The following is a 115343-nucleotide window of genomic DNA, read 5'->3' on the forward strand; positions in this document are numbered from 1 at the left end:
AAGGAGACCCATGATAAATACCGTCGATATGAGGACCAGTCCGGGAGTTTCGACAGGCTTATGGAGGGCACGCGTAAACTTTTGGACAGCAGAGACGGAAGAGTTACGGCCAGAATTACCGTTACGCGCGACAATCTTAATATTGTCGATATTACTAAGTTTATTTCCGAACTGGGATTCCGGAAAGTTAATCTTGCCCTTGTATCTACAAGCGATGGCTCTCCACTGTCGATTCGTAAGGAGGATCTGCATTATATTGCCGAACAATACCAGCAGCTTGCCGAAGAATTTATCGCGTCCATCAAAGAGAAAAAACGCTATTTCATAAATGTTTTTACGTCCCGGCTTGAGCTTCTGCATAACCGGAAATTCATGTTCTATGATTGCGGGGCGGGCAGAAGATACATGGCGGTTTCTCCGGAAGGAGGAATTTATATGTGCCATCGTTTTGTCGGCATGGAAGAGCAGCGCATGGGAGATCTGGATCACGGGTTTTCAGAGGACATGCTGCGGGATGTCGTTAATTCCCATGTAGAGCAAAAGGAAGGCTGCGGCGATTGTTGGGCGCGATATATGTGCGGCGGGGGATGCTTCTATAACTCGGTTGAAAAAGGCGGCACCTTGCGCAGTTCACCGGGTGATTTTTGCGATTCCTACAAAAGCTTGTTCGAAACAACCATGTATTTGTATCATCAGCTTCAAAGTTATGACGACACCATCATCGACCGGCTGCTTGCACCAAGGGGAAGCAATTATTTCGATGAGATCGATGAAATGGAGCGGAGAGGCGAATTGGTATGAACATTGCGATCGATAATGTGACCAAAGTTTACAAGGGAGGAATCACGGGGATCGACAAGTTGTCCCTCGGTATAGGATCTGGCGTTTTTGGGCTGGTCGGCCGCAACGGAGCGGGAAAAACTACCTTAATGCGCATGCTGGCAACCTTGCTGGAGCCTACGACCGGTAACATCAGAATCGGAGACTGGTCGGTCACTAAGGATGGAAAGCAAATTCGCAAGGAGTTAGGATATCTTCCCCAGGACTCGGGGATTTATCCTAACTTGACTGCCGAGGAATTTTTGGATTACATGGCTCAACTGAAGGGGATTAAGGTGGCTAAGGAGAGAACCCTGCAAGTTAACCGGGTCGTGGAACAAGTTGGTCTTCAAGCTGTAAGCAAGCGTAAAATGAGCGGTTATTCCGGAGGGATGAAGCGCCGAGTCGGAATCGCACAAGCCCTGCTCGGTAATCCGGGACTTCTCATCGTGGATGAACCGACCGCCGGATTGGATCCCGAGGAAAGGGTGAGGTTTAAAAGCGTCCTTTCGCAAATCGGCAATGAGAGAACCGTCATCTTATCCACGCATATCGTTGGCGATATTGAACAAATTTGCCGCAAGCTGGCCATCCTTCATGAAGGAAAGCTGGTTTATCAAGGCGGAATTTCCGACCTGATCGGGCATGTTCAGGGAAGAGTAAGAACAGTTACGGTCCCGGAAAGTGAGGCCGACCATTATAGGAATCAATATTATACAATTTCCACGGCTTATACGGAGAAGGGAGTTGAAATCCGGTTTATAACGAATAGACAAAGTCCGGTCGTAGGCGAGAGCGTTCATGCTACGTTGGAGGATGCTTATTTATTTATGATAAATGAGGGGTGGGCAGATGAGTAAATGGCATGCGGTAACCATGAGCGAGTTTCATATGCAGTTAAGAAGGATAGCGCCTTGGCTATCCATGCTGATTCTGTTCGGGCTTTACCTATGGGATTCTTATCCCGGTACCTCGAATCTGGCCCGGTTAAGTGAATTGAACAATCATTACTATGTGGCTCAAAGAACTTCCGAATTGTTCGGAGAGTTCTTCGTTATCATTGCCGCGGTGCTTACTTCGGATCGAATTCTTCGGGACAGGAACTTAAGGGTAGCAGAGATCATTATGTCATCCCCTTTATCGCGTTTTTCTTACATTACTGGAAAATATGCAGGCAATGTATTGGCATTACTGCTTGTTTGTTTTGTTTTTAATACTTGTGTAGCACTGACTCAAGCATTTTTTAATCCTGAGCCGTTTATAGTTACGCCTTACGCTGAGGCGTTTTTGCTTATTTTTCTGCCGTCCGTCTTATTCGCGGTAGGGCTGTCCATGGCCGGCTCCACAATACTTGGGAGCGCCAAGGGGTTTAGTGCTCTATTTTTGGTGTATGCCGTATTTTGTTTGACCAAATTTTACAATAGCTATGAGACTCCTTTTTACCAACTGGTTGCTGATGCGCCAAAACTCATTTTCTACTCCGGCAGACCGGAAAACCTGCCTTACCAAAGCGCGTATATGAACTTGATGTTTCTGTTCCTGGCGGGACCGATAGCGGTAGCTCTTCTTATTCTGATTAAGTACAGGAAGGGGAGAGCCGTGTGAGTTTGCTTCTCCGGGAGTACAGAATTATCGGCTTGAACATGATCTGGATCCCCGTTTTGGTTACCTTGATTTACTCGGTCATGATCTTTACGGTCCCGGATCATCCGCCGTTTCTGATTACGATTTATGCCGAATTCGTCATGCCGATCATAGGCGCCGTTTTTACGGGGTATCTGATTCAGATGGAAGGCGATCGCTTAATCGAACTGCTGCTGACTCTCCGCAAACCGATCCTTGTGATCTTGCTGATCCGGTATTTGATCATTGTCATGACCTTTGTCCTGATCTCTCTTTTATATATTTTCTTTATAAGAGTCACCTATAATGCATATCCCATCCCTATTTATCTGGGGGCCATAATCCCACCGCTACTGCTTCTTTCTTCTTTATCGTTGTTGTTTTCCATTTTGTTTAAAAGCAATAGCTTGGGAAGTATGTCGGCTGCACTGGTTTGGGGGATTCAATTAATTGCCGTATCGCTTAAACGTTATGAATGGTTTGAATATATGTTCCTTTTTGAAACTTATTATCTATTGGACTCTCCCTTATGGATCTGGAATCGGGCCTTCTTAATCTTCGGTACGATCCTGATCTGGGTCTTGATAGCCGTTTATACGGCCAAAAGAGAGAGAGTGCTGAAATGAGCACGGTTGGCGCGGTTGCATTCGTGGTTTTTATAGGGTTCAATCTGTTGTGCTTAAAATATAAACGGCTTAAAAAATGGGCGGGACCGGCTGCCATCCTCGTAATGCTTCTGATTCCGTCGTTATGGAAGCATATCGCCAGAGGAAGCAGCTTGCTTATGATTCTTATCGCCATATTGTCAGGTTACTTCGCCTTTATGGGATCGCTGATGCTTATCAATCGAAGGGTCTCCAAAGACGAAGTTCTCTCCATTTTTCAACTCGCAAAAATGAAGGGCGGCTGGAAGACAGGCTCTTATTTTTTTATGACCGTTCTTTCCTGTCTTTTGGAAGAATTTTTGTGGAGAGGGACGATTCAGTCGTTTCTGGGAAATACGTGGATTGCCGTACTGCTTACTTCCGTCTTATTTACGATAAGTCATATCCGAAGGCGATTTAAATATGTCCAGATGCTGGATATTTTCTGTTTTTCCCTACTCCTTGGCGGCATCTTTGCCGTTTATCAGGATATTTGGTTTGTTGCCGTTGTTCATTGCAGCAGAAATATTGGCGTGATTTGTCATCAAGAACTTATGCGGGAAGCCCAAAAACCACAGGTCACGACCCAAAGGATGATCTCCCGTGAAAAAGCAGGGCATTAGTCACTATAAGCGGCTACTTGTTTATTTAAGGCCGCAATGGCCTTTGATATTACTTACTTTGATCTGTTCTATTCTTAGCGCGGTATTATCATTAACTTTGCCGGTCGGATTCGGAAAGATCATAGATTCCGTTTCGGAAAACAAGGAGTTTCGAAACCTCGTTATTCTAATTTCGATGATGTGCGGTCTATTGCTGATGCGGGCACTTTTGTCCTTTGCCGGAAGCCTGGCGTATGGAAAAGTAAACAATACGGTGCTGATGAATATTCGTTGCGCTATGTTTGAACATATGCAGAGACTTCCGGTTCGATATTTTTCCGCAACAAAGGAAGGAACGATTATGTCGCGCTTTCTAAATGACGTAAACGCTCTTCAGACGGTAAGCACGGGAGCGATCCTTACGATCGTTACCGATACTCTGCTTTTTATCACGATCGTATCCACCCTTTTTATTCATAATGCGGGTTTAGCTTTGGTTTCTTGCTTGTTGCTCGGAGGTTATATTATTGCTTTGAAAAATAATAAGAAGATCAAGCAGATCAGTCTGCTCAACCAGGAGAAGATGGCGGAGGTTACATCTACGCTCTCGGAATCGTTAGCCGGCATCAGAACGATTAAAATTTTCGGTGCCGAGCGGCGACAGATGGCTTTATATAAACAAGGGTTACAGGAATGGTTTGCGAATAGTATTCGCTTGCTTATGACGATGTCTATATCCAGAGAGGTAGCGGGGTTTATTACAAGCATAGGGCCTATTCTTGTCCTGGGTTATGGCGCGATTCTCGTTAACCGAGGAATGTTCTCTTTAGGGGAACTCGTTACGTTTTACACGTTATTATCCCAGCTATATGCTCCATGCCGAAGATTGGCCCAAATCAATTTGAGCATGCAAACCGGATTGGTCGCGATGAAACGCGTTTTTGATTTCCTGGATGAGGAGGAAGAACAAGACGTTACCCATTCGCTCGGGAAGTCCAGCAACCACCGAGGGAAAATTGAGTTTGAAAATGTTACATTTGCTTATGATCCTAATCAGCCCGTATTGGATCGGGTTTCTTTCACGATTGAAGCGGGGCAAAGCATAGGGCTCGTAGGGGCAAGCGGCGTAGGCAAAAGCACTTTGGTTCAGCTATTATTGCGTTTTTACGATCCGCAGGAAGGCAGAATTTTATTGGATGGCGAAGATATCAAAACCTTTAGCCCGAGAGAATTAAGAGCCGGAGTCGGCGTTGTGAATCAGGAAGTTTTTTTGTTTAATGCGTCCGTGATGGACAATATTAGATACGGTTTTCCCGAAGCGACGGAGGAACAGGCCAAAACCGCCGCCGCTGCGGCGTATGCTCATGAATTTATCCAATCTTTCTCTGAAGGTTATGATACGATCGTCGGCGACCGGGGAATCAAAATGTCCGCAGGGCAAAGGCAAAGAATATCCATCGCGAGAGCGATTCTGAAAAATCCGCAAATCCTGATTCTCGACGAGGCCACTTCATCCCTCGATTCCGAATCCCAGCTTACGGTACAGTGTGCACTGAACGAATTTATTGTAAATCGTACATGCATAGTCATTGCGCACAGGCTTTCGGCGGTTTCGCAGTGCGACAAAATTTATGTCCTGAAAGACGGGAAAATCGTGGAGTCCGGCAAGCATGCGGAGTTGATTGAAAACAAATCTTTGTATTGGAGCTATTATTCGAATGAATCCGGCCTTGTTAGTGAGGGAGGATGAGATTTCATTCTTCCCAAAACAGATCATTAAGCGTTCTGGACAACGCCTTGCAAATAGCGAGGCATAAACTGAGCGACGGATTGTACTTGCCGAGTTCGATGAGTCCGATCGTTTGTCGGGACACGCCCACAAGCTGGGCCAATTCATCCTGGGACAGATCCTTTTCTACCCGGGCCATTTTCAATTTGAGATTTTTCATGTGTATGGCCCCTTTCTTCAAGAATCCAGAAGATCATTATCGGAAGCTTTTTTGCTTGCCTTGTTGGCCAATGAATGGGAAGCTGCAAGAATCCCGATAAAGAACGGTAAGTAAATCATGAGCGAAACCATAAAGACAATAAAGAAATACCAGACCTGCGTTGAAAATAGGCCGTCTCCGTAAAGAATTGCACTGCGGATGCCAAAGAACAAGGAGATCGCCAGGCCGGTGGCGAGGCCGGACAACATGTTTTTGCGGCTGTACGTCATTTTGCTCCGGTTGTCATGCGCTTCGACCTCTTCGTAATAGATCCCGAGTGTTACGGTCCTGATAGTGTAATACAGACTGCCCGCCGTCACGATCACAAGCTCGGTTATAACGGACTCCAGATCACTCCGGAACACGAGCCATTTCAACAGTAAGGAAAGATTACATATAACCATGATCAGAATGAAGGCCTCTCTGAATATTTTGTTCTTAAGATGGAGAATGCGCTCATCATCGACTCTTTTTTTGCCAAACCACTTCATCATGCTTAAAACCCCTTTCAAGTGAATAATATTCTTTTTATGGGAAGGTTATGGTTGGATTATAATATATATAACCACCAAAATGCAATATATATATTGCAAATTAGTTAATATAAATTACAAAAATGGGACTGAATCAAATGATGTCGGACAACCTTTGGTGCAGGAATTTGCGGTCTTTTGCAGAATGTAAATAACGCAGCATCTATAAACCTGTATCATCACAGGGTTGAGAGGAGTTCATCATGTTGAATATCGATTTAACGGGAAAAATCGCGCTGGTTACCGGAGCCACAGGGCAGTTGGGCAGAGTCATGGCCCGGACATTGGCTCAGTGCGGAGCGAAAGTAGCCATCCATTATATGAATAATGCAGGCAAAGCACATGAACTGCTCCAGGAGATTGAAGAAGCCGGGGGACAAGCCATGATCGTTCAAGGCGACATTACGAAAAAAGAGCAGATCGAGAGCATGAAGGTACAGATTCAGGAGCAGCTTGGTAATCCCGATATCGTAGTCGCGAATGCCGTCGTACAATACGGCTGGACTTCAGTCCTGGAACAGGCACCGGAAGATTACGTCAGCCAGTTTGAATCCTGCGTCATGCAGAATGTCTTGTTGGCCAAAGCATTTATTCCGGCTATGATCGAAAAGGGCAGAGGCCGGATGATCGGCATCAATACCGAGTGTGCGATGCAAAACTTTCCTAACCAATCCGCCTATACGGCAGGAAAACGCGGAATGGACGGCGTGTACCGCGTGCTAGCCAAAGAGGTTGGTGCGCATCAGATTACCGTAAATCAGGTTGCACCGGGATGGACAATCAGCGAAAAAGATCGCGGCGCGGACGATCTGCATGATGCCGCTTACGTAGACCAGGTACCTCTGAAGCGCAGGGGCGAGGATCAGGATATCGCGAATGCGGTTGCTTTTCTTGCCTCGGATTTGGCCGGCTTTATTACCGGGGCCTATATTCCTGTCAATGGCGGGAATGTGATGCCGGCGATCTGATTCATCCAAATGACATAAAATCGTAAAGAACCTTGGCTCCCTTATTGGGCGGGAGTTGAAGGTTCTTTTTTATTGTGAATTTTGCATATGCCATTTTTCGACATGATTCCCCTTTTTCCACCTCTTCCTTATATAGTAAAAAATTGTTATCATGAAACAAATAAAGGGTTTGGCCAAGCCAGGTCTGTCTGAAATAGTTAAAGAGCGGGATCAACGTGAGGAGTGAGAATATGATAAACTCTGCCGGCCAAGAGGAACAACTCAGGGACTCAGTTGTCTGGATCAAGAAATTGTCGAATTCCGCTTTTGAGATCGATTCGAAGGGAACCATCCTTGCTTGGAACGGGGGGATGGAGCAGTTGACCGGGATCGGAGCCGCCAAAACCCTCGGTATGCCTTGCAGGGAACTTTCCTTGTTTTGCGATGCCCGGGGCCGCTGCGTTTGCGATCAGGATTGTCCGATCCATCAGGCGGCCAAAACGATGGGAAGTTATCTGGGAAAGCGCCATGTCTATTTGAATGCCCGCAACCGGGCCATTCCCGTATCAAAGACGGTTTTTATCAGCCGAGGATCGGAGTCGACGGACCGGGTGGTTCATGTGGTGCTGGAGCGAGTGCAAGGGGGAAGGCCATCTTTTGGCCTGACTCCCAGTGAGATGCGGGTTCTAAAGTATATGTGCCAAGGGTACTCGACGGAAGAAATTGCATCCGGGATGAGCATCACCTACAACACGGTACGCACCCATATCCGCAATGTACTAAGCAAGCTGGGCGTCCACAAAAGGACGGAGGCCGTTTCCCTGGCCATGGGGGAATATGCCAAACCGCTCTTGGAAAGCGAAGGCTGGGGTTAAGGTTGCTGGAATAAAGTTGCTGGATTAAAGTTACTGGATTAAAGTTACTGGATTAGGCCTTAGGCTGGTTATGACTTTATTGCGCTGTCGCGGTGCTTTGCATTGTTGGGTGCTTTGTGTTGCGCTGCGATGTGTGGTGTTTTGCGTTACGCTGCGTTGTTGGGGTGCTATGTGTTGCGTTATTGCAGTGGTCTCTGTGTTCTGCTGTCGCGGTGCTTTGAGGTTTTAATCTCGATGCATTTTAACTGTCGGTGTGTTGCGTTCGAACGACCTTATGGCGCAGCCCGAATTCTAACGGACACAGGAGCCGTTAAACGAGGCAAATTTGGCCTTTTGAAACTCTAACGGACACAGGAGACCTTATTCGCACACATTGGGCTGAAAAATTGCCGATTGAGTAGATTTAAGGTCTCTGTTGTCCGTTAGAATTTATTGTGAGGCATTTTGGGCGGATTAACGTCCCTGGTGTCCGTTAGAATTTTGCGATTGTCCGCCGATACAAGTGAAGTAACCGAACCCGAAGAGTAATGAAGAAGCCCGGGCCCCTCCTTGAGGGGCTATTTGGTGTCCGCTAATTTTAGTCCCTGCAGCTTACTGTCATTTACACCTCTGCAAACTTCGTTCCTGTGTTTTCACGTACGCCACAGCAGATTTGCTACTGCAAATTACCACGTACGCCACAGCAGATTTGCTACTATAAATTACCACGTTCACCCCCGCAAACTTCGCTCTGCACTATTACCGCTTCGCCCCAACACATCTTCGTCCAGTATAATTTCACGTTATCCACCCGCCATTTCACTTTCGCATATTCTTTCGTTCTCCCCAGCACTTTTTCATTTCCGATATTTTCATCCCCATCTACTTCAAATGGACGATGAGCGGAAAAAGAAGGTGTGTTACTTTGAAATCAGCTGGAGCAAGGTTGGAGAAATATGGCAGTCAACTGACGGAAGGAGGATAAGCTTGTGAGTGTGCTTGCAACGATTCAAGACGAATTTAAAGCCCCTTTCTATCTGGTATGGGAAATTACGCTGCGGTGCAATGCCAAGTGCGTGCATTGCTATTCCGGAGCCGGATTGGCTCATCCGATGGAGTTTTCGACGGAGGAGGCGTTGTCCGTAGTCGATCAGCTTGCGGATGCCGGCGTTTTGATTTTGGGATTGTCCGGAGGGGAGGCGCTGCTGCGCCCCGACTGGATGGAGATTGCTTCCCGTGCGAGCGGGCGGGGGATGATGGTGTCAGTGGGTACGAACGGAGCGGTCATTAACGACGCGATGTGCGGGAAACTGAAGCAAGCGGGAATCCAGAGCGTTTGCGTCAGCATCGACGGAGCGACGGCGGAGGTGCATGAACAGGTCCGCGGCGTGCCGGGATTGTTCAACAAAGCGGTAGAAGCCGTGGCATGTCTTGTGCGCAATGGAATCAGCGTGACCGTAGGCTATACGCCGACGAAGCTGAATTTCCGGGACGGCAGAAACGTAGTGAAGCTGGCGGCGGAGCTCGGGGCCAACGGAGCGAATCTGTCGGAGTTTATACCGACCGGCCGGGGAGACCGTGATTTGGCTCTGTCGCCGGAGGAATTAAAAGGCGTGATCGAGGAATGGATCGAGATGCAGGAGGAGTACGCCGGCAGAATGAAAATCTACTGGCATGATTGCCGGGTCGCTTTGATGCTGCCGCCGAAAGAAGGCGCTTTTTACATCGGCTGCGGAGCCGGGCGGGTAACGGCAAGAATTACGGTGGAAGGCAATGTGACCCCTTGCGTAACACTGCCCATGGCGGCAGGAAACTTGAGGGAATCTACGTTTGACGAGATTTGGAATCATTCCCCGCTGCTTGCCGGCATTCGCGACCGCAAGTCCAAAACCGAAGGGAATTGCGGAACTTGCGAGCACAAATTTGTTTGCGGCGGCTGCCGCTCGGCCTCGCTGGCCTATTATGGAGACCCGGCGCTCGGCGATCCGTATTGCTGGATCGTACCGGAAATCGCCGCGGCATTATAGGAGGAAACCGTGATGAGCAATATCAATTCGAACAGTGTAGTCAGCCGCACTCCGGGAGTTGTTACCCGGAAAGAGGAAAACCGGAAATTCATCGTATACAATCCTGCGACGGATGAGATTCATCTGCTGCAGCCCGTTGCCCATGCCATTTTGAAATTATGCGAATATTCGTGCGAGGTTGATAAGCTGGCGTCGATCGCTTCTGAAGAAATACCCGCCTTGCGCTGCGAAGAAGGGAAAATGGCTGTTTGGAAGCTTCTTGAGCGACTGGAACAGCGGAAACTGGTTTCGATTTCTAACTAACCCTCTCGGTTGGGAAAGGAGGTGAGATCATGGAACAAACCAAAGAATTGCTGTTGGAAACGGCTAGGGCTTCATTATCCGAAATGAAAGAGTGCGACCTGCTTTCGGCTGTGGACTACATGGATATTGTGGATTTGGGCGAGCTGTCGCTGATTGCCTGGCGGGTAATCTGACCGGCGGAAGGGACCTTTCTTCACTGGGGGGTCCTTTTTCTCCATTTATTCTAAGGAGCGATGGCCATGAAAAATAGCGGCTTATTTTTGCGGCGGTTGACTAACGGATTATCCGTAATCGCCATGCCGCAGACAGATGTAGAAACCGTTTCGGTCGGTTTGCTGACAGGGGCCGGTGCGAGGTTGGAAGAACCGGAAGAACTGGGCAGTTCGAGGATTCTTGAATATTGGATTTGGGACGGTTTGTCCGCCGAACTGGCCGATCTGGGGATCCATAAAAAATCCGCTCCGAACATCGAGTGGACCCGATATTGGGCTACTGCTCTCGCTCCCTTTTTTGCGCAGACGCTGCGGACGTTGCTTCAAGCGGTATCAGCACCGGGCTTGCAGGAGCGTTCCTTTGCCGCGTTTCGATCCCTGGCGGCTAATCAGGCGGCAGCTCGTGAAAATGAGCCTCAGGCGTGTACGGCCGATCTGCTCAGACAAGCCATGGGCGGTACGCAACCGATTGCCAGGTCGGCTTATGGCCGAAGCGACGGTTACGGCATTTTGGACCCCGGGACTGTCCGAAACGTTTACGAGCGGTTGTATCAACCGGCTAATTGCGTACTCGCTATTGTCGGGAACTACTCAGAAGATCATTTAGAAAAACTGCTGGATGATTGCCAAGATAATTGGAAAGGTAATACGTCTTCGGCCTGCTTCCCGTCCGAGCAAGCTCCCTTATGGACGCTGGGAATCATCGCCAAGGAACGCGAAGCAAATCAAGCGTATCTGACGCTGGGGATTCCCGGTGTTCCGTATGACGATGCCGATTTTTTTCCGCTCGCCGTTTTGGTTCAGATTATCGGCGGCGGGGATGGGTCACGGCTGTATGAAGAGATCCGGCAGCGCCGGGGGCTCGTTTATCAGATTCGCAGCAGCCTTACTTCTTTCCGCGATGCCGGATTAATGACCATTCAACTGGGTTCCCGGAAGGAGGCGGTGCTGGAGGCGCTGGAACAAATCATCCTGGAATTGTGGCGTCTTGAACGGGATGGCGTGACGGAACCGGAAGTGCAATCCGCCAAAAACCAATTGATTAAGCAGATGGTGATGCGTTCCGAAAGTACGGTTGCCAGGATGAATACCTTGCTGACCTCGGGCTGGTATCCCAAATACCCGCGTACGCTGGATGCCATGCGCCGTTCGATCGAAGAGGTGACGCCAGCGGCGATCTCGGAGGCGATCTCCCGGCATGCATTGACGAATTCCCTTGGCATTGCCAGCATCGGCCCGTTGGCGGCAAGCGATCTTAAGGCGGGAGCGATTCATTGAGGAGGAGATTCCATCATGGAGCAACGTTCGGTTACGCTGCCGAATAAACTTCGGGTACTGCTGCACCGGATGCCGTCCATGGCAACGGTGTCGGTCTGTTTTTACGTGTTGAGCGGGGCCCGCGACGAGACGCCAATTCAAGCGGGGGCCGCCCATATGCTGGAGCATATGCTGTTCCGGGGCTCCGAAGCATTTTCGGAGGAAGACATCCGGCGGGCGATGCGGGAAACCGGCTCGGACATGAACGCTTTTACGGCTTGGGAAGGGACGTGCATATACGCCCGGATGCTGCCCGAGTATTTCGGCAGCCTGTTTCCGGTGCTGGCGGATATGGTGCGTCATCCCAAGCTGAATGCTGCTGACTATGAAGTGGAGCAAAGCGTGGTCCAGGAGGAATTGGCGAGGCAACTGGATGAGCCGCGCAGCGTAATGCTCCATGAGCTTCACCGGATAAGCTTCGACGACAGGATGGGCGGCATTCTGATCGGCTCGAAGGAACAAATTGGAGCTCTGGAGCTTCAAGAGTTACGCGCTTTCCATCGGAGTCATTACGCCCCGGACAATACGCTCGTCATCATTACGGGCGCCTACGAAGAGAAGCAGATCGATGAGGCGCTGGCTTCGCTGGAAGATTGGCTGCCCGGCACAGGCGGTCTAGACGGCCTTCGATCCGAAGAGGCCCCGCAAAGGCGAAGCATGAGCCCGTTATCCGGAGCGGATAGTCGAATCTCATCGCTACAGGCCCCTCTTTTCCGCAAGGGCGCGGGAATTTGGGGATGGCGACTCCCGCCGCTCCAGGGTGCGGAGCATTATGCCGCCCATCTTTTGTGCACGCTGCTTGGCGACGACAATACGCTGGGTTCAAGATTTGAAACGGTGCTGATTCGGGCGAGAATTGCGGAGCAGGCCAATGCGGTATATACCTCTTTTACCGGGGGAGGCATGCTTAAAATTTACAGTGCTTTTCCGCCGGGACAAGAAGAGAAGGTACAGGACATCGTGATGGATGAACTGAGGCGCTTGCATGAAGGAAAAGGGGATCCTGGCGAACTCCGGAGGGCTAAAAATAAAATCAAGACCCAACTGGCGATAGATGCTTCCACTACGGATAGCAGAATGATTTCGATGGCGCAAGCCTGGCTTCCTGGGCGCGAGATGGTTCCCCTGCAGGAAGTGCTGGACAGGATCGAAGCCTTAACGGAGAGGCAACTCGCAAATCTGGCCGGCCGCCTGCTGGAAGAACCGCCATTCCGGGTGATTGCCGGACCGCCGGAACACGCGAAACTTTCATAAAGAAGAGGAGGGTTTTCATGAGTCTCATACTCCGCTATCCGCTGCATATGGTTTGGGCAGTCACGAATCTCTGCAATGCCCACTGCGTTCATTGTTCCTCCAGCGCGGGCTGCCGCTTGCCCGGGGAGTTGGACACGAAAGAGGCTCTCGGCCTGATTGATCAACTGTCCGAATTGGGCGTCGTGGATCTGGCTCTATCGGGTGGCGAGGCTCTGCTGAGGCCTGACATTGACGAATTGATTTCACATGCGGTGAAAAGAAACATGCAGGTCGGACTCGGTACCAACGGCTGGTGGATTCAAAAGGAACGGGCGCATGAGCTGAAGCGGCTCGGTTTGCACCGCGTCCAGATCAGTCTTGACGGACTGGGACCGGTCCATGATCAAGTGCGCGGTTTGCCGGGATTGTTCGAAAGGGCAACCGCAGCAATGCATGCCTGCCGGGAGGCGGGGCTGCAGACGCATGTCTGTTTTACGCCGCACCGGGACAATGTGCAGGATTTGGAGCATGTTATTCAATTCGCCTACGAGCAGGGCATTCATTTGTTCAATCTGTCCCAATTCGTCCCGGTCGGCCGGGGCAGCCAGGCCATGGACCTCTCGGCCGAGAAATGGAAGGAGATTGCCCGCCTTTGGGCGAACAAACGCCGGGAGTATGCCGGCAGAATGAAGTTCACCAGTCATTTGGCGCAGATGGCTCTGGTCGATTCGTCGTTGGCGCGCCAGGAAGCATTCCGCGGGTGCCAGGCGGGGACGGGCCAGGGGTATATTGCCCCGGACGGCACGGTTACGCCTTGCGTGATGCTGCCGGTAGGCATCGGGAACGTGAAGGATAAGCCTTTCCGTGAAATATGGGATGAGTCCTCCGTCATCTCGGATTTGCGCGACCGCAGCAACCTGGGGGGCAAATGCGGAACTTGCGTGATCCGCGAGCGCTGCGGCGGCTGCCGGGGCGTGGCTTACGGTTATTATCAGACGCATATGGGGGAGGATCCGCATTGCTGGCTTCCTCCGGAGGCGGCCCAGGCAAAGGAGCGGATCGACAGCGGTCTTTTGGCCACGTGATCTTGAATGAAGAAATACCGATCGATACCCAAGCTCCAGAAAATAAAAAAAAGGAAGCGATCTTCATGTATTTAACCAGAGAAGAGGATATTCGTTACGTCATTTTGTTGTCCGTGATTCCCGGCAAGGAAATGTCGGAAGATTTGATCCGGGCTCATGTCGGGCATTTGAAGGAACTGGACCGTCAAGGCAGGCTCGTGCTGTGCGGCCCGTTTACTGATTACCGCGGCGGGATGGTCATCATTAAGGCGGCCAGTTACGAAGAAGCGAAGGCGGTTGCCGAAAAAGACCCTTACGTGCAGGCCGGGGTGGAATCCTACGAGCTGAGAACGTGGGAATTATCCTGCGAAGGCAACAATCATATGGGTATGGGTTAAGATGAAACGATTCTTCGCTTCTCTATCCCAATACAATGCCGTGATCTGGATTCGGGTGTTCGGAACCGCTTTATGCGCCACGACTACCTTTATGCTAAGACCGTTTTTCGTTTTTTATTTATCGGATAAGCTGAACGGATCGATCCTGCTCCCGCTGCTGATCGTGGGTTTGCAGCCTCTTGCCGGCATCCTGTTGAGCTTTTGGGGCGGGGGAATCGCCGATCGATACGGGCGCAAGCCGGTGATGTTGTTTGCCCTGCTGATTCAGGGGGCCTGCATGCTCGGCTTCGTTTTTACCGACCAGGTTTGGGAGTTTGCCGTGTTGTCCGTGATTAACGGAATGGGCATGCCAATGTTCCTGCCGGCCGCCAATGCACAGGTCGCTGACGTGGTCCCTCCCGAGAAACGGGGGGAAGTGTTCGCCCTCATACATACCGCGATAAATGTGGGGGGAGCGGTCGGTCCATTGCTGGGGTTGCTTATTTACTCCTGGAATCAAAGCACCGTGTTTTCGGTTTCAGCGGCTTCATTCCTGTTGTTTGCCATGCTGGTGTGGTGGAAGGTACCCGAGACGGTGCCTGCCCGTTCAGTTGAGGATAGTCTGCCGCAGAGAGCGGATTCGCCCAGAGTTACATTCCGCGACCACCGCTTGCTGTACTGGTTTACCTTGTTCACGCTGCCGGTGGGCGTGCTGTATTCCCAAGTGGAGACTACATTTCCGCTACATTTGAAAGAGCATTTCGCCAATGCATCGTCCCTGTTCGCCATTTTGATGACGATCAATTCGGTAGTCGTCGTGGCGGCGATGGTGTGGGTTGCCAAAAAAACGGAGCGGCGTACTCCGCAAATGATGATATTGCTGAGCTATGTCCTGTTTGCCGTCGTTGGCGTCGGTTATGGTTTTGCCCGTCATTTTTATATTCTGATATTGATTGAACTTATATTTACGGTAGCGGAAATCATCGGTATGACCCATCTGCAAAAATATGTCTCAGTGATCGCACCGGCCAACATGCGCGGAAAATATAACGCAATCTTCGGGATGTATATGTCGATTCCCAAACTGCTAAGCCCGCTGTTATTCGGTCTGTTGTTTGAATATTACGGAGGCGGCGTGATGTTCTCGGCTGTTGCCTTGCTGCTGCTATTGGCCGGTCCGGCGCAGTTCCGGCTGATTCAGAATCAGCGGAAGAGGGAAGACGCAGTGCCGCTTCCTGCGGACAATAGACCCGTACTGGCGGAAGCTTCTCAAGGGTAAACGCAACGCGAGTCATAAGACCGTAGGAACGGAGGAGATGGATGGTGCTGACATTATTGTCGGTCAATATCGGACAGCCGGCTAGGCTGGTGTATGAAGGCAAAGAGGTCATTACGGCGATTCAGAAATATCCCGTGCAGCACGATCTCCAACTGACCAAACTTATTCTGGAGGGAGACGCCCAGGCTAACCGTCTTCGTCACGGTGGTCCGAATAAAGTGCTCAGCATGCACTCGGCGGAGCATTACCGCTATTTTTCCAAGGTGCTGAATCAGGATCTGAATTACGGGGACTTCGGCGAAAATATGACGGTCGAAGGAATAACCGAGCACGATGTATGCGTCGGCGATATCCTGACCTGGGGCGAGGCCGTGATACAGGTTTCGCAGCCGCGCCCGCCGTGCCATAAACTGGCCAAACGATTTGCGTCTCCGCAGCTGCCTCTGTGGTTTCAGGAAACCGGATTTACCGGTTTTTACCTGAGGGTGCTCCGGGAAGGCAGGGTGAGTATCGGACAACCGCTGGCTCTAATAGAGAGGGATCCGGCGGGAATCACGCTGGAAACGGTGAACCGCGTTCTCTATCATGACCGGATGAATATGGAGCTGATCTCTGCTATTTTGGCGGTGGAGGCATTGTCGGCAAGCTGCAGAATCACGCTGGAAGAACGGCAGAGAGGGATCGACAACGATACCGAGCGGAGATGGATCGGCGGCTGAAGAGGCGTGATATGACCATGGTTTGATTTGAATATTAAAAGGGTTGCTCTTACGGAAATGATGTTCCGCGGGGCAGCCCTTTTTATGTGTAACGATGCGGAATCCATAATAATGCACCTTTTTTCCATACAAACGCACACCGGATTGAAAGCGCTTTTAATTTAAGATGGAGAAGAAAAAAAACTATAAGATAAAGGAGGTCAAAGCAAATGAAAAAAATCAGGCCGATGATTGCGGGATTGCTTGCCGTATTGTTGATATTGTCTGCATTCCCCGCATATCCGGCACAAGCGGCTGCCGGTGGAACCGGAGCCGGGGACATTCCCGCAGGAAAAGTGATGATCAAGAACAAATGGAAAAGCAATTATTTGTACGAGGATTCGAACGGTATCGTGCGGTATGGGCTCACCAATCCCAGCGACGAGTCGGCTCACTGGATCGTGGTGACGGAAGGCGGCATTTCGCGAATCCGGAACAGCAAGACTGGCAACTACATATCTCTGGCTCGCACGACGCAGCGCAATCAGCCGCTAACAACAACTGAATCGTCGGATACCGCTGCGGAACAATGGATCATAGACAAGTCCAACCGGGACGGGTTCATGGTTGTCCGTAGCGCAAGCGTGCCGGAAGGGAATCTGGTCATTCACGAAGAAGACCAGCTTGGCTTTGCCGAAGCCAGTTCGGACATTAACATTACGTTTGAAAGCCCGCAGTGGGCTTTTATCTCCGTCGATGATGCAGCGGTCCGCATCGAAAGCTTGATGCGCCCCGGGAGTGTCATTTTTGAGCAGGACGGACAAGTCAAACACGGAGTCAAGGCGGCTGACGATCTATCCGCCCAGTGGTTGCTTGAACAGGACGGAAGCGGGAAGATCACCATTCGTAACAAGGCGACCGGACATGTAATTTTGCAGAACGAAACGACCTGGGCGGGGATCTTAACCGGTGATCCCTTACCGGATAAACCGGGCTTAAGTATGTGGAATATGAAGGATGCGACCGGCCAGCCGGGGTTCGTCGTGTTCGAGAACGCAGAAATGCCCGGAAACTATATGAATCCTCAATTCCCGGACGATGATGACGTCCGCTCCAACGATTGGGCGGGCGGAGCCGACGGCGTAAACGCCTTATGGAAGGTCAAACCGGTGTCGGAATTGCCGACGGTCCGGATCGGGGCTTATAGTGATGCCAAAGCGGCCACCGATTTTCTTTATGAGGATAATGGAACGGTGAAACATGGCGCCATTAGCGGCGGAAGCGGGTCTTCCGACGACCGGTATCTGTGGATCGTGGAGGATTATGATACGAGTAAGCGAATCCGGAATGTCGCCAGTAATCATTATTTGAACACCGACGGTAATCACCTGCTGACCGGTCCCGTCAGCGTGACGGATGCGACATATACATGGTCGCTTACGGCATCGGAAGATTACGATGATTATCGAACGATCGAAAACAAAGGACTGCCCGGACAGTATATTTCACTCGGAGCTGGCGATAGCGTGATTGTCAGCGGAGATGCCGGAAGCCTTGGAGCGCAATGGGAAATGATCGATCCGTCCCTGCCGGTGGATGGGTCAGACGCTTACATTCGCATTCAAAATTCCTGGCAGCCTTTTTATCTCTATGAAAACCAGGACGGAACGCTGAAATACGGAAATCCCCGGGAGGACGACCAGCGTGACCAGTGGCTTGTAGTCAAGCATCAGGGACGCAAGTTGTTCCAGAACCGGGAGACCGGGCATTACATGAATATTGCCGATATGCCTGACGGTCATATCCAGGTAACTGCGCTCGCAGATCCCGGAAACGTACCTGAATCCTATATTTGGAGCGCCAAAAACCTCGGCGGCGGTACTTATGTGATCAGCAGCGTGATCGATAAAGTGCCTGGAGAACCTTTCAGCAAATTCATTTCGCTGCAAAATCTGACCAAGTATGCGGAGTACAGCGTCATTAATCCGAATTGGGGCAGTCCGCAGTGGAGATTTATCCCCGTAACGGAGCAGACCAACCCTTATTTCCGTTTCCAATTGAAGAATAGCGGTGGGCTCTACTTAAAAGATTCGGAAAGTGCCCAGTCCGTTGCCGATGCGACATATGGGGCGCCGGACGACTATTCGGTCTGGTTCTTGCAGCAGTCAGGGGGCAGCGGTGCGGTCATTATGAAAAATAAAGGCAGCGGGCGATCCCTGTCCATACAAAATCTGGCCGATGCCCAGGTGGAAGCCGAGGACGAGCCGGCGCTTCCGGTAGAAACCCGAACCGAGGTATACGAGGTCTGGGGAAGCATTAAATGGCTGGTCGAACCTAAGCCGGGAACGGATGAAGTGACCATCAAAAGCGGCTGGACCGGACATTACCTGTATGCAGCCGAAAATGAAGAAGGAAGTCCGGTTTTCAAAGTGAGCAGGGCATCCGGAGCGGGTGAACGGGCTGAAGCTGCTTTTATCGCCGAACCCGTGACGATTCCGGAGCAGCCTATCCCGGATACGCCGGTAAGGATCAAGAGCGTAACGGGCGACTCCTATTTGTATGAAAACCCGGGAGGCGTGGTGCTGTACGGGAATTTGGAGGCGGACAACGGGTATTCCCATTGGACGATTCTCGCACAGGATAACGGTACAATGCTGATTAAGAACCGGGCGACCGGTCATTATCTGACCTTGACCGAAGACTATACGTTTTTGGAGAGCAGCTCCGATTCTCCAGCAGTTGACGGCGCGTCGTCCTGGTCGGTGACGCGGGCGGAAGACGGAGTTAATGTGACGATCCTCAGCCAGTATGGCAATTACGACGACGAATATATCCATGTGCAAAATAATACCGGATATGCGGAGCGCGGGCTTCTCCCGTCCTCCTGGGGCTCGGTGCAATGGAGTCTCGTCCCGGCGCCGGAAGAATTCAAGACGCCCGAGATGGCGGAGCCGCGTAATCTGAATACGGCTACTCCAACACAGGACGATACAAACAAAATCACGATTTCGCCCAAGGATCAAAGCGGTAAAGTCCTGGCCGAATCAGGCGGTAAACTGGTCTACGCCGACGCGGCAAGCGCAACGACGTCCGGCGAATGGCTGATGCAGGATTTCAATGGCCGCCATTTGATCAAGAACATCGTCACGGGGCATTATCTGGCGCTGAATGATAAGAACGCGCCAGCAATTGCCGCGTCCGGCAAATCCTTGGATTCGCAATGGATTGTCGAGGAGAAATTAGGTTACTTCACATTATCGAATGCAAAAGCCTCGGGGAAATTGCTGGACACCGCGCAAGGAGCGGGTTATGGAGAAGGCGCATCCCAAGCGGAAGAATTATGGCGGGTTGAAGCCGTGGCTTCGGACGTGAAGTATCTTGCCTCGGATGCATTTAGCGGCGACAATGTTCTTCGCTTTGCCGCCCATAGTGATCAAGCCGGGGAATACGACGGCATTATCCGCTACCGAAATGTCTCTGGTGCAGAGGGGCGGCTTCAACTTGTCGTCAACGGCTATCTGCAGCAAGAGTTGTCTCTCTCGCAGGAAGGCGGCTGGAGAACGGCTGAGGTGAAGCTGAATTTGCGCAGCGGCATGAACTCGGTTTCGCTGGAAGGTACCCAGGGAGGCCAAGACATTAGGGCCATCGACTCCTTGACGGTGAAAAATAGCATAAACAAAAACTACCGCGGAGCTACTGTGTCATACACCAGTTATGAAGCGGAGGATGGCGAGATTAACGGCACGATCATCGGGCCTTCGCGCAAATTCCGCAGCATCGCTTCCGAGGCTTCCGGGCGTCAGGCGGTGAGCCTGAACCGGAGCGGTGATTTCGTCGAGTTTTCGCTCGCCGAACCGGCCAATTCCCTGGTACTCCGTTATTCGATTCCGGACAGCGCCGACGGGCAAGGCGCGGACGAAACCTTGTCCTTATACGTGGACGGCGTATTCAAACAAACTTTGCGCCTGACTTCCAAGTATGCCTGGGAATACGGCAGCTATCCTTGGTCGAACGATCCGCGTCAAGGCAGCGGACACCGCTTCTTTGATGAAATTCATGCGCTGATCGGCGACGTTCCGGCTGGCGCGGTCATCAAGCTGCAAAAAAATGCCGGCGACCTGGCAGAATCCTATGTCATCGACCTGGTGGAAATGGAACAGGTGGAGGATGCGTATGGAATGCCTGCGGAAGGATTTTTGTCCGTAACCGATTTTGGGGCGGTTCCGAATGACGGCATGGACGATACTGCGGCATTTAAAGACGCCCTGACGGCTGCGGCGAACCAGGGGAAAGGCGTCTGGTTCCCGGAAGGCACGTTTGATTTCGGCGATGAACTGCTGGATCTGGAATCGGCGGTGATCCGTGGCGCGGGAATGTGGCATACGACTTTGAACGGGGCCAAATTTTTGGGGCATGGAGGCAAGGTTGAGGTCTACGATTTGCTGATCGACGGCGGTATTAACGTCCGCGATGACGAAGCCATTACGAATGCATTCCATGGAGCGTTCGGTCCGGGTTCGGTCATCCAGCATGTATGGATCGAGCATACGAAGGCCGGTCTCTGGCTGACCCAGCCGATCGGAGAGACCGCACGCACGAACGGATTGTACATGATGGGACTTCGTATCCGCAATCTGATGGCGGATGGCATCAATTTTGCGGTAGGCACCGGAAACAGCATGATGGAGCAGAGCGACATCCGTTACCCGGGGGACGACGGCATTGCCATGTGGTCGTTCACCGATCCGAAGCTGGGCGAAGTGAACGGAGCGGAACGGACGCCTAGCGTAAACAATACGGCGCGCTTTAATACGGTTGCCTTGCCGTGGCTTGCCGACAATATCGTCGTATTCGGCGGTAAGGACAACAAAATACAAGATAATCTAGTAAAAGATACGGTAACGAACGGGGCGGGCATCGCGGTTTCAACCCGGTTTAATGCGGAACCGTTCGAAGGAACCACGGTAGTGGAACGCAATACGCTGATCCGCACCGGCAGCTACGATACCGGCTATGGCGTCAGCCTGGGGGCGCTGTGGTTATTTGCCGGGGAAAGCAATATGAACGGAAAGATCGTCGTTCGCGACAATGTGGCGAAGGACAGCACGTATTCCGGTCTGATCATGCATGGGGATTTTACGGTGAACGATGTGTTGCTGCAAAATCTGGTTATCGACGGTGCAGGCACCCATGGCGTTGACGTAACGCCGAACCTGAAAGGCTCCGCGACGGTAGACAATGTCATCGTGCGCGGCGACCGGATGAAGATGGTGTCCAATCCGGCGGGGGGATTCATCTTCAAGGAAATTAACCAGGGCTTCGCTTCCGCCAAGCGGCCGGTCGTTGATCCGGGCGTTCCCGAGCAACCAGGAAACCCGGAGAACAACGGCGGAGGCAATGGCAGTGGCAACGGTAGTGGGGGCGGGGGTTCCGTTACGATACCTTCAACAACCGGGACCACTTCCTTCGACGACCAATTGAAAGCGGCTCTTGCATCCGGCCAAAGCCGGATCGAAATTAAAACGGACGATCAAGGAAACGCAAGCTTCAATGCGGGGGCTCTTCTTGCGGCAGCTTCGTCCCATTCTGACGCTATTCTGTCGGTGGTCGATACCACAGCGAAGGCGGAGGTTCGCTTCCCGTTAAGTTATGTGGAAGGCACCTTGAACCAGGCTGGGGTTGGCGATGCCGATCAAGCGGTCGTGAAGTTCAGCTTGACGAAGCTTACGGATACCGAGCAAGCGCAATCCGGCATTGCTCAAGCAGCAGACAAACAAGGCTTTAAGCTGCAGGGAAATGCCGCTGAATTTAAGGTTTCTGTAACAGAGGGCGTAAAAGAAACGCCGATCTCCCGGTATGGTCCGGGAACTGTGGAACGTCTGCTTACGCTGGAAGGAACCTGGAATCCGCAAACTGCGGTCGGACTTCACTACGATCCTTCCACCGGTACGCTCCGTTATGTGCCGGCCTTGTTCCAGGCTAACTCGGACGGATCGACTACGGTTACGTTCAAGACCGACGCAAACGGATTATTTACCGTGGCGTTGAACGAAAAAACATTCTCCGACCTCGCCGGTCACTGGGCAAACAGTGACATCGGGAAGCTTGCTTCCCGGATGATCGTAAACGGCTTCCCGGACGGCCGCTTTGGGCCAGGGCAATCCGTGACGCGAGCCGAGTTTGTGGCGATGCTGGTACGGGCGATGGATCTGCGCAGAGGTCCTGACAGCGGTCGCTTTGGGGATGTGAAGCCGGGCGACTGGTTCCATGAGGCGGCTTCCGCGGCCGCCGAAGCCGGCCTGATTCAGGGATATGCCGACGGAACCTTCCGTCCGAACGCCGCAATCAGCCGCGAAGAGATGGCTGTCATGGCGGCTCGGGCCTTGAAGCTGCTTGATGCGGATGGCGATTTGCCATCAGCCGCTCGTCCTGGCAGCTTCCAGGACGTTGATCGAATTCACGATTGGGCGCGCGAAGACGTGCAAACCCTGCTTGATGCAGGAATTATGCAGGGACAATCGGAGGAACGGTTCGCACCGCAAAGCATCACAAGCCGTGCGGAAGCGGCAGTCGTACTGTCGCGCCTGTTGGTGCGGGGACAGTTTATGAATCCGTGACAAGGCGGAAAATCCATCCGCCGTCGCCAAAAATGAAGAAAGACCGCCGGAGCAAGTTGCTCCGGCGGTCTTTTTGTTAAGTATCTGCTAAGTTTGCGGAGCCAATCTCAAACTAACGGACACCAGGGCCGCTATTGGATCGAAAATGGCTGCTTTGCAAATCTAACGGACACAGAGGCCCTTAACTCACTCCATTACCCCGAAAATAGGCGTTCAACAAGCATTTAAGGGCTATCATGTCCGTTAGAATTTGAAATGCCGTGATTTCGGCGCTTTAAGGGCCGTGGTGTCCGTTAGCCGAGACCAATCGCGGAAGGTCCAATGTGGCTGAGATTGAATCAGCTGTGACGAACCGCCGACCGGAATCCACCCGCCGAGATCAACCGCAGACGAGACCGACCGCCGGATGAGACGCTCGCGACCGAGACCAAACATCAGCCAAGATCAACCGTCGGTCGAGATCGTCCCCGCTGAGACCAACCGCTGACCGTGACCAACCTCCGACCGTGACCAACCTTCATTAGGGATCGACCTTTACTTCCATTACCTTCAAAGAATCTTTTCAAGCTCTCATCCGGTCATTTGGTCTGGTTTACTCGTAATTCATCGGCGCCAGTTCGCCGCGCAATTGCTCCAGCGATTCCGTGAGTTTGTATTTGTTCTTTGCGGCTGCGTCCATAAATACCTTCAGATCGTCCAGCAGGGGGCTGGCTTCGGAATCAGCTCCTTTAAGCGCCGATTCATAGGCTTTTTGGGCCTCCGGATCCATTTGCTTGCTGTCGTAACCAAATAACGGGGTATTATTCGCTCCGTAAAATACCGTCGTCGTGTAATTGGTAAGCATGGATTCGACCTCTTTGATTCGCTTGGAGTCCGGATATTGCTTGGTGAAGCTTTCGGCGGAGAGCGCCCGGGTCAGAAGCTCATCCCAACCGATGACAAGGGCGGCGTCGCGAAGCGAGCGTTCTGCGGATTCCTTAGCCTTCAACTGCATATAATCCGTTACGTCCACAGTGGCTTTGCCGGCATACGCCGCAGTTACGCTATAATCGGGGTCCGGATTGAACATGCCTTCGGTCGGATCGAGCTGGTAGCCGCTGTTCTTGGTTTCCGTAAGCAAAGCTTTAAGTTTTTCGTCGGTCGCCTTGCCGATCAATTCATCCAAAGAATCGCCGACCTCGAATAACTTGGCAATCTGCTCCTGGGTATTCGCTTCGTAAAAACGGTCCGCAAGGCTTCCCAAAGCTGCAATCTGGGCATCTTCCACCGACAACAGCAAATGGGAAACCCGTTCAGGCGTCAAACTATCCGCATGCTTTTCGATAAAATCGAAAGCTTCCGGAAGTTTGTTGCCTTCTTGTTGAAGCAAGGCGTCGAATTCGGCGACCAACTGATCCTGCTCCGATTCCGTTACCTCTCCGGCGGAACCGTTATCCGGCGTCTTGCCGGGATGATCGTTTTGGGCGGGAGGGTTGCTGTCCTGAACGGCATTCGAAGTGTTGTTTGCCGTGTCCGATTTATCCCCGCACGCACTGAGGACCAGCGCCGTGGAGACGATCAAAGCTGCAATGAGCTTGCTTTTTTTCATCTGGGTCATGTTGTGATTCTCCTCTCGGGATGTTGATATCTTTAGTATTCTTTAAACGCTTTACGGATAATAAATGTTTCAAAATTTATTCTATTCATGAAATAATAAATCATTATTAGTGACACAGAAACTATAATGAACTATAATCAAAAGGAATTGAATGATATAACAGTGTTTGAAAATTAATAATACAACCATTTCGGGCGTCGGAGCGGGGTGAGGATCATGATTTCCCTTCAAGAGGTCAGCAAAAGTTATAAATCCGGAGAAGGGATATTTGAAGCGGTTCAATCGGTTTCACTCACGGTTCGCGAAGGGACGATTCACGGGATTATCGGTCCTAGCGGAGCGGGAAAGTCAACATTGCTGCGCATGATGAATGTGCTGGAGCTTCCCGATCGGGGAAAAGTCATGGTCGGCGGGAAGGATTTGACCACTTTGCCCGAGAAGGAGCTGCGATTGGCCCGAAGATCGATCGGGATGATTTTTCAGCAATTTCATTTGCTGAATAACCGGACGGTGAGCGGAAATGTATCGGTTCCTCTGGAACTTTCCGGGATCGGGAAAAAGCAGCGGAAAGAACGGGTACAGGAATGTTTGAAGTTTGTCGGGCTGCTGGATAAGGCGCGTCAATATCCGGCGATGCTGAGCGGCGGACAGAAACAGCGGGTGGCGATCGCCCGTGCGCTTGCTCACCGGCCTTCCGTGCTGCTCTGCGATGAACCGACCTCCTCGCTGGATCCCGGCACGACGGCGGAAATTTTGGATGTCTTGAGGCATATCAATGAGACGCTGGGTGTTACCATCGTGATCGTCACCCATGAAATGGATGTCGTAAAGGAGGTCTGTCACGCCGTATCCGTGGTGGAACAAGGGCGGTTGACGGACGGTTTCGAGCTGGAAGCGCGGCCCGGAAAGAGCGATATAATCCAGAGACCGTCTTACCGGGAGCAATTGCTCGGGGATGCGGGGGTGCAAGGTGTTTGATTTTTCACTGATGCTGGAGAAGTTCATGGAGTATCGCACCCAAATCGCCGAAGCGGTCGGAGAAACCTTTTTAATGGTGGGTATCTCGGTTTTGGCTGCGATTTTGCTCGGCCTTCCGCTAGGCACGATGCTCTTTCTCACCGCTAAAGGGCAGCTTCGCGAGAATAAGACCTGGTCCGTCATCCTTAACGGTTTCGTGAACGTGGTCCGGTCGTTTCCGTTTCTGCTGCTCGTCGTATTTATGATTCCCGTCACCCGTTTTCTGGTGGGTACGGCAATCGGCACCGTGGCAGCCTCTGTGCCCCTCGGGATCGTATCGATCGCGATTTATGCTAGGCAAGTGGAGCAGTCGTTGCTGGAGGTGCCGCGCGGCGTGGTGGAAGCCGCCCAATCGATGGGCTCCTCCAAGCTGGACATCGTCTGCAAGTTTCTGTTTGTGGAAGCGCGGTCCGGTCTGGTGCTTGGACTAACGACGTCGACCATCAGCTTTATCTCTTATTCTACGGTGATGGGCGTCGTTGGGGGCGGCGGGGTCGGCGATTTTGCCATCCGGTATGGTTACCAGCGGTTTGAGACCGAGTTGATGGCGGCGGTCATTATATTGATGATTGTTCTGGTGCAATTGGTTCAATTTGCAGGGAGTATGATCTCAAGATGGCTGGATAAAAGATAATCAATTAGAAAAAGAGAACGAAATTCACTTTGGAAGGATGTTGGAGATGAACAAGAACAAAAAATGGATGTTAGGGTTGTTAGTCTTGCTTATGGTGGTTGTCGCCGGTTGCGGGAACGGGAACACCAAAAATAACGATGCGCAGGAACGACAAGGGGATGCTCCCGCTGCCCAAGAAGCTGAAACCAAGGAAGTAACTTTGAAAGTAGCTACCCTGATTCCGCCGATGACGGAAATTTTGGAATTGGTTAAGCCGCTGCTTAAAGAAGACGGCATTAACCTGGAATTGGTCGTGCTTTCCGACAATATTCAGCCGAATGATGCGTTGGCCAACAAGGAAGTTGACGCCAACTTTTTTCAACATGTGCCTTATATGAACCAATACAACGAGAGCACGAATAGCGAGCTAGTGGCCGTGCAGCCTGTTTATCATGCGGTTTATGGTGCGTATTCCAAACGTTATAAGAGCATGGAAGAGTTGCCCGAAGGAGCTACGATTGCCATCGCCAATGACCCGTCGAATACAGGGCGTTCGCTTGTCATGCTGGAGAAGGCCGGATTTATCAAGTTGAAGGAAGGAGTCGGGATTAACGCTACGGTGGCGGATATTACGGAGAATACGAAAAAATTCAAATTCGAAGAAGTCGATCTGCTGATGTTGGCCCGGATGCTGGATGACGCTGATCTGGTGTTGATGACACCGGCCTATGCCAGCCCGCTGGGCTTGACGCCGAAGAAAGATGCACTCCTGACGGAAACGACGGATTCGGCCTTTGCGATTACGATGGTGGCCCGTGCGGATAACCAGGATTCCGAGCCGGTCAAGAAATTGGCGGAACGTTTGTCCGGTCCTGAAGTGAAGCAGTTTTTGGAGACGGAGTACAGCGAAATTGCCATTCCGGCATTCGAATAAATTCGTTACTGGATCACAGGTCAAGCTCACTATCAAAAAATTAGCAGGTTACAAAAAGAATATTATAATGTATAATTGTTGCAAATGAGGTTTACTTTCATAAAATAAGTCATAGGTTGTTTTCATGTGATGATTGTTACAGAGAATTAGCGCCAAGGCGAAGTACTATGAAAGCAACCCATAAAACATTAAAAATTAAAATGAATATGGATCTTCGGGGTAAGGTGAAATTCCTGACCGGCGGTGATAGTCATCCTTCAGATGGCTTTAGCCCGCGACTCGTTATTCTGTAAGAATAACGACTGATTTGGTGAAATTCCAAGGCCGACGGTAAAGTCCGGATGGGAGAAGATCAATGATAGGCATGCGGCAAACCATTTTTGCGCCCCGCAAGCTTATTTGATCAGCCCCCGTGTATGTTGACGTTCGTCAATGACGGGGGCTTTCTGCGTAGACCCCATATTCAAGAAGGAGTCAGGAATATGGAAAATGCATCAAGTGTAAGAGTTCAAGTTAGTCCGCCGTTGTCGGTACCGGGCACCCGTTCAAAGAGCGGTTTCTGGCTGGTCGTTCTCGGGGCCGCTTTATGGGGCGTTGATCCGCTGTTTCGTCTGATCTTGCTGAAGTCGATCACTTCGGCGCAAATCGTTTTGGTGGAGCATATTATCATCGCGCTCTGCGTGGCGCCGATTTTGTGGAAAAACCGCCGCGAGCTTATGGGTATAGGCTGGAAGCAGGCAGGGGCGCTGCTCTTTATTTCCTGGGGAGGTTCGGCGATCGCCACCATTTTGTTTACGATGGGGCTGGCGAACGGGAACGCCAACGCGGTATTGCTGCTGCAAAAACTGCAGCCGTTGTTCGCCATTATTTTGGCGAGATTTTTGTTGAAAGAGTCCTTGCCGCGCCACTTCTCAATGTTGTTCATTTTGGCGCTTGTCGGTACTTATTTGTTGACCTTCGGCTTTGAGATTCCGATCGGTCATTGGAACGATTTCGTTCAAGTGGGCAGCTTGTTATCACTCGGCGCCGCTGCGTTATGGGGCGGTTCCACAGTTATGGGCCGTTTGATGGTGGGACAGATGAAGTACGAAACGGTGACCTCGCTGCGCTTTATTTTGGCTTTGCCGCTGTTGCTCGCAGTAACCTGGAATGAAGGAGCCGCCTGGCATCTGCCTTCCAGCGCATCCGGACTGACCGCCTTTTCCCTGAATATGCTTGGGCAAGCGCTTTTGCCGGGATTGCTCAGCCTTCTGGTTTACTATAAAGGATTGACTACAACGAAAGCGTCCGTAGCCACGCTTGCCGAGCTCAGCTTCCCGATGGTAGGCGTGCTGCTGAACTGGATCGCTTTTCAACAATTGGTTACACCGGCTCAGATTGTAGGATTCGTTCTGATTTGGGCGGCGCTGTTCGCTATTTCCAGACAGAGCAATTCAAATCCGGCGGCTTCATAACCAGCCATAATAAGACTTTTTTAGTAAGGTTTCCGACAAGAAAATTGTCGGGGACCTTCTTTTTTTGTTTATACCGGTTATGGAAAAGAAGGATTTTTCCATAACTTTAGCGAAAGGTCTGGGGGTATATTTTTAATTTTTGCTGTAATAAACTTCCGACTCGGATAAGAAATGGATGATCTCAAAATTATGCCTTTCATTTTGGATATGAAAACCGTCTTCGTCCTGCTTGCCCTCGGTCATTTGTTTACCGTTCTGCTTATAACGGCATACAGGCACAGGCAGGCCAAGGATACGGCAGTGAATACGTTCTACGTAGCGAAATGGTTTCAATCGGCCACCTGGGGAATATTGGCCATCCCGGGACTTGCCTTCCAAATGGCTTTTCTTTCGCTAGCGAATAGTATATTTTTGTGCGGAGTTGCGTTGGAAACCATGGCATTGCTGAAAGTTACGGGAGGATACGGCGGGCGATCCAGACGATATTATTACTTACTCATGCTTATATCGGTCGGTGCCTATAATCTGGTTGTTCTGTTCCATAATGCGGAGGTTCTTCGCATTTCCATCGTTTCTTTATCGATTGCCGCCTTCCTTTTTCCGCCTGTTTTTCGGATGATCGGTTCGAAGGAAAGGTCGACGCTCAGCGTTCTGGTCGGCTATATGTATTTCATAGTGGCTGCGGGCTTGCTGGTCCGCACGGTGATGTCCTGGTTTTCCACCGGGGAAGTAACGATGTTCGAACCGAATTTGTACCGGAATTTATCTTTCCTGTGCCTGTACCTCATCATGACCTTGGGAAACACGGGATTCGTGCTGCTTTCCAAAGAGAAGGCCGATATGGAACTGCTTAAGTTGGCAAGCTACGATGATTTGACGGGAGCACTGAACCGCAGAACGTTCATTCTGGAAGCGAAACGTCATCTCGACGCCAATGAAAAAAAACAAAGGCCGGTATCCTTCATCCTGTTGGATCTCGATGATTTTAAATTGATTAACGATACTTACGGGCATGATGTCGGAGATGAGGTGCTGCGGAATTTCACCGCCAAAGTGCGGGGGAAATTAGGCGAGGGAGGGCTGCTCGGGCGATACGGAGGCGATGAGTTCGCCATTTTGCTTCCGGGAGCGGATGAAGTGATGTCCGACGAGATGGCTCAGGCGCTGAAGCTTGCCGTGGAGCAGAATGAACGGGGAGGCCAGGGTGTCGAATATACGATCAGTATGGGGGTCATTACGGTAATTCCCGGCTCCGGCATACTACTGGAGCATCTCTATAAATTAGCGGATCAGGCTCTTTATCTGGCTAAAGAGGAAGGCAGAAACCGGGTCGCCCGAAACCGTGTCGAAGGTATACAGGGAGTGTAGTTCCTTCCGTAAAAAGAGGCTGGCAAGATCGTCGGAAATAGGACGACCTGCCAGCCTTTTTGATTGAAGTTTTAAGCTTTGGAAAGCTCGGTTCCGTTTTCTTCCAACCACAGAATGGAGGTGACCCCGCGCGGGTAGTACCTGCTGCCGCAAACGGTGCCCGCCAGGATCTGATCGCTCCAGCTCCAGTATGCATTTTGGCTGGAGGTCAGCCAGGCAACATGGGCCGCATCGGCGGCCAGTCCCTGTTTCTCCCAAGGGAGGCCGAGGATATGGCGCGCGATGAACTGGCACAGATAAATTTTGCTGAGCCAGGAGTTGTTGCTGGTCGAGGACAGCTTCCAGCCGCCGTCTTCAAACAGGCAGATGCCCGGGACGAGTATGGTGCGCAAATGAGTTTTCAGCGCCGAGATATAATCCCCGAACCGTCCGTTCTCGTCGAGTGCTTCCCGGCATCCCGTATACAGCGGGAAGACGAGGCCCTCAATCGCGGGAATGATTTTGGAGTCATTATTCTCCTGGATGACGGCAGGGATGTACCCGCCCGGTAGCAGATGCCCGGTTATCGTACGGGCGCAGCGTTCCGCTTGTTCTCCGGCCAAGGCACCGTACTCCGGACGGCCGCTCGCCAGGAACAATTTCTCCATGGCGATGTAAGCCGCCCAGCTTTTCCCCGCCAGATAAATATTGTTACGCGCCTGGCCGAGCGAGACGTCCAGACTGTCATACGTGGTAATCTCCGCGCCGCCCATCGTTCTTGAACTGTCGAGCCCCATGATTCCCGTCCGCTGCGCCGGGTCCGGATGATCCCGGTTGACCATGCTTTCCAGGCATTGTTCGAAGATGGCGAGATTGCTCTCCAGCCAGGTTTTGTCCCCGGTTTGTTCAACGTAGACCGAAGCGCATAATACCCAGTTGACAAGCTGCTCATGGGTCATGTGGGAGAAGCAATCTTCGATGGCATGCAATTCATAGGACGAGTAACCGGGACGCGAAAAAGAATTGGCCACGCCCATATCGTGCGTAAAACTGATGCCTCCGGGATAGACCGTATCATCGCCCGGAAGGCGCACCGTGTCTTCATAGCTGTAGCGTTTGACGAACAGGTCCAGCTCGTTTTTGACGGTCCACGGATTCATCTTCAGTTCATAGAACAGTTGGTCTACCGTCAGATCGAACGTATTGATCATGCGGTATTCGCCTTCATTCACGATCCACAGCGGTTCCCCCTGATGGTCGAGCAGCTCTGTGGAGCCGTAGTAGCTGCGGATGGCATGCGCCAACATGAAACGTTGGTCATCGTTCAGATGCGAAGCTCCCGCAACCAGTTCATCGCTGTGGCGCGCCGCCTCCGCTTTCTCCTCAAAATGCTCCAGGGCATAGGCAGCCACTTCTTCAATATTGGAAAAATAGCGGGTGTAGTAGTAGGAAGCATCCATTCCCGTCGTCACATATCCGGCTTTGTAGAAACATAGGGCAAAACGGTACGTCGCTTTTTCGCCTGCCGGCGTATCCATCAGCAAGGCGCCTACCGGACCTAGTCCGAACCGTAAGTTTTCTTCGACCTTCGGTTCCAGGATGCCTTCCATCGTAAAGAAACCGGCGCTTTTAACTCGCTTGTCGTTGGTTGCGATCGCGGTATGGCGGCCTTGGCCGACGCCGGTGATGACGCCGTCCGTGTTATCCTCCAGCCGCCGGACGGCGGAATAAGGATCGCTGCCTTGGAAGCCGAAGAAGGCCTTCCGGGCAGATGTGCCCCGGGTATTGTCGACGGTAATCTCCGCCAGTACCGCCGGCATCAGCGCGGAGCGAAGCTCGTCGCTGCCCGCGGAAGCGGAAGCCGGGTCGGGAACGCTGCTGAACGGAGAATACAACCGGAAGGTCAAATCCCCGGCTTGCCATTCGTCGGTAGCCGCGCCAAAGCGGCGTGTAATGCCTTCCCGGGGAAAAGGAACAATCAGCGCGTCCTTCTTGGCCTCCCCGGATTCATCCTGTTCGCTGGTGTAGCGGTCCCGTTCATCCTGCCCATCGCCGAAAAAGGGCAGGGCTTTGTACCGCTGCTCCCCATCTTCCTGAAGGCCGATATATATATTCTGGTTTGGAGGGCTACCGAGCTCCAGGTCGAATCCGCCGCTCTTGCCCGGATAACCTAGCGTAAAGCTGGCGAAAGCCCCCATAGGCGAGTGATGTGCGTTGAAAAATATATTTTTACCCATCTTGAGTGCCTCCTGTTCTTTATGTAAGCGTTATGATAATTTGATTATATCAACGGAATTGGTTTCATCCTATGTCCAAAGCGATTATCAATTTATCCAAATCGTTCAGTTCGTTGCAATCGACGTATAAAGGAGGAATGGTGCGTGAATATTTCCGAAGAGCATCATATAGCCGAATTTGTGCTGCCGGATATGGACTCCACGTTCAAGGTCTTTGCGGCCCATTTACGGACCGTGACCCAGGATTGGTCCTATCCGCGGCACACCCATCCGCTATTTGAAGTGAATCTGGTGCTGGCGGGCAGACAGGAAATGTTCGTCAACGGTCAGCAGTTCGTGCAGGAGCCTGGCGATCTTATGCTTTTACGACCGGAAGATGTGCACGAAAGCCGCGCGGAGGGTACCGGGCGGATGACCTATTATTGCTTGCATTTCAATGTGGATGACCGGGTGATGAGAGAGATGCTATGCCGCGGAAGCGCGTTTCATTATAAGGAAAATAGTCCACTTGCCCAAGCCATCCGGCCTAGCCTGGATAGATTGATTGCAATTACTTCCGGAAAAGGCGCGGAGAAGCTGGCGAGTAAAATGATGGCGTTGTCGGCCGTGTTCGAATTGTTTGCTGGGCTGGGCGAAAAGCTTGCCGAACAAGGCCGGGCCGAGAATTCCGGAAGCCGGATGACGCGGATCGCCGCCGAGATTGCAGCCGGGCTGGAGAAGTGCGTAGAAGCGCCGGTAGCAGAGGGCCTGGCCGAAGGGGAAGACTATCGGGATAACTCACGGGAAACCGTGGCTGCCGTGACTCAGGGCTTGGGGTATAGCGCTTCTTCCTGCAACCGGATGTTTCACCGCGTTTACGGTATGTCCCCGCGACAGTACTTGTCGGCACTGAAGCTGAAGAAGGCCAAGCTCCTGCTCATGGAGCCAACGCTCTCGGTGGAAGAAGTGTCCATACGGCTTGGATATAAAGATATCGCGCATTTTAGCCGCCAGTTCAAACGGTGGACCGGGGAGCCGCCGGGTAAATTCCGGGCAAGGTTTCATATTTGACGATGATATTCGGAGCTGGCCGGGCGGTCGCGGCCAAGGGAGCGGTTCGCCGGAAGAATGGCGGGACTGCTTGGAGATATACGGCTTAGACAGTTCGGAAGCCTTCGCTGGAACAGGCACGGAACAAAGCGTGAAAATAGCCGCGGACGGCACCGTGGAACATTGCGCGAGTTGTGTCACCGAGGAATTGCTGGAGCGCCTTGCCGTGGCGGCGGAAGCCGGAGTGGAGATGCTTCTGGTCTCCGGAGACGCGGACCGGTCGGTGCCGTTTGAGGAGAACGGCGCCATACTGGAGAAACGTTACCGTTCTTACGGCGGTCATGTAACAACGATCCTGAAACCGGGTGGGGACCATCACCCTCACGGCCTTTCCGATGTGACGCCTATCCTGGAATTTGTGCTGAAGTATAACCGTTAAGATTTATAAAATAGGATGAAATCCACCTGAAAAGTTATTTTGAAGGTGGATTTTTTGTCATATTTTGTTTGGTTATGTCGAAGATGTTCAGAATCCGTTCAGAGGATGATGGTAGGATGATGAAAAAAGTCATAGGAAGGAAAAGAAGGATGCCAAGAATGAAAAGTCATTTTTTGAAAAAGCTAATGGTTCTGATCCTCGTGATTCAGCCGTTCCTTGCAAGCATTGGAGCCATTGAGCAAGTCAGCGCCGGAGGTATGTTATACCCGGACAAGATTAATTACCCCTCAACCGTAAGCGGGGTAGCGTACCATGATGGTAATATCTATACATCCATATATAACAATCAGACAAGCACGATTACCAAGCAGCAGGTAAGCGATTCGGATGATCGCAGCGATATAGTTACGTTCAATAACAATGTAAAGCCGTTGTCCATCGATTTTGACAGTCAAGGAAATTTGTATTTTATCGTGAATGAATCGCCCTATATTTATAAAATTTCTAAACCGTCTTTAGAAGCGGGGCCAATTAGCATCAGTGGTTATAACGATATTCCGAGCAAAGCGGAAATTGTATTTACAGGCGATCAGATGTACATGACCGGTATGACGATCGACGAAAACGATAATTTTTATTATTCGAACTCGAATCGTCCAAGCAACAATCCTAACGGATTGTTCAAGATTGCGGCCGGAAGCTGGCAAGCGACACCGCTGGTATCCAATTTTACGACGTATTTCGAAGACCTCTCCGTGAGTCCTCAGGGCAATTTGTATATGGTTGGGGCAAACAACAAGCTGTACAGAATGGATTTGAAAGCGGACATGCCGGGGGTTACGGAAGTGAGCGGCACCGAGTTCAACAGTTATCTGAATGCGGAATCCATTCCGAACAGCGGCAGCGAAACGCTGATCGATTTGTCCGGGATTCAGTTTTTACCTGACAGCGGGGAGGCTTATCTGTCCTTTGATATCTACAGATACACCATGGACCCGTTAATGCCGGGGTTCCCGTCCTCCTCGGAAACCGAATTTTACCTCAAAAAATTCACGTTTGCCGGCGAAGCGGCGCCGCCCGCGCCTCAAGAACCAGCCGAATTTCAGGACACCGTGCAGCTTGAAAATCCGAGAGGCCTGTCCTACTACAACAATGAGGTGTATGTGGCGCAATTCCTGACGGACGGCGGTACGAAGGCGAGAATTTCAAAAATTTCGAAATCGGGCGCAGTGACGCCTTTGGTAGTTTTCAATTACAGCGCCAATGTCAAATCCGTAGCGTTGAACAGCAGCGGGGACCTGTATTTTACATTGGAAGCCAACGCCAAGGATAATAATATTTATAAAATTCCTGCTGACCGCCTGCCGCTCAGCGACCCGATCGGATCCGGCCAAGTGGCGGTAAAAGCAGAAGTGTTCTTCACGCCAACCAACGAACCTTCCTGGGTGATGGGGCTGGCCTTCGATAGCGAAGATAATTTGTATTTTTCGACATACACTACCAAAGGAATTTATAAAATAGCCAAAGGCGAAAATACGGCAACGGAAGTGTTGACCAATTTCTCGTCGGTGATCAGCAGCCTGGCTTTTCATCCGAACGGGGATTTATATTTTGTCGACGGAGTCAGAAGGGTCCACAAATTGGATCATGCCCAATTGTCGAACCTTCCTGTTTTGACAAGTAACATAGAGCAATTCAGCAAGTTCAACAACCTTCAGGTCGCAGGCATTGCTTTCCTGCGGGAGGGGGATAAAGCCTATGTCTCGCATGGATTTTGGGCTAACGCAAAATTGGAGAAGCTGGACTTTGCGCTGGATCCCCCTGTGGTTGCCGATCCTCTTGAAAAAGTGAATGACGCAAAGGCAGCAGAAAGCGTGGAGGAAATGATCGCCGCGCTTAGTAATCCGGAACTTGGATTGTCGCTTCCGCCCGATTTCGGGGCTTGGAGAGACGATCTCAAAGAATCCGTGGCCGAAACGTTCATTTACATGGTGAGCGAAAACGAGAAGTATGATAATGTGGGTCAGCTTCAGTTTTTACTGGATTTTGCGGTTCAGCCGTTCTTTGCTTTGAATGACCGGGAACTTCATGTCATTAACAACAACCTGACATCGTTTTTCGCGAAATTCTTGGAGTTTAAAAATGTTTTTGCAGGCTATGAAGGAATGACCGAGTTGTCTCCGATCGGGGAAGCTTACCTTACCATGTCTGAAGTGGATAAAGAGATTTTCGCATACAGAACGAAATTCTATTTTACAAGGGATGAAACGCCGGTTTCTCAATTCCGTGAGTCATTGACGGCAACCTTTTCGCAGTACAGGCCCATCAACAAGGTCACGAAGAAAACCGACATGTACAACGCATTGGTGAGACTGCGTTTGCTGCAGACGGAATCCGAAGCTTATAACGCCGAACAAATCGGCTCGGTTGATCCGGAAGAAATGATGGACATCTTTAAATTGAACTTGGATAAAGTCGACGGACCGGGTTTTAGTTTTCAGAGATACCAGGAACTGGCCCAATGGATGCTGGACAAACGGCCGGTCGGCGGATACGCCGATTATGCGGCTATCCAGGAAACGTTCGATCTGTTCTTTGCCCCGCGTGCCCCAAGCGTAACTGCGGACGATGATAACAATCGGTTGGTGGGCGCGGACGCCACAATGGAGTATTCGAGAGATGGCGGAATCCAGTGGCTGGACTATGATTCAATCATCGCACCAATATTTGCCGGTGATGTGACCGTGCAAATTCGCGTGAAAGCGACAGGCAACATGCAGGCTGGCGCCGTAACGACAGTGACATTCACTGCTAATCCGGTTCAACCGGCTCCGCCTGCACCAAGCGTATCGGTGAATGAAGCAACTTACATGATCAACGGTGCAGACGGCACCATGGAATATTCGCTCGACGGCGGGATATTATGGATCGGTTATAATCCGGAGGAACCGCCGGTATTCCGCGGCAACTATACGGTACAGATTCGAGTTAAAGCGTCCGGGGACATTCCTGCCGGACTGGTGACCGTGCTTTACTTCAGAGAAACACAAGTTGAGCCGATTCCGGGAGCTCCAAGCGTAACGGCGGATGACGAGGCGAACTTGCTTGCCGGTGCCGACGGCACCATGGAATACTCCACGGATAACGGAAATCTCTGGAGCGGCTATGATCCGGGAAATCCTCCGATTTTCGCAGGGAACGTAACGGTACAAATCCGGGTGAAAGCGGAAGGCGACAACCCTGCGGGCGAAGTGACCACCGTAACATTTACACGGAACGCGGCCACTAATCCGCCAAGCGGCGGGTCCGATTCAGGCAGCAGCAGCGGTAGCGGAAGCAGCGGAGTATCGCCAACGGCACCTGCATCCAATAAAGAAGAAATTGTCGTTGATGTCGATGGAGCCAACGGTACAAATTTGGCCAAAACGCCGATAACGCGCACAACGGAAGCAAACGGTACCGTGAAAGATCATGTGTCGATGTCGGAGAACATTGCCAAAGAGACCGCCCAAAAGGCGAAGCAACTCGGGATCGACACGGCAAGAATTGTGATTCCGGATACCGGGGATAAGGTTTCGGAAGTGGTGGTAGAAGTACCGAAATCGGCGTTAAAACAATTAAACGAAGGCAATCTGAATTTGGAAATTGCAACGGACAATGGGGTAATCTCCATTCCGGCAAAATCCATCGCCGATTTCAACGATGATTTATATTTCCGGATCATCCCGATAAAATCGGAGACCGGGCGCAAACAAGTTGAAGAAAGAGCGAAGCAAGAAGAGTCGATTCAAAAAATCGTAGATAACGGGGAAGTCCGGGTTTTGGGCCGTCCTATGGAAATCGAAACGAATATGCAAAGCCGAGAAGTATCCATTGTATTGCCGCTTAAAGACAGCTTGCCGGCCGATTCAACCGAACGGCAGAAGGTCCTCGACAACCTCGGCGTCTTTATCGAGCATAGCGACGGAACCAAGGAATTGATTCAAGGTAAGCTTGTGACTTTGAAAGACGGTTCCGAAGGCATTGAATTTACGATTACGAAGTTCAGTACCTTTACCCTTGTGTACATGGACGGGTGGAAGGCTGCGCAAGTAAACCAGCATACTGCATACATTAAAGGATTCGGAACTGAATTCCGTCCTGGCGCATTCGTTACCCGCGCACAAATGGCCGCCATGCTGGCGCGCAATGCAGCCGATCAAGAAGCAACGGCAAATCAAAGTCCTTACGGCGATGTCGGCGCAGCGCATTGGGCCTACAATGAGATCCTGAAAACCAAAGCGCTGGGCATGATGACGGGAACTAAGGAAGACAGCTTCGATCCCGATGGTTCGGTGACTCGGGCGCAAATGGCCATGATCGCTTACCGTTGGATCCAGCAGGAATGCGCAAAGGATGCCTCGGCATTTGAAGGCTGTTCCTCCTTGTCCGGCCAAAGCAGTGCAGGTTATAAGGATGTATCCTCGGCGCATTGGGCGGCTGCAGCGATTTCCTTTATGAACTCCACCGGCTTCATGGTCGGTTATGAGGACAATACGTTCAGACCGGATGGAAAGCTGACTCGAGCTGAAGCCGTGAAGGTGCTTAACCGTTTGTTCAAACGCGGTCCGCTCTCCGGTACGAATACCACGACTTTTACTGACGTACCTACTACCTACTGGGCTTATCAAGAGATTGAAGAAGCAGCCAGGGATCATAAATACAACATTGGCGATCAAGGCGGAGAGGTCGTAGTTAAGGAGTAAACTGTAACCAATACAAGAGGATGGACTTGATTATTTCAAGCCATCCTCTTTTTCTGTTTGCTATAGATATTAAGTCTCGAATGAGGTCTTTTACATAAATCCGCACCGGAATAGACGCGGCGATAACATTCTCCCGTTACACTCAGGGTTGAATTCAACCTATTTTGGGAGGGATAGTTTTGAAATCAAAGGCAATACGCATGATTTCGCTGCTGCTGGCGGCGGAAATTTTAATAAGTTCGCTTTTTGCGGCGGGGCCGATACTGGCGGAAACGTTAGTACCCGCTTCGGAAGCGGAAGTCGACGGAGCATCGAATTTGGCTGAGGCCCCTGATCCTGATATAACACAAGCCGGAGAGCCGGTGTCTGAACCTTTAGCGGATCTTGACTTCGGTTTGTTCAATTTGGATTTGCCTGCAGCGGAGGCGGGCAAGCCTTATTCCGTGACGCTGGACGTTTACGGAGGAGAGGCTCCTTACCGGTTTGAGGCGCAAGGCGTTCCGGCAGGGTTGCTGCTGGATGAAACGACCGGACAGCTGTCGGGCATACCGGAAGCCGGTACGGCAGGAAATTATCACGTAACGGTCACGGTAACGGAGAATTCTGCTGCCGGCCGCAGCTTCAACGCCGAGCTGGAGCTTCAAGTAAAGCCGGGAGAGGCGGAGGCGGTTGCGCCAGCAATCGATAGCATCCGCATCCACAAGATTGCCGGATATTCGGTAGGGACGACGAACAAAGACGGCGGGGTTGCCGAAATCGTCCGATTTAACAAGGACAACGGAAAATTTTATCTGGTCAACGGTTCGACGAACCCGCCGTCCATCGACATCGTTCCGCTTGGCACGGGCGGTTCTCTGATGAAGGAGAAAAGCATCGACGTTAAGGCGTTGGCGGAAACCGGAGACTTCCGGTTCGGGGATCTGACCAGCCTGGATATCAATACGGCAACCGGAAGTATTGCCGCAGCGGTACAGGAAGCTGCTCATAACAAGAACGGAAAAATACTGGTGATGGACTACGACGGAAACCTGTTGCAGGTTTATGAAGCCGGAGTCCAGCCGGACATGGTGAAGTATACCGCGGACGGGCGCTATATTTTGACGGCCGATGAAGGAGAACCCCGCGTCGCGGGGGACGATCCCGAGGGAAGCGTGAGCATCGTCGATACGCAGGCGGAGACGGTTACGCACGTAAAATTCAACGATCCCTCCGTGATCGATGACTTTGTGCATATTCGCGGCGCAGCGGATGCAGACGGAAAGGTGACGGGCAAGGGAACCAAGGCCGAAGCCTTGCATGATCTTGAGCCGGAATATATCGCCCTTTCCGGGGATGAGCGGACCGCTTACGTCTCCTTGCAGGAGAACAACGCGATCGCGGTCGTGGATATACCTTCCGCCCGGGTGACGGCGGTTCGCGGATTGGGAACCAAGGATTTCAGCAATCCCCGCAATGCGTTGGATCTGGTGAATGACGGGGCGGCGAAGCTGGAAAACGTCCCCTTCTACGGGATGTATATGCCTGACGGGATCGCTTCGTACACGGTGAACGGGCAGACTTATTTGCTTACCGCAAACGAAGGGGACGCCACGGAGTGGCCCGGCCGAGAGAACGGCAGCAAAATCTCCAAACTGAGCGGATTAAATCCGGATTCTGCTGCAGGCCTCTTTTTACAGGGGAGCGGGACAACCTACGATAAGGTGGAGGTTGCCGGGGATATGGGGAATGAAGGCGCCTATCTCTATGGCGGACGTTCGTTTTCTCTCTGGAATGCCGCAGACATGAGCCAGGTTTATGACAGCGGCAGCGATTTTGAAGTGATCACGGCGGAGCGGCTGCCGGATTATTTTAACGCCAGCAACAGCAAGACGGACAAAGACGACCGTAGTCCTAAAAAGGGGCCTGAACCGGAATACGTCGCGTATGGAAAAGTCGGTAGCAAGTCGCTTGCGTTTATCGGACTGGAACGGATCGGCGGGGTGATGACCTATGATATTACGGATCCCGGGAACCCGGTGTTCGTAAACTATTTCAACTCGCGCGATTTCGCGGCCGGGTTAATGACGGATACCGGACCGGAAGGTATGGAATTCATTCCGGCCGGCGATAGCCCGACGGGACGTCCGCTATTGCTCGTAGCCAACGAGGTCGGCGGAAGCGTTGCCGTCCTGGAGTTGAACGTAGCGAAGGTAACGCTCGACAAAATTTCGCTGTCCCTGGTGGCAGGCGGTGCTGCCGAAAAGCTCGTAGCGACGGTGGAATCGCCGGAAGGCGCTACGGGAGTGCAGTGGAATTCGTCCAATCCGGCCGTGGCGGCAGTGGATCAAGAGGGAAATGTCACGCCGGTATCGGCGGGGCAATCGGTGATCACCGCGCTGAGCGAGGACGGCTACGGTTTGGCGGAATCGACAGTGACGGTGAGTGATCCCGGACAGGAGACGTGGAAGCTGACCGTGATGCATACCAATGATACCCATGCTCATTTGGCTGAGGTAGCGAGACGGTCGACGTTGGTGAAGCAGATTCGCGGCGAGGGCGGGAACAGCCTGCTTTTGGATGCGGGAGATGTATTCTCCGGAGACCTGTATTTTACGAAATGGCAGGGTATGGCCGATCTGGTTTTCATGAACTATTTAGGCTATGACGCGATGACGTTCGGAAATCACGAGTTTGACAAAGGGACCGCGGTGTTGGCCGACTTTGTGAGAAAAGCCCAATTCCCGCTAGTCAGCTCCAATATCGATTTCAGCAAGGATGCGCATATGGCGCCGCTGTCCAAACAGCCGATTTCGATCGATTCCGGCCTGGATGGTTCGAACGCGAACGCAGGGGTTTATCCGTATGTCGTTTTAGAGGTTGACGGTCATCGGGTCGGCGTCTTCGGCATGACGACCGAGGACACGAAGGAAACTTCCAGTCCCGGAAAAGACGTCAACTTTCGTAATGCCGATGCCGCGGCGGAAGAAACGGTTCATGCGATGCAAAAAGAGGGTATCGACATCATCATCGGATTGTCCCATTTGGGGTATGCGAGAGACAAGAAACTTGCCGATACCGTAGAAGGCATCGATTTGATCGTCGGGGGCCACACGCACACCAAACTGGAAGTGCCGGAAATTGTAACCGATGAGATTCATCATACGCCTACGGTAATTGTTCAAGCCAACGAATGGGGCAAATTTCTCGGCCGCGTCGATCTCGTATTTGACGGCCAGGGCAATGTATTGACCGGCCCCGGGCAAACGGGTGGCGGGTTGATTACGGTTGATGGCAAGGTGGAAGAAGATGCTGTCGCTAAGGAGAAGCTTGCTCCTTATAACGAGGAACTGGAGGAACTGAAGAAACAAGTAGTCGGCATTGCAGCGGTTGTTCTGGACGGGGAACGCAAAAATGTGCGTGCGAAGGAAACCAATCTCGGAAATCTGATTGCCGATGGGATGCTGGCCAAGGCGAAACAACTGAAAAACGCCGATATCGCCCTCATGAATGGCGGGGGCATCCGAGTTTCGATTGATCAGGGGGACATCACGATGGGCGAGCTGCGCACGGTGATGCCTTTCGGTAACACGCTATATGTGCTTGATGTTACCGGCAAGCAGCTCAAAGACGGATTGGAAAACGGGATCAGCGGAGCCAAACTTAGCGATCTTCCGGGCAAATTCCCACAGATTGCCGGGATGAAATTTAAATGGGATCCGGCTCAGGCTGCCGGGAACAAGGTGTTCGATGTTCAAATCAAACGGGGACAAAGCTATGTGCAGCTTGATTTGAACGCGACTTACCGCTTAGCCACAAACAGTTTTGTTGCCAACGGCGGGGACGGATATTTCTCCTTTGCCCAGGCGATTGAGCAAGGAGCTTACCATGAGGATCTGGGGTATCCGGATTACGAAATTTTCATGGAGCACGTAAAAACGCTGGGCGGCACGGTGGAACCCAAAGTCGAAGGGCGAATTATCGAGCAGGCTAAACCCGCGGATGGCGGCGGAGAGGACGGCGGCTCATCGCCCGGCACCGGCTCTGGAAATGTGACAGCTCCAGGAACTGCTGCACCGTCCGAAAGCGATGGGGAAGAGAAGCCTGGATCAGTTACTCCAGCCAGGCTCTCCGGAGAGCAACTGCAATTAGCTACATCCATAAATGCGGCCGGACAATCGGTTACACGGGTAAGCGTCAACTCGGAGGAGGTTTTGAAATCCGCGCTTGAGGCCGCAACATCTCATCCCCGGGGAGAGTTGACGATTTCCATTCCAAAGGCGGAAGGCGGAGTGGAAGTACAGCTTCCGGCCCAAACTTTGACAGCGGGATTTGAAAAGGGCAAACCGGTCACACTCGTGATCGAGTCGCCGCTGGCAAATTATCGTTTGCCACTGCAGACGATTGAACAACGCTTGCGCCAGAGTATTGCGGATGGTGGCAGCGGTGCCGGAGATACGGCAAAACCGGATCTGACCATTTCGATTATGCCGATTACATCTTCTTTGCAGAGAGACCTTAATCTGAAGATAGCAGCATTAGGAGGAATAACCGGAGGTGATCCGGGCTTGGAATTCCGTGCAGCCGTCGTTTCGGGCGGGAGGGAGCAGGTTATTGATTTCGGAGGTAACTATATCAGCCGCATCGTACCTCTTCCGGCAACCGGCTCATTGGGGACAGGAAATGCGGTCGCGGTAAGATATGACCACAGCGACGGGAAGTTATACCCCGTCCCGGCCCTGAGTACAAGCTGGAACGGGAAGCCCGCATTGGAGTTGAAGTCTCCGCAAAACGGTGTCTTTATGATCATCGGTCTTCAAAAGCAGTTTAGCGATGTCCAGGGGCACTGGGCTGAGGCCGAAATTGAAGCCATGGCTTCCAAGCTCATTGTCCAAGGGACAAATGATAGTAATTACGCACCTGGAGAGAATATTACGAGAGCCGAGTTCACGGCTCTGCTCGTAAGAAGCCTGGGCCTGACGCCCGCGGCCTCCGGAAGCGGATTCCGCGATGTTCCAACAGGCAGCGCGCTGGCCGATGAGATTGGCGCCGCGGTGAAATCCGGCTTGGCGGGAGGTAAGGGAGCGGACGGCTTCATGCCGGATGAGTCTATCAGCCGGGCCGAAATGGCCGTCATGATAGCCAGGGCGATTATGCTCCTTGAGACGGGCACCGCAGGAGACGCAAACACTATTGATGCGGCAAGCGCTTTGTCCCGTTATTCCGACAGCGAAACTATCCCGAGCTGGGCTGCTTCAAGTGCCGCGTTACTGGCGCAGCGAAGCATCCTTCAAGGAGATGGCGCCGGCAAATTCTCGCCCGCGGGATTCACGACACGCGCCGAGGCCGCGGTAGTCTTGTTAAGGATGATGACGGAAGTGGGGCTGGCGGATTGAAACCGGGCTTCCATATCTAAAAAAGAAGAGGCTGAACAAAACCTCTCTTTATAAACTAAAAAACCGGTGATTTTTACGAAGAGTAAAAATTCACCGGTTTTGATTTTTTTTCAAGTAACAAAATTATAAGATTTTTTGTTGCAAGAAATTTAGAAATTCACTTTGCATAGAACCAAGAGTAACAATTTTTTTGGTTATCCTGAACTTCCAATGCTGACCCTTAATGTTAAGTGACCATAATGCAGTAAGTGGAGTTCTGGAGTGATATTTTTGATTTTGGATGTCAGCTACTTCAATTTCCACCTTATGTACTACTTTGGAGGAAAATAGATTGAGGAAAAGAACAATAATTCTACTGTCGTTTATGAGCAATATAGCACGGCTTGTAATAGCTGAAAAGCCTTGAAGAGTGGCGTAACAAACAAGCATGTCAGGTTCTCTGTGAGATTCAGTCAGCCTATCAATAAGTTTTTTATTAATAAATATCATGGAACAAATACCTCTATATATTAGTCTCGACTCGAGTAACTGTCCTTATGTTAAAAGATTATAACATATGTCCCAGCTTACTTCCTGTGCATTGGCACGACTATTTCACGAAATGCGAGACTACGAAAACGGCGGGAGAGTTCCAGTAAATCGTCACCTCATTGCCCGCATAGCTGAGCTCATCGTCGATGAAACATTGTGCGGGCGCTTTGCCTTGCAGGTGTTCCATCATGCAATCGTCGTTCAGGCCGCGGTTCGGGCCGCCCGCCACAAGGCCGGGGACGGGAGCGGCTACGTTATCGCCGACGGACGGACGGTGGTGCGGATGCATCACCGGGCGGTCGCCGAACCCGGTTACATAGCTGAGATCCAGCGGATTGCGGCCCATCAGGTAATGAACGTGATGAATGGCGATGTCTTCAAATTGGGTATTTCCAGTCAATCGGAAGGCGATGAGCAGAAGCATCGCCCGGTTCATCACGACCATGTTGCTGCCCCAAATATAATCTGCCGGAGTCAGCGAAATGCCGTACCCATCGGCACTGCTGATCGCAACTAGCTTGTAGGCTTCGGCAAGCAGCCCCTCCTTGAGCTGTGAGTACAGGGTCTGGTCGGACATTGCGGAATCTCCAATCAGATAGGCAATGCTTCCGTAAGCCCCCATATCGGCCCAGCCCAGCTCGTATTTCGGGAACTGCTGCGCGGCCAAAGCCTTGAACTGCAAATGATAAGACTCGTCTCCGGTTGTCCGGAACAATTCGGCCGCCGCCCAGTAACGCTCGTCGAGATCCTGCCCATCGCCGTACTCTCCGGTGGACACATCTTGCGGGTTTTTAAAGCCCGGCGTTTCCGGATGATCCAGTAGCCACTGCCAAGCTGCTTTTGCCGCTTTCAGGCAACGGTCGGCAAAGCTGCCGTCAAATTGGCGGTAGACCCGGGACGCCATGGCCATGACTCCGGCAAAACAGCCTGTGGCCGTGGCCGAGACCGGAAGGAAATATAAATCCGCCAAGTCGTCTTCAGGCATCACGTTCAAGTCGGGGAATTGCTTGGTCGTCAATTTGTGAAATGCGCCGCCTGTCTTGTCATCCTGCATTTTGAACAGCCATTCCAGCTCATAACGGCATTCATGCAGCACGTCCGGCATAACGCCGTCACTCTCGGGAATGGGAAGTTGGGATGCGAAAGTCCGAGGATAGAACTCATAAGCGAGCAGCAGGTCGGCGACGGCTTTGGCGCCAGGCACGGTGTATTGTCCGTAATCTCCGGCATCGTGCCAGCCGCCCGTGCTATCCAGCTTCTGTCCGGGATCGTCATATACGGTTCCGTCCGCCAGATGACAGGCTTTGTGCTTCCAAGGCCCGGCATAAGTTTCATCGAGGTCGCAGCCGCAGCGGAAAAGGTAAAAAGCTTTTAAAAGACCGCGATGCAGCTCCGCGTACGGGTTATCCGAAAGTTGAAACGGAGCGGAAACCGCGTCCCCGAGCCGGACATAATAGCTGCCAGGCGCAGTAAGGGCGGAGAAGTCACCGGCGCACAGTTCCGTTCCTGCGGACTCGTCAAATTGTGAATGCCCGGTTTCGCCCCGATAAGCTACTTCTCCGGTATCGGAATTGATAACTTCGAATGTACCCTCTTTACCGGCGCTAATGACGCACTTTTCGCCATGCAGCGGGTAACCGACTTGATTGACGGATAAACTTCGTTGCTTTGTATCGCTCACTGACAATCCCTCATTTCCAAAATTAAAGTTATTGCGGCGGGAACATGCAATCCGTTCCTTCTTTACGGAAAACGTTTTCCTAAATGGGTAAAAGAAGATTGAAAACTCTCTTAATCTATTGCAAAAAGTGCAATATAATCCCGCATAGCGATAGTTGCTTACAGAAAGTAAAGAAAACGTTTTCCGAAATTGTATCTATTATATCAACAATCGGGAGAATGGGCGAGAAATGATTTCTACCGCTGAGGTTCGCACTTATGCTACGATATAATTAATATTTTAGGTAATGGAGTCATAAGATGAATTCAACCATTAGCATTTTTATCGTTTTGGCGGCTTTGTCCGGCGTGTTGAGCATCCTCCTGGCCATCTATGCGTTTGTTAACCGGAATAAATACTCCGGAATCAATCTGTTTTTCTGGATCACCTTACTGTCGGCGGTGTATGCTTTCGGCTTTGCTTTTGAGTTGACCGGCAATAACCTGACAGAAATCATGTTCTGGGCCAACGTGGAATATGCGGGCATGCCTTTCATCGCTCCGCTCAGTCTGGCTCTCGTCATGTACTATGTGGGGCTGGAGAAGTTCGTGACGCCCGGCAAGATCGCACTCATGCAGATCATTCCGGCCATCACGCTGTTTATGATCACTACGAACGATTGGCACCATCTGTTTTACCGTGCCGTTTATTTGAATCAGGATGCCCCAAGACCCATGATGGATATCGTGATGGGCGAGTGGTATGTCGTGCACGGAAGCTATACCGTGTCCTGCCTGATTGTCGGCACTTTCCTTCTGATCCGTTACTGGAACCGGAGAAAAAGAGTGCTCCGGCGCCAAATGTCGGCATTTCTGATCGGCTTTGTCCTCCCGGGAGTCGCATCTTTTTTATACTTGATGAAATTGACTCCATACGGCATGGACCCTGTGCCGATCGTGATGTGCGTGACCTCTTTCTTTTATATTTGGGCGATCCGGACTTCCGGATTGATGATCGTCGCCCCGGTAGCAAGGGAATATATTTTCGACAGCATGCGTGACGGCGTGCTGGTTGCGGACCCGGCCGGTCTGCTGGCGGATTTTAATCCGGCTGCGGCAATGATGATTCCGGGGCTGGGCACGGCGAATATCGGCAAGCCGGTGAGCGATATTACCCTGTCGGAAGATTTCGAGGAACCTGTATTCGAATTTCATCCCGACCCCAATGTGACCGATGAAAAAGAGATCGGCTGGGATATCGGCGGGGAGCCCTGCTACTACCATATCCATTCTTCTCCGGTGATCAACCGCAGGGGCCGGTTCGTCGGGCGAACCATCACCGTTATAGATGTGACTGAAAGAGCGCGCATGCAGGAAAAATTGCAGATTCTCGCTACGCACGACGGACTGACTCAAATATATAACCGGACCTTTTTTATGGAAACGGCCAGACTTCAGCTTGAAGAGGCCGATCTATCCGGTCAGCCGTATTCGTTGATCGTTTTCGATATCGACCATTTCAAAAAGATTAACGACCGTTTCGGACATAGCGTAGGAGACCGGGCCATCCGCCATATCACCGCGATCGGACAGCGGCATCTTCCCCCCGGCAGCCTGTTTGGCAGATACGGCGGCGAAGAGTTCGTTATTGGACTCCCGGGAAAAGGGCTGCGTGAAGCAGCTGTACTGGCTGAAACCGTCCGCCGGGACATTTCATCCAGCTCCCTGGAGTTGGAAGATGGTCCGATCGGGATTACGGCCAGTTTCGGCGCTGCGGAATCCGGTTCACCGGGACAGCCGCTGGAAGATCTCTTTATGGAAGCCGACAGGGCGCTTTACCGTTCCAAAGAGAGCGGAAGAAACCGGGTAAGTACGGCATCGGATATGTCGTTTCTGCGATAGAAGGGAGTCCCCAATGGAATCGGAATCTTTTTTTTCCTCCGGGCAGGCACCGGATTTTTTGTTATTTTCCCTGGCTCATCTTGTCTGGATCGGGCTGTTGACCGCTATAATTCTGGGGCTATACTGGGCACGAAACATGATTCGGGAACGAAAAGGGTTGCGTTTGGCGGTAAGATACGGATTGCTGGGCATTCTTCTGGTATCGGAAGTCGGCCTCAATGCGTGGTATTGGGCGCAAGGGGTGTGGAATGTCCGTCATACCCTGCCTTTTGAGCTGTGCTCCATAACGCTGCTGCTATCGATCATTATGCTCTGGAACCGGAGTCGGGGCCTCTATGAAGTACTATTTTTTGCTGGGATCGGTGGGGCATTGCAAGCTATTCTTACGCCGAATCTGGCGTACGGCTTCCCGCATTTCCGTTTCTTCCAGTTTTTCATTGCTCATTTAGCCATCATATTGGCTTCTTTATATATGACCTGGATTGAACGATACAGGCCAACCTGGAAATCCATCGGAAAAACGATGCTGTTTCTGAACGGCCTGGCGCTGGCTATCGGACTTTTGAATTACGCCATCGGGGCGAATTATATGTTTCTGCTGCATAAACCGGATACCCCTTCCATTCTGGATATGCTGGGGCCGTATCCCTATTATTTGCTGGCCGAGGAAGGAATCGCCCTGCTTTTGTTTATAATGATGTATGTCGTTTTTTTCGTCTTTACGGATAAAGTAAAAAGCCGGAAGACCCGGAGGAACGAAAGATCCCGGAAACCGGGCGACTATATTTCTTGATAACAGCAGGAGGCCGCAGCGTATGAACGGAGTACAGGATCATCTCGATTACGGCTTATCTATCGTATTTATCGGATTCAATCCGAGCATTCGCTCGGGGGAGACGGGACACCATTACGCCAATCCCCGCAATAATTTCTGGAGGATCCTTTACCAATCCGGACTTACCCCGCGTCTGTATGAGGCCTCGGAAGACGGAGATCTCTTGCGGCTGGGTTACGGTTTTACGAATATCGTGGCCCGCCCTACCCGTGGAGCTGAAGATATCACCCGCGAAGAGTATAAACGAGGACGTCAACTATTACGTAACAAGCTCAGTCAATATCGGCCCAAGGTCGCTTGCTTTGTCGGCAAGGGCGTGTACACGGAATACAGTGGGAACTCCAAGGCGGATTGGGGATTTCAGAACGAATCCGTCGTCGACGGGGTGTTTGATTTTGTGGCGCCTTCTTCCAGCGGGCTTGTGCGGATGAGGATGGAGGAGATCGTCGGAATCTACCGGCAGCTCGGAAATTTCATTTCAGAAGAATCGTCTTAAAAATAAGAACGTGTGATCGTAAAAAATCATTGCGTTTATTCAAAAATTCTGCAATAATCTGTCTCAGAATGCTGATTCGGATGAGCGGATACACAACAAGAGCACGGCTTCATCATTCAATAGCGAATGAAATGGAGCCGCTTTTTTTGCTTTAATGCAAACGTTTGCTCGAAGGCGTGGAGAGGAGAAAATCTATGATCGAAGTGAAAAGTTTGTCGAAGCATTACACCTTAACGGAAAAGAGTCCCGGGCTGTCCGGAGCGTTCAAGAGCTTGATCGCGCCAAAACGCGTAACCAAAAAGGCGGTGGACGGCATCGGCTTTCAAATCGAGTCCGGTGAAATGGTGGGTTATATCGGCGCGAACGGAGCCGGAAAATCAACGACGATCAAAATGCTTTGCGGTATCTTGACCCCAACCGAAGGCGAAATCCTGGTAGACGGAATCGTTCCGTATAAGGATAGAAACCGGAACGCCAAGAACATCGGGGCGGTCTTCGGTCAGCGCTCGCAGCTGTTCTGGGATATCGCGGTCCGTGAATCTTATGATCTTCTGAGGCACATCTACGATATTCCGGAAGACGAATACCGGAAAACCCTGCGGATGTTTACGGAAGTACTGGAACTGGAGCCGCTTCTGGGAACGCCGGTAAGACAACTGTCTCTGGGGCAAAAAATGCGCTGCGAACTGGCGGCGGCCTTTCTGCATAATCCGGGCATCGTTTACCTCGACGAACCGACCATCGGCTTGGACGTGGCCGTCAAGTCCAAAATCCGTCAGTTCATCAAAGAGATGAACCGGATGCGTGGAACCACCGTCATTCTGACTACTCATGACATGCAGGATATTGAGGAAATTTGCTCCCGTATTATCATTATCGATGCTGGTAAAGTGCTGTATGACGGAAGTCTTCAATCGATCAAAGACCGTTACGGCGATAAGCGGGTCATTCATTTCGAGCTGGAACTCGAAGAAGAATTTAAACTGCCTCCTGATCTGGAGGGTAAGGCCGAATGGACGCCGGGAGAAACGGGAACCGTCAGTGTCGCGTTTAGCAATCATGTCATCACGGCCGCGGATGTTATCTCGGAAATGCTCCGCGTGTACCGCATCCGGGATCTGACGATCGCCGATTCCAAAATCGAGACGATCGTGCAGGATATTTATAGCCGGGGGATATAAGAATGCGCAAATATTGGGAAATGATGAAGTCGCAAATCAAGCTGGATACGGCATACACAGCCTGGTACTGGGCCGGCAGCGCATCGGTCATCTTCCGGATGCTGATCATTTATGCCTTCTGGCATGCTGTCTTTGAGAATCGAACTACTGTCGGAGATATGTCTCTGCAAGCCATGATTACATATACCATGCTCGCGACGCTGCTGAACAATTATATGTCTGGAGTGGGCTCTCAGCTGGCGAATCAGGTGAGGGACGGCAGCGTAGCCATTGAGTTGATGCGTCCCTATAATTTGCTTGATAAGCTGGTTGCTCTGGATTTGGGTTCCAAAATATCCGGAACGATCCGCGAGACGCTGCCGATGCTGCTGATCGCCTATCTGTTTCTCGGGGTAAGCGCGCCCGCTTCGTGGGAGGCCGTTCCTATGTTTCTCCTTAGCGCGCTGCTGGGGATCCTGATCGGGACCCAGCTTGATCTGATTATCGGGATTATGGCGTTTTGGCTGGATTATGTCTGGGGGCTGCGTGTGCTGAGCGGTGCGATTACGCTGTTCTTTACCGGCGCTCTGGTTCCGATCTCCATGTTTCCGGAGTGGCTGCGCGTGTTAAGCGGATTTATGCCGTTTCAATCTATGGTGTTCGTACCGGTGTCGATCTATACGGGACAGCTTTCCGGGCTGGCAGCGCTTCAGGCTTTGGGCGTGCAATTGGCCTGGCTCGTCGGCATCATTGCGGTCATGCGAACCGTCTGGTCGTTCGCGATCCGCAAGGTTACGATCTTTGGCGGGTAGTACGGCAATAGGGGAGAGGAGAATACGACATGCGGCGATACGTCCGTTTATATTGGCAGTATTTTAAGACAAGGATTAAAGTGATGATGGAGTACCGCATTGACTTTTTGATCGGCGTCGCTTCCGTTTTTTTTACGCAAGGCACATCGATTCTATTCATCGCGATTGTGTTTCGGCACATTGATACGATCCACGGCTGGACGTTTCAGCAGATGTTGTTTATTTATGCGATTGCGATGCTCGGAAGATCTCTGGAGCATACGTTCTTCGACAATCTCTGGACGCTGGGCTGGCAATACATCCGGCCGGGGAATTTTGACCGGGTATTGATCCGTCCTGTAAATCCGTTGTTCCAGGTTGTCGCGGAGCGGGTTCAGCAGGATGGAATCGGCAGCTTTATCATCGGATTGATCGTCCTGTTCACTTCGGCGCCTTCTCTTGGTCTGGAATGGGGTGCGGCAGAAATCATTATGCTGATCGTGATGATTATCTCTAGCGGGGCAATCTATATGGCGGTCAATTTGTTTTTTGCCACGTTATCGTTCTGGATGGTTGATAGTTTGCCTGTCATGTATGCGGTGCAGCAAACTAGCGATTTCGCCCGCTATCCTATGAATATTTTTGGCAAGGGGATTCGCTTTGTACTCACATTTATTATTCCGTACGGATTTACGGCCTTTTACCCGGCAGCCTGGTTCCTTGAAGATTCGGGTTACCGTCATACCGCGGTCTGGACTCCGGTTGTCGCCATCCTCAGCGTGGCTATCGCCTATTTGTTCTGGAAAAGAGGGCTCCGCTCTTTCACGGGTACCGGCAATTAATTCGAATCGAATTGTGGCTATTTAAGCTCACTTTCTGGAAACCTTTCATTTCTCTCGACTCTATTCTGGTAGTATGTTATCATGAGAGTCTGATAACGTATTAACGAACTAAAGCGTTTGGAGCTTTTGTCAAATGGATGGGGGAGAATATCAGATGAAGAGAAAGAGTGCAATTTTAATTTTGGTATTGGGTATGATGCTAATAGCCTTGGCAGGATGTTCTAGCTCCGGCAAGGACGATAATAAACTGGTGATTGGCATTGACGACAAATTCGCTCCTATGGGTTTCCGCGATGAGAACAATGAGATCGTAGGGTTTGACATTGACTACGCGAAGGCAGCGGCCGAGAAGATGGGCATGGAGGTTACTTTCCAGCCGATCGACTGGTCCGCAAAGGAGTCCGAGCTGAACAGCGGGCGGATTGACCTGATCTGGAACGGATACACGATTACCGATGAACGTAAGGGAAAAGTGTTGTTTACGAAACCCTATTTGAAAAACAGCCAAGTCATCGTTACTTTGGCCGATTCGCCAATTTCCGAGATCAGTGAACTTGCCGGTAAAGTCGTTGGCCTCCAATCGCTTTCCTCAGCGGCGGATGCATTGAATGGCAACCCGATTAAAGGCGAGATTAAGGAAGTCTCGGAATTCCCGGATAATGTTCTGGCTTTAAGCGATTTGAAGACCAAGAGGCTCGATGCGGTCGTGATCGATGAAGTCGTGGCCCGCTACTATATGTCCAAAGAGGCCGGAACCTTCAAATTGCTTGATGAGTCGCTTGCCCCTGAGGAATATGGAATCGGCGTCAAGAAGGGCAAGGAAGAGTTGCTGAACAAACTGCAGAAAGCTTTGGACGAACTGGGGCAGGATGGAACGGCGGCACAAATTTCGGAAAAATGGTTTGGCGAAGATAAGGTGCTGAAGTAGTTTACGTTACATTTGCGGATTCAAAGAACAGTAACGGGACGGATGCTTTAAAAACCGGATTGCTATCTAATCCGGTTTTTAATTTTCATAGAAGGAGCGTAATTTATGAGTCTGGAATATTTCCTGAATATTACGGGGCCGATGCTGGAAGGAGCAAGAACGACGGTCGTGCTGTTTTTTCTGGCGATCGTGACCTCCATTCCTCTCGGTTTTGTGTTCACTTTAATGGTCAAGAGCGCGGTAAAGCCGCTGGCCTGGATTGCAAACGCCTATATTTATGTCATGCGCGGAACGCCGCTGTTGCTGCAAATGCTGTTCTTTTGCTTCGGTCTGCCGGTCATTCCCGTCATCGGAGAGTATCTCGTGATGGATCGGTTTGCGGCGGCGTGCCTTGCGTTCACTTTGAATTACGCCGCCTACTTCGCCGAAATTTTCCGCGGCGGGCTGTTGGCCATCGACAAAGGTCAGTATGAAGCGGCGCAGGTGCTTGGACTCGGGCGCTGGCATACGATGACCCGGATTATTTTGCCGCAGATGTTCCGCATCGCGCTTCCGGCGGTCTCTAACGAGGCGATTACTCTGGTGAAGGATACGGCATTGTTGTACGCGGTCGCGGTTCCCGAACTGCTGCATTTCGCCCAAACCGCCGTCAACCGGGATTTCACGATTATGCCTTTTGTTGTAGCCGGCGTTATTTACTTGTTGATGACGTTAGTGTTGACTTTGTTTTTTAAACTGTTGGAGCGGAAATTCAAATTTGACTAAAGGAATAAGGATGAGTTATGGATAAAACCATTATTGAAGTTACGAATTTGCGGAAATCGTTTGGAACGCTCGAGGTGTTGAAGAATGTGTCCTTACGCGTTGCTCCAAGCGAGGTTGTCGCGGTAATCGGTCCCTCCGGTTCCGGAAAAAGCACGATGCTGCGCAGTCTGGCTCATCTCGAAGAGGTGAACGGGGGCAGCATCGTGATCGGGGACAAGGATCTGGTCCGTGACGGCGTTTATCCGTCCGGGGCGAAAATCAGGGAGATCACATCCCGGATGGGCATGGTGTTCCAGCATTTTAACCTGTTCCCGCATTTGACGGTAAGAGCCAATCTGGAGCTCGCTCCGAAGCTGGTTAAGCAGCTTCCTGCCGCGGAGATCGCCCGCAAGGCTTCCGGGCTGCTTGAGAAGGTAGGACTTCAGGATAAGGGAGAGGCGTATCCTTCCAATTTGTCCGGCGGGCAGAAGCAACGGGTAGCCATCGCCCGGGCGCTGATGATGAGCCCGGAAATCCTGCTCTTTGACGAGCCGACGTCGGCGCTCGATCCGGAACTGACCGGCGAGGTCCTGCAGGTGATGCGGCAGCTTGCCGAGGAGCGGATGACGATGGTCGTCGTAACCCATGAAATGGGCTTTGCCCGGGAGGTGGCCGATCGGGTCATGTTCATGGCGGACGGCGAGTTCATCGAATCGGGAACTCCGGAGCAACTGTTCGGCAGTCCGCAGCATGAGCGGACCAAATTATTTTTGAACCGGGTGCTGTAGCCGCAGCCCCGGTTTTTTTGTACAATGGTTCGAGGAGAATCAAACAGGATGAGGAGAGTCAATATGGAACAGCAAAGACCGCATGACAAACAAATGAACGGAATGGACGCGAAGAAGGAGTATGCCACCGCTACCGTGGTGTCCACCGCGGCCAACTTTATTATGGAACGTGACGAGGCGTTCACCCATACATACAGGACCTATGTCCGGCTTCGGGAACAAGGGAAGATTCAACTTCGTTTCTGGTTCAGCAATGCCGTTGACTCGACATGGGACAAAGGTGCAGTCGCCAAGGGCGGTCAGTTTGGCGGGAACTGGCTGATTGAGGCCGCCTTTGCGGCCGACGGAGGAACCGGACGGGACGGCAGCGTGTCCGCTCCATCCCGGGTTTCCGTTACTTTCGGAGGTAGTCTGACCCGGCTGGTACGTCCGGGGGAGACGTTCTGGAGCGATCCCGTGGAGATCGATTTGCCGCAGAATCATGATCTCGCCTTTACCTGGACGATTGCGTCGGGCTCGGGCAGATCGGTTCCTTACAACACGGAGCAGATGCTGGTGACCGCTTATGATGCCCAAGGCAAGCATGCGGACGAGGCGGAAGGGGATTCCTTCGTCCCTTCGGAGAACTTGCTGGTCATGCCTGCCTGGATCGGCTATAAGAAACAAGGAACCCGGCAACGCATGGTGTTTTTTGGCGATTCGATCACTCAAGGGGTAAGAACCGCAAAGGACGGCTATCAATATTGGGTCGCAAGAATTGCCGACGGGCTCGGCGCCGATTATGACATATGGAATATCGGATCCGGATGGGCGAGAGCCTACGACGCCTCGGGTAACGGCGCATGGTTGAATAAGGCCAAGCAGGGGGACCAGGTTCTGATCGCACTCGGCGTTAATGATATCGACATCGGCGAACGGAGTGCGGAGGAGCTGTTGGGGGACCTGTCGACGATCGTATCGCTACTCAAAGAGAACAATAGTGCGGTCGACATTATCTTGTTCACGGTTCCTCCGTTTAACTTTACCGGAGATCGGGAATCTACATGGCGCTTGGTCAATGAAACGCTGCGGACATCTCCGCCCGCCGGAGTGAGCCGGGTTTTCGATATCGCTGCCGTGTTGTCGCAGCCGGCACCGGAAGAACACCGGCTCCGGCCGGAATACATGAGTTCGGAGTTCGATCCCCATCCGAACGGCCTGGCGGGAGCAGCCGTGTCGGAAGCTTTTTTGAAGTGGTATTTGGAATAGGTTATCGCCGCTATCGCAAGTAGCGGCTTGGAAAGACGAAGAGACCGGAGGCGGAGCCTCCGGTCTCTTCGCATATCCGTTTACTTGTTCCGGTATTCCCGAGGGGACATCCCTTCCTGTTTCTTGAACACTTTGCTGAAATACTTAACATCGTTGAATCCGACCATCTCGGCTATCTGCTGCACTTTGAGGTCGGGATTCAACATCAGCACTTTGGATTTGTCGATCCGGTAGTTCGTCAGATAATCCGAGAAATTGATGCCGAATTCTTGTTTGAACTTACGGGAGACATACTCGCGACTAACATAGAAATGGCTGGCGATATCCTGCAAGGATAATTCGGACCGGTAATGATGTTCGATATAAGTAATAATCTCCCCGATCAGCCGGTTTTCCCGGGAACGTCGCCCCGAAATATCTCCGGCAAGGCGGGTCATTAAACGCTCAGCCCATTCGCGCCAGGCGGAAGGGGAGAAGGCGTAGCTGTTGGTCCGTGGCAATGCTTGGCCGGAGTCATCCAGCTCCGAATCCGTGACGGGGCTGCCGGCATCCTGCCCCAGCGCTTCGCGCAGCAAGGCTAGACGGAAAGACAGAATGTCGTTCTTCCAGGACTGAAGCATTTCGGAAGACACGTACCCGGAGCGGCACAACGCATCGATCCAATGCCGGGCTGCCGAGGCGATCTGTCCCGAATCTCCGCTCAGAATCGCTGTTTTCCATTCCTCCTGGACATTAGAGAAAGAAAGCACCGGACCTTCTCCCGCATCTTGCGGGCCGGATTTGGCACTATGGACATATAGGTCGGGCTGCAGCAAATTCCGCCGGCGGATGGCATGATCCGCCTCGGCATATTGCGCAGGCAGGCTCTGTGGAAGTGGACCGGCAGACCCGAATCCGGCATGTACCCGGCGCTGCAGGGTATGAAACAGTCCTTCGTTAATCCGTGCGATTAATTCCGGCGCACGATCAAACTGTTTCCACATGAGGATCACGATTTCCATCGGAGCTCCCCAGTATTTGAAGGCAACCCCCATTCCTTCAGGGAGGAGAAATTCATTGCATATATTGATGAGCGAGAAATGCAGTAATTCGCTGTCATTGCCGAACCTTCGCAATAATGCGGCGTCTCCGGAGTCAATCTGGACGAGCAGAAGGCGGCCCTGGTCCGCCGTATCGGGAATGACGCCTTCCGCATGCAGCCGTCTCATGGCCGATTCGGCCGAGCCGGGATCGTCTATCAGCGAGGAGAGCAGTTTTTCTCCGTATACGGGTCTGATTTCATTCAACCGGATGCTTTTTTGCTGCTGTTCCCTCCGTTCCCGTTCCTCGCTCTGCCACTGGCCAACGGCCTTGGCTACGGCCGCATTGATGGCTTCGGGCTCAATCGGTTTCAGGATATAGTCAATGCCTCCATGGCGCACCGCGCTGCGTACGAATTCAAAATCATTGTGTCCGCTGATCACGATAAATTTCAAGCTTGGAGCATGTTCGCTTACCCAGGCCATAAGTTCCATTCCATGGCCGGACGACATCATCATATCCATGATGACTATAGCGGGCTTGAAATTTTTGATAACCTCGATCGCCTCTTTGCCGCTTCCGGCTTCTTCAATTTCCTCAATGCCATGTCCCTGCCAGTCGACCAGTAACCGTACCGCCTTCCTGACTCTGGCCTCATCGTCAACGATTAATGCTCTCATGTTTCCTCCATTCCGCTCTCGTCTTGAACCTTGAATTTCAATGTGATCCGGACTCCGGCCGGTTTCAAATTAGCTACGATCATTTCAGCCTCTTCGCCGTACACCAGGCGAAGACGGGTCAGAACATTGCCCAGTCCGATCGAATGGCGCTCGCCGGTATGTGCATCTTCCCCGGGCCTCACTTGTTCCGCGCCCGACAGGCTCAAGCTGTTATGCAGGCGTTTCAATTTGTCATCCGGGATATGCGCTCCGTTGTTCTGCACGATAATCGACATGTTATTCTCATCGTCCCTCGTGGCGGTAAGGGAAATCCATCCGTCCGATCTGGAGAGGCTTATCCCGTGTTTAAAGAAATTTTCCATAATAGGCTGTAAAATCATTTTCGGCATATGAACCTGAAGAAGTGAGTCATCAATGTCATAGTGGAACGAAAACCGGTTTTCGAAGCGTTCTTTTTGCAACTCGATATAGGCTTTGACGTGCTCAAGCTCGTCTTTTAGTGTAACGTTCCCGTCGTCGTTATTCATGCTATAGCGCATCATTTTCGCCAGGGAAGAGATCAAGGTATAAATTTGCGGAACTTTCAGTTCCAACGCGAGCGTGCCGATAATCTGCAGGGTGTTGTTCAGAAAATGAGGGTTGATCTGTGCCTGCAATGCCCGGAGCTGATTGTTTTTGCTCGATAATTCCAGCTTGTATTCCCTTAGGATCAGGTTGTTGATGGTGTCCATCATATCCCGGAACCGTTCCGTCAATACGCCGATCTCGTCGTTCCCTGCGGGAGCGATATCGACTTGGAGGTTACCGGTTTGCACCTGATTCATATATAACGAAAGCCGCTTGATCGGAGATGTAATCCGGATCGAGATCAGCACGATTGCGGCGATGATGATAAGCAGGGCTAGGCCAAACAAAGCGGCATTGATTCCTGCGGCCTGATTGGCTTCGCTATGGAGGTAGGAAACAGGAATCTGCTTCACCAGCATCCAATCCGCTCCGGAGCTTTGAATCCGCTGATAAATAAAGACCGAGCCATCCTGTTCAAAGGCCCCCTGATCATGATCTGATCCCGCGGTTTGCTTGGCGAACCAGTCCGCTTTCAGCGGTTTTCCGATAAGCTGCTCATTTTCCGCATACACGGCGTTGCCCGACGAATCGATGATGTACAAATTCTCTTGGTCCCGGTCGTAAAGCTGGTCAACGATCCCGAAGAGAGCAGACAGTTTGACGTCGATCGATAAATACCCCAGCACGCGGCTGGTCGGGATTTTCTCAATCCGGCGATGCAGCGTGATCACCTGCTCGGTGGTCGCTTGCTGGATTGGTGCTGTAAGCCCGTAATGATGGCTTTCATGAGTGGTCTGGATCTGCAGCGGATTGTTCTCGGGCACCGCTGAAATCGGGTAGGGAGCCGGATCCTGCCAACGTTTGGGGGTATCCTGAGTGATAAGTGTGGACTTATTGTCTTTAACGCCGTACAGGTAGACCTGGTAAATGTCCGGTATCGCCGTGTAAATGTAGTTTAGGGAAGAATAAATCGCGATATTGGCGGAAATGTCGTCATATCCGGCGTCAAGCAATCTGTAAAATTCTGAATCCGAGTACACACTAAGAGAGACGCGGTTAACTTCCTGCAGCAGGCTGTCGATATTGCGTGAGCCTTGATAAAGCAAATTATGGCTATCTTCAATTGCACGCGTTCTAAGAGACGTCGTTGTATGAGAATAGCTGACGGTTATCGCAGCGACGGTACAAACGACAATCGGCAACAGCATAAACACGATCATTTTGGTACGAAGGTTGTTCCATGCATTCCATTTCATCAAAGCCACATCCGATCAATATTTTACACCTTAGTGATCACCTCAGTCGGTGTAAGGGGAATCAAAATAATAACATAATAACATTATAAGAGTATCTTCGACAAAGAGAGACATTAAAGGGGGGGGCCAATCATGCGTAGCAGAAAGTTATCGCAATTTGGACAACAGTTCTTTTTCGTGGGCCCGGCCTTGATCTTCTTTACCCTAGTGATGATTATTCCGTTTTTGATGGGAATGTATTATTCCTTCACCGACTGGAATGGAGTTTCGGGGGAAGTTGCATGGGTCGGCTTCGATAATTTCGCAAAAATATTTACCGGGGATCCGGATTTCTGGAAGTCGTTCTGGTTTACGGTACGGTTCACCCTTTTGGGCGTGATCCTAACGAACGTGGTCGGTTTTTTCCTGGCTTATTTCCTCACCAAGCCGTTAAAATCGCGCACCGTGCTGCGTACCGTGTTTTTCATGCCGAACGTAATCGGAGGCCTGCTGCTTGGATTTATCTGGCAGTTCATTTTCGTTAAAGGTTTCTCGACGCTCGGCGATATGACAGGGTGGTCGTTCTTCGAACTGCCGTGGCTTGGCGACGCCACAACCGGTTTCTGGGCTATCGTTATGGTATTTGTTTGGCAATATTCCGGTTATTTGATGGTCATTTATATCGCTTCTTTGAGCAACGTATCCAAAGAAGTTCTGGAAGCTGCCGAAATCGACGGAGCCAACCACTTCCAGGTGCTGCGCAGTATAATCGCTCCGCTGATCATGCCTGCGGTGACCGTCAGCTTGTTCCTCGCGATTTCCTGGTCCTTCAAGATGTTCGATCTGAACTTGTCCCTCACCAAGGGCGGGCCGTTTAAATCCACGGAATCGGTTGCTTTGAACATCTATAATGAAGCGTTCCTGAACAACCGTTATGGACTCGGTACGGCTAAAGCCTTGCTGTTCTTCGTTATCGTAGCCATCATCTCCCTGATTCAAGTTCGAATCACGAAGAGCAAGGAGGTTGAAGCTTAATGGAGACCAAATCGCGCGGCAGAAATACAGTAATCGAAATCATTATGGCTTTGGTGGCGCTCGTGTTTCTCGCCCCATTCTATTTTCTGTTTGTTAACTCGGTTAAATCGTTTGGTGAAATTTTGTCCAACGCGGCTTCTTGGCCGACCAAATTCAATTGGGAAAACTATTCGAAAGCCTGGGAATTGGCCCGGTTTTCCGAAGCTTTCCGCAACTCGCTGCTGATTACCGTAATCAGCGTCATTCTCATTACGTTATTCAGTGCGATGGCCGCTTACCGCATGGTCCGCTCGAACACCAGATTCAACCGCGTCCTGTTGATGCTGTTCGTCATGGCGATGGTCGTGCCGTTTCAGACGATCATGATTCCGGTATTGAAAGTCGTAAGCGGGCTCGGAATCAATAACAGCATCTGGGGCTTGCTCCTGACGAACCTCGGGCTCAGCTTGCCGCTCGCGGTGTTCCTGTTCCACGGTTTCGTCAAATCCGTTCCGCTCGAAATCGAAGAAGCGGCAACCGTTGACGGTTGTAATCCGATCACGGTCTTCTTCCGGATCGTACTGCCGCTGTTGAAACCGATGATGATGACAATCATCGTGCTTAACGCGCTGGCCATCTGGAATGACTATTTGCTCCCGTCGTTGATTTTGCAAAATCCATCGATGCGGACCATTCCGCTGGCGACCTATTCGTTCTTCGGGCAGTACACGAAGCAATGGGATTTGGCGCTTCCGGCGCTGGCTATCGGGATTCTTCCGATCGTCGCCTTCTATCTGTTGCTCCAGCGTTACATTGTTGAGGGAATTGCGGCAGGCTCGGTGAAAGGTTAATATCGGGCCTGGCGTTCCAAATATAAAAAAACCAGAAACAAATACTTTAAAAAAAATTAGGGGGAAAATGAAGTCATGAACAAAAAGCGTTCTATGGTCATCCTGTCCGTGCTGCTCGTCATGAGTATGCTGCTTGCGGCTTGCGGCGGCAACAACAAGACAAATACGGGCACTGCCGAAGGCGGGAATGCAGGCAAAGGCGGAGAAGTGAAAACCGTTAAGATTTTTCAATTCAAAACCGAAATCGTTGAAGGTCTGAACGAATTGAAAGTCGAATTTGAAAAAGAATACCCGAACATCAAGCTCGATATACAAACCGTCGGCGGCGGCGCAGACTATGCGGCAGCGCTGAAAACGAAATTCGCATCCGGCGATGCGCCGGACATTTTCTCGAACGGCGGTTTTGCCGAACTGGATATGTGGCAAGATAAGATCGAAGATTTGTCCGATCAACCTTGGGTTAAGGACCTTGTGCCTCTCGCGGCTGAACCGATGACGAAAGACGGCAAAGTATACGGTATGGCGATGAACCTTGAAGGTATCGGTTACGTATATAACAAAGATCTGTTTGCCAAAGCGGGCATTACCGAAACTCCAAAAACGATTACCGAACTGGAAGACGCAGCCAAGAAGCTTCAGGCTGCCGGCGTTACTCCTTTCGGCAACGCTTACCAAGAATGGTGGCTGTTGGGTAACCAAGGGATCAGCACAGCATTCTCCAGACAAGACAATGTGGACGAATTTATCAAAGGCTTAAATGAAGGAACTGCAACGATTGTAGACAACCAGCACTTCAAAGACTGGAGCAACTTGCTTAAACTTACGGTCCAATACGGTCAAAAGAATCCGCTCACCACGGACGCCAATACCCATCTGGCTTTGTTCGCTAACGGCGAGACAGCTATGATGCAAGAAGGCAACTGGGCTCAAACGCTGATCGACAACATTACGCCGGGCATGAATATCGGGATGTTCCCGATGCCGATCGACGATGACGCCGAGAAGAACGACAAGCTTACCGTCGGTATCCCTGCCAACCTGGTCGTGAACAAAGACTCCGCTTCTAAAGAAGAAGCTAAAATTTTCTTGAACTGGCTTGTAACTTCGGACATGGGTAAAGAGTATATCGTTAAGAAATGGAAGTTCATTCCTGCCCTGACTACGATTCCTGCATCTGCTGAAGATATCGGTATGTTGGGAGCCGACGTGAAGAAATATGTAGACGAAAACAAAGTTTACGGTCTGCAATCTTCCAAATTCCCTGACGGTGTAACTCAAGAATTCGCCAGCTCGATTCAAGAACTCATCGCCGATAAAACCGACGTGAACGGCTGGATGAAGAACATGCAAGCGGCTTGGGACAAGCTTAAAAAATAATTGAAAAGTAACGCGTTTTGCGATGCGATCTTAACGACAACTTAGATAATGCATCCAGAGATCGTATTCGGCTGACTGCTTCCGCACCCGCTCGTATTGTACCGGGCAGGCGGGAGCAGTTTTGCCATTTTGTCTACCAAGATAATGAAACGGAGGAGATGGATTGGTACGGAAACGGAAGCGGAGTAGTGCTGTGCAGATGGGCGTTGATTACTATCCCGAGCAATGGGATCCTTCGCTCTGGGAACAGGATATTCAATTGATGAAGGTAACGGGGATACGGGTTGTCCGTGTAGCAGAGTTTGCATGGAGCAGGCTGGAGCCTTCATCCGGTATTTATGATTTTGATTGGCTGGATTCTGTACTTGATTTGTTTTACAAATACGATATCTCTGTCGTCATTGGAACACCGACGAATACGCCCCCACGCTGGTTGACCGATTTAAGACCGGACATTTTGCCTTTGTTTGCGGACGGAAGCGTTTATTACCCGGGTGTTAGAGGACACCGGTGCTATAACAGCGAATCAATGTACATATACGGGATGAGAATCATCGAAAAGATGGCGGAGCATTTCGGAAAGCACCCTGCAGTCATCGGATGGCAAACAGATAATGAATTCGGCATGATCGATTGCCACTGTCCGCGGTGTCGTGTCAAGTTCCGGGAATGGGTGAAACAAAAATACGGTTCTCTGGAAGAGGTCAACCGGGCATGGGGAACGGTTGTCTGGAGCGGAGAGTATAACGACTGGTGTCAGCTTGACGCACCTATGGGCCGATCTCCGCATCAAAACCCTTCTTATTTGCTGGATTATACCCGGTTCCAATGGGATTCGGTAGAGGAATTTCAACATAGCCAGATTGAGATGATCCGCAAGCATTGCCCTGGACATTTTATTACCCACAACTTTCATAGTTATCCGCAGCGGCTGGATCTGTACCTCGTGGGCAAAGAACTCGATTTTGCATCGTTCGACTATTATCCGAACACCTCGCCAGCCAAACAGTCGACCGGACCATATAGCGGTGCTTTATCACTGGACGCTACGCGTGGAATCAAGCGCAGGAATTTCTGGATTATGGAGCAACTAAGCGGGCCGCCGGGCTGCTGGTTTCCGATGTGGAGAACGCCGTATCCGGGGTTTATTCGCGCATTTGCCTGGCAAGCTATCGCAAGAGGGGCGGACACCGTAGTTCATTTCCGCTGGCGGAGCGCAGTGGCCGGAGCCGAGCAATTTTGGCATGGATTGATCGATCACAGCAATGTTCCGGGGCGTAAGTTCGAGGAATTCGCCGCCTTGTGCGCGGAAGTGAATGCGCTGTCAAAAAGATTAAGCGGCACAGTTTTGCATCACGAAGCCGCGATTCTTCAATCCCATGAACAGTTGGCGGCATTGGACATCCAGCCGCAGGTAGAAGGCATGAATTATTACGAAAACCTCAAGGATTATCATCGGTCTTTGACCAAGCTGGGAATCGGATGCGATGTCATCGATTGGAAGGAGCCGCTCGACGGATATAAGTTGATTGTTGCCCCCAGTTTATATCTGATGGACGAAGAAACGGCGGATCGGCTGGAGCGGTTTGCCGCCGAAGGCGGGACCGTAGTGCTCACCAGCCGTTCCGGAGTGAAGAATATGGACAACCAGTGCGTTATGTTGCCGCTTCCCGGCCTCTTGGCCCAATGCGCGGGAGTTACGGTTGCGGAATATGACCCGATCGGGGACGATGTCCATGAGATCGTGGATCTGGAAGGGCGTTCTTATAAGTGCCGACAATGGTGCGACATCCTCTCTTTGCGGGGTGCCGAAACCGTCATGCGATACGGCGGGGATTTTTATGCGGGCACTCCTGCGGTCACCGTCAATTCCTTCGGCAACGGACGGGTTTATTACCTGGGAACTCATGTCGATGAGTCCTGCTTGAAGGAGCTGTTCAGCCGGATGGCGGCCGAGCAGGACATGAAGACATTCCCCGATTTGCCGGAGGGAGTTCAGCTTACGGTTCGTTCCGGGAAAGACAAGTCGTATCTGTTCGCCCTGAATTTAAGTCGGGAGACCGTCAAGGTTTCTCTTCCGGAAGCTTATTCAAGCGTCCTGTACGGTGAGCCCCGAGACGTTGAACTCGAGCTGGAACCTTATGGGGTAGATATCTTGGAAATACATTGAGCGCCGGACTTCTCGGTTACCGTGCGATGATGTAAGATGGAACATGAACTTGTGAATATAAGGCTGAGCGCTGGTAATCAGGAGAATACACCAATGACTTCTAATCAAACCAAGGTACTGAATGTCGGTATTTTTGCCCATGTGGATGCCGGGAAGACAACGACAACGGAGCATATTTTGTTTAAGAGCGGACGTACGCGGACGCTGGGAAGCGTGGATGAAGGCACGGCGCTGACCGATTCCATGGATATCGAGCGCCAACGGGGTATCTCCGTCCGGGCTGCGATGACCTCGTTGATCTGGAAGGATGTCCAGGTAAACCTGGTCGACACGCCGGGACACGTCGATTTTCTTTCGGAGGTGGAGCGCTCGCTCCGCGTCATGGACTGCGCGGTTCTGATTCTCTCAGCGGTGGAGGGGGTACAGGCTCAAAGCGAAATGATCTGGAACGCTCTTCGCAAGCTGAATATTCCTACTTTGGTTTTTGTTAATAAAATGGACCGGATCGGTGCCGATCATGATGTCGTGCTGGCGCAAGCCCGAGAGTTTTTGTCTCGCGATATCGTCCCTTTCCAGCTTCCCCTCGGCAAGGAGCAGGAGTTTAGGGGGACGGCTGACCTGATGACGGACAGTCTCGGGAATAAAGTCGCGGAAGAAGCTTCGGGTTTGCTGTTTGAAGAGTTGGCCGAACGCGATGAAGCGCTGCTGGAGCGGTATTTGAACGAAGAAACCATCCCAGGGGAGCAGTGGCGGAATTGCGCAGCAGAGTTGTCGAGATCCGGAAAGCTTTTCCCACTGGTTTATGGGGCAGCGGCGAAAGGTATAGGAATCGAAGGGCTGCTGGATGCCATGGTTCACTATCTGCCTTTGGCAGGAGGCAACCCGGAAGCCCCGTTATCGGGTATTGTGTTCAAAATCGAACGCGACAAAACGATGGGCCGGATGGCTTATGTCCGTTTATACCAGGGGAGTTTGCGCAACCGGGATGCCGTATATAACCATACGCGGGACTTGCAGGAGAAAGTGACGCAAATACGAAAGGTGGAAGGCCCGCGCTTTGAAGATCTGGGGGTGCTGGAGGCAGGCGACATCGCGGCGGTCTGCGGGCTCTCGCAGGTGAGGATCGGAGACATCCTCGGAGCGCCCGATGCGATTCCTCCGGAGGCCCGGCTCGCCGTTCCGCTTCTGACGGTTCGGGCATACTGGAATACCGATGCGGAATATCCTCATGTCGTCCAGGCTCTTCAGGAGCTATCCGATGAAGATCCGTTGCTTGATGTACAGTGGTTGCAGGATGAACGGGAATTGCATGTCAAGGTGATGGGACCGATTCAACTGGAGATATTAAGCAGCATTCTGGAGAACCGGTACGGATTGCAGGTGACTTTCGGTCAGCCGTCCGTCATTTACAAAGAGACCCCGATGCAAGCCGGGGAAGGCTTCATCGCTTATACGATGCCGAAACCGTGCTGGGCCGTGCTTCGCTTTCGGATTGAGCCCGGACCCCGGGGGAGCGGGCTTGTTTATGACGCGAACGTCAGAACCGAGGATCTGCTTCTCCAATATCAGAATGAAGTCGAGCGGCGCGTTCCGGAAGCTTTGCAGCAAGGCCTTAACGGTTGGGAGGTTACGGATTTGAAAGTCACCTTGACCTATGGACAGCATCACGTGTGGCATACCCATCCGCTGGATTTCGCCGTGGCTACGCCGATGGGCATTATGGACGGTCTGGCCAATACGGGTACGGCCCTGCTTGAGCCGATGCTTCAGGTCCGGGTCGTCGTTCCGGAAGAGAACGCGGGGCGGGTCATCCACGATTTCGCGCTCATGCGCGGCACGATGGAGCCGCCGGTGCTGCAGGGCGACCGGATGCTGATCGAAGGCCGGCTGCCGGTAGCCACCTCGATGAATTATCCGGTCGAGCTAAGCTCTTATACGAAGGGACGCAGCACGTTTTCTTCTTATTTTGCCGGGTATGAACTTTGCCCGCCCGAGGTTACGGCGGAACGCCAGCGCCGCGGCGTGAGTCCGCTGGATCAGGCCAAGTATATACTCAGCGTGCGTAAAGCAATGCAAGGTTAAATCAACTTCCGATGAGGGTCAGTCATAAAAGTTACCGAAATTTTTAATCATGAACTTGGCGTGGACATGGATATCCATATTGGCGTACATATCGTCCCACTGGGTATCCTTCCACTCTTTATAATTCATTTTGTTCCGTACATGCATTCCGATCCCAAGGCTATCCGTACGGTACTTCTGCAATTTTTTCGCCACTTTCCCGCATTCTTTTGCCAGATATTCGTTTAAAATGCCTTCCAGTTTGGTTCTGTCCGAAGCATTGGTCAAATCCAAATTTCCTATATACTCCAGTGCTCCTCCATTTATGTTGATTTTTATATCGGCAACGTACTTACCCTCCTCATTTTTTTTGATTTTAATTTTCTTCCGGCTATTGATCCCGTCGAAGGTAATGGACCTCAATTCAGGCTTGTCCGTAGTAATCGTAATTTCGCCTCTTCCATGGTCATGGTACATGATTGAAAAATAGAAGACCTCTTCCGGCATCAGTTTGTTGATATATTTGTCCTTGCGAAAAAGCGCGATGCCGTCGAATTCGAGGTCGTCCCCGCTTTGTCGGATCATGTTCGCTATCGGATCCTTGCCATCTTCATAGTAATCACGGAAAAATTCATGCACCAACACGCGGGGAATGGTCTGCATCTCGAATTCTTTCTTGAGAAGCCGATCGATATATTGGCCGGTCCGGGGATGCCCCTTATAGGAACGTTCCAGAATATCACGGGTGGATCCATCGACGATCACAATTTCCGTCCGTTTGGAAATCGTGGGGTCCCGTTGCAAAGTATCCATAAAATCCCTCAGTCCTTGTCGGGCTATATCCGCGTTATACATGATTGTCCGGATTTGTCCGCTTAGCAGCTTCCTGCTCGTTTTTCGCGACAAGGTAATCCTTGCCTCTTTCCCGCTATTGGCGGCTGCGGTCAAAACTTCGTCCGTAAACTGCGTTTGATTGGCCTCCGTAACGATCAGCGGGACACTCACCGTAACTCTGACCTGATCTTCTCCTTCCCGGTCAAAGCCTACGGTACGGACATAGCCGATCCGTTCAAGGATGTGCTGATCCTGACTGCATGCCGTAGTGAACAGAATTAGACTCAAGATACCCGTCAGAAAATAGACCCTTTTAAGCATGGCTTTTCCTGCCTTTCTGCACTAACAATGCCACTAAGGCCAGTAGCGGAAGCCCTAGGGCGACTCCAAGCTGGCAATAGATCAAGACCTGGAACCAATCTTCCACGGCGATCAGCGATTTGGGGATATAAGAAACGATGAAGGTGGATACCATCAATAAAAACAGAATCCACTTCCACGGAAGGCGGGGAATCATTTCCTTGAATACGGCTTGGCTGGACCAATAATACATTCCGCCGGTAATAATGATGGACAGCAGAAAAAGGCTGTAGAGAAAATTTTGAATTCGTTCGACAAAAGGAAAATGCAAATAACCGAACATGTCCAGCAATGGAAAAGAGAGACGGGTCAGTTCTTTGAAGTTGAAGAAACCGTAGCATATCACCGTTACGAGCAAATAAACGAAGGCGGTCATACTATTGCCGAGATGAATGTATTTCAGCCATTTTTTCCCCTTTTCCGCATACGGAAACAAAAAGATGGATAACTCGTAGCCCATGAAGGATCCGAAAACCTTGATAAATCCCTGGCCGAAATCTTTCCCTTCCTTGAGAAAGAACGGCGACATCCGGGTCATATCAAAATCTTTCATGAAGACGAAGCTTAGCGGAACCATGGTCATAAGCAAGAAAACAAAAAAAACATTGGCTTTGGACATATTGTAAATCCCTTTGGTTACCAGTAAAAAAACAAGGACATCAATGACCAGCTTCAATACAATATCCGAGGTTTGCGGGAAGATCAGCAATTGATAGATCAAGGCATATTGCTTGATTACAAGACAACCCACCATAGCCAGGCTGCTGCCCGTGATCAGATAAATCGGGAACAGCAAAAGGCGGGGCAATCCCGATTTAAGGATGGCGAATATGGAAGCTCCGCGGCCAAGCCGATAAACCGACGTGATCAGCAAAATATTCAAACCGACTGCGAGAAACATAAGGATTATAGCAATCCATCCGTTTGTGCCGAAATAGGTGGCTATTGTACGCGGAAGAATAAACAGTACGACACCGACTTGCGTGTTAAAAATCAATAAGGCGGTTTGAAACCGGTGAAGTTTTTCTTGTGCCAAGGAAATCACCTATTTCTTCATCTTGTTTGGATTCTTGTTTGGGGAGGCGGATTGGGTAGGCCGCTGGTGAAATGACCAAAACGGCCCCCGAATGAAAATATCTTTCCAGTCCACCGGTTTGATCGGGGCGGCCGGAATCGTATAGGGGGTTCCGAGACTGGTTAGCTTGGACAGGTGAATGATCATAAGAGCGACGCCTGCTACGAAGCCGAAATTACCTAGCATTCCGGACAAAATGATCAGTCCGAACCGGATTAACCGGATCGATCCGCTCATGATGTAGCTGGGAACCACGAAGGAAGCGATCGCGGACATCGCTACGGATATGATCAGGATGTTGCTGGTAAAGCCGGCTTCCACCGCCGCGGTCCCGATGACGATACCGCCGACGATGCCGATCGTCTGGCCGATTTTCGTCGGCAGTCTGGCCCCCGCTTCCCGCAGCATTTCTATGGTAGTTTCCATAAGCAGAGCCTCTATGATGGGCGGAAAGGGAACCCGGCTTCGCGATTCGGTTAGAGAGACGAGTAAATTCTCGGGAATCATTTCGTAATGATACGTAGTAATGGCAACATATAGGGAAGTTAAAGAGATAGTAATGATAAACGCCAAGTAACGCAGCAGCCTTAGCGCACTGCCGACAGCCCAACGATTGTAATAATCGTCAGGGGTGGTGAAAAACTCAAAGAAGGAAGAAGGCGCGATGATCGCCGAGGGACTCTGATCGGCAATCACGATGATCTTTCCTTCATTCAGCTTGGATACCGCAATATCGGGCCGCTCCGAGGTTTGAAACAAAGGGAACAGGGAATTGGGAAAATCATCGATCAACTGGGTTAGCATCGTCCCGTCATATAGACTGCTGAACTCGATCGCTTGAATCCGGCTTGCCATCTCTTCCACATAATCCATGGAGGCCAAGCCATCGATGTAAAGTAAGCAGACTTTCGTTTTGGTCAATTCTCCGACCCGAAACTGAGAAACTTTTAATCGATTGCTTTTGAATTTTTGACGAATCAGCGAAAGGTTTGTTTCCAGCGTTTCGTTAAAGGCGTCATGGGGCCCCGTAATGGCGCTTTCGGTTTGGGACTGCTCGATGCTCCGTTTTTCGGGGCCGTAGGCATCAATGAGGTAAACGCCTTGAGGAACGAAGAGGGCGACCTCTCCGTTTAAAATCCCCTGAACGGTACCGGCTGCGTCAACGGCTGGTTCGAATTGGGATTGGCGCAGCAAGTCATCCAGTTCTTCGCTTCGGATATTTTGCAGCGGGCGCAGGACAACGCGCTCATAAGTTTGCATGTCGATCTGATGCTCGAAAAAAAGAAGTTCGGCCCGCAGCACCGGGATGCTGTATTTGGTCAGATCACCGCATTCCCGGAATTCCCGTAGAACGGTGTCCAGCGTCAGCGGGCCGGAAACCTGCGGCTTTCCTTGAGGATTACGCTCTTGCTGTTTTTTTGTCGAACTAAACATTTGCGTGATCTTGCTGAATATTGACAAAGCCGCCTTCCTCCCGAACGTGGATTTTTATGTATTATGTGACCGGGATGGAAAAATATGCACCGGACGGGGGAAATGAAAAGGCCTGTCCTCCCGCTAGCGTTAGCAAGAAGGACAGGCCGTTGATGTTCGGATTTCATTTATCCGCGCAACAAAGATTCGGCTCCGTCGATATAAACTTCGGTGCCTGTGATATGGAACGATTCATCCGAGGCCAGGAACAGGACGAGGTTTGCTACCTGTTCCGGTTTTCCCGGCCCCTTCTCGAGCGGCTGGTTTCCTTCCGGAAACTCGACCGGAATTTTCACTTCTTCGATATCGTCGGTAGGATAGGTGTTGTCGCTGATCTTCGTTTCGATCGCGCCGGGGCAGATTGCATTCACCCGGATACCGTACTGGGCCAATTCCAAAGCGGCCATTTTCATAAAGGCAACCTGGGCCGCCTTGGAGGAAGCGTAGGCCGAGAATCCGATGTTGGAAAAAACCCGGTTCCCGTTGATCGAGCTGGTGATGACAATGCTGCCACCGTTATCCTTCATGTGAGGTATAGCGTATTTGACCGTCGCAAACGTACCGCGAAGATTGATGTCCAGGGTCTGATCCCAGTCGCTGATCTCCATGGTTTCGATCGGGGCCATGGTCCCGTTGATTCCGGCGTTCGCGAAGACGACCTGGACGTTTCCGGCTTCTTCCGCTATGCGGCGAAATCCTTGTTCAATCATTTCCGGTTTGGAAATATCGCATTGGATTACGGTGGCCTGCCCGCCGGCGGATTCAATGGTCCGTTTGGTTTCTTCGGCTTCCTCCGGCGTCCGGTCCAGCATGAATACTTTGGCGCCATGCTGCGCAAAACGGATCGCGGCGGCTCTGCCGATGCCGGAACCGCCTCCGGTTACGACAGCTACTTGGTCCTTCAATCTGAGTTCGTTCATGGCGAAGCTCCTCTCTAACACTGCAGTTTGTATTAGGATATCAGTAGTTAAATACCCTTACCTTGCACGGTGAATCAGTGCGAAAACTGCAATGGGGGTTGAAAAAGACCCCGGATATCCAACATAATTGGATGAAGAGAGGAGGGTGTCCCATGATTTGTCGTAATTGCCATCATCAACAAAATAACGAAAACGCAAAATTTTGTGAAAACTGCGGAACGCCATTGAATAAGTCGGAGGGACCCGGACCTATTCCCAAAAAAGAGGAACACAGGAGTGATCGGCAGCAGGCGAGTGAATATCTGGAGAGCGCGAAAAAGGCGTCGAAACTGTATTTCAAGTTTTTTGCCTCCGCTTTGAGAAGCCCTGTAACCTATGCCAAGAGCGTAGGCAAAGAGCAGTTCGTGAACGGAATCATTACGATGATTCTCTACTCCCTGGTTATTCCTCTCATCGTTTATTCCGGATTTCATCGTCTGGCGGGATTTATGGATCATCCGTTCCTGAATTTGGTCGTTAGACCGACCGTGGCTTTTGCCGTTCTGGCCGTACTAACGGCAGCTTACTGTTACCTGGCCGTATGGTACGGAAAAGGCAAGGCCGGTTTTCAGGATGTCGTGGCCCGCTTTGGGGTTCATCTAGTCCCGTTCACGGCGCTCCTGATACTGGCATTGTTGATGGCCGTGTTACAAATTAACCTGTTTCAGTCTTTGCTGCTTATGGTCGGTCTCTTTGGGTCGATATTCAGTGTTCCGGCTTTTGTCATTATCAGCTATATTCCGGAAAAGGGCGCCGCACTGGATCAACTGCAAAGCACTATACTGGTTTATATCGCAGCCTTCATCACCGTCGGTTTGTTGGGGAAAATCTTATTCGGCCCGATTGGCCGGCTGCTCGGCGAAGGAATGTCCCTGTTTTATTAATTCGCCGTAGCGGCCAGCAGAATCTCCGCGATTTCGGCATAACTCGTCGTCGTATAATGGGGCTGATGATGAGATTCGGGTCCCGCTCCGCGATGATTGAACCACAAGACATTCCATCCGGCGTCCACGGCTCCGACAACGTCGTTCCGCCAGGAATCGCCTATATAATAACAGGCGGCAGGGGTCAGATGCAGCTTGTCCGTCACGTGAAGAAACAATTGGCGGTCCGGCTTGGTCCATCCGACGGCCCCGGAAACAAAAATCCGCTCCGGTGGGATGAGGCCGTTCAGTCCAAGGGCGCGGATTTTTTTCATCTGGTGCTCCGGGGGGCCGTTCGTGATCAATCCGACGATGACTCCCCGGTCCATCAAACAGGTCAACAAGGAACGGACTCCGTCGAACAACTGAATCTCAAACTGGCGGCGCAGGTACTGTGATTGAATTTCCGCCGCTTTGGACTCCGTAAGCGTAATATCAAACTCGGCCAGCGAAAGGATGAATCGTCGTGTCCTCATCTCGTGGAGCTCGGAGCCGTGCGTGGGAGTTCCTCCGACATCGGCGGATAGCTTGTCGCTGTAATAACGCATGCGGTGATAGGCGGCAGCGTAAGGAAAATCTTCGCCGGTTCCGAGTACTTGCTCAAGGGCCTGACGAAACGGAATCAAGTGATCGTAAAGCGTATCGTCCACATCGAAAAATACGGCTTTCTGCGGAAGTGAATTAGCGGAATTCATAGTCGGCAAGTTTCTCCCCTTCGCGGAAGAAGCCGCTACATGGCGCTCCTCCGTGTCTCTTTGGTGTTAATATCCTTATGGATATTATTATACCGATAGCGGCCGGATCGGGATAGACCGGAGCGGCTGACGAGGATTCTCACCAGCTTGTCAAAATCTCCGGCTTGCACCGCCGCCCCCCGAGGAGCCTCCGCCTCCGCCCCGAAAACCTCCACCACCACCGCCAAAACCGCCGCCACCGCCGCGGCCGCCCCCTCTGCCGAGCATCGAGATCAGGAACAGCGTCATCGTTCCGCGGAAGAAAATAAAATCCACAGCCAGAAAGGCAACGATGAGAATGATCCAGCCTGACGAGAGGTTTCCGTCTCCGGCATTCCCCGGCGGCGCTTCCGGAACGACTATTTCCTGCGGAGATAATTGATCTTCCACGCCATACTCTCGTGCGACTTCATTGTATAGCGTCTTGTAGGTCTCCACGATCGCTTCACCCGGCTGGTTATTCACCAGATAGGGGATGGTGACCTGATCGAGGATCCTGCCGACCTTGCCGTCCGGCAGAGCCCCTTCGAGTCCGTAGCCGACTTCGATCCGTAAGGGGCGGTTGCCCGGCTCGCCGCCCTCCATCGACAGCAGGAGCAGCACGCCGTTATTCAGTTTCTTGTCGCCAAGGCCGTATTTGCGGAGAGCCTGTAAGGCATACTCCTCCACGGAATACCCACCCAGGCTAGGGACGGTAAGCACGGCGATTTGAGCCTTGGTCCGATCCTCCAGCGCCCGGCCTAAGCCATTCAGCTCCCGGGTCTGTTCGGCCGTCAACAGGCCCTCAAAATCCTGTACATAAATGTCGCCCTGCGGATCCGGAATAGCCGTTTCAGCAAAGACGGCTTCCGGGCTCCAGAGCAGCGCAAGAATGAGCATGCCGACGGCCGCAAGCCTGAAAGGGAGTGATGACCTCAAGCCACGGGAAGAAGGGCTGCCGGAGGCGGGTTTCATGACTTGGCTCCAGGCAAGAGTTCTTTATTTCCGAAACGAAGCGATGTATTGCCTTGGTTCATCCCTGAATCCTGGTCCGTGCCGAAGTCCACCTCTGGATTGGTCCGGGATTCCGGCGTGGTTTCAAAATACTCCCGTTTGTCGAATCCCATCACGCCGGCGAGCAGATTGCCGGGGAAGCGTCTCCGCATATTGTTGTAAGTCGCAACGGCCGCGTTGTAATCGTTTCTGGCCACGGCGATCCGATTCTCCGTGCCGGCCAGCTCGTCCATCAGTTGCGTAAACTGGACGTCCGCCTTAAGCGTCGGGTAATTTTCCACGACGACCAGAAGACGGCTCAGCGCGCCGGACAATTGCTGGTCGGCCTGAGCCAGTTCATCCGGCGTCCGCGCTCCGCCGAGCGCCGCCCGGGCGTCGGAAACCGCTTTGATCACTTCTTTTTCATGGGAGGCGTATCCCTTCACCGTATTGACCAGATTTGGAATCAGATCATATCTCCGCTGCAGTTGAACGTCGATTTTACTCCATTCCTGGTTTGCGTTTTCGTCCGCCGCGACGAATTTGTTGTAATTACCGGCGAACAGGGCGATGAGTATAACGACCACCGCGATGACGATGATCAGCGGGATCAGACAGCCTTTTCCTTTAAATTTCATAAGTTATGTACCTCCTTGTAAATGCTGCATCTGGATTGTTATCTGATGTTATTACTTATCTCTTTACCCTTAGGCCTATACAAGGAAACTCCAACCATCTTGTCAAACTACAGGGCAATCGAGGGGAAAGGGCAAAGTGAAAGGGACCCGCTATCCGCGAATCCCTTTCTCCCCGTCGGCCCGCCCGGCAAGGACTTGCTCTTTATATTCCGTTGGGCTGTAGCCCGTGTATTCCTTGAACACTTTGGAGAAATAGTGCTGATCACTGAACGACAACGCGTCCGAGATTTCCTTGAATTTCATGTCCGGCTTATCCTCCATGAGTTTGCAGGCCTCGTTGATCTTCAGCTTCGTATAATACTGAACGAAGGTGCTCTGCGTGCATTTTTTGATAATCCGGCTGATGTACGAGGGACTGATGTGAAATTTGCGCGCTACATCGGTAATGGACAGGGGGGAGTACATATTCATTTTCACGTATTCATCCACCTGTTGAAACCATTCCTGGCCGTTTTTTCGGTGGTGGGCCTGAAGCACTTCAAAGCATTGTCCGCTCCAGTCCAGCAGTTCACTGCCGAAGCCCGCGTAGCTCTCGCAGTTAAACAAACGTGCCGAGGACTCTTCCAGATTTAACCGGATGTCACTATCCCGCTCCGCTGTGAAATGGGCAAATGTATCGATCAGAAGACCGATAAATCGTTCCAGTTCCGCCAGCCGGATATTTTCGCCGGACCATTTGGCAAGCTGTTCCGTCAACTTGAGCATGAATTGATCTTTCCTGCGGCTGCGGATCATCTCTACGAAGCTTGTCGCAAGGAAGGGATCTCCGCTATCGCTCTCCGACCTTACCTGGGAAATGGGTACCCCTGAATCCAGAACCGTTCCTTGATTTATCCGCTGGTGTTCGTTTAACATCTCCGTCATCCTGTAATACAGTTCGGGAAGTTTACCGGGCTCCGCAGGCTGAAGCTGTCCCCCGATCGTAACATCAACCCCCTGATTGTACAGATGGCGCCGGGCCGATTCCAGGCACTCATACACCGTGGAATACGTCCCGGTAACTACCGTACCGTTAACGAAAACCAGAAATTGTTTGGGGATATAAGTCGGGAAAACCCGGCAGGCATGATGTGCAAACAGCTCCGATAACCGCTCTTGCAGCGCTTCTCGTTTCCATTCGGCATGGCCGGCAGTGAACGGTTGCTTTCGAACAATGAACATTAATTTGGCATAAGATTGAAACTGCTCGTTCAGCATCAATTCTCCATAGAAGGAAGGATCTACGATTTCCTTGAGTACTTCTGACTCATTCAAGGCTTGACGGCTTATATGCTCGATGGCCCGGTTCATCACTTCCGAAAGCTGTTGGCGTTCCACCGGTTTGAGCAAATAATCAAACACCTGCAAATTCAAAGCTTTGCGCGTATATTCGAAATCGCTGTAGCCGCTGATCAGTACCACGCTTAGCTGCGGGTGGATAAGCTTGGCTTGCTCGATTAAGGCCAAACCATCCATTTTCGGCATCCGGATATCGGTTAATAACAGGTGAACCGGTTGTCGCCTGATGATCTCGAGCGCATCTTCGCCGTTCGTGGCCGTGGCGACCACGGTGACCGGCAAATCCAGGGAACAGAGCAGGGTTTGGATATTCCGTAAAATCGGCTTGCTGTCTTCGACGATCAACACGTTATACATGAATTTCCTCCTTCGCTCAGTAGAAATCTTTGGCGAGCGAACCGATAATTTGGACCGTGGCGCCCTTTTCCTCTCCGGAATGATTAAACAGGTTAAAAAACAGGCGGTTCTTGTACATCAATTTAAGGCGGTTTACGCTGTTCACGATTCCCATGTTGCCAATGGAGGAGTACAGGTTCTGGTTTTCGGCATCATCCGAATCGCACTGGCGCAGTTTATCCAGAATTTCGCTGATCTTGTCCGGCGGAAATCCGTCTCCGTTATCTTTGATTTCGACGGCCCACAAACCATTGAATTGCTTGACCGTGATCTTGATGCGCCAAGGGGGATCACTATTGGTAAATGCATGTTCAATGCAGTTCTCCACGAACGGCTGGATGACCAGCCGCGGCAACTGGACTTGCCGGGACAATTCGTCCGCTTCGATTTCCCATTCCAGATCCTCCTCGTAATTTTGCTGAACCAGCGACAAATAATGCCGCGTATGCTCCAGCTCGTCGGCCAAAGTGACATGCGCATAGGGGGATGAAACGATGTAACGCAAGCTGTCCGAAAGGTGTTTGCACATGTCGGACACGACCGCATTCTTTCCTTCTTGGGCCGCAATGCTAATTAGATAGAGCACATTATGGATAAAGTGCGGAGCAATTTGCGCCTGAAGCGCCGAGTTGCGTGCTTTAACCTCTTCGTGCAATGCGACTTTCTCCCTGTCTATGGACTGTTGGAGCCGTTCCATCAAATCCTGGAACGCTTCATTCAGCAAGACTAACTCGTTGTTTTGCGGCTTATTGTCTACCTTAACGTTCAGGTTGCTGTAATTGGTCCGCCATATTTGGCTGCGGAGCTTGCGGATCGGCAGCAGCAAATTGCGCGTTGAAAAATAAATATAAACGAAGGATAGTACCATTAAGGACGAAATGAGCAAAACGGAAATATACTTCACCGAATTGACGGAGCCGAGCACGGCCTTCTTCGGGGTAACCAGATAGGTGGTCCATCCGGTACTTTCCGAGCCGGAGTAAGCTACGTAGTTTTGAAATTTATCGACATACACGCCTTCACCGGTAAGCTGCTTTTTTAAATCGGCATGATCCGGGGAGGGATCGGGACCCGAAATCAGGCCGCTCTCCCGGTCAAGGATATAAACCTCACCCTGCGCGACTCCTTCCGTAAGCCTTTGCAAATAAGCCGTATCCGACTGGATGCACAAATAGCCGAATACTTTGCCGTTCTGGTTATTGATGGCGCGGATAAAGGAGAGAGTATCGCCCTCCCGGATTAAAAGAAAACCGCTACCGTTCCATTGCCCTCCATTGCTCGTACCATCCATAAAGGATTGCAGGGAAGGGAAGTTGCTTGCGGCACCGAGATAAGATACGAACAGCGATCCCTGCTTGTCGTAAATGACCATATCCTTGATGTTCATGCTGGGTCCGACGGCCTGAAACATGATGTCCTTCAGTTTCCGGTGCTGCTGGAATCTTTCGTAATTAACGGCGGACTCTCCCTCTTCCAGAATGGCAAAGAGGTCTTTACTGGACAAGATACGCTGGGATAACTGATTTTGGCTATCGATATAGAAGTCAACTTGATCGCTCATTTTAACCGCTGTCTCCAGCTTTTCACGGACCGTTGTATCTTTCAGAGGCTTGACCACGATCAGATTAACGTAAACAATAAAGCAACCAAGAACAAAGAGAAGCAGGATAACAAAGGTGGAAAATACTTTCGTTTGAAGGCTGAATTGTACCTTTCCACTACCTGGTTTTCTTATCATTGCTGAAACTTTCCTCCTTACGGCAAGGAACCATCCCTTTTTTAATGAACTAAATGTATCATTTCAATTCAACTTATGACAACGGTTTCAAGTTCAGAATTTTACACATCAAGAGTCATCTACAGACATGTACCTTGGATTCGTGGAATTTTATAATCGAATTGTAAACGCATTCAACCAAACGGGGGGATTAGCCTTGAACATCAAAAAGAAAAGAATGGCATCGATGATTATTGCGGGTTTACTGTCGGTTTCACTCGCCGCGTGCGGATCCGGAAGTTCCGATTCAGGCAATTCCGCGGAAGGCGGAAACGGAGGAAGCGGCGGCGCCAGCGGTAAAAAAGTAACCATTGAATTGGCTATTTCCAAAAGCTCGCAAGATTCGGCCTTCATCCAACAGGACCTGCTCGACGAATTTGAAAAGAAGACGAATATTCACGTCAATCTTCAATTAATTCCTGCGGAGCAAACGACGACCGTGCTGCAAACGAAGCTGGCCGTGGAAGAAACGCCGGATATTATTCAGTATAATCTGGCAAGCGCGACTACGGATCTCAACCTGGAACGTAACTTTGAAATTCTTGATAACGAGGCTTGGGTTAGCCGGATTCAGAATAAAGATGTTTTGTCGGCTTACGGACATGTCTATAGCTTCCATGTCAGCCAGGATACAGGCATGCAAGGGGTCGTTTACAACAAGCAAATCTTTGAAGACCTCGGCCTGTCGATTCCGCAAAACTTCGAAGAATTTCTGCAGGTTTGCGAGAAGATCAAAGCCGCAGGCATTACCCCGGTATTCATGCCATATAAAGATGCCTGGGCCGCAAACATTTGGCCGGCCGCCGCTTTTGCCGATTTTGCAGCCAAGAACGATCCTGCATTCTTTGACGACCTGAACAGCAATAAGAGAAAATGGTCCGATATTCCGGAATTCAAGACGTTCTTGCAGCAGCAATACGAGGTTTACAAGAAAGGTTATACCAACGCCGACGTCCTCAGCGACAGCTATGATATGGCGGTCGGAAAGTTCCTGAACAAAGAAGTCGCCATGATGTTTATGGGTGATTGGCTGATCGAAGGGGTGGCCCAGCAGGATCCGAACATGAAGCTTGGGGTATTCCCGATTCCGTCTTCGGAGGGAGCCAGCCTTGGAGCAAGCCCGCTCGGCGGTCAACTGTTTGTTCCGAAGAAGGCCAAACATTTGAACGAAGCCAAAGAGTTCCTAAACTTTATGGCTTCGAAGGAAATCGCGCAAAAAATCGTGGACTCCAAGGGCTATGTGTCCAACCTGAACGACGTGACAACCCCTGCATTGCCGGAATACAAGCAGGAAATCGTGGACAATTACATTACGCCGAAGAAAACCGTGCTGACAAGCGATGCCTATATGCTGGTGGACCGCAGCGAGCTTTACAGACTGTTGCAGGATCAATTCGCGGGCGGCTTGACTCCGGAGGAAGTATTGAAGGCCTGGGACGAGAAGTTCAGTCAACTGATGAAAGATAAAGAAATCGCCGGTTTCTAAACAATAGAATCACAGGCAGCATAAAGCCCGCGCGGCTTTATGCTGTCCCAGGCTATAGTGGGGTGTGAGGAAATGAAAACATTAAAAAACCTGTACTCGTATTATCTGGTTTTGCCGGCTTTGCTGATCTACTGCATCTTTTTCGTAATCCCTGCGTTCGCGGGCTTTTACTATTCATTCACGGATTGGCGCCTGGACCGGCTCACCATAGATTTCATCGGATGGGAAAACTTCACCAAAATCTTTCATGACAAAACGCTAACTTTAGCGTTGAAGAACACGTTGATCTTCGCCGTTGCAACCGTGATCGGTAAAAACCTGATCGGGATTGTGCTGGCCGTCGCGCTGAACATGAGGTTAAAAACGCGAAACTTGCTGCGCGCCATTTTTTATTCTCCTTCGATTTTGAGCATTTTGGTAATCGGGATCGTGTTCACGCCGATGCTGCGTACCGAAGGGACGGTCAACCGGTTGTTTGATGCGGTGGGCCTCCATTCGTTGAGCCAGGCATGGCTGACTGATCCATCCATCGTAATATGGACCATCGCCGTGATATCGATCTGGCAGCATGCGGGATTTCAGATGGCCATTTATCTGGCCGGCCTCCAATCGATCTCCCAGGAATATTATGAAGCCGCCACCATCGACGGGGCGGGCTCCTGGAAAAAATTCACGAAAATCACGCTGCCGCTACTGCTGCCGGCGATTAATATTAACCTGATGCTGACGCTTATAGGCGGACTCAAAGTATTCTCGGAAGTATTCGTTCTGACGGGCGGCGGACCGGGCAACGCTTCCCAGGTGGTAGGGACGATCATTCTTCGGTCCTTCGGCGAAGGAAGCTGGGGGCTGGGCACCGCGATCAATACGCTGCTGTTCGTCGCCGTGACGATCATCGCCATACCGCTTCTGATATTCATGCGGCGTAAGGAGGTCACGGAATAATGGGATATACCCGAAAGTTGGCTATACGTAACTATATCGTCGAAGCGATCCTGATTTTGTCCTCGCTGCTGATCATTATACCGGTCCTGATCATGATATTCGGTTCGTTCAAGACGAGCGCCGAGGTGCTCAGCTTCTCTTTGAAGCTTCCCGAGAAGTGGATGTTCTCCAACTACGCCAAGGTGTTTGAGGAAGGCGGAATTGCCAGGGCTTTCATGAACAGTTTATGGATCACGGGAATTTCGTCGGTCATCAATATCGTCGCGTCTTCGGCCGCTTCCTTTATTCTGGTTCGCCGGGAAACGAAGTTGGCAAATACGCTTTACATGTTTTTCTTCATGGGGCTGATCGCCCCGATGTCGACCATTACGACGATTCGCGTCGTTCAATGGTTGGGATTCTACGGGAGCATTTCGAGCGTTATTCTGATCTACGCCTCTTTGAACACGGCTTTCAGCGTGTTTTTGTACAGCGGATTCATTAAAACGATTCCGAAAGCGCTGGACGAGGTGGCTTTTCTGGAAGGCGCCAGCGTGTTCGGCGTGTTCTTCCGGATCGTAACGCCGCTGATTTTGCCCGTAAATGCTACGGTAGCCATCATGGTCTTTATGTCGGTATGGAACGACATCACAATCCCGCTTTATTTCCTGACCGACAGCTCGACCTGGACGATGCCGCTCTCCATTTATAATTTTTACGGAAAATACAGCCGGGACTGGAACCTGATTTTTGCCAATCTTGTACTGACTTCTTTACCGGTATTCATCTTGTATTTGTTCGGGCAAAAGTACATTGTCAGCGGACTTACCGCAGGCGCCGTGAAGGGCTGATATCGGGTAAGCTCCGAATACAGCGCATATTTCTTCTAGAGACCATCCGGAGGAAACCGGACCATCCGGGAGGATCCGGGAGGAAGTTTGAGGCTGGATACCCTTACGGCAGGGTAGAGATAGTGCAGCATTTCTCATCATGGCTTAGGAGAAGACAGCCGGTTTTCCCTCTCAAACCATAACGTCTATACTTGTAGATGTGTGAAAATAACGTTATTACAACGGATTTGGGAGATGACTTTGCTTGGCTTATGATGAAGTGTTGGAACGCCGGAGTGAGATGCTGAAACGACGGATTGGCGAAATGATCGCCAAGGAGAACCAATATGGATTAGGAAAACAAGAGGGTCTATTTCTGCGGCGAATGATTAAAGAATGGCATCAAACCGCTCATGAGATGAACGCAAAAGCCTGAAATTTAAAAGGCGGCTTGATCTAAAAGCCGGTGTTCGTGGAATTCAGAATGGAACGAAAGAAGAGGCCAGTGACGGGGGAACCCCGGCGCTGGCCTCTTGACCTTTTACACGCTTATCCTACATATTTTGCAAGAGAGATTAAGGCGGTAATAGTTATGATATTGAGCAGTGTGGAAATGAGCACGGTCTGTGAAGCAAAATCCGGTTCATTATCGTATTCTTCCGCCAGTATGGTACTATTCACGCCGGTTGGCATTCCTGAGGCGATCAGCAGCGCCTGGGCGGGTACCCCCTTGAGTCCTAGCAGCAAAATGAGCAGTAATCCGATGGCGGGACCGATCAGCAAACGCAAAACTACGCTGACGTACACGTCAAGCCGATCCAGCCGCAGCGGGTATTTCACGATTTGCGCTCCTAACGTAAGCAAAGCGACGCTGACCATGGAATCGGAAATGTAACCCAGCGGCTTGGATGCGAATTCCGGCAGAGGCAGCCGGAGGACATGAAAAATAAGGCCGAGTACGAGCGCGTAGGGAACCGGCATTTTAAGAAAGCCGATCAGGGCAGCTTTCAAGGTCCCGCCGGTTTTGGCCCTTTGTACCGACATTACGCCGTAAGTAAAGGTAACGAGGCTCTGAAACGTCATAATGAGCGCCTGAAGGGATGACGCCAGCGGATCGCCTTTGAAAGCCAACTGGTTGATCGGCAAGCCATAATTCCCCGAATTGTCGAGAATCAGGCTGTTCGTAAAGGCGGCTCTCATCCCGCGGCTGAATTTCATGCGGCGGCTGACGATCATGCTTACAACGTAAAGCAGCAATACGTATAAAGCATAAAACAACGTAACATTACCCAGCAGCGCCGGCGACATTTCGGAATGGTACATGCTGAGGAAAACGACGGCGGGCGTGATATAATAAAAATTGATTTTGGCAAGGGTATACAGATCCAGCCGAAAAGCCCGCTGCATCAAGGCTCCGAGCCCGATCAGCACGAAAATGGGCAAAACGACGTCCAGCAAAATTTGAGCAATCATCTTTGATGTTCATCTTCTTTCTTTAGGGAGGAATGTTCATCTGCATAAAGGAAACAGCACGAAGGTTATTATATCACGATCTCGTGACAGGAGAAGAAGGGGAAGGAGTAAGGAGTGGATAATTTCAAATATCCCCTTGTTTCGATTTGACTCCGGACAAACAGAGCGGAGAAGTGGCGGAAGCTTTGTCCGAACGCGGATATGTACCTCGGCTGCAGCTCGCCTTTGTGACTTTGGAGATCGAACATGCACCGGAAGTGAAGGAAGAGTCGGAGATCCGGCGTTCCGGTAACCGAAGTGAATGTGGAGGACTATCTTGGTATGATCGCCCGCTCGATTGGCGGAGCAGCGTTTGACCGTGATTTGTTGGATCGGAAGAAGGGCTTTTTTTGCAGGCCAGATTTCTTGAACTGGACCGCATGGGTCGGAGAGGAACCGGCAGGCATGTGCTCCTTGTTTATCCGCGGCGAGGAAAGTTATAGGGCCAATGACTTTACGTTTCCCGGGTTAAGGGGGCATGGGTGCCAATCGGCACTGATCCGGGAGCGAATCAGGACGGCTCAAGCAATGGGGATCAAAAAAATGTATGCCGACGTCGAATTCGGAAGTATCAGCCACAACAATATGCTGAAAACCGGGTTCTCTACCGTGTTTGTCAACTCGTTTTGGATGAAGAAAAACGAAGCATAGCAGCCTTAACTAACTCCAACCTCATCGAAATATCTCAAGCCGGCAGGTTGCCGGCTTATTTGGCGCGGACTTTTCTAAGCCGGGAAATCATGATTTTGGTGATGATTTGATTGAGTACTTCGGATAGTACCAGTCCGATAGCGATGGAACCGGAGATCAGAAACGCCTGCGCGGCAAGCTGAATCGCCGTGTTATATTCTTTCTCCACGAAATTCCGCATGGCGTCATAGGCCATGCCTCCGGGGACCAGCGGAATGATTCCCGATACGCTGAAAATGATGACAGGTTTTTTGCACGTGCGGGCAAATATCTGGCTGACCACGCCGACGATGATCGTCGCCGCCACGGTAGCGTATATGGTATCGAGCCGGTAACCCAGCAAAATATAGGCCGCCCAGCCCAGCATGCCGGAAAATCCGCATTGCAGCAAGGTCCGCTTGGGGGCATTGAATAGGATGCCGAAGGCCGCGGAGGCAATAAAGCTGGTAATGAAATGCAGAACCAGATTCATAACAGGTCAAGTCCTCTTTTCAAGGTTATAAAATGGTAAACACGAACGCGATACCGGCACCTATGGCAAACGCAGTCAGAAACGCTTCGGCCCCCCTGGACAACCCGGAGACCAAATGTCCGGCCATCAAATCACGGACCGCATTGGTAATCAAGAGTCCGGGAACGAGCGGCATGACGGATCCGATAATGATTTTATCGAGCTCTTTGCCGATTCCGGCCATCACTAAAAGCGAAGCAACGATGCCGATCAGAAAGGAAGCGGTGAATTCCGCAAAAAATTTCACTTTGATCAGTCGATGAAGCAGAATGAATGCAAGAAAGCCGAGTCCTCCGCACACTACGCCGGGAAGGAAATCAGACAGGCTGCCCTGGAACATTAAGGTGAAGCACCCGCTTGATATCGCGGCTGCAGCGATTTGAAGACCCACCGGGTAGGCATGTCGCGATGTCTCGATGTCCATCAACAGGGTACGGGCCTCCGTAGCCGTGACATCCCGGCTGGTCAGCTTGCGGGAAACGTCATTCACGGCAGCGACCTTCTGCAAATCGGTGGTCCGTTCCACGATCCGGATCAGCTTGGCCCATCTCATGTCATCGGATTGAAACATGATGCCGGTGGGCGTGACGTAACTGTGGGATCCGGTTAGGCCCAAGGCATTGGCGATCCGGGTCATCGTGTCCTCCACCCGGTAAGTTTCCGCCCCGCTTTGAAGCATGATTTTCCCGGCTAAAAGGCATACTTCAATAGGCTCCTGTTCATCGACAGCCGCCGTGTCGTTCATCATCATGATCTCCCTTCCAACAACTTAAGCACATTATAGCATGAGCGGATTCGAAAGCGGAATCATCCGAGACGGACGTTAGAATAAATGTTGAATTTTGTCGAAGTATATCGAAAAATAACCATATTTAATACAATATAGCGAGTCCTTTCCTTATTTTTGTGATATGCTTAACTTGTCCGTACTAAATTATTTGGCTTGTCGGACTGATTACTGTTGAGAGGTAAATACGACATGCTTCAAAGTCTAATCAACAATTTTACTGTTTTGACGACCTTTTTGTTTTTTGGAAATATTCTATGGGGAAGTTGGCATGATCATGTCAGCCGGAAAACGATGAAAACCCGGATCTTGCTGGGCGTTGCTTTGGGGCTGTTCGGTATCTCGTTAATGTATTATTCTTTCCCGATAACCCCGACCGTCTATAGCGATTTTCGCCAATTGCCCATCTTGGTTTCCGTTTCCATGGGAGGCTGGATTGCCGGTTCGATCACGACACTAATCATATCCATCTATCGTTTATATTTTCTTAGCGGGTTGAATGCCGCCGCGATTATGGGGGCGATCAATGCGTTGGGCACGTTGTTCATAGCCGGCATATTCCTGAGAGGTCACATGCTGTCGCTGCAAAAATGGGTTCCTTCGCTGTCCTTGTCCGCGATATTTTCGATGCTGACCTTTACGATATTGCTAAAAGATGATAAATGGGTTCCGATTGTCACCTACGGTATTGTTTTTTTCGTCGGCGGCTTGTTCACGTTCATGATGATGCTGCATTTGAAACGATCTGACGATTCCATGCAAATCATGAAAGAGGCGGCGAACCGGGATTTTCTTACTGGCCTGTTTAATGTCAGGGCGTTCGAAATCATCATGAAGCAGCAAATGGCCGCTTCGAACCGGTATCGCGTACCTTTTACCTTATTGTTGCTGGATATCGATCATTTCAAGCAGGTGAACGATACCTTCGGCCATTCGGCCGGGGATGCGGTGTTGTCCCAGGTGGCAACCGTGCTGCGGGATACGTTCCGGCCCGGCGACCACATCGCCCGCAAAGGGGGAGAAGAATTTGCCGTCATTGTCGACGATTGCGATGCCGAGCAGATCGAGGCTGTCGCCGAGCGGCTGAGACGTAATGTGGAGAATAATGTGTTTCATCTGCCGGACGGAACCGAGATTAAGCTTACCATCTCAGCCGGCAGCGCCACTTATCCAAATATCGATGAATCACTGCTGTTTGAGCGAGCGGATCAAGCCTTGTATGAAGCGAAATCATCGGGCAGGAACCGGGTTTGCCGGGCATCCTTATAAGTCCGTTGTTGCCAAGTTAATAAGTGATTCATGGAAAAAATGTAGAAGGGGACTTCGCCGCGGCGGAGTCTTTTTTTATTTGACATGTCTTTCCGGTTATGGCATTCCGTCATGAATGAGAAGCGGGATTTGTTGGTAAAATAGATTCACCTGTAGGGAAGTTGACGGGATTACCCCGTATGTAAGGAGGGATTGGAATTGAGTTCGAAGACGAAAGCGCGGGAAGCCTCATGGTTATCCGAGATGATGTCGGGACAGGTAGATTATGAGCAGCGGATGCTCGGTTCTTCCGGTGATATCGGGCTGCAATATTTGAGAAGCTTGACCAATTCCGATACGATAAACCGTTATGTTATCGTCCCCGGTTATGAGATGGACGATGTACAGGCTTTTGAGAGCTACATCTCTTCTTTTCCGGGTACGATCCGGCCCGGCGAACGACAGCAGATTCTTGAGTATGTGCTGAAAGGATTTGCGTACATACAAATTGCTTCCCGCGGCTATTTGTTCGATGCCGTCAAGGTGGAGTCCAGCGGGATAGGCGAGGCGGTCAACGAATCGATCGTTCAAGGCCCCCGGGACGCCCTAAGCGAAAGCATTGAGATGAATTTGAATCTCATCCGGCGGAGATACCAATCTGCGGCACTGAAAGTGGACATGCTCACGCTGGGGAAAATGTCCCATACTTCAGTGGCTATTCTGTACGATACCGATCGGGTGGATCAACAAGTTCTTAAGGAAATGAAGAAGCGGATCGCCAATGTCGATATCGATATTTTGCAGTCCGCCGGGGAGCTTGAGAAGTATATCACGCCGGAAAGATTTCGTGTCTTTCCAACTATGGTCGTGACCGAAAGACCCGACCGGGTAGTTTTTAATATCGCGGAGGGGAAGGTCGCAGTCTTGATCGATTCCAACGGATTCGCTATCCTTGCGCCGGTCGTGTTCAACGATTTTTTCACGGCTATGGATGATAAAATACAGGTTCCGCTGGTCGGATGGTTTCTGAAAATCATCCGATATATCGGCTTATTTCTGACGCTGACGCTCCCGGCCTTCTATGTCACTTTTGCCTCTTACAACCCGGAAATTCTGAAAGTGCAGATTTCTTTGCTGATTGCCGGCAGCCGTGCGGCCGTTCCTTATCCCTCCTTTATGGAAGTCTTTCTAATGCTGTTGATGATGGAATTTTTGACGGAGGCGAGCTTACGGCTTCCAAAGGCGATCGGTCCTACGGCTACGACGGTCGGCGGTTTGATTTTGGGGCAAGCGGCCACCCAGGCCGGGCTGGTCAGCAATATCATGATTATTCTGGTATCGGCCGTTGCGATTTCCAATTTCATTATCCCATTAAGTATGATGGGCTATACCATTCGGGTAATTAAGTACGGCATCGTACTGTTTGCAATTACTTTCGGGCTGGTAGGCATCGTCGTATCGATCGTCGGGTTGATCATGTACTTATCGGGACTCCGCAGCTTTGGGCGACCCTATATGAAAATGTTTGCATTGGAATCCAAAGCAAGGGGGAAGCGATGAAATGGTAAGCAGTAAATATGTCTACTATTTGTTCCTGATGAACGCGCTGATCAATATCATCAATTTTGTTCCCCGGGTGCTTGTTTTTACGAGATTTCACGGGGCATTGCCTTCGATTTTTATATCAACGGTCATCGGGACTTTGCTGCTCCTCGGGTTTACTTATACGATTAAAGGCTTTAAAGGACTAGGGCTCCCGGAAATTTTCAATGCTACCCTGCCAAGGTTTCTTTCCTTTTTTTTGTTGATTTTTTATGCCTGCTTCTGGTTTACGGCAGGGATTATAACGATGATATCGTTTGTGGATATTACACTCCGCTTTATTAGTCCCGACATCTCCGCGTATGCCGTCATTCTCGGATTTTTGCTCCTTACCTCCGTTTGCTGCCGACTGTCCTCCGAATCGCTTCTGTACGCTCTTGAAACCTTGTTGTTTCTCCTTACTCCTATCATCGTATATATGCTTGTAAAAGTATTTATAAATCCGGCCTTCAATTGGGACGCGATTATGCAGATCGTAACGTTTACGTGGACCAGACCGAAGTACGTATCCCTGGCCGGTGCCACTTTTATCTTTTCGGGCTACTTCAATCTCGCCATCTTTAACCGGAATTTCAAACAAATTAAAATCCGGCACTTTTGGATGATTCCGGTGTTTGGATTGCTGATTCTGCTCGTTACCTTTCTGGTTCCCATCGGTTATCACGGGACGATCGGCGTGGAAGAACATGTGTATAGCTGGTTTTCTACAGCGGACTCCATCCGGATGGAATTGTTTATTATCGAGCGGGTTCTCTTTTTGTTTTATACGACTTACCTGACCCTAGCCCTTGTTAGCACAGTGGTTCATTGGCATGTAGGCTTGGAATTGTTCAAAGGCGCTTTTAAGTCGAAGGAGGGGAAAATGCCGGGCAAAAAAATGGACTGGTGGGTTCTTATCCCCTTCTCGGCAGCTACGATTATAATTATGAATTCCTTGGACCAGGTCAGACTGGGCCAGTTTGGACAGTGGTTTTTGAATATCCGCTTTTTTAACGAACTTTTGCTGCTGGCCGTGATGTTTTATGTAAAAGGAAGGAGCGCAAAAAGAACATGAAAAAAGGAATCTGCTGTCTGCTGGTTATTCTTTTGTCGGGCACCTTAACAGGCTGTCAGTTTAAGGACATCGACAAGCGATCCTTCGTGCTTGCGATCGGGATTGACCGTCCTGACGACCCTAAGAAGAAAGATCAGTTCGAAGTGACGCTTAAAATGGGCATTCCCGAAGGGGACCCGACCAAGCGATCCCAGGAATCGGTCGTTATAACGGAGATCGCCGAAAGCGTGCCTGAAGCGATCCGTTTGGCCAAATCAAAAGTGGATAAGGAAATCGACTTCAGCCATTGCAAGGTCATGATTTACGGGGAGTCCTTTGCGAGAAATAACATCACTTCCATTGTCGACTGGTCCAGCCGCCGCCGGGATATCCAGTTGATCATGCTTTGCGCGGTCGGAGTGCCAAACGCCAAGGAAGTAGTGAAAATGCAGACCAAAAGCGAGAGGCTGCCGGGCAATGGCTTGATTCTTGGGCTAAGTAAAGAAGGAACGGAGTCACCTTACATTAAAACAGTCTATTCATACGATTTAAAACGGAGGGTTACCGAACGCGGGCTCGACCCCTTAATGCCGATTGTTGAAGTGCAGCATCCGGATATGCTCGTTGTTGACAAGCTTGCGCTCTTCAATAAAGAAAAGATGGTCACCGTGCTGTCCCCGGAAGAGACCCGGATTTATAATCTGTTGACGTCACGCAATTTACGTTCCAGCTTCAGGGTAAACGCAGAAGGCTCTTCCTTCGATTATAATCTGGAAGCTTCGAAATCGAGATACCGGATTCAAGGGGGGAATGACGGAAAAGCGGTGATTCAATACCGACTTTCCGGGAGAGCGTTATTGGAAGAAAATACGGCAGGCAAATCGGTTACCGGGCCCGTAATGAGGGGGTATTCAAAAGCGGCCGGAGAAAAGTGGAAAAAGGAGGGGGAGCAATTGCTAAAGAAAATTCAGGCTACCGGGCTGGATCCCATCGGCTGGGGACTGCGCTATTATTCAAGAAACTGGGACAATGCAACCGAGCAGGAGAAATGGGAACGGTTATATCCTAATCTGGAATTCCAGGTGAACGCCGACGTGAAAATTAAATATACGGGAATGATTCGATAAGACATTAGAATTTTAATAGAAAACCCATAAATTCCTAATAAATTGTCATTGTTCGACTGCCGATAATAAGGTATTGTTTAAACCTATATCTATTTTCAGCAGAGAGAAGGGGCGTCATGAGAAAAAAATCAATATCGATCCGGTTGCGCATGATCATCTCTTATATGATTGTGCTGTTGGTCCCGAGTATAATTATCGCTGCGATCACCTATTCGGCCGCCAGCCAGAGGGTCGAACAGGAGCTGATGACCAGCGCTCAGGAAAGCGTGATTTCAGCGGATGCGATCGTAAGTAATACTTTGGACGGAAAGCTGGTCGACCTGGACTATTACGGCAAGTTGGTGACCGGTAACGAGGTAAACCGGGAGCTCGCGGACGGGGGAGACTTGATCAAGAGTAAGTTTCAAGAATATCAAGCTTTGAATAAAGATGTCTTGAACTTGTATGTGGGAACCAATAAGGGGAATACCCTGATGTCGTCCGACGAGGAGCTTCCCGATGACTTTGATCCGCGGAAAAGAGACTGGTATGTGCTGGCGCTGAAATCCCAAAAGGCTGTGATCTCGCCATCCTATTTGTCCGTTGACGGCAATCCTGTAGTTTCCGTTTCCCAAGTACTGGCGGATGGAAGCGGGGTTATCTCCATGGATCTGGATTTAAGCGCGGTCGCTTCGATGACGGATATGAACGTAGGCAAAGAAGGCTATATCTTTATCGTTGACAACAGCAAGAAGCTGCTCGTTCATCCGACTGCGGAAATCGGTTCAGAATCTAAAGATGAATACATAAACAAGATGTTCCAGAACGATAGCGGAAAACTCGATTATACGTTGCAAAACAAGCAATACAAGATGGCATATCATAAGAATGAAGCTACCGGTTGGAGAATCGGAGGAGTCATTAGCAAAGACGAAGTCACGGAAAGTACCCAAGATATCCGCAATACCGCGTTCCTCGTCGTCATCTTGTCCGTATTAGGCGCGTCGGTCCTCATCTTCATGAATGTTCGCTCGATTGTATTGCCGCTGGGAAAATTAAAAGAAGCGACCGGCGTTTTGGGCAAAGGCGATTTGACGAAGAAGCTGGGGAATTTCCGGGGGGATGAAATTGGCGAACTGGCGGATAACTTCCAGCGCATGGTGGATAATTTGAGGGGAATGGTGGAAGGCGTAAGGGACATGACGAATAGCGTGTCCGCTTCGGCGGAGGAACTGTCCGCCGGTGCCGAACAAACGACGAAGGCGATCGAGCATGTAACGGTGGCGATTCAGGATGTGGCTGAAGGAAGCGAACAACAGCTTCGCGGTGTTGAAAACGGAGCCGGCAGCGTGGTTCAGATGACACGCAAAGCGGAGGATGTTTCCGAACAAATGCAAGAGGTCACAAGAACGATGTCCGAGACCAGGGATTCCGCTAATCTCGGAGCGTTGGCTGTTGCGAGCACGGAGGAAAAAATGTGGGGAATCCATCATTCGGTTGAAGAACTGGCACAAGTGGTATTATCTCTGAGCGAGCGTGCCGAACATATCGGAGATATTATCAAGGTGATCGCCGGAATCTCGCAGCAAACCAATCTGCTTGCGCTAAATGCGTCCATTGAGGCGGCAAGAGCGGGAGAACAGGGACGCGGATTTGCTGTAGTTGCTTCGGAAGTCCGGAAGCTTGCCGAGGGTTCGCAGCAATCGTCCGATCAGATCAGGGAGTTGATCGGACAAATTCAGGAAGAAATGACGCAAGCTACGAGCACCATGGAAGAGGTCAAGGAGCGGGTTACCAAGGGAATGGAAGCGGTGGAGAAATCGGGCCGCTCCTTTGGTCAAATCCGTGAATCCGTCGTAGGCGCGGCGGAGACGATAGCTACGGCCTCGGCCACGATGGGCGCGGTAGTAGCGGAAGCTTCGGAGGTGGAACAGGTCATCGGACATATCCGCATTCTTTCCGAGGAAACGGCCGGAAATACCGAAACGATATCGGCGGCTGCCGAGGAGCAGTTGGCATCGCTTGAGGAGATGGCTTCCTCATCAACCGATCTCAGCAGCATGGCTGAACAGCTGCAGCAACTGGTCGGACAATTTAAAATCTGATCATTCAAATATAAAGTAGCGGGCGGCTCCTGAGCAATGATTTGCTCATAAGCCGCCCGCTTTGAATTTTTCATTATTGTGATTCATCGCCATCAAAGCCGTTCAGCAAATCCGTGCCGTGCATGGCATCCGGATCGGGAGCTGCCTGATCCACCGGACTGCCCGGCTGGATCTCGTCGGCATCGGGTACGTCCGGCAGGGCATCCTCTGCGCGAAGTTCCGGATTTTCTGCTAAAACTTCCGCATCATCGCCATGTTTTCCGGCAGGCTCGCTCAAGCCCTGCGTGATCACCGTATCGTGCGGCAGCAAATCGGCGTCCGGAATATCGTTTTCGGCCCGGTATTCTCTTTGTATGGTATATCGTTCGTAAGCTTGGTCTCCTTCGGTTTTCGGGTAATCCGGCATGGAGTATCGCCTCCTCGGTTTGTTTGTGTCCGAATGCAGGACAAGAAGCCAGTTGTAGTTAGTACTATAAGGAGTTTACCCGATTTCAAACATTTCAACCGGACTTCTATCTTAGTCAACTCCAATAGTGTAATTGACGAAACAAATAAAGAACCGCCTCGAAAAAGGCGGTTCTCTGCGATAAGTTACCGGATCAGAATTTAGGAAATACATATTTAACAAGGAAGTATAGGAAGCCGAAGAAAAGGATAATATAGGCTGCATATTTAATGAAGGTTGCCGCAACCATGCTGGGTTCGGATTTATGCTGGACATCTCTGCGTTCCACGTCCACATTGCTTACTTCGTTCCGGTCGCGTGGTTCGTACATGGTAATTCCCTCCTTTATCATGCTTTGCGGTTTGTCCCGGCCGATGTTGCCGACTTGACAGGCGGGCTCCGTTTGACTAATTCTTAAACGGCTTGCGCCTCAATGAAACAATCCGGCACCAGGGTAATGTTTGCAACGTTTTTGGATTATGGTTGACTTCACCGCAGGGGACGGATAAAATTTCACATGAACCCTAAGGGGATGGCCTGAATGATAGCAGGAGATGAACTAGTAAGTGATAACGATTTATGACATAGCCAAATTAACCGGATTTTCGCCGACCACCGTTTCCAAGGTGTTTAATGATTATGCTGACGTCAGTCCGAAAACCCGCCGCAAAATTTTGGAAGCGGCAGAACAATTAGGATACTTGCCGAATGCGCATGCCCGTTCGCTGACCACCAAGCGCTCTTGGACCATTGGTATACTGTTTAACGAACCTTCGGGCGCGGGGATTTTGCATCCTTATTTTGCCGGTGTCATTGAAGGATTCAAGAAGGTATCGACCTCCAGAGGGTACGATCTGATGTTCATTTCCAAAGATATCGGCGGCAAAAAAAGCAGCTATCTGGAACATTGCAAAATCCGCGGTGTGGACGGTGTTGTCGTCATCTTGCCGGATTTTACGGATCCATATTTCCTGGAACTGCTGGAATCAAGCATCCCATGCGTCTTGCTGGATCAGGAATCCGATACCAAGAGTACGGTTTATTCCGACAATATGGCCGGAAGCATTATGGCGGTCGAGCATTTGCACAGCCTAGGGCACCGGTCAATCGCCCACATCGGCGGCGGGAATACTTTTGCGGGAAAGAAACGGATGCAAGGGTATTTGCATGCCATGGAAAAGTTCGGGTTGAGAGTAAATCCCGAGCATATCGTCCAGGGAAGTTACGACTATACGATTGAAAGCGGACGTTTGGCAATGGAAGAGTTGTTGCAGGCGGGCGAGCGGCCTACCGCTGTGTTTGCTGCCGGTGACAATTTGGCGGTCGGAGCAATGATGGCGGTAAAAAGCCATGGGCTTAGCGTTCCGGATGACGTTTCGATCATCGGTTTTGACGACATCGAAATGGTTAAATTCTTGACGCCTTCATTAACTACGATCCGCCAGGATACATACGCACTTGGCAATAAGGCTGCCGACATGTTAATCTATACGATAGAAGGCGGGGATGAAGTTCAAGGTGATATGATTCCGGTGCAATTAATAATCAGGGAGTCTTGTCGCTCGCTCTAGAGAGTCCCTGTTTTTTTTAAGACAAATCGAAACCGGTTTCGAAAGGTTTCATTGTCGAACAATTCAGGTTCTAAGGAGAGGATTTCGAAATGGCAAAATGGTCCAAAGTCCTTACATCACGTGATTCCGGAGAACGCTTGCATTCTGTAGGGGAATTGACGGTTCAGGCCGGTGCGGCGGAAGGGAAGGACAAAGTGACGGTAAAACCCGAACAAACCTTTCAAAGCATCCTCGGTTTTGGAGGCGCTTTTACGGAAGCGGCGGCCTACACTTTGTCGCGTATCAGTCCCGAACATAGAGCGGAAGTGATCCGCAGTTATTTTGATCCGGAAGAAGGACTGGGGTATACGATCGGCAGGGTTCATATTCACAGCTGCGACTTTGCCCTCGGCAATTATACTTACGTGGAAGAGAATGATGTGGAGTTAAAAACTTTCAACATCTCGCATGAGCGGAAATGGGTGCTGCCGCTGATTCATGACGCGGTTAAGGTGGCCGGTAAAGACATTACAATGCTTGCCTCCCCCTGGAGCCCGCCGGCATGGATGAAAACAAACGGGGAAATGAATCACGGCGGCCAGTTGAAGCCGGAATTCCGCGAAGCTTGGGCGCTCTACTACAGTAAATTCATCAAGGCATTCCGCGCAGAAGGGGTACCGATCTGGGGCATTACCGTACAAAATGAACCGGCTGCCGTACAAACCTGGGATTCCTGCATTTACAGCGGTGAAGAGGAACGGGACTTTGTCCGCGATCACCTCGGTCCGACGATGCACCGCGAAGGTCTGGAAGACGTAAATATCCTGATCTGGGACCATAACCGTGATTTAATCGTAGAACGGGCATCGGCGGTGCTTTCCGATCCGGAAGCGGCAAAATACGTCTGGGGCACCGGATTCCACTGGTATGTCAGCGAGGCGTTTGAGGAAGTCGGCAAAGTTCACGACCTGTTCCCCGACAAGCATCTGCTCTTTACGGAAGGCTGCCAGGAGGGCGGCGTCAAATTGGGTGAATGGTTTACCGGCGAGCGGTACGGCCGCAACATCATCGGAGACTTGAACAACTGGACGGAAGGCTACCTCGACTGGAACCTCGTTCTTGACGAGACCGGCGGACCGAACCATGTCAACAATTTGTGCGATGCGCCGATTATTGCCGACACGGTGAATGACACCGTTATTTATAACAGTTCGTTCTATTATATCGGGCATTTCAGCAAGTTTATCAAACCGGGTGCGGTCCGCATCGGCCTGGCTTCGGAACCTTCCGGACTTCAAATGACGGCGTTCCGGAATACCGACGGCAGCATAGCCGTAGTCATTCAGAATGAAACCGGGGAAAGCCGGGAGTTTGCGTTAGAACTGGACGGAGAAGCCGTTTGCGATACGCTTGCGGCCCACTCGATCGCAACTTACATCATTGATTAAGATACTAAGACTAATAGACACCGCTTGTGGAGGTAAAAACAGATGTCAAATTATAGTTTTAAGCAAGGCGCGTTCGTGATCGATCAATTTGATCAAGCCAAGCCGTTTTCCAGTTTTCTTCCCGGTCTGGCCGGTCTGAAGGGAATTCCGATGTGGACATTTTACGTAAACCGGGGGCAGGCGGTTTGCAGCTTCGGTATTCGCGACAAGAACAGTCCGATCATGGAATTCTCCCCGGCGAACATCACCTACCAATCCGTATCGATGCAGGGCTTCAGAACGTTTATCAAACTGGACGGTGCGGAAACGATTTACGAGCCGTTCCAAAGCGCATATCCGGATGCATCAGCCAAGCGCAGCATGCGGATTCTGGCTAACGAGATCGGAATCGAAGAAATTCATGAAGCCAAAGGTCTTCGCACGAAAGTCACCTATTTTCATATTCCTAACGACGACTACGCAGCCTTGGTGCGCAAGGTGGAAATCACCAACCTTTCCGGAGAAACGATCACCATGGAAGTGTTGGACGGACTCCCGGAAATCTTGCCGTACGGGGTAGAGAACGCCGGATATAAGGAGATCGGAAACCTGCTCCGCAGCTGGATGGAAGTGGATAACCTGGAGAACGGCATTCCCTATTACCGCAATCGTTCCAGCACGCATGACGAGGCGGAAGTCAGCGAGATCCGCAGTGGTCATTTTTATCTCTCATTTGATGAAAAGGGTGATTTGATCAAGCCCATTGCCGACTTTGAACTGATTTTTGGCAGCAATACATCGCTCGGCTATCCGAACTGTTTCGCTGAAACGGAAATCAGCGAATTGGCAAGCAAGACCCAGTACTGCACCAACAAGGTTCCTTGCGGGTTCTCGGGGCTTTCCGCCGAGCTCGCGCCTGGGGATACCAAGCAGATTTACACCCTAGTCGGTCATTTCGACACCGTGGAGCGTTTGAATGAAAAAGCGGCTTCGATATCTTCGCCGGCTTATATTGAGCGGAAGCAGCAAGAAGCCCGGGAGTTAACCGAATCCTTGACGGCCGATGTGGCCACCAAAACCTCGATGCCATTGTTTGACGCCTATGCCAGACAAAGTTATCTGGACAATTTCTTGCGCGGCGGTTATCCGTTTATATTCGAAAACGGCAGAGAGGGCTTTGTCATCCACCTGTATTCCCGCAAACACGGCGACTTGGAACGGGATTATAATTTCTTCTCGCTTGCTCCGGAATATTATTCGCAAGGAAACGGAAATTTCCGCGATGCGAACCAGAATCGCCGCAGCGACATCTATTTCAATCCGCGCGTCGGCACGTTCAACATCAAAACCTTCTTCAGTCTGATGCAAGCCGACGGATATAATCCGCTGGGAGTGGAAGGCACCAGTTTCCATGTGCCCGAGAGCCGGGCAGCTCAGTTGAAAACGTGGCTGGAAAGCGCGGCGGCCGATCATCGGGAGGAACTGCAGCGCCTTTGCCGGGGCAAGTTTACGCCGGGCAAGCTGATCTCGTTTATTGCGGCGCATAACGTATCGTTAAATCTTGGCGAGGAAGAGTTCCTAACCGGCATATTCTCGCTGGCCGAGCAAGAAATCGAAGCGACCTTCGGGGAAGGTTACTGGTCGGATCACTGGACCTACAACATGGACCTGATCGACAGCTATCTTGATATTTTCCCGGACCGTAAAGCCCGGTTGCTGTTTGAAGAAAACGATTATGCCTACTTCGACAGTCCGGCAAGAGTGCTGCCAAGAAGTCAGAAATATGTGCTGAATGGAGAGCATGTCCGCCAATACGGTTCGCTTGTACATGACGAAGAGAAGATGCAACGGTTCGGCTTGACGCCAAAAGACACGAATTGGCTGAAAACCGGACACGGCACCGGCGAGGTGTACCGTACCAATCTGTTCGTGAAGCTGCTTTCCCTGTCTCTGGTCAAATTCTCGACGCTAGACCCGTACGGCATGGGCGTGGAGATGGAAGGAAACAAACCGGGCTGGAACGATGCCATGAACGGTTTGCCGGGCCTGTTCGGTTCCGGGATGAGCGAGACGTTTGAATTGAAGCGGATGCTGCAGTTTGTGCTGGAAGCCGCGAAGGAATCCGAAGACAGGGAAGTTGCCGTTCCCGAGGAGATTGCGGGCCTGCTTCAAGAAGTAACGGCATTACTGAACAAGCACCTTGAGGGTGGGCTCGATAACTTCGCCTATTGGGACAAAACGGCTTCGGCCCGCGAACAATACCGGGACAACATTCGCTTTGGCATTAGCGGAACGGAGCAGAAAGTTCGGCTTTCCGGACTTCTTCCGGTTTACGGTGCCATGCTCCGCAAAGTGGATTCCGGAATCGCCGAAGCGATCTCGCTTGGCGGGGGATTGACGCCGACGTATTTTGCTTTTGAAGCGCTGGAGTATGAACCTGTTCTGGACGAACAAGGCAAAGCCGTCATCAGCGGCTATGGCTTGCCGAGTGCGAAAGTGAAGAAATTCGCCGTCAAGCCGCTACCTCATTTTCTGGAAGGACCGGCACGCTGGATGAAGACGCTGGATGATCCGGAGATCGCCAGAGAAGCCTACGAAAACATCCGCCGCAGCGACCTGTTCGACGCTAAACTGCAAATGTACAAAACATCGGTCAGTTTGAATGACGAAAGCCATGAAATCGGCCGGATCCGCGCGTTTACGCCGGGCTGGCTGGAACGGGAATCGATCTTCCTGCACATGAGCTACAAATATTTGCTCGCGTTGCTTAAGAACGGATTAACGGAGCAGTTTTTCGCGGAAATCAAAACCTCGCTGATTCCGTTCCTCGATCCGGAAGTTTACGGCCGCAGTACGCTGGAAAATTCATCGTTTATCGCCTCCAGCGTGAATCCGGACCCGCAGGTACACGGCAGAGGTTTTGTGGCAAGGCTCAGCGGATCGACCGCCGAATTTATCAGCATGTGGATTGCGATGATGGCCGGCAAGCACGTATTCCGGGTTCAGGATAACGAGCTGCAGCTCCATTTCAATCCGTCTCTGCCAGGCTGGTTGTTTGACGAGCAAGGCGACGTCTCGTTCAAGTTCCTCGGCGCGGCAGAGGTTACTTATCATAACCCGGGCAAAGGGGACACTTACGGCGAACAGGCTGTATCGATCCGCAAAATTACTTTGCAAAAAATCGACGGAACTAAAATAGACATAGAAGGTGCCGTGATCGGCGGCGTTCTTGCGGAGGAAGTACGCAGCGGACTCGTCGCAAAAATCGATATGGAATTGGCGTAATATAACATAGGTTATAGAGCACATTAGTGATAAGATAGGGGCTGTCCCGGGTTGTAGTTTTATACTGCACCGGGAGGGTCCCTTCTTTTTTTTGCCGCTATCTTTAATCGATTTGAAACTATTTTCAAAGGTGGAAAAACTATTCATAGATTAAAATGGTTAATAACGGTAAAATAATTCTGTTGCGTGTCCTATTTGAAATTCATATTAATTTCCATAATATTGAAGGTTTATCGTTTAATTGTATCGAATTAATTAGAGTAGCTCTTAATTTATTGGCAGGGGTGCTGGAATGAAGGCTTTTTTTAAAGCGTTTGCCATCTTGATTGTACTTAGTGTTGTAGCGACTTGTGCATTTTTAATGGAAAGTCCGGAGCGGAAAAGCGCGGACGAGCAATCAATTACCGAATGGCAAGTTGTATGGACCGAAGAATTTGATCCTGAAATAGATATAAATCAGTTGGAAGCTATGCAAAACTGGGAGAATGTTAAAGCGGTAGGCTTAGACCCGGAACGTCCGGCAGGAGCAGAGGGACAATGGGTAAAGATCGATATCCCAACTTTCCAAGCAGGATCCCCGGCGCTTTTGTTTGAGAAGATTTACGGACGTCATGTAGTAATCCGGTCTCACGACGAGACCATTTACGAATCCAACCGATCTTATAATTATTCTATAAATACCATTTTGCTGCCGATGGACCACTCTTATGAAGGAGAGTCCATTTATATCGGAATCAAGTCGGGAACACGCATTGGATTGCAGAGCAAAGTACTGGTAGGAGATTACAAGGAATTACAAAATACTTTCATCAAGAACAATATGACCGATTTTATTATCGGCAGCGCCTTGATTTTCATCGCTGTCGTTATGCTGATCTGTTCCTTGTTCCTTAAAAATGAAAATATGTACAGCTGGTTTTCTTTGTGTTTGGTCATATTATTCAGCGGAACTATAGTTATTACATACTCTTCGTTCCTATATTCGCTCTTTGGCAAATACGGAAACCTGTATGTTCTTTTGTTCGACTTGTCACTTTTTATGCTGCTTCCTTCTTTTACAAGCTTTTTTGAAAGCATATTCGGCAGGGGCTACAAATCAATCATCACCAAATTTCGGAAGTTTCAGGTCGGATATTCCCTGTTCTGCATCCTTTTTATGGCGATCAACTTGTTGAGCAACAATCAATTTTATGATCAATACCGATTGGCCTCCGGCACATTGATCGGATTGTTTATGATCATTCAATTTATCTTATTGGTTTCGATTGCGACGATTTATACGATCCGGGGGAATCAAGAGGCGATCATATTTACGATCGGATTTGCTATTTTTGCGATTCTAGGATCGGGAGAATTGTTGTGGTTTTATTTTAAGTCGGCATACTATGATCTCTTTCTGTGGAAATGGGGCGTAGTTTGTTTCCTGATTGCACTAATTATTATTCTCGGCAAAAGATTTGCCCGTAATCATGAACAGGTGGTGGAGTACTCCAAGCAATTGGAGATGTTTAACAATGAGCTCCAGCGTTCCGAGAAAATGGAGATCATCAGCGAACTGGCGGCTTCCGTAGCTCACGAAGTACGCAATCCGCTTCAGGTGACCCGGGGATTCTTGCAGTTGCTTGTGGCGAAGCAAAATTCCGCGGATAAAGTGTATCTCAGCATGGCGCTGGAGGAGCTGGATCGGGCATCCGCGATTATTACGGATTTCCTCACATTCGCCAAGCCGGAAGTCGGTAAAGTAACCACGCTGAACGTACTGAACGAGTTCATTCATATCGAAGGCATCCTGATTCCTATGGCCAATCTTCAAGGCGGCAAAATTTCCGTGCACATCCCTCAGGATCTGCATATCAAAGGGAATTCTTCAAAATTCAAACAGGCTTTTATTAATATCATTAAAAACAGCATCGAATCCCTGCACGGAGAAGGGGAGATTCATGTGTGGTCGTATGAAGAGAACGGGGACGTTTGCATTCATATCAAGGATACCGGCGAAGGAATGGACGAGGAGGTGCTGGCTCGTCTGGGAGAGCCTTACTTCTCCAACAAGACCAAGGGGACGGGACTAGGGCTTATGGTGACGTTCCGGATTATCGAAGTCATGAACGGCAGAATTGAATTTAAAAGTGAAAAAGGAGTAGGGACGGAGGCCGTAGTCCGGTTTCCCGCAGTGAAAAACGCGTAAGAAACCGGAGCTTAGCTTCTCGCCGCTACCCCTGATTATGAATAACTGGAAGTTTAATCTCCCCAAACCGCGTTTGGTTTAACTTCGGACTTAATAACATTGGCTGGACTTGGAGGCAGTACGAGGTAGAATTCGTCGGAATTCTCTTCTACTGTCTTTACTTTAATGTGATCCGGGAGAATTACACCGAGTGCCTCCTGGATTGCTGCCTTAGGATCAGCGAGTAATTTTGCCTTGAAACTTGGATCTTGCCATGCTTTTTCAATCACACGTGTTTGAAGGAGAGCTCCTGATGTCATAGAATCACCCTTTCTGAATAAAATGGTTATATTTTCCTTTCTAGTATACCATGAATCTTGTTGAAAATCCAGGAAAGTTACATATTCTTGGAGAGCCAATACCCTAAACCGCCACTTTGCAGCAAAATTCTTTCCTTTTCGATTTCGCTGGCGCCTTCTTTTAAATTGTCCCGCAAACTCTCATGAAATTGATATAAGCCGGGTAGCGAAGTTTTGTAATCCTGAAGTGATTCATGGTTCCGTTCCGCATGTTCCGCCAGGATATCGAGCACGTTTTGAACGGTAATCGCTTGCCTGATTTCTTCCGAAACAGGCCGGCGTTCACGCGGAATTTTCAATTCGGTTTGAACGATCGAAACCAGGGAATTGTAGCTTCCCTCGTTGAGATCCTTCTCCCAATCCTGCCAGTCATCTAGCAATTGCAGGGTAACCAGAACGTTATCAACTGCCTGTTCCAGACGAAGGATTTCCGCTTCCCTGTTTACAAGGAGCATAGAACCGGCTATGGTCAGTTTTACCGGAGCAGCTTTATGGCCCATTCGTACGGGATCTTCGTAGTAAAAGTCCGAAGTCTTCTCCCCGGATACCGCTTCGGCCCACTGTGAAACGTATTTTTTAAAATAGGTCCAAAAACGGGACTCTCCCGTAAAATAACTGCTGTAAATCCGGACGAATTCCAAATGAATGAATTCGGCTAGCGGAAGTTGACGGGACATTTTACTTTCCGGTTCGTCCATGCAAGCATCAATTAGATGATAGTACATCATTCCGAAGATGTTGGCGACCGCAAAGCGGCGGACGTCTCTGGAGGAGAGGCCGGCGTGTTCCTGCAGCCAGAACGGCAGAAGATAACATATGTAATTTTTGGATCGGTTCTCTTTCAGGACATGAAACTTGTCGAGATAATCCAGTGCCGGCTTCCGGAATGAGTCCGGAAGAGTTGCCAGGATGGCCTCCGCTTCCGTAAAAGCAAGCTGAAGTTCATGTTCATAGGGGGACAGCCACTTCAAATGTATGCCTCCTTTCATACTGCTTTTAAGACGATAAATTGAATTTATCAATCTAATTATAGGATAAGTTTGGATAAGAAGAAACCCGAAAGACGGGTCTTCGGAGGGATTGAATACGGTATATAGAATTATATAGTAAGGAACTAATGCAATTTTATAAGCAAATAACGATAGCATTGGAGGGACCGAGCATGCGAGGAAAAACGGTAATCGTCACGGGGGCCAATTCGGGGATGGGGCTTGCCACCACCGTGGAATTGGCCCGGCGAGGAGCGCACGTCGTGATGTTGTGCCGAAATGAGGAACGGGGAAGGACGGCGTGGGAGAAGGCCGTTCAGCAAAGCGGGTCGGATCGGCTGGAAATGATGCTGTGCGATTTGGGCTCCATGGAGAGCATCCGGCGATTGGCCGCCCAAGTGAAAGATCGGCATAGCGTCATCGATGTCCTCGTGAATAATGCGGGTGTCGTATCGTTGAAGCGGGAGCTGACGGCCCATGGCTTCGAGTCCCATCTCGGAATTAATCATCTGGGGCATTTTCTGCTCACGAATTTGCTGCTTGATCCATTGACTCGTGCCGAGGAAGGGCGGATCGTCAACGTATCCTCGGGCATATACAAAATAGGTAAAATCCATTGGGAGGATCCAACGCTGACTCGGGGTTACAACGTCGCCAAAGGGTATGCGCAATCGAAACTGGCGAATGTTTTGTTTACGCAGCAGTTGGCCCGCAGGTTGGAGGGAACAGGGGTTACTGCCAACTGTCTTCATCCCGGGGCGGTAGCTACGAATATCGGGGTTGACCGGAATACCGGATTCGGCAAGTCACTGGTGGGGCTATTGCGCCCGTTTTTCCTGACGGCGGAGGAGGGGGCGGAAACCGCAATATACCTGGCTTCGTCGCCTGAAGTAAAGGGGATTACCGGACAATATTTTTATAAGAAAAAGGCCCGACCAGTCGTCGCAAAAGCGGAGGACCCGGAGTCGGCCCGCAGGCTTTGGGAATGGAGCGAACAACAGGTGGGCTTAAGCGACTGACTTGAGATTAGCTCTTAATTTCTCAGGCCAATCCAAAGTTAGGGCTTTGCAGCATCTTCAGGAGAATGAACCGGCTGTTGTCTGACGGTCGAACCGTCGTCCAAACGGAGCCAGGTTTCGAAATTGCGCCGGCCTAGATTTAGCCGAATGAGGCGGGCGCCGCGGGGAAACCCTTCCTTGCCGTAGGTGTTGTATCCGCTGGCCCGTCCGTAGCAGAGATAAATGCCATGCAATTCTCCCATATAGTCGTTGATATGATCATGCCCGCAAAACGTCCCTACCACGTCCCCCGTCTCCAGCAGGGCGGAAAACATACCGGAGTTAACGGCCGGACTGCAAACTTGCTCGTGTTTATGCCCATAACAGGTCCGGGTTTCCCAAACCTCTTTATACTCCGGAAGCGGAATATGGAAAAAAGCCAGTGCGGGCAGTTTGCCTTCGTCTTGCCGCGGGTTGAGGCGCGAAGACTCGGAGATGAGCCAGTTGATTTGTTCCCGGCTTATCCAGTCATAGCCTTGAACTTGCGGATGCAGGGAATAACTGCCCGAATCGAGAAAATAAAGATTCGCGGCGGGGTTCCCCTGAAGGTCCCATAGTTGAAGGGAGTAATTCCCGGCGCCGGGAAGATGCTCCGGCCCGGCCTTTGCGACCGTTTGCCGGTGTTCCAGAACGATCTGCATCAGCTCTTGGCGGTTAATCCGCCGTTCCGTATCGTGATTGCCGAAGACGACGGCCCAAGGGATGCCGCGTTCTTCGACAGCGGCTACGGCCTCGCGGAAGGCTTGCTCCGGGTTCTCGCATTCGGGGTCTCCGGGTGGAACCTCGCCGGTATATATAACATCGCCAGTAAAGACCACGAGATCGGGATGCTCGATATCCAGAGTAAGTTCCATCAGCTTTCGGGTGCGCTGATCTTTTTCTTGCCCATCCTTCCAGTGAAGGTCCGTAAATTGTACGATGGTAAAAGTGCCGTCTTCCCGGAAAACTAATTGCCGGCTCATAACCGTCTCCTCCTTGCCATGGCCTGAATTGGCTTCATGTTGTTTGGTGTTGTGTTATGTTTTGCTAGTGATTGTATCCCCGGTGTGAGTACCTGTCAATGAAGAGGAATATATGAATTGCAAAAAAGAACCCCCGTCTTTAGAAGACGGGGGTTCTTCGCTAATTGCAGCGATTTGTCAGGAAGGTTACGCACACAGGCGTCGTTTTACAGGACGACTAGATCCCTGGTCAGTTTATTCAGCCGTTCATTGCCGTTTTCGGTGATGAGCAGCATATCTTCGATCATGACAGATCCGACGCCATAGCCGTAGTAAGGCGTTTCGATACAGACGACCATGTCCGGCTCGAGCACGGTGGTGTCGGCGGCGCTGAAGAACGGCGCCTCTTCCGTGGCGAGAGCCAGGCCGATGCTGTGGCCGAGGTGGCCGCGGTTGTAATCCGGCAGCCCGGAGCGCCGGATGACCTGCATGCCTTCGGCGAACAGCGCGGCCATCGGCACACCGGGGGCGGCCAGCTCGAGCATGCGGTCGTGTCCCGGCCGCAGCGCCGCATAGGCGCGCTTCGCGGTGTCGCCCGGCTCGCCGAGCGAGAACGTGCGGGCGATGTCCGCGCCATAGCCTTGCACGTCGGCGCCGACATCAAATTTGATGATGTCGCCGGGAGCCGCACGGTGCGGCGAGTAGACCGACGCCGGCGCGAATTGCGGGCCGACGGAGATCGTGGCGAAGCGCTCGCTGAAGCCGAAGCGGCGGCGCGTCGCCGCGATCCGGAACGCGGCCGCGAGCTCGGCCGCGGTGACGCCGGCGGCGATGCCTTGGATCGCCGCGCTGACGGCTTCTTCCGAAATCGCGCAGCTTTCCCGCAGCTGCGCGATTTCGAAGCCGGTTTTACGCGCCCGCAGGGCCGTAAATAGCGGAGCGGCCTCCGCCCAGCGCAGCAGCGGCAGCCGTTCCGCCAGCAGCGCGCGCGTTCCGCCGCGCATGCCGCCCAGTTCGGCGGCGACGACCGCGCCGGCCGTCAGGCCACTGGCCAGAAGCGTCTCGGCCAGCGCCGACAGCGCAGCGTCCGGGCGGGGGGCATCCGGACGCTCGCCCGTAAACAGATCCTTTCTCATACCGAAAGGATCGTCCAGATCGATCCATTGCGGATACGTGACAATGTCAAAGCCCGGGATGACTTCCGGCAATCCCGAGGCTTCGAATTCGCTCATAAGCAATATGGAGTTTCTTCCCGGGTCCCGAAAGACGACGGCGAACGCCGCTTCGCTCATCCGGAAAGTATACATAAACATGCTGGGTTGTCCGGACAGATAATAGACATTTTCCGCGCTGGAGGCGATCATGGCGTCCAGCCCTTCGCGTTCCAACAGGTCTTTTGCCCGGCCGGCCACGTTCAGCAGATGATTTTCTTTGAGATTCAATGGATTCAGCTCCTTGGTAGGGTCGCCAATGTTTACTTAATACGCTTTGGACAAGCGTTTTTCGATCCGGTTCAGGATGAACGAAAGGCCCGTGCTCATGATCCAGTACATTAAGCCGATCGCCAGAAAAAACGGCATGGCCACATAATACCGGGATACGAGTAATTGAGCCGCGCGGAACAGTTCCACGACGGTGACCACGGACACGAGAGACGTTTCCTTCAACATCCCGATAAAAGAGTTCCCGAGCGGCGGAATCGCGATCCGGGCCGCCTGCGGCAGTACAACGAATCGCATCGTCTGCCAGGGAGTCATCCCCAGCGATTGGGCTGCTTCGGTTTGTCCATGATCGACGGACAGAATCGTGGCCCGGAACGTCTCCGACAGATAGGCCCCGATATTGAGGCTCATCGAGATGTAGGCTGACATCATAGGGCTAAGCTTGATACCCCAGTCCGGTAATCCGTAATACACGATGAAAATTTGCACCATCAGCGGCGTACCCCGGATAATGGAGACGTAAACCCGGGCGATATTCCGGAAGAGGATATTTCCCTTCAGCCGGGCGATGGCTACCACCAACCCGATGATCAGGCCGAAGAACATGGACACCAGGGTAATCTGCAGCGTATAGTAGGCGCCGGTCAGCAAATATTCAAGATTGTCTAGCACTAACTTCATCGGTTTCTCTCCCCCTGGTGTTTGCTCTATTCCGGTTCTGATTCCGGCTTAAAAATTAGGATCTACGTCGAACCATTTGTTGTACAACGTTTTTAAAGTACCGTCGTCTTTGATTTCCTGAAGGGCCTTATTAACGGCTTCCTGCAGTTCCGGGCTGTTCTTCGGCATGGCTACGCCAGCAAAGTCCGATTTCAAAGGCTCGCCGACGGTTTTCAATTTCAGGTTATTTTTCTCGATGAGCGGTTTAAGCGCGAACACATTGTTGATCGTCGCGTCGATCCGGCCATTGTTAAGATCCATCAGCGCATTCAGGTTGTCATTATAAGTGACGATTTCAAAATCGCCGACCTTTGGCAGCACTTCATCGCGAAGATAAGCTTCATCATTCGTTCCGAGCGCGACGCCGACTTTTTTACCCTTGAAATCATCGACCGATTGAATGCTGTCGTTATTATCTTTTACGATAATGCTCACGTCATTCTTCACGTAAGGATCGGAGAAATCGATCGATTTCTTGCGGTCATCGGTGATCGTGACCTGGCTGACCAGGGCATCGTACTTGCCTTTTTGCAAACCCTCGATCAATCCGGAAAACTCCCCGGTCACGAAATTGGCTTCCACGCCGATCCGCTTGGCAATTTCTTTGGACAAGTCCGCGTCATATCCGTCGACCTCGTTGTTTTCGTTAACGAAGTTGTAAGGGGCGTAAGTCCCCATCAAGCCGATCGTAATTTTGCCTTTGCCCTTAATTTGTTCCAGCAGGTTGCTGCCGGCCTGGTTTTGCGCTTGATCGTTATCCGCCGTTCCTGCTGCGTTGCCATTGCCGGTGGCATTGCCGCCGTTGTTGGCCCCGCAAGCGGACAATACGAGTGTAAAGGCTGCGATTAGGGTCAAAATGATTAGGGATTTTCTCTTTTTTAGTTTCATGATGCGTTCTCTCCTTATATCTAAAATAGTTGGTCTTTAGCCCGGTTCGCCGATGAGTCCGTAAAATTCAAACCTTGCCGCCGCATGGGCCATTTGCTCCGCGGTGAATACGGGAACGTAATCAACATCATGCTCAGGTCCGAACAGCCATTTTGAAATCGTGCCTTCAATCAGGGAGGAGAGCAGCAGGGTACGCAGCTCTACCCCTGGCGACTCAGGCAGCATGCCTAGCTCGGAAGCTCGTTCAATGTTGGCTCGAAAGGCTTGTCCAAAAGCCTGCCACGTTTGCGAGACCGCTTCCTGGACAGCCGGATCGGCACCTTGGCCCTTGATGAGCAGCAGTACCATCAAATGCCGCTCACTTTCCGCAAACCGGAACAATTCGGTAAGCAGCCCCCGCGTAGAGATCTCCATGTCTTCCACGGAACCGGGTTCTTTTCGGTAGCCTGTTGCAATCGTTTCGACTAATTTGTCCCTGCCGCTGGAGATCAATTCAAGCGTCATGGTTTCTTTGCTTTCGAAATACCAGTAGAATGTCCCCTGGGAGACTCCGGCCGATTTAACGATATCGGAAATTTTGGTGTTGTGGTAACCTTTGCGGGCAAACCATTCCAAAGCCGTGTCTTTAAGCTGTTGCCTTCTTTGCGGATCAGGAGTTTTAGTCGATTTCAACGAACAGGCACCTTCTTTCTTGATTGACTCGTCAGTCAGTTAATTCCGATAAATCTAATAGTATTAATTTGCATTATGTTTGTCAATTGTAATTTTAAATTTCTTTATTGAAAAATGCAGGCAGGTATCCGGGCAAACCGAAACAGCCCCTTTCGTAAAGGAAGGGGCACCTTGGGCTGTCGAGTTATAAAATTTGGTGCAATCCGATAAGGATGAGCAGAAGGCCGGAAATTACGGTGGCCCGGTTGCCGAGTTTTTCGGCAGCGTATTTTTCGCCAAAACCGGCGCAAAGGGCCAGGAGCAAATAGCTGAACACCCCAACCGACAGCGAGGTATAAAATACATTTAAATGCGTAATGCCCGCGTTAAATCCGCCAGCCAGCGCATTCATGGCCAGCGCGATGCCGAGCAGCAAGGATTCTCCCAGGCTCAGGCTTTTGGAACTGTCACGGTCGGCTTCCTCCGGATTGCGGAGCAGGCGCGTCAGGATCGGTGGATCGCTTTCCGGCGGGATGGATGTTTTCTTTTCCACAAAAGGCTGAAGCAGTACCCATACTCCGACGGCGACGATCACGATCGTGCCGATCCATTGTCCGATCCAGGGATGAATCCATATGGCGATCCAGTTTCCGAACAATCCCGACAAAAGCGTAGCCAAAAATGATATGAGCGCGATCGCCAGATTGGAATACCACGGAATATGTATTTTCCGGGCTCCGTATGCGATGCCGACCCCTGCGTTGTCCAGGTTGGAAGCCAACCCGATGGCAATGACAGCCCACAGACTGAACGTGTTCATGGTGCTCGCTCCTTTGCATACATTGATGAGACAGCATATGCCTAGGAGACGGTTTTGGTTTCTTACAGGCCGACAATTCATGGATTTGGACGTTTTTATCGATTTTTCTGATAAATAGTTTTCCTTTATTTCGAATAAAGTAGTATAATTTTAAAAAAGATAGCCTAAAGAGGTGATAAAAGTGCTTGAAAATTTGTTGCGGCCGACTCATTTGCTGTTACTGGTTATCGCTGCATTGATATTGTTCGGTCCAAGCAAACTGCCTGAACTGGGTCGCAGCTTCGGAACGATGTTGAAGGAATTCAAAAAGGGCGCTCGCGGGGACTATGAAGAAGAGAAACCGAAGGAAGTCCAGGCTGCCGTGCAAGACAACAATAAATAATGACAATGAATCCACCCCTTATTGCAATGTCTTCCGGGGATTGCGAATCGTGTAAACTATAAATGGATAACAAAAGCTAAGGGCGCCCGTTAGGGCGCCCTCTTTATTTGGTGTTGTATTATGATCTTTTTAGCTCATTGGACGTAGGGGTTAGAAGTTCATTTAGATTATCCCTGCAAAAGCAGCAAAATGATCGAGGACAACCCCAGGCAGGTGCTGATCAGGTACAGGAACATGACCGTCTGTTTATGGTTTAAACCGGCACGAAGCAAACGGTAGTGGACCTGGCTGGCGTCAGCCTGATAAATGGCCTTGCCCTGCAGGAAGCGCTTGATGACAACGAACAGGTTGTCAAAAATCGGAACGCCGAGCGCAAGCACAGGAATAAACAACGACAGCACGGTAGCTTGTTTGAAAGCTCCGTCCAGTGCGATCACGGCCAGCATGAATCCGAGGAAGGTCGCTCCCGCATCGCCCATAAATACTTTGGCCGGCGGCTTATTGTACCTAAGATAAGCCAGCGTCACGCCGATCAGGGTAATCGACAGCATCGCCGACGTGGTTTGTCCTTTAGTTAAAGCGACAACGAACAGGGTTACCGCGGAAATCGCGGACAAACCGCCCGCTAACCCGTCCAGCCCGTCCGAAAAATTGATGACGGTCGTTACGCCGAAAATCCAGAGGATGGTCAATATAAATTGCAGCCACATCGGCAATAGCACATAATCACCGCTAAACGGATTCACGAAGCCGCTGAACGTAATTCCCGAGAGAAACACAAGCACGGCCGCGGATACTTGAACGATCAGCTTCGGCAGCGCCGGAAAATCTTTGCCTTTCGTTTTGAACCAGTCATCGACGGTACCGATCACCAAAAGCAGAATTCCGCCAAGAAAGATTGCTCCGGTCTGCATGGAGAAATCTCTTGTAAACAGGAGATAAGACACGAAGAATCCGACAAAGATCGCGTAGCTGGCCGTCAGCGGGATCGGATTGCGATGGATTTTTCGTTCAACGTCCTCCCGGGGCTTGTCCACGAAATCGAGCTTGAATGCCAGTCTCCCAAGCGGAGGGATCAGAAAATACACAATTAGAAACGATAGCAAGAAAGAATAGATATATAAGATTGTATTCACCACCAAGGCTATTTTACTTTACTAACTAAGTCTTATTATAAAAAGAAACGTGAATTCTGTCGAACCTTTAAATTACATTTATCCGCTTCGGACATCGCGTGACTTTGTGCGCAAACGCTGAACCGAGACGAGCAGGGCCAGCAGACAAATGCCCATCGCCGTCCAAAATACGGTATGGAGCGCGCTCAGCGCGGCTTCCGGCTCTCCTGGGGAGATCGGGCGCAGATAGCTGAGCCGGGAAGAATACAGCGAAATCGATAAGGAGGTGCCGAGCACCATCCCAATATTTCGTACCAGCGCATTCAAGCCGCCGGCGGTTCCCAGCTTGTCCCGCGGCACCGATCCCATAATGCTGGAGTTGTTCGGCGACTGGAACAGACCGCCGCCGAGGCCGAACAGGCCCAGATGAAGTCCGACCATCCAAGCGCTTTCTTGCGTCGACAGTGTATTCAGCAGACCGAAGGCGAGGGCATTAACCAGCAGCCCTGCCGTGGTCAGCGAATAGGAACCGATCCGGTCGGACAGCCAGCCGGAGAGAGGCGCGACGACGGCCATGACAAGCGGGTACACCATCATAGTATATCCTGTTTTTGCCGGTGAGAAGCCAAGTACGTCATGCATATAGAAGGGCATCAGCACATTGGTGAAAAAAAGGGCCACGAAGGACAGCAGCGCCGTTAAGTTCCCTATCGCGAAGGCCGGAATCCGGTACAGGCTGAAGTCGAGCATCGGGTGGCGGGTGCGTTTTTCCCAATAATAGAAGCCGATCAGGACGAGCAAGGAAAGTCCGCCGCCGATCCAGACGGCAGGAGAGAGCCAACCCCAATCCTGGCCGCCGGAAATGACGTAAAGAAAGGCGATCATACCGGCCATAAAGAGCAGGGAACCGGTGTAATCAAACGGCTGGTTTTTCTTGAGGTTTTTGTCTTTGGGAAGAAAGAACCAGCCTGCGATGAAGCCGATGATTCCGATAGGGACGTTGATCCAGAATATAGATGTCCAACCCCAGTGCTCGACGAGAATACCGCCGATGCCGGGGCCGGTCAGCGAGCCGAGCGACACCATGGTGCCGGTGATTCCCATCGCTCTGCCGCGCCCTTTACTGGAAAATACCTCGGCGATAATCGCCTGGCTGTTGGACATCAGGCAAGCTGCACCAAGCGCCTGAAGAATGCGCGAGACAATGAGCAGAGTAAGCGTATTGGAAAGGCCGCAAAGGGCCGAACCGGCGGCGAAGATCAAAAAGCCGTAATTGTAAATTTTGCTGCGTCCGAACATGTCCGAAATTTTCCCCATGATCGGCAATGTTGCGCAGATGGTCAGTAAATAGGCGGTAAGCACCCACTGGACGATGTGGATGGGGGCGCTGAGTTCCCCGGCGATCGTCGGCAGCGCCACGTTGGCGATACTTCCGTCCAGAGTAGACATAAAAGTGCCGAGGGAAACGTTAGCAAGAATCACCCAAGGGTTGGCGGCCAAGGGAGATCGGGCCGGATTACTGTGTTCTTGAGACAAGTTGACAACCTCTTTTCGACTATTGCATGGTGGTATAATTTCACTTTTTGTATTATATCATGAGATGTGGAGGATTAGTCTCCCGCCCATGGCGTCGATAATCTGAAATAATTATGGTACATTATATATGGTTATCTTAAGAAATAAGGATATCATAAGAGAAAATGCAAGCCTTAGGTACGGAGGGATACTGAATGCAGGACGATTATTCGCGCAAGCTGGAGGACCAAAAGGGATTATTTAGACAGCTGGGCATTAAACTGGATGCGCTCGCTATTCATGAGAAGGATTTTGACGTGAAGATGCGGGGATACGAGAAAGAAGAAGTCGACCGCTTCCTGGATGATGTCATCGTGGATTATGAGCGTTTTTATGATATTATTACGGACTTGCTGGACAAATACAAAGAAATTCAGCGGCGTCAGGCGTACTGGGAAGAAGAGAAAAAAACGTTTGCCATGCGCAAGCCGCAAATCGATACGGCGAATGCGGTGGACCGCCGCTTGGTCGAGGATGGAATTCGCCAATTGGAGCGTAATCTGGAGCAACTCAAGCTGCAGATTCGAGAGTAAATTCAACGAGGAGCCGGCAGAGCGCTTGCCAGGTTCCTTTTTTATGTTTTGGCATGTGAATAATCGGCAGCCCAACGACGCAAACTTCAAGGCAGGAACGGGAAACCGAAGCCAGGAAACGAAATTGAACCGGACCCAGAACCGGACAACCTATTTGGTCTTACTAGAAGTTCCACTAACTATTGACCGGTTGCGAGATATTCACGGGATGTTCATGTTTAAAAGGTTGCAGAAAAACCTGGATGGTGGTAATATAAGAACAGGATTTAGATTTAGTCTAAATTTAAAGAAATTTTACTCGCATTAGCTAACCCTACTTTATCATTATATTTGAATGGAGGAAATTGAAATGAGTAATCAAAACCTGACGCAAAATGAACTGGCCCTCGAAAAGCAATTGAATTTGCAAATCGCGAACTGGACCGTACTGTACACCAAGCTGCACAATTTCCACTGGTATGTAAAAGGAGCTAACTTCTTTACACTGCATGAGAAATTCGAAGAGCTTTATGATGAAGCGGCAACGAATATCGATGAGCTTGCTGAACGCCTGCTCGCTATCGGCGGGAAACCGGTTGCTACCCTGCGCGATTCTTTGGCCATCGCCACCGTGTCCGAAGCAACCGGCGGAGAAACGCCGGAAGCTATGGTTTCCGCGATCGTGTCGGATTTTTCGGCGCTGCAAGACGAATTGAAGCAAGGCATGGAAGCTGCGGAACAATCCCAGGACGAAGCAACAGGCGACCTGCTGCTGGGTATCCTGTCCGCGCTTGAGAAACACAACTGGATGCTGAACGCCTATTTGGGCAAATAACAATCATATTTACACTATTTGTGAAGTGTTAGAGATTTGACGGAGTGAAGCACACGCCGTTTCATTGCATTAAGCCCTTGCGGATGATGCGATGGAACGGCTTTTTTATTATTTGAGTCGGGGAGGCGGTAGTCATGTTTGAGCAAAAATATGCAGAATGGATGAATTCGAATCTTCAAAAGGAGGAGAACCCCAGACGGCGCGAACTTCTTGAAAAAGGCCTGGGTCACGGGACGATCGAATTTCTTCGTTCGGCTTGGTATCCTGCGGTAGGCAACTTTAATTACTTGCATCCGGAATGGGAAGTACGCGACTTCAATAACGGGTACCGGTATTTGGACCTGGCTTATAAGCCGGGGGGCGCAAAAGGCGGAATTGAGATCCAAGGTTACGGACCCCATGCGAGGGATCTGGACGTCAGGCGCTTTAAGGATCTGTGCATGAGACATAGCATGCTGGCACTTGATGGCTGGGTATTCTTGCCTGTCGCTTATCTTTCCATCAAAGACGAACCGAAGCAATGCCAGCAGCTCATCCTTTCCTTCGTCGGCAAATTTCTTTCGACGGATGTGTCCGGCGAACTGGATTGGGCAGAAGCGGAAACGCTGCGCTTTGCCCGTCGTTTGCTGCGCCCCTTTAGCCCTCCTGAACTCGCAGCTCACCTCCGCCTTTCAGATCGCCATACCCGCCGCATTTTGCACCGTTTGGTGGAGCTGCGAGTCTTGCGCGTTGCTGGAGAAGGCAGCCAGCGCTATCGCAGATACCAATTGCGGCTGTGAATTACCGATGGAGGCTGGGAAGACCATCTCGTCTGATTTCTAACGGACACCACAGCCCTTAAAAGGTGTAAAATGGTGAGTTTGAAATTCTAACGGACACAGGAGACGTTAATCTCTTGAAATTGGCACAAAATCTAATGGACAAGCCCGATTAAGGGCTCTGGTGTCCGTTAGATTTTAAAAGTGGCAAAATAAGAGGAAATAAGGTCCCGGGTGTCCGTTAGAATTTTCAACTGGCTTCTGAACCGCAAAATTGGCCCCTGGAACCTCTGCCAACAACCGCCCACACACCGAGCACGAAAGTTACCAGTAGCTAATCACTTGTACACCGAGCACGAAGTTACCAGTACCCAACCGCCCACACTCCGAGCACGAAGTCACCAGTATCCAACCGCCCACACACCGAGCACGAAAGTTGCCAGTAGCCTACCAACCCACACACCGAGCACAAATCTACAAGTTACTCCGTACCCATATAGTCAGAACAAAACGGAATTTTTTCCAGTAACCAACTATTCTTTCGAGTTTATTTTCGGCAAGGTGAGAAGCGATTGAGCAGCCATGTATGATAAGTGCAAAAAAAGGGCGCTTTACCGGGTGATTGCCCGTGGCCCGTGCGTTGCCGCCGTGATCAAAGCCGGTTCTGGCCATAGTTTTATATTGAAATCAGGAAGCTGGCTAGGCCGGTTCACTGCTTTCTATCCTGGTTTTTTCGTAAAGAAAAAGTTGTTTTGTTTCCTAGAGAGGGGGTAATACAATAGCGTACCGGAGAGAACGGTACCTTCCAAACAACGATAAGGAGTGATTTCAAATGGCAAACAACAATCGAAATGACAGAATGAGCCGTGAGGAAGCCGGTCGTATGGGTGGAGAGGCAACGGCGAAAAATCATGACAAAGATTTTTATCAGGAGATCGGGAAAAAGGGCGGAGAAGCAACATCCCGTAACCATGATAAGGATTTTTATCAGGAGATCGGCCAAAAAGGCGGCGAAGCGCGCGGAAATTCGGATGGCGGCGATGGCAAAATGAGCCGGGAAGAAGCTGGTCGCAAGGGCGGCGAAGCACGGGCGCGTCAACGGAAATAATATAGTTTATATGCAGTGAGATGCGGAAGCTGCAAACTATAAAAAAACGCCCCTCATCCTTCGAAGGATGAGGGGCGTTTTGTTTGCGAGCAGTAAACTCTATACTTTGAAACGTTCGATCAACTGATGGAGCTTGTCCGCCAGATCGGAGAGGAGTGTGGCGGAAGCATCGACTTCCTGCAT

The 115343-nt window shown here is 50.9% G+C and carries 97 protein-coding genes and 1 riboswitch (2 of these 98 only partly in view); of the genes, 64 read left to right on the forward strand and 33 right to left on the reverse strand.

Going from position 1 to position 115343, the window contains the following annotated elements; translation table 11 throughout:
• The 6 genes in view from ACLB09_RS20165 to ACLB09_RS20190 are tightly spaced (each overlapping or abutting the next) and all read left to right on the forward strand, a layout consistent with a single transcriptional unit that may run on beyond the window.
• On the forward strand, positions 1 to 801 hold the 3' portion of the coding sequence (locus ACLB09_RS20165; protein WP_410771650.1) for a radical SAM protein. Its footprint begins 666 nt before the window's first position; only the last 801 of its 1467 coding nucleotides appear in the window; its start codon lies beyond the left edge, outside the window; the stop codon is at positions 799 to 801.
• A complete protein-coding gene (locus ACLB09_RS20170; RefSeq protein WP_410771651.1) occupies positions 798 to 1679 on the forward strand; it encodes an ABC transporter ATP-binding protein in 882 nt (293 codons plus the stop codon). Before ACLB09_RS20165 ends, ACLB09_RS20170 begins: the two co-directional genes overlap by 4 nt.
• Complete coding sequence (locus ACLB09_RS20175) at positions 1672 to 2424, forward strand: ABC transporter permease (protein ID WP_410771652.1); 753 nt, start codon at positions 1672 to 1674, stop codon at positions 2422 to 2424. Before ACLB09_RS20170 ends, ACLB09_RS20175 begins: the two co-directional genes overlap by 8 nt.
• Positions 2421 to 3068 (forward strand): hypothetical protein, encoded by a 648-nt coding sequence (locus ACLB09_RS20180; protein WP_410771653.1) that lies wholly within the window; start codon positions 2421 to 2423, stop codon positions 3066 to 3068. The genes ACLB09_RS20175 and ACLB09_RS20180 overlap by 4 nt, the downstream gene beginning before the upstream one ends.
• On the forward strand, positions 3065 to 3709 hold the full coding sequence (locus tag ACLB09_RS20185; protein WP_410771654.1) for a CPBP family intramembrane glutamic endopeptidase: 645 nt from the start codon (positions 3065 to 3067) through the stop codon (positions 3707 to 3709). The genes ACLB09_RS20180 and ACLB09_RS20185 overlap by 4 nt, the downstream gene beginning before the upstream one ends.
• Positions 3690 to 5438 (forward strand): ABC transporter ATP-binding protein, encoded by a 1749-nt coding sequence (locus ACLB09_RS20190; RefSeq protein ID WP_410771655.1) that lies wholly within the window; start codon positions 3690 to 3692, stop codon positions 5436 to 5438. The genes ACLB09_RS20185 and ACLB09_RS20190 overlap by 20 nt, the downstream gene beginning before the upstream one ends.
• A gap of 4 nt (positions 5439 to 5442) precedes the next feature.
• On the opposite strand, the gene ACLB09_RS20195 is transcribed toward ACLB09_RS20190, so the two are convergent.
• Positions 5443 to 5637 carry a helix-turn-helix transcriptional regulator gene (locus ACLB09_RS20195; RefSeq protein WP_410771656.1) on the reverse strand — a complete coding sequence of 65 codons (195 nt, stop codon included), beginning with the start codon at positions 5635 to 5637 and terminating at the stop codon, positions 5443 to 5445.
• A 17-nt stretch (positions 5638 to 5654) separates the two neighbouring features.
• Positions 5655 to 6170 (reverse strand): DUF6773 family protein, encoded by a 516-nt coding sequence (locus tag ACLB09_RS20200; protein WP_410771657.1) that lies wholly within the window; start codon positions 6168 to 6170, stop codon positions 5655 to 5657.
• A 245-nt stretch (positions 6171 to 6415) separates the two neighbouring features.
• Between ACLB09_RS20200 and ACLB09_RS20205 the strand changes: the two genes are divergently transcribed.
• From ACLB09_RS20205 to ACLB09_RS20260, 12 genes are all read left to right on the forward strand, one after another.
• Positions 6416 to 7177 (forward strand): SDR family NAD(P)-dependent oxidoreductase, encoded by a 762-nt coding sequence (locus ACLB09_RS20205; RefSeq protein WP_410771821.1) that lies wholly within the window; start codon positions 6416 to 6418, stop codon positions 7175 to 7177.
• Between the two features lie 230 nt (positions 7178 to 7407).
• The gene (locus tag ACLB09_RS20210) at positions 7408 to 8031 is read left to right on the forward strand and encodes a LuxR C-terminal-related transcriptional regulator (protein ID WP_410771658.1); all 624 of its coding nucleotides are present in this window, start codon (positions 7408 to 7410) and stop codon (positions 8029 to 8031) included.
• Between the two features lie 968 nt (positions 8032 to 8999).
• Positions 9000 to 10037 carry a radical SAM protein gene (locus tag ACLB09_RS20215; protein ID WP_410771659.1) on the forward strand — a complete coding sequence of 346 codons (1038 nt, stop codon included), beginning with the start codon at positions 9000 to 9002 and terminating at the stop codon, positions 10035 to 10037.
• A 12-nt stretch (positions 10038 to 10049) separates the two neighbouring features.
• Positions 10050 to 10340 carry a hypothetical protein gene (locus ACLB09_RS20220; protein ID WP_410771660.1) on the forward strand — a complete coding sequence of 97 codons (291 nt, stop codon included), beginning with the start codon at positions 10050 to 10052 and terminating at the stop codon, positions 10338 to 10340.
• A gap of 29 nt (positions 10341 to 10369) precedes the next feature.
• Positions 10370 to 10513: a hypothetical protein gene (locus ACLB09_RS20225; protein WP_181873116.1), complete on the forward strand. Its 144-nt coding sequence runs from the start codon at positions 10370 to 10372 to the stop codon at positions 10511 to 10513.
• 66 nt (positions 10514 to 10579) lie between these two features.
• Positions 10580 to 11830, forward strand: a complete 1251-nt coding sequence (locus ACLB09_RS20230; RefSeq protein WP_410771661.1) for a M16 family metallopeptidase — start codon at positions 10580 to 10582, stop codon at positions 11828 to 11830.
• 15 nt (positions 11831 to 11845) lie between these two features.
• Complete coding sequence (locus ACLB09_RS20235) at positions 11846 to 13123, forward strand: M16 family metallopeptidase (RefSeq protein WP_410771662.1); 1278 nt, start codon at positions 11846 to 11848, stop codon at positions 13121 to 13123.
• 17 nt (positions 13124 to 13140) lie between these two features.
• The gene (locus tag ACLB09_RS20240) at positions 13141 to 14187 is read left to right on the forward strand and encodes a radical SAM/SPASM domain-containing protein (RefSeq protein WP_341047988.1); all 1047 of its coding nucleotides are present in this window, start codon (positions 13141 to 13143) and stop codon (positions 14185 to 14187) included.
• Positions 14188 to 14252: 65 nt separating this feature from the next.
• Positions 14253 to 14564 carry a YciI family protein gene (locus tag ACLB09_RS20245; protein ID WP_290407008.1) on the forward strand — a complete coding sequence of 104 codons (312 nt, stop codon included), beginning with the start codon at positions 14253 to 14255 and terminating at the stop codon, positions 14562 to 14564.
• Position 14565: 1 nt separating this feature from the next.
• The gene (locus tag ACLB09_RS20250; RefSeq protein WP_410771663.1) at positions 14566 to 15822 is read left to right on the forward strand and encodes an MDR family MFS transporter; all 1257 of its coding nucleotides are present in this window, start codon (positions 14566 to 14568) and stop codon (positions 15820 to 15822) included.
• A gap of 41 nt (positions 15823 to 15863) precedes the next feature.
• The gene (locus ACLB09_RS20255) at positions 15864 to 16541 is read left to right on the forward strand and encodes an MOSC domain-containing protein (RefSeq protein ID WP_410771664.1); all 678 of its coding nucleotides are present in this window, start codon (positions 15864 to 15866) and stop codon (positions 16539 to 16541) included.
• Between the two features lie 209 nt (positions 16542 to 16750).
• Positions 16751 to 23137, forward strand: coding sequence for an S-layer homology domain-containing protein (locus ACLB09_RS20260; RefSeq protein ID WP_410771665.1), 6387 nt, complete (start codon positions 16751 to 16753; stop codon positions 23135 to 23137).
• Positions 23138 to 23729: 592 nt separating this feature from the next.
• Here ACLB09_RS20260 and ACLB09_RS20265 read toward each other — a convergent pair.
• Positions 23730 to 24734 (reverse strand): hypothetical protein, encoded by a 1005-nt coding sequence (locus ACLB09_RS20265; RefSeq protein WP_410771666.1) that lies wholly within the window; start codon positions 24732 to 24734, stop codon positions 23730 to 23732.
• A gap of 216 nt (positions 24735 to 24950) precedes the next feature.
• On the opposite strand from ACLB09_RS20265, the gene ACLB09_RS20270 reads away from it, so the two are divergent.
• From ACLB09_RS20270 to ACLB09_RS20290, 5 genes are all read left to right on the forward strand, one after another.
• Entirely contained in the window at positions 24951 to 25712 is a 762-nt protein-coding gene (locus ACLB09_RS20270) for a methionine ABC transporter ATP-binding protein (protein WP_410771667.1), read from the forward strand.
• A 10-nt stretch (positions 25713 to 25722) separates the two neighbouring features.
• A complete protein-coding gene (locus tag ACLB09_RS20275) occupies positions 25723 to 26385 on the forward strand; it encodes a methionine ABC transporter permease (protein ID WP_410771822.1) in 663 nt (220 codons plus the stop codon).
• Between the two features lie 46 nt (positions 26386 to 26431).
• Complete coding sequence (locus ACLB09_RS20280; RefSeq protein ID WP_410771668.1) at positions 26432 to 27298, forward strand: MetQ/NlpA family ABC transporter substrate-binding protein; 867 nt, start codon at positions 26432 to 26434, stop codon at positions 27296 to 27298.
• A 206-nt stretch (positions 27299 to 27504) separates the two neighbouring features.
• A riboswitch (FMN riboswitch) is annotated at positions 27505 to 27655 on the forward strand.
• A gap of 125 nt (positions 27656 to 27780) precedes the next feature.
• Positions 27781 to 28752 (forward strand): DMT family transporter, encoded by a 972-nt coding sequence (locus tag ACLB09_RS20285; protein WP_410771669.1) that lies wholly within the window; start codon positions 27781 to 27783, stop codon positions 28750 to 28752.
• 189 nt (positions 28753 to 28941) lie between these two features.
• The gene (locus ACLB09_RS20290) at positions 28942 to 30120 is read left to right on the forward strand and encodes a GGDEF domain-containing protein (RefSeq protein ID WP_410771670.1); all 1179 of its coding nucleotides are present in this window, start codon (positions 28942 to 28944) and stop codon (positions 30118 to 30120) included.
• A gap of 71 nt (positions 30121 to 30191) precedes the next feature.
• Here the strand turns inward: ACLB09_RS20290 and ACLB09_RS20295 are convergent, their stop codons facing one another.
• On the reverse strand, positions 30192 to 32336 hold the full coding sequence (locus ACLB09_RS20295) for a glycoside hydrolase family 52 protein (RefSeq protein WP_410771671.1): 2145 nt from the start codon (positions 32334 to 32336) through the stop codon (positions 30192 to 30194).
• A gap of 144 nt (positions 32337 to 32480) precedes the next feature.
• On the opposite strand from ACLB09_RS20295, the gene ACLB09_RS20300 reads away from it, so the two are divergent.
• The 4 genes from ACLB09_RS20300 (at position 32481) to ACLB09_RS20315 (ending at position 43921) form a co-directional block, all read left to right on the forward strand.
• On the forward strand, positions 32481 to 33386 hold the full coding sequence (locus ACLB09_RS20300) for an AraC family transcriptional regulator (RefSeq protein WP_410771672.1): 906 nt from the start codon (positions 32481 to 32483) through the stop codon (positions 33384 to 33386).
• 70 nt (positions 33387 to 33456) lie between these two features.
• The gene (locus tag ACLB09_RS20305; RefSeq protein WP_410771673.1) at positions 33457 to 33804 is read left to right on the forward strand and encodes an alpha/beta hydrolase; all 348 of its coding nucleotides are present in this window, start codon (positions 33457 to 33459) and stop codon (positions 33802 to 33804) included.
• A 158-nt stretch (positions 33805 to 33962) separates the two neighbouring features.
• The gene (locus ACLB09_RS20310) at positions 33963 to 38549 is read left to right on the forward strand and encodes a DUF4073 domain-containing protein (RefSeq protein WP_410771674.1); all 4587 of its coding nucleotides are present in this window, start codon (positions 33963 to 33965) and stop codon (positions 38547 to 38549) included.
• Between the two features lie 179 nt (positions 38550 to 38728).
• Positions 38729 to 43921, forward strand: a complete 5193-nt coding sequence (locus ACLB09_RS20315; protein WP_410771675.1) for a choice-of-anchor I family protein — start codon at positions 38729 to 38731, stop codon at positions 43919 to 43921.
• Positions 43922 to 44044: 123 nt separating this feature from the next.
• Here ACLB09_RS20315 and ACLB09_RS20320 read toward each other — a convergent pair whose 3' ends face one another.
• Both ACLB09_RS20320 and ACLB09_RS20325 read right to left on the reverse strand, forming a co-directional pair.
• Complete coding sequence (locus ACLB09_RS20320) at positions 44045 to 44410, reverse strand: hypothetical protein (protein ID WP_410771676.1); 366 nt, start codon at positions 44408 to 44410, stop codon at positions 44045 to 44047.
• A 100-nt stretch (positions 44411 to 44510) separates the two neighbouring features.
• Positions 44511 to 46133, reverse strand: coding sequence for a glycoside hydrolase family 9 protein (locus tag ACLB09_RS20325; RefSeq protein ID WP_410771677.1), 1623 nt, complete (start codon positions 46131 to 46133; stop codon positions 44511 to 44513).
• Between the two features lie 299 nt (positions 46134 to 46432).
• On the opposite strand from ACLB09_RS20325, the gene ACLB09_RS20330 reads away from it, so the two are divergent.
• The 10 genes from ACLB09_RS20330 to ACLB09_RS20375 all read left to right on the forward strand — a co-directional run bounded on the left by ACLB09_RS20330 (position 46433) and on the right by ACLB09_RS20375 (position 55845).
• The gene (locus ACLB09_RS20330) at positions 46433 to 48013 is read left to right on the forward strand and encodes a histidine kinase N-terminal 7TM domain-containing diguanylate cyclase (RefSeq protein ID WP_410771678.1); all 1581 of its coding nucleotides are present in this window, start codon (positions 46433 to 46435) and stop codon (positions 48011 to 48013) included.
• Positions 48014 to 48026: 13 nt separating this feature from the next.
• Positions 48027 to 48806: a YwaF family protein gene (locus ACLB09_RS20335; protein WP_410771679.1), complete on the forward strand. Its 780-nt coding sequence runs from the start codon at positions 48027 to 48029 to the stop codon at positions 48804 to 48806.
• Positions 48807 to 48828: 22 nt separating this feature from the next.
• Positions 48829 to 49344 carry a mismatch-specific DNA-glycosylase gene (locus tag ACLB09_RS20340; protein WP_410771680.1) on the forward strand — a complete coding sequence of 172 codons (516 nt, stop codon included), beginning with the start codon at positions 48829 to 48831 and terminating at the stop codon, positions 49342 to 49344.
• A 194-nt stretch (positions 49345 to 49538) separates the two neighbouring features.
• On the forward strand, positions 49539 to 50525 hold the full coding sequence (locus ACLB09_RS20345; protein ID WP_410771681.1) for an ABC transporter ATP-binding protein: 987 nt from the start codon (positions 49539 to 49541) through the stop codon (positions 50523 to 50525).
• A 2-nt stretch (positions 50526 to 50527) separates the two neighbouring features.
• A complete protein-coding gene (locus ACLB09_RS20350; protein ID WP_410771682.1) occupies positions 50528 to 51316 on the forward strand; it encodes an ABC transporter permease in 789 nt (262 codons plus the stop codon).
• Between the two features lie 29 nt (positions 51317 to 51345).
• Positions 51346 to 52137 (forward strand): ABC transporter permease, encoded by a 792-nt coding sequence (locus ACLB09_RS20355; RefSeq protein ID WP_410771683.1) that lies wholly within the window; start codon positions 51346 to 51348, stop codon positions 52135 to 52137.
• A gap of 154 nt (positions 52138 to 52291) precedes the next feature.
• Positions 52292 to 53065 (forward strand): amino acid ABC transporter substrate-binding protein, encoded by a 774-nt coding sequence (locus tag ACLB09_RS20360; protein ID WP_410771684.1) that lies wholly within the window; start codon positions 52292 to 52294, stop codon positions 53063 to 53065.
• Positions 53066 to 53170: 105 nt separating this feature from the next.
• A complete protein-coding gene (locus tag ACLB09_RS20365) occupies positions 53171 to 53830 on the forward strand; it encodes an amino acid ABC transporter permease (protein WP_410771685.1) in 660 nt (219 codons plus the stop codon).
• Between the two features lie 17 nt (positions 53831 to 53847).
• Positions 53848 to 54597 (forward strand): amino acid ABC transporter ATP-binding protein, encoded by a 750-nt coding sequence (locus ACLB09_RS20370; RefSeq protein WP_410771686.1) that lies wholly within the window; start codon positions 53848 to 53850, stop codon positions 54595 to 54597.
• A 63-nt stretch (positions 54598 to 54660) separates the two neighbouring features.
• Positions 54661 to 55845 (forward strand): SGNH/GDSL hydrolase family protein, encoded by a 1185-nt coding sequence (locus ACLB09_RS20375; RefSeq protein WP_410771687.1) that lies wholly within the window; start codon positions 54661 to 54663, stop codon positions 55843 to 55845.
• 80 nt (positions 55846 to 55925) lie between these two features.
• Here ACLB09_RS20375 and ACLB09_RS20380 read toward each other — a convergent pair whose 3' ends face one another.
• Both ACLB09_RS20380 and ACLB09_RS20385 read right to left on the reverse strand, forming a co-directional pair.
• Positions 55926 to 57545 (reverse strand): helix-turn-helix domain-containing protein, encoded by a 1620-nt coding sequence (locus ACLB09_RS20380; protein ID WP_410771688.1) that lies wholly within the window; start codon positions 57543 to 57545, stop codon positions 55926 to 55928.
• On the reverse strand, positions 57542 to 59368 hold the full coding sequence (locus ACLB09_RS20385; protein ID WP_410771689.1) for a cache domain-containing sensor histidine kinase: 1827 nt from the start codon (positions 59366 to 59368) through the stop codon (positions 57542 to 57544). The genes ACLB09_RS20380 and ACLB09_RS20385 overlap by 4 nt, the downstream gene beginning before the upstream one ends.
• Before the next feature lie 132 nt (positions 59369 to 59500).
• On the opposite strand from ACLB09_RS20385, the gene ACLB09_RS20390 reads away from it, so the two are divergent.
• The 5 genes from ACLB09_RS20390 to ACLB09_RS20410 all read left to right on the forward strand — a co-directional run bounded on the left by ACLB09_RS20390 (position 59501) and on the right by ACLB09_RS20410 (position 66841).
• The gene (locus tag ACLB09_RS20390) at positions 59501 to 60382 is read left to right on the forward strand and encodes a carbohydrate ABC transporter permease (RefSeq protein ID WP_410771690.1); all 882 of its coding nucleotides are present in this window, start codon (positions 59501 to 59503) and stop codon (positions 60380 to 60382) included.
• Positions 60382 to 61212 (forward strand): carbohydrate ABC transporter permease, encoded by an 831-nt coding sequence (locus ACLB09_RS20395; protein WP_410771691.1) that lies wholly within the window; start codon positions 60382 to 60384, stop codon positions 61210 to 61212. The genes ACLB09_RS20390 and ACLB09_RS20395 overlap by 1 nt, the downstream gene beginning before the upstream one ends.
• 75 nt (positions 61213 to 61287) lie before the next feature.
• Entirely contained in the window at positions 61288 to 62589 is a 1302-nt protein-coding gene (locus ACLB09_RS20400; protein WP_410771692.1) for an ABC transporter substrate-binding protein, read from the forward strand.
• A 163-nt stretch (positions 62590 to 62752) separates the two neighbouring features.
• The gene (locus ACLB09_RS20405; RefSeq protein WP_410771693.1) at positions 62753 to 64759 is read left to right on the forward strand and encodes a beta-galactosidase; all 2007 of its coding nucleotides are present in this window, start codon (positions 62753 to 62755) and stop codon (positions 64757 to 64759) included.
• Between the two features lie 93 nt (positions 64760 to 64852).
• Complete coding sequence (locus ACLB09_RS20410) at positions 64853 to 66841, forward strand: GTP-binding protein (protein WP_410771694.1); 1989 nt, start codon at positions 64853 to 64855, stop codon at positions 66839 to 66841.
• A gap of 18 nt (positions 66842 to 66859) precedes the next feature.
• Here the strand turns inward: ACLB09_RS20410 and ACLB09_RS20415 are convergent, their stop codons facing one another.
• The 4 genes from ACLB09_RS20415 to ACLB09_RS20430 form a co-directional block, all read right to left on the reverse strand.
• Positions 66860 to 67975 carry a Ger(x)C family spore germination protein gene (locus ACLB09_RS20415; RefSeq protein ID WP_410771695.1) on the reverse strand — a complete coding sequence of 372 codons (1116 nt, stop codon included), beginning with the start codon at positions 67973 to 67975 and terminating at the stop codon, positions 66860 to 66862.
• Positions 67968 to 69050: a GerAB/ArcD/ProY family transporter gene (locus ACLB09_RS20420; RefSeq protein WP_410771696.1), complete on the reverse strand. Its 1083-nt coding sequence runs from the start codon at positions 69048 to 69050 to the stop codon at positions 67968 to 67970. Before ACLB09_RS20420 ends, ACLB09_RS20415 begins: the two co-directional genes overlap by 8 nt.
• A 9-nt stretch (positions 69051 to 69059) precedes the next feature.
• Complete coding sequence (locus ACLB09_RS20425; RefSeq protein ID WP_410771697.1) at positions 69060 to 70550, reverse strand: spore germination protein; 1491 nt, start codon at positions 70548 to 70550, stop codon at positions 69060 to 69062.
• A 140-nt stretch (positions 70551 to 70690) separates the two neighbouring features.
• The gene (locus ACLB09_RS20430) at positions 70691 to 71482 is read right to left on the reverse strand and encodes an SDR family oxidoreductase (protein ID WP_410771698.1); all 792 of its coding nucleotides are present in this window, start codon (positions 71480 to 71482) and stop codon (positions 70691 to 70693) included.
• A 152-nt stretch (positions 71483 to 71634) separates the two neighbouring features.
• Here ACLB09_RS20430 and ACLB09_RS20435 point away from each other — a divergent pair, with 152 nt between their 5' ends.
• Positions 71635 to 72405: a 4-Cys prefix domain-containing protein gene (locus ACLB09_RS20435; protein ID WP_410771699.1), complete on the forward strand. Its 771-nt coding sequence runs from the start codon at positions 71635 to 71637 to the stop codon at positions 72403 to 72405.
• Here ACLB09_RS20435 and ACLB09_RS20440 read toward each other — a convergent pair.
• From ACLB09_RS20440 to ACLB09_RS20460, 5 genes are all read right to left on the reverse strand, one after another.
• Positions 72402 to 73139, reverse strand: coding sequence for an HAD family hydrolase (locus ACLB09_RS20440; RefSeq protein ID WP_410771700.1), 738 nt, complete (start codon positions 73137 to 73139; stop codon positions 72402 to 72404). The genes ACLB09_RS20435 and ACLB09_RS20440 overlap by 4 nt on opposite strands.
• A 150-nt stretch (positions 73140 to 73289) precedes the next feature.
• The gene (locus ACLB09_RS20445) at positions 73290 to 74132 is read right to left on the reverse strand and encodes a TPM domain-containing protein (RefSeq protein WP_410771701.1); all 843 of its coding nucleotides are present in this window, start codon (positions 74130 to 74132) and stop codon (positions 73290 to 73292) included.
• Positions 74129 to 74788 carry a LemA family protein gene (locus ACLB09_RS20450; RefSeq protein ID WP_410771702.1) on the reverse strand — a complete coding sequence of 220 codons (660 nt, stop codon included), beginning with the start codon at positions 74786 to 74788 and terminating at the stop codon, positions 74129 to 74131. The genes ACLB09_RS20445 and ACLB09_RS20450 overlap by 4 nt, the downstream gene beginning before the upstream one ends.
• A gap of 150 nt (positions 74789 to 74938) precedes the next feature.
• The gene (locus tag ACLB09_RS20455; RefSeq protein ID WP_410771703.1) at positions 74939 to 76483 is read right to left on the reverse strand and encodes a response regulator transcription factor; all 1545 of its coding nucleotides are present in this window, start codon (positions 76481 to 76483) and stop codon (positions 74939 to 74941) included.
• Between the two features lie 16 nt (positions 76484 to 76499).
• Positions 76500 to 78260, reverse strand: a complete 1761-nt coding sequence (locus tag ACLB09_RS20460) for a sensor histidine kinase (RefSeq protein ID WP_410771704.1) — start codon at positions 78258 to 78260, stop codon at positions 76500 to 76502.
• Positions 78261 to 78477: 217 nt separating this feature from the next.
• On the opposite strand from ACLB09_RS20460, the gene ACLB09_RS20465 reads away from it, so the two are divergent.
• From ACLB09_RS20465 to ACLB09_RS20480, 4 genes are all read left to right on the forward strand, one after another.
• On the forward strand, positions 78478 to 79785 hold the full coding sequence (locus ACLB09_RS20465) for an ABC transporter substrate-binding protein (protein WP_410771823.1): 1308 nt from the start codon (positions 78478 to 78480) through the stop codon (positions 79783 to 79785).
• A gap of 72 nt (positions 79786 to 79857) precedes the next feature.
• The gene (locus ACLB09_RS20470; protein WP_410771705.1) at positions 79858 to 80730 is read left to right on the forward strand and encodes a carbohydrate ABC transporter permease; all 873 of its coding nucleotides are present in this window, start codon (positions 79858 to 79860) and stop codon (positions 80728 to 80730) included.
• Positions 80730 to 81560 (forward strand): carbohydrate ABC transporter permease, encoded by an 831-nt coding sequence (locus ACLB09_RS20475; RefSeq protein WP_410771706.1) that lies wholly within the window; start codon positions 80730 to 80732, stop codon positions 81558 to 81560. Before ACLB09_RS20470 ends, ACLB09_RS20475 begins: the two co-directional genes overlap by 1 nt.
• A gap of 244 nt (positions 81561 to 81804) precedes the next feature.
• Positions 81805 to 81975, forward strand: coding sequence for a hypothetical protein (locus ACLB09_RS20480; protein WP_410771707.1), 171 nt, complete (start codon positions 81805 to 81807; stop codon positions 81973 to 81975).
• Positions 81976 to 82088: 113 nt separating this feature from the next.
• On the opposite strand, the gene ACLB09_RS20485 is transcribed toward ACLB09_RS20480, so the two are convergent.
• A complete protein-coding gene (locus ACLB09_RS20485) occupies positions 82089 to 83012 on the reverse strand; it encodes an AEC family transporter (protein WP_410771708.1) in 924 nt (307 codons plus the stop codon).
• Between the two features lie 173 nt (positions 83013 to 83185).
• Between ACLB09_RS20485 and ACLB09_RS20490 the strand changes: the two genes are divergently transcribed.
• Positions 83186 to 83368, forward strand: coding sequence for a hypothetical protein (locus ACLB09_RS20490; RefSeq protein WP_410771709.1), 183 nt, complete (start codon positions 83186 to 83188; stop codon positions 83366 to 83368).
• The gene (locus tag ACLB09_RS20495) at positions 83334 to 83702 is read left to right on the forward strand and encodes a GNAT family N-acetyltransferase (protein ID WP_410771710.1); all 369 of its coding nucleotides are present in this window, start codon (positions 83334 to 83336) and stop codon (positions 83700 to 83702) included. The genes ACLB09_RS20490 and ACLB09_RS20495 overlap by 35 nt, the downstream gene beginning before the upstream one ends.
• A gap of 55 nt (positions 83703 to 83757) precedes the next feature.
• On the opposite strand, the gene ACLB09_RS20500 is transcribed toward ACLB09_RS20495, so the two are convergent.
• A complete protein-coding gene (locus ACLB09_RS20500) occupies positions 83758 to 84213 on the reverse strand; it encodes a threonine/serine exporter family protein (protein ID WP_410771711.1) in 456 nt (151 codons plus the stop codon).
• A 25-nt stretch (positions 84214 to 84238) separates the two neighbouring features.
• Positions 84239 to 85000, reverse strand: a complete 762-nt coding sequence (locus ACLB09_RS20505) for a threonine/serine exporter family protein (protein WP_410771824.1) — start codon at positions 84998 to 85000, stop codon at positions 84239 to 84241.
• Positions 85001 to 85231: 231 nt separating this feature from the next.
• On the opposite strand from ACLB09_RS20505, the gene ACLB09_RS20510 reads away from it, so the two are divergent.
• From ACLB09_RS20510 to ACLB09_RS20530, 5 genes are all read left to right on the forward strand, one after another.
• Positions 85232 to 86308 carry a diguanylate cyclase gene (locus tag ACLB09_RS20510; RefSeq protein ID WP_410771712.1) on the forward strand — a complete coding sequence of 359 codons (1077 nt, stop codon included), beginning with the start codon at positions 85232 to 85234 and terminating at the stop codon, positions 86306 to 86308.
• A 198-nt stretch (positions 86309 to 86506) separates the two neighbouring features.
• Entirely contained in the window at positions 86507 to 87847 is a 1341-nt protein-coding gene (locus ACLB09_RS20515) for a spore germination protein (protein ID WP_410771713.1), read from the forward strand.
• A gap of 1 nt (position 87848) precedes the next feature.
• Positions 87849 to 88943 carry a hypothetical protein gene (locus tag ACLB09_RS20520; protein WP_410771714.1) on the forward strand — a complete coding sequence of 365 codons (1095 nt, stop codon included), beginning with the start codon at positions 87849 to 87851 and terminating at the stop codon, positions 88941 to 88943.
• Complete coding sequence (locus ACLB09_RS20525) at positions 88940 to 90049, forward strand: Ger(x)C family spore germination protein (protein ID WP_410771715.1); 1110 nt, start codon at positions 88940 to 88942, stop codon at positions 90047 to 90049. The genes ACLB09_RS20520 and ACLB09_RS20525 overlap by 4 nt, the downstream gene beginning before the upstream one ends.
• Before the next feature lie 116 nt (positions 90050 to 90165).
• Positions 90166 to 92133 carry a methyl-accepting chemotaxis protein gene (locus tag ACLB09_RS20530; protein ID WP_410771716.1) on the forward strand — a complete coding sequence of 656 codons (1968 nt, stop codon included), beginning with the start codon at positions 90166 to 90168 and terminating at the stop codon, positions 92131 to 92133.
• A 73-nt stretch (positions 92134 to 92206) separates the two neighbouring features.
• Here ACLB09_RS20530 and ACLB09_RS20535 read toward each other — a convergent pair whose 3' ends face one another.
• A complete protein-coding gene (locus ACLB09_RS20535) occupies positions 92207 to 92539 on the reverse strand; it encodes a hypothetical protein (protein WP_410771717.1) in 333 nt (110 codons plus the stop codon).
• A gap of 193 nt (positions 92540 to 92732) precedes the next feature.
• The gene (locus ACLB09_RS20540) at positions 92733 to 92909 is read right to left on the reverse strand and encodes a hypothetical protein (RefSeq protein WP_410771718.1); all 177 of its coding nucleotides are present in this window, start codon (positions 92907 to 92909) and stop codon (positions 92733 to 92735) included.
• A 235-nt stretch (positions 92910 to 93144) separates the two neighbouring features.
• Here ACLB09_RS20540 and ACLB09_RS20545 point away from each other — a divergent pair, with 235 nt between their 5' ends.
• The 4 genes from ACLB09_RS20545 (at position 93145) to ACLB09_RS20560 (ending at position 101028) form a co-directional block, all read left to right on the forward strand.
• Positions 93145 to 94149, forward strand: a complete 1005-nt coding sequence (locus ACLB09_RS20545; RefSeq protein WP_410771719.1) for a LacI family DNA-binding transcriptional regulator — start codon at positions 93145 to 93147, stop codon at positions 94147 to 94149.
• A gap of 89 nt (positions 94150 to 94238) precedes the next feature.
• Positions 94239 to 95576 (forward strand): glycoside hydrolase family 30 protein, encoded by a 1338-nt coding sequence (locus tag ACLB09_RS20550; RefSeq protein WP_410771720.1) that lies wholly within the window; start codon positions 94239 to 94241, stop codon positions 95574 to 95576.
• A 42-nt stretch (positions 95577 to 95618) separates the two neighbouring features.
• Positions 95619 to 98840, forward strand: a complete 3222-nt coding sequence (locus tag ACLB09_RS20555) for a cellobiose phosphorylase (RefSeq protein ID WP_410771721.1) — start codon at positions 95619 to 95621, stop codon at positions 98838 to 98840.
• A gap of 292 nt (positions 98841 to 99132) precedes the next feature.
• A complete protein-coding gene (locus ACLB09_RS20560; protein ID WP_410771722.1) occupies positions 99133 to 101028 on the forward strand; it encodes an ATP-binding protein in 1896 nt (631 codons plus the stop codon).
• A 53-nt stretch (positions 101029 to 101081) separates the two neighbouring features.
• Here the strand turns inward: ACLB09_RS20560 and ACLB09_RS20565 are convergent, their stop codons facing one another.
• Entirely contained in the window at positions 101082 to 101327 is a 246-nt protein-coding gene (locus tag ACLB09_RS20565; RefSeq protein ID WP_114496820.1) for an NHLP leader peptide family RiPP precursor, read from the reverse strand.
• Between the two features lie 77 nt (positions 101328 to 101404).
• Entirely contained in the window at positions 101405 to 102337 is a 933-nt protein-coding gene (locus ACLB09_RS20570; RefSeq protein WP_410771723.1) for a hypothetical protein, read from the reverse strand.
• A gap of 191 nt (positions 102338 to 102528) precedes the next feature.
• On the opposite strand from ACLB09_RS20570, the gene ACLB09_RS20575 reads away from it, so the two are divergent.
• A complete protein-coding gene (locus ACLB09_RS20575) occupies positions 102529 to 103374 on the forward strand; it encodes an SDR family oxidoreductase (protein WP_410771724.1) in 846 nt (281 codons plus the stop codon).
• Positions 103375 to 103412: 38 nt separating this feature from the next.
• Here ACLB09_RS20575 and ACLB09_RS20580 read toward each other — a convergent pair whose 3' ends face one another.
• The 6 genes from ACLB09_RS20580 to ytaF form a co-directional block, all read right to left on the reverse strand.
• The gene (locus ACLB09_RS20580) at positions 103413 to 104375 is read right to left on the reverse strand and encodes a metallophosphoesterase family protein (protein WP_410771725.1); all 963 of its coding nucleotides are present in this window, start codon (positions 104373 to 104375) and stop codon (positions 103413 to 103415) included.
• Between the two features lie 206 nt (positions 104376 to 104581).
• Entirely contained in the window at positions 104582 to 105796 is a 1215-nt protein-coding gene (locus ACLB09_RS20585) for a M24 family metallopeptidase (RefSeq protein WP_410771726.1), read from the reverse strand.
• A gap of 36 nt (positions 105797 to 105832) precedes the next feature.
• The gene (locus ACLB09_RS20590; RefSeq protein ID WP_410771727.1) at positions 105833 to 106477 is read right to left on the reverse strand and encodes an amino acid ABC transporter permease; all 645 of its coding nucleotides are present in this window, start codon (positions 106475 to 106477) and stop codon (positions 105833 to 105835) included.
• Positions 106478 to 106525: 48 nt separating this feature from the next.
• Positions 106526 to 107404 carry a transporter substrate-binding domain-containing protein gene (locus ACLB09_RS20595; protein WP_410771728.1) on the reverse strand — a complete coding sequence of 293 codons (879 nt, stop codon included), beginning with the start codon at positions 107402 to 107404 and terminating at the stop codon, positions 106526 to 106528.
• A gap of 36 nt (positions 107405 to 107440) precedes the next feature.
• Positions 107441 to 108076 carry a TetR/AcrR family transcriptional regulator gene (locus ACLB09_RS20600; RefSeq protein ID WP_410771729.1) on the reverse strand — a complete coding sequence of 212 codons (636 nt, stop codon included), beginning with the start codon at positions 108074 to 108076 and terminating at the stop codon, positions 107441 to 107443.
• 184 nt (positions 108077 to 108260) lie between these two features.
• The gene (gene ytaF, locus ACLB09_RS20605) at positions 108261 to 108875 is read right to left on the reverse strand and encodes a sporulation membrane protein YtaF (protein ID WP_410771730.1); all 615 of its coding nucleotides are present in this window, start codon (positions 108873 to 108875) and stop codon (positions 108261 to 108263) included.
• A 181-nt stretch (positions 108876 to 109056) separates the two neighbouring features.
• Between ytaF and tatA the strand changes: the two genes are divergently transcribed.
• Positions 109057 to 109257, forward strand: a complete 201-nt coding sequence (gene tatA, locus ACLB09_RS20610; RefSeq protein WP_114496614.1) for a twin-arginine translocase TatA/TatE family subunit — start codon at positions 109057 to 109059, stop codon at positions 109255 to 109257.
• A 167-nt stretch (positions 109258 to 109424) separates the two neighbouring features.
• Here tatA and ACLB09_RS20615 read toward each other — a convergent pair whose 3' ends face one another.
• Together ACLB09_RS20615 and ACLB09_RS20620 are read right to left on the reverse strand one after the other, a co-directional pair.
• Entirely contained in the window at positions 109425 to 110393 is a 969-nt protein-coding gene (locus ACLB09_RS20615) for an MraY family glycosyltransferase (protein WP_410771731.1), read from the reverse strand.
• Between the two features lie 78 nt (positions 110394 to 110471).
• Entirely contained in the window at positions 110472 to 111908 is a 1437-nt protein-coding gene (locus tag ACLB09_RS20620; RefSeq protein WP_410771732.1) for an MFS transporter, read from the reverse strand.
• Between the two features lie 194 nt (positions 111909 to 112102).
• On the opposite strand from ACLB09_RS20620, the gene ACLB09_RS20625 reads away from it, so the two are divergent.
• The 4 genes from ACLB09_RS20625 (at position 112103) to ACLB09_RS20640 (ending at position 115160) form a co-directional block, all read left to right on the forward strand.
• Positions 112103 to 112480, forward strand: coding sequence for a DivIVA domain-containing protein (locus ACLB09_RS20625; RefSeq protein WP_410771733.1), 378 nt, complete (start codon positions 112103 to 112105; stop codon positions 112478 to 112480).
• Positions 112481 to 112829: 349 nt separating this feature from the next.
• Entirely contained in the window at positions 112830 to 113294 is a 465-nt protein-coding gene (locus ACLB09_RS20630) for a Dps family protein (RefSeq protein ID WP_410771734.1), read from the forward strand.
• 134 nt (positions 113295 to 113428) lie between these two features.
• Positions 113429 to 114073: a transcriptional regulator gene (locus ACLB09_RS20635; protein ID WP_410771735.1), complete on the forward strand. Its 645-nt coding sequence runs from the start codon at positions 113429 to 113431 to the stop codon at positions 114071 to 114073.
• Positions 114074 to 114884: 811 nt separating this feature from the next.
• On the forward strand, positions 114885 to 115160 hold the full coding sequence (locus tag ACLB09_RS20640; RefSeq protein ID WP_410771736.1) for a KGG domain-containing protein: 276 nt from the start codon (positions 114885 to 114887) through the stop codon (positions 115158 to 115160).
• 99 nt (positions 115161 to 115259) lie between these two features.
• Here ACLB09_RS20640 and ACLB09_RS20645 read toward each other — a convergent pair whose 3' ends face one another.
• A protein-coding gene (locus ACLB09_RS20645; protein ID WP_410771737.1) for a methyl-accepting chemotaxis protein crosses the window boundary here: on the reverse strand, positions 115260 to 115343 show its 3' portion. It continues 1611 nt past the right edge of the window; 84 of the gene's 1695 nt are visible here — the last part of the coding sequence; its start codon lies off the right edge, out of view; its stop codon occupies positions 115260 to 115262.

Source organism: Fontibacillus forbon, assembly GCF_046559655.1.
Taxonomy (GTDB): Bacteria; Bacillota; Bacilli; order Paenibacillales; family Paenibacillaceae; genus Fontibacillus.

What these genes read in the sequence shown, in the direction of transcription:
- ACLB09_RS20170 (WP_410771651.1), top strand. Translation starts at nt 798, where the DNA reads ATGAACATTGCGATCGATAATGTGACCAAAGTTTACAAGGGAGGAATC.
- ACLB09_RS20175 (WP_410771652.1), top strand. Translation starts at nt 1,672, where the DNA reads ATGAGTAAATGGCATGCGGTAACCATGAGCGAGTTTCATATGCAGTTA.
- ACLB09_RS20185 (WP_410771654.1), top strand. Translation starts at nt 3,065, where the DNA reads ATGAGCACGGTTGGCGCGGTTGCATTCGTGGTTTTTATAGGGTTCAAT.
- ACLB09_RS20195 (WP_410771656.1), bottom strand. Translation starts at nt 5,637, where the DNA reads ATGAAAAATCTCAAATTGAAAATGGCCCGGGTAGAAAAGGATCTGTCC.
- ACLB09_RS20200 (WP_410771657.1), bottom strand. Translation starts at nt 6,170, where the DNA reads ATGATGAAGTGGTTTGGCAAAAAAAGAGTCGATGATGAGCGCATTCTC.
- ACLB09_RS20210 (WP_410771658.1), top strand. Translation starts at nt 7,408, where the DNA reads ATGATAAACTCTGCCGGCCAAGAGGAACAACTCAGGGACTCAGTTGTC.
- ACLB09_RS20220 (WP_410771660.1), top strand. Translation starts at nt 10,050, where the DNA reads ATGAGCAATATCAATTCGAACAGTGTAGTCAGCCGCACTCCGGGAGTT.
- ACLB09_RS20225 (WP_181873116.1), top strand. Translation starts at nt 10,370, where the DNA reads ATGGAACAAACCAAAGAATTGCTGTTGGAAACGGCTAGGGCTTCATTA.
- ACLB09_RS20230 (WP_410771661.1), top strand. Translation starts at nt 10,580, where the DNA reads ATGAAAAATAGCGGCTTATTTTTGCGGCGGTTGACTAACGGATTATCC.
- ACLB09_RS20235 (WP_410771662.1), top strand. Translation starts at nt 11,846, where the DNA reads ATGGAGCAACGTTCGGTTACGCTGCCGAATAAACTTCGGGTACTGCTG.
- ACLB09_RS20240 (WP_341047988.1), top strand. Translation starts at nt 13,141, where the DNA reads ATGAGTCTCATACTCCGCTATCCGCTGCATATGGTTTGGGCAGTCACG.
- ACLB09_RS20245 (WP_290407008.1), top strand. Translation starts at nt 14,253, where the DNA reads ATGTATTTAACCAGAGAAGAGGATATTCGTTACGTCATTTTGTTGTCC.
- ACLB09_RS20250 (WP_410771663.1), top strand. Translation starts at nt 14,566, where the DNA reads ATGAAACGATTCTTCGCTTCTCTATCCCAATACAATGCCGTGATCTGG.
- ACLB09_RS20255 (WP_410771664.1), top strand. Translation starts at nt 15,864, where the DNA reads ATGGTGCTGACATTATTGTCGGTCAATATCGGACAGCCGGCTAGGCTG.
- ACLB09_RS20260 (WP_410771665.1), top strand. Translation starts at nt 16,751, where the DNA reads ATGAAAAAAATCAGGCCGATGATTGCGGGATTGCTTGCCGTATTGTTG.
- ACLB09_RS20265 (WP_410771666.1), bottom strand. Translation starts at nt 24,734, where the DNA reads ATGACCCAGATGAAAAAAAGCAAGCTCATTGCAGCTTTGATCGTCTCC.
- ACLB09_RS20270 (WP_410771667.1), top strand. Translation starts at nt 24,951, where the DNA reads ATGATTTCCCTTCAAGAGGTCAGCAAAAGTTATAAATCCGGAGAAGGG.
- ACLB09_RS20275 (WP_410771822.1), top strand. Translation starts at nt 25,723, where the DNA reads ATGCTGGAGAAGTTCATGGAGTATCGCACCCAAATCGCCGAAGCGGTC.
- ACLB09_RS20280 (WP_410771668.1), top strand. Translation starts at nt 26,432, where the DNA reads ATGAACAAGAACAAAAAATGGATGTTAGGGTTGTTAGTCTTGCTTATG.
- ACLB09_RS20285 (WP_410771669.1), top strand. Translation starts at nt 27,781, where the DNA reads ATGGAAAATGCATCAAGTGTAAGAGTTCAAGTTAGTCCGCCGTTGTCG.
- ACLB09_RS20290 (WP_410771670.1), top strand. Translation starts at nt 28,942, where the DNA reads ATGCCTTTCATTTTGGATATGAAAACCGTCTTCGTCCTGCTTGCCCTC.
- ACLB09_RS20295 (WP_410771671.1), bottom strand. Translation starts at nt 32,336, where the DNA reads ATGGGTAAAAATATATTTTTCAACGCACATCACTCGCCTATGGGGGCT.
- ACLB09_RS20310 (WP_410771674.1), top strand. Translation starts at nt 33,963, where the DNA reads ATGAAAAGTCATTTTTTGAAAAAGCTAATGGTTCTGATCCTCGTGATT.
- ACLB09_RS20320 (WP_410771676.1), bottom strand. Translation starts at nt 44,410, where the DNA reads ATGATATTTATTAATAAAAAACTTATTGATAGGCTGACTGAATCTCAC.
- ACLB09_RS20330 (WP_410771678.1), top strand. Translation starts at nt 46,433, where the DNA reads ATGAATTCAACCATTAGCATTTTTATCGTTTTGGCGGCTTTGTCCGGC.
- ACLB09_RS20335 (WP_410771679.1), top strand. Translation starts at nt 48,027, where the DNA reads ATGGAATCGGAATCTTTTTTTTCCTCCGGGCAGGCACCGGATTTTTTG.
- ACLB09_RS20340 (WP_410771680.1), top strand. Translation starts at nt 48,829, where the DNA reads ATGAACGGAGTACAGGATCATCTCGATTACGGCTTATCTATCGTATTT.
- ACLB09_RS20345 (WP_410771681.1), top strand. Translation starts at nt 49,539, where the DNA reads ATGATCGAAGTGAAAAGTTTGTCGAAGCATTACACCTTAACGGAAAAG.
- ACLB09_RS20350 (WP_410771682.1), top strand. Translation starts at nt 50,528, where the DNA reads ATGCGCAAATATTGGGAAATGATGAAGTCGCAAATCAAGCTGGATACG.
- ACLB09_RS20355 (WP_410771683.1), top strand. Translation starts at nt 51,346, where the DNA reads ATGCGGCGATACGTCCGTTTATATTGGCAGTATTTTAAGACAAGGATT.
- ACLB09_RS20360 (WP_410771684.1), top strand. Translation starts at nt 52,292, where the DNA reads ATGAAGAGAAAGAGTGCAATTTTAATTTTGGTATTGGGTATGATGCTA.
- ACLB09_RS20365 (WP_410771685.1), top strand. Translation starts at nt 53,171, where the DNA reads ATGAGTCTGGAATATTTCCTGAATATTACGGGGCCGATGCTGGAAGGA.
- ACLB09_RS20370 (WP_410771686.1), top strand. Translation starts at nt 53,848, where the DNA reads ATGGATAAAACCATTATTGAAGTTACGAATTTGCGGAAATCGTTTGGA.
- ACLB09_RS20375 (WP_410771687.1), top strand. Translation starts at nt 54,661, where the DNA reads ATGGAACAGCAAAGACCGCATGACAAACAAATGAACGGAATGGACGCG.
- ACLB09_RS20380 (WP_410771688.1), bottom strand. Translation starts at nt 57,545, where the DNA reads ATGAGAGCATTAATCGTTGACGATGAGGCCAGAGTCAGGAAGGCGGTA.
- ACLB09_RS20385 (WP_410771689.1), bottom strand. Translation starts at nt 59,368, where the DNA reads ATGAAATGGAATGCATGGAACAACCTTCGTACCAAAATGATCGTGTTT.
- ACLB09_RS20390 (WP_410771690.1), top strand. Translation starts at nt 59,501, where the DNA reads ATGCGTAGCAGAAAGTTATCGCAATTTGGACAACAGTTCTTTTTCGTG.
- ACLB09_RS20395 (WP_410771691.1), top strand. Translation starts at nt 60,382, where the DNA reads ATGGAGACCAAATCGCGCGGCAGAAATACAGTAATCGAAATCATTATG.
- ACLB09_RS20400 (WP_410771692.1), top strand. Translation starts at nt 61,288, where the DNA reads ATGAACAAAAAGCGTTCTATGGTCATCCTGTCCGTGCTGCTCGTCATG.
- ACLB09_RS20410 (WP_410771694.1), top strand. Translation starts at nt 64,853, where the DNA reads ATGACTTCTAATCAAACCAAGGTACTGAATGTCGGTATTTTTGCCCAT.
- ACLB09_RS20415 (WP_410771695.1), bottom strand. Translation starts at nt 67,975, where the DNA reads ATGCTTAAAAGGGTCTATTTTCTGACGGGTATCTTGAGTCTAATTCTG.
- ACLB09_RS20430 (WP_410771698.1), bottom strand. Translation starts at nt 71,482, where the DNA reads ATGAACGAACTCAGATTGAAGGACCAAGTAGCTGTCGTAACCGGAGGC.
- ACLB09_RS20435 (WP_410771699.1), top strand. Translation starts at nt 71,635, where the DNA reads ATGATTTGTCGTAATTGCCATCATCAACAAAATAACGAAAACGCAAAA.
- ACLB09_RS20440 (WP_410771700.1), bottom strand. Translation starts at nt 73,139, where the DNA reads ATGAATTCCGCTAATTCACTTCCGCAGAAAGCCGTATTTTTCGATGTG.
- ACLB09_RS20445 (WP_410771701.1), bottom strand. Translation starts at nt 74,132, where the DNA reads ATGAAACCCGCCTCCGGCAGCCCTTCTTCCCGTGGCTTGAGGTCATCA.
- ACLB09_RS20450 (WP_410771702.1), bottom strand. Translation starts at nt 74,788, where the DNA reads ATGAAATTTAAAGGAAAAGGCTGTCTGATCCCGCTGATCATCGTCATC.
- ACLB09_RS20455 (WP_410771703.1), bottom strand. Translation starts at nt 76,483, where the DNA reads ATGTATAACGTGTTGATCGTCGAAGACAGCAAGCCGATTTTACGGAAT.
- ACLB09_RS20460 (WP_410771704.1), bottom strand. Translation starts at nt 78,260, where the DNA reads ATGATAAGAAAACCAGGTAGTGGAAAGGTACAATTCAGCCTTCAAACG.
- ACLB09_RS20465 (WP_410771823.1), top strand. Translation starts at nt 78,478, where the DNA reads ATGGCATCGATGATTATTGCGGGTTTACTGTCGGTTTCACTCGCCGCG.
- ACLB09_RS20470 (WP_410771705.1), top strand. Translation starts at nt 79,858, where the DNA reads ATGAAAACATTAAAAAACCTGTACTCGTATTATCTGGTTTTGCCGGCT.
- ACLB09_RS20475 (WP_410771706.1), top strand. Translation starts at nt 80,730, where the DNA reads ATGGGATATACCCGAAAGTTGGCTATACGTAACTATATCGTCGAAGCG.
- ACLB09_RS20485 (WP_410771708.1), bottom strand. Translation starts at nt 83,012, where the DNA reads ATGATTGCTCAAATTTTGCTGGACGTCGTTTTGCCCATTTTCGTGCTG.
- ACLB09_RS20495 (WP_410771710.1), top strand. Translation starts at nt 83,334, where the DNA reads ATGATCGCCCGCTCGATTGGCGGAGCAGCGTTTGACCGTGATTTGTTG.
- ACLB09_RS20500 (WP_410771711.1), bottom strand. Translation starts at nt 84,213, where the DNA reads ATGAATCTGGTTCTGCATTTCATTACCAGCTTTATTGCCTCCGCGGCC.
- ACLB09_RS20505 (WP_410771824.1), bottom strand. Translation starts at nt 85,000, where the DNA reads ATGATGAACGACACGGCGGCTGTCGATGAACAGGAGCCTATTGAAGTA.
- ACLB09_RS20510 (WP_410771712.1), top strand. Translation starts at nt 85,232, where the DNA reads ATGCTTCAAAGTCTAATCAACAATTTTACTGTTTTGACGACCTTTTTG.
- ACLB09_RS20520 (WP_410771714.1), top strand. Translation starts at nt 87,849, where the DNA reads ATGGTAAGCAGTAAATATGTCTACTATTTGTTCCTGATGAACGCGCTG.
- ACLB09_RS20525 (WP_410771715.1), top strand. Translation starts at nt 88,940, where the DNA reads ATGAAAAAAGGAATCTGCTGTCTGCTGGTTATTCTTTTGTCGGGCACC.
- ACLB09_RS20530 (WP_410771716.1), top strand. Translation starts at nt 90,166, where the DNA reads ATGAGAAAAAAATCAATATCGATCCGGTTGCGCATGATCATCTCTTAT.
- ACLB09_RS20535 (WP_410771717.1), bottom strand. Translation starts at nt 92,539, where the DNA reads ATGCCGGATTACCCGAAAACCGAAGGAGACCAAGCTTACGAACGATAT.
- ACLB09_RS20540 (WP_410771718.1), bottom strand. Translation starts at nt 92,909, where the DNA reads ATGTACGAACCACGCGACCGGAACGAAGTAAGCAATGTGGACGTGGAA.
- ACLB09_RS20550 (WP_410771720.1), top strand. Translation starts at nt 94,239, where the DNA reads ATGGCAAAATGGTCCAAAGTCCTTACATCACGTGATTCCGGAGAACGC.
- ACLB09_RS20555 (WP_410771721.1), top strand. Translation starts at nt 95,619, where the DNA reads ATGTCAAATTATAGTTTTAAGCAAGGCGCGTTCGTGATCGATCAATTT.
- ACLB09_RS20560 (WP_410771722.1), top strand. Translation starts at nt 99,133, where the DNA reads ATGAAGGCTTTTTTTAAAGCGTTTGCCATCTTGATTGTACTTAGTGTT.
- ACLB09_RS20565 (WP_114496820.1), bottom strand. Translation starts at nt 101,327, where the DNA reads ATGACATCAGGAGCTCTCCTTCAAACACGTGTGATTGAAAAAGCATGG.
- ACLB09_RS20575 (WP_410771724.1), top strand. Translation starts at nt 102,529, where the DNA reads ATGCGAGGAAAAACGGTAATCGTCACGGGGGCCAATTCGGGGATGGGG.
- ACLB09_RS20580 (WP_410771725.1), bottom strand. Translation starts at nt 104,375, where the DNA reads ATGAGCCGGCAATTAGTTTTCCGGGAAGACGGCACTTTTACCATCGTA.
- ACLB09_RS20590 (WP_410771727.1), bottom strand. Translation starts at nt 106,477, where the DNA reads ATGAAGTTAGTGCTAGACAATCTTGAATATTTGCTGACCGGCGCCTAC.
- ACLB09_RS20595 (WP_410771728.1), bottom strand. Translation starts at nt 107,404, where the DNA reads ATGAAACTAAAAAAGAGAAAATCCCTAATCATTTTGACCCTAATCGCA.
- ytaF (WP_410771730.1), bottom strand. Translation starts at nt 108,875, where the DNA reads ATGAACACGTTCAGTCTGTGGGCTGTCATTGCCATCGGGTTGGCTTCC.
- ACLB09_RS20625 (WP_410771733.1), top strand. Translation starts at nt 112,103, where the DNA reads ATGCAGGACGATTATTCGCGCAAGCTGGAGGACCAAAAGGGATTATTT.
- ACLB09_RS20630 (WP_410771734.1), top strand. Translation starts at nt 112,830, where the DNA reads ATGAGTAATCAAAACCTGACGCAAAATGAACTGGCCCTCGAAAAGCAA.
- ACLB09_RS20635 (WP_410771735.1), top strand. Translation starts at nt 113,429, where the DNA reads ATGTTTGAGCAAAAATATGCAGAATGGATGAATTCGAATCTTCAAAAG.
- ACLB09_RS20640 (WP_410771736.1), top strand. Translation starts at nt 114,885, where the DNA reads ATGGCAAACAACAATCGAAATGACAGAATGAGCCGTGAGGAAGCCGGT.